Below are 115343 nucleotides of genomic sequence, written 5' to 3' on the forward strand. Positions count from 1 at the left end.
CGGCGGGCCCGAACTCGCGCCAGAACGTGCGGTACTTCTCGGCGTCCTTGCTCATCAGGTCCTTGATGGACGCCAGGATCTTCTTCGCCAGCCGGCGGCGGATGAGCTGGATGTGCCGGTCCTGCTGGAGGATCTCGCGGGAGATGTTCAGCGACAGGTCGGCGGCGTCCACGACGCCCTTGACGAAGCGCAGGTGGTCGGGCAGGAGTTCGCGGCTGTCGTCCAGGATGAACACGCGCTTGACGTACAGCTGAAGGCCGTGGCGGGCGTCCCGCTGGTAGAGGTCGTGCGGGGCGCGCGAGGGCAGGAACAGCAGGGCCTCGTACTCGAAGGTGCCCTCGGCCCGCATCTGGATGATGTCGAGCGGGTCCGTCCAGTCGTGGCTGATGTGCCGGTAGAACTCCCGGTACTCCTCCTCGCTCACCTCGGAGCGCGGGCGGGCCCAGAGCGCCTTCATCGAGTTGAGGGTGCTCTCCCCCATCCGGACGGGGAAGGAGATGAAGTCCGAGTACCGCTTGACGATCTGCCGGATCTTCGCTTCGTCGGTGTAGTCGTAGAGCGCGTCCTCCTCGTCGGCGGGCCGCAGGTGCACGCGGATCGACGTGCCCACGGGCACGTCCTCGACGGTCTCGATCGTGTACGTGCCGTCGCCGTCCGACTCCCAGCGCACCCCCGTCGCCTCACCGGCCTTGCGGGTGAGCAGGGTGACCTTGTCGGCGACCATGAAGACGGAGTAGAAGCCGACGCCGAACTGGCCGATCAACTCGGCCGATTCCTTGTTCTCCTTGAGCCGGCGCAGCGTCTCGGCCGTGCCGGATCTGGCGATGGTGCCGATCAGCCCCACGACCTCGTCACGCGTCATGCCGATGCCGTTGTCCCGCACGGTCAGCGTGCGGGCCTCCTTGTCGGCCTCGATCTCGATGTGCGGGTCGTCCGTCTTGAGGCTGTCGTCCTTCAGGCCGGCCAGGCGCCGTTTGTCCAGGGCGTCGGAGGCGTTGGAGATGAGCTCGCGAAGGAAGATGTCCTTGTTCGAGTAGATCGAGTGGACCATCAGCTCCAGCAACTGCCGTGCCTCGGCCTGAAACTCCAGCGTCTCGGTACTCATGACTTCCCTTCTCGTCGGGTGGTCTGTGCGACGCCAACATTTTCCGACACCATCTTCCGCGATGGCGCGCGGGCCCGTCACATCCCCCGGGCTACATCCCCCCGGCTACCCGCAGCACCGCCCCCGTGGCGTACGAGGCGTCGTCGGACAGCAGCCACGCGACGGCGCCGGCGATCTCGTCCGGGTGGCCCGCACGCCGCATCGGGATGTTCTCGGCCACCTTGGCGGGCCGCTGCGGATCTTCGTGGAAGTCGGTCCACACCGTGCCGGGGGCCACGCAGTTGACCCGGATGCCGTCGGCGGCGACCTCCTTCGACAGGCCCACCGTCAAGGCGTCGACCGCGGCCTTCGCGGCGGCGTAGTGCACGTACTGCCCCGGGCTGCCGAGCGTCGCCGCGGCCGAGGAGACGTTGACGACGCAGCCGCCGCCGGACGCGGTCATCGCGCGGACGGCCTGGCGCGCGCAGAGCAGGTAGCCGAGCAGGTTGACCTCCAGGGCGGCCCGCATTCCGGCGGGGTCGGCGTCGGCGAGGCGCCCGTTGGGGCCGCTCACTCCCGCGTTGTTCACCAGGCCGGTGACCGGCCCGAGCGCGGCCGCGGCCTCGAAGAGCGCGGCGACGTCGTGTTCGTCGGCGGTGTCCACGGCGACGGCCAGGGCACGCCGGCCGGCCGACTCGACCTCGGCAGTGACGGCGCGGGCCGCCGCCTCGTCCGAGCGGTAGCCGACCACGACGTCGTGGCCCTCCACCGCGAGCCGGCGGCAGATCGCGGCACCGATGCCCCGGCTGCCACCCGTGACGACGGTGATCTTCTGGTGTCCTCGCATGTCTGTCCTTTGATCGTTCTGTGATCGGTCTGCGATCGGCCTGATGGGGCCGGGCCCGTCAGTGGCCGTGCGCAGCCGTCCGAGCGTAGTTACCGCACATCAGGCCCGGTCCTGCTGGTGGTGAGTGCCGAGAGGCCGAGGGCGATGAGCGCGAGCACCTCGAACGCGGCCGCGGTCGCGGTGAGTGCCGTCAGGGAGCCTCCTGCCAGGGCGAGCCCGCCCACGGCGCCACCGATCGCCAGACCCAGATAGGACGAGGATCCGTTGAGGGAGAGGGCCACCGTGGGTTCGGGGATGTCCAGGCTCGCGATGCGGTGGTTCTGCGCGGTGGGCAGGGCCCACGAGGCGACACTGATCACCGCGAGCAGCACGCCGAACACGCTCAGGGCGGCCCATCGGGCCTGCGGCTGTCCGAGGCTCAGGAGGACCATGGCGCACAGCCCGGCGAGGAGCACCGCCACCGCCGTGGTGTACGCGCGCTGCCCGCCCCACGCGTCCGAGGCGCGGCCGCCCGCCGTGCTGCCGGCCATGGCGGCGACGCCCCACACCAGCAGGAACGCGCTCACGCCGGCCGCGCCGACGCCGGTGAGACCCATCGCGAGGGGCGCGATGTAGATGAAGAGGACGAACTCGCCCGCGCAGGCGAGCGTGTTGGTCACCAGCGCGGAGAGCACCTGCGGGTGCGTCGCCGCCTTCAGCCGCTGTACGAGCGTCACCCCGGCCGGCGACGGCACGCGCGGCAGCCCGGGGACCAGGGCGAGTGCGGCCGCGGCCGACAGGACGGCGACCAGGACGAGCGTCATGCGCCAGTGCCCGACCGCGCCCACCAGTGTGCCGAGCGGAATGCCCAGGGCGGTCGCGGCGGACATGCCTCCGGCGACCGTGGCGATGGCCCTCCCCCGCCGCTCGGGCGAGCTGATGCCCACCGCGACCACCATGGCGCAGGGCAGGTAGAGCCCCGCCCCGAGAGCGGCCACGACCCTCGATGCCATCAACATCGGGTACGTGGGGGCCACGGCGCCAAGGAGGTTGGCGGCGACGAAGATCCACAGTGCGGCGAGCAGGAGCCGCTTGCGGTCGAACCTGGCGGTGAGCGCGGCGAGCACCGGTGCCGAGACCGCGTACAACAGGGCGAAGACGCTGATCAGCTGGCCGGCGGCGGCGGTGGAGACGTGGAGGTCGGCCACGATGTGGTCGAGCAGCCCGCTGATGATGAGGCTGTCGGTGCCGATGCTGAACGCGCCGAGCGCGAGGGTGAGCAGGAGGAATCTGTTGGCGCGGGCCGTCCGGCGGCCGGGGTCGTCGACGGTCTGTGTGCCGGTCATGACCGGGTCTCCCCTTGGCCGCGGTCGGCGGTCGCCTGCGGGAACCGGCTCAGGTAGGCGCTATTGCGGCCGTCGACGAGGTCGAGCAGTTCGCCGAGCCGCCGCAGGGCGTCGGCGTCCGGCGTCCAGGCCCAGGTCTCCCGGGGTTCCACCACCGCTCCCCTGCGGGTCTTGGCCTCGAATCCTTCGAAGCCCAGGCGCACCCCGTCGAGCCGATGGGCGATGGCGGTGCGAACGGGGTGGTAGAAGGCCGCCCAGGGGTAGGCGGCACCGCGGTCCTCGACGGCGTAGTCGCAGCCGTAGGTCATGAAGACGACGCTTTTGCGGCCCAGCAGGTGCATGGCGCAGGCGACGGTCTCGCCGTCGCGCCGGACGACGGGGACGCGGACCGCGTCGGGCAGCCGGTCGGCCAGCGTGATCCTGGCGAGGCGTATCGCCTCCGCGTCGGCGATGCCGCCGTGCTTGACGAGCGTGTTGGCCTCCAGCTCGGCGACGCGCGCCGCGTGCTGGGCGAGGTCGGCCTCCCCGGAGGTCAAGTGGTCCGATGCGGCGAGGCTCTGCTCCTCCGTGCGGTACAGACGGCGGCGTCGGCTGGGCAGCGCCGCCACATACTCCTCGTAGCTGTCAAAGCCCGCGGTCTCGATCCGCGAGGCGCCCGTCAGCGTCCCCCGGCGGAATCCGGCCGCGGTGAGGGTGGCGCGCAGCACCGTGTCCGCGGGGCTGACGTAGGGGAAGACGACGGCGCCCGCGCCCTTGTCGGCCGCGGTGGACTGGGCGGCGCGCACCAACCGCGCGGCGAGGTCGGCCTGTTGGACTTCGTCGGCTTCGGGGGCGTACAGCAGCTCGCTGCGGTCGAACTCCCGGATCACGAGGCACGGGCCGACGCGCCGGGTCAGCTCCTGCCACAACGGCAGGCGCGAGTCGGACCCGGTGCCGCGGACGAGCGCGCTCCGGGCGCGGCGCAGGGCCTTGCCGGTCTGCTCGCTGTCGTTGTCGTCCAGGCGCAGGACGGCCTCACTGCCTAGGAACTTCCAGGGGTCACTGGTCAGTCCGCTTTCCGGTACCGCCACGACGCCTCTGAGGGCCGCCGTGAGCCGGCCCGCCGAGCGGACGGTGAGCAGCAGGCTCTCGCCGGGCTCGAGGTACTCCCGGAACTGTAGGAAGCCTCGTGCGGAGTCGATGTCCGAAGCGCGGGTGAACGCGTCCCACTCGGGTGAGGGGATGTCGTCCACCGTGCGAAGAGTGTCCGTTACGAGCACTGGATGGTCCTCTGTCTTCCGGTCTGCGCCGTGCTGCCGGGGCGGCCGTCGTGTGCGGGCGAAGGGGTGACCGGCGGGACGGCCGCCCCGCCGGTCACCCCGGACCCCGTCAGATGTCGCCGTTCGACTGCTCGATGAACTGTGCGGACCACTTGCGCTTCGCCCGCAGGCTCAGCTTGTTGACCGCGTCGGGGACGAGACCCATGGGACGGCGGATGTCGATGATCAGCATCACGCGCTGGCCGTCGCTCTCGTTGTAGACCTCGTGCTCGAACGTGTCATCGATGAGGATGGCCTCGCCCTCCTTCCACGTGTGCATTTCCTTGTCCACGCGCAGCCGGGGCGGGTTGTTCTCCGGGACGGTCAGCGGCAGGTGGTAGCGCAGGATGCCGGCGTACGGGCCCTCGTGTGCCTTGAGCGTCACGCCGGGCTCCAGGATCGCGATGATCGCGTTGACCACCGACGGGGTCCGCTCCGCGAAGTCGACGAACGTGGGGCAGTCCCGGTAGGCGTTGGGGTTGGTCTCGCCGAGCATGTACGCGTAGTAGAGGCGCCACTCCTCGGAGACCTCGGCGGCACGCAGCGGGTCGATGTCGCCGTACGCGCGGACGTTGCGCGTCTCGACGAGACGGGTGACCTCGGCCTTGATCTGGTCGAACTGGAAGTCGAGCTTGCGCGCTTCCGGGAAGAGCGCGTACGGGGACATGATGCGGAAGCGGCTCTTGCCGCCGCTGTTCCGCAGGAAGTAGTTGTTGACGGCCTTGCGGACGCCGGGCTGGTTGATGCTCAGGGAGCCCTTCATCGGCTTCTCCTCATGGTCGGGCGCGTGGGGGCGGGCGCGTGGGGACGGGATTGGTCAGGGGCGGCACGTGGCGTAGAGGAAGCCGGGGTGGATCTCCTCGACCTCGCACGTCCAGCCAAGGGCGCTCAGCCGCCGCTCCAGCTCGGCCGGCTCGCGGAAGACCTTGACGATGCGGAAGGTGCGGCCGTCCTCCAGAGAGCGCTGGACGGCCACCTCCGGCGCCTCGGCGTCCAGTTGCTCCAAGTCGCGCGCCTCACCGGTCACGTCGACGAACTCGACGACGCCGTCGGGGCGGACCGCCTGGCGGACCGCGCCCCAGAACGCGTCGAAGTTCTCGTCGGGGACGTGGGCGAGCCAGTGGGCGAAGAAGACTCCGTCCCACTGCCGTTCGGGCGTCCAGTCGAAGAGGTCCTGCTGGTGGAACTCCGCGTTGGCCAGGCCGTGCCGCCGGGCCTCCTCGATCATTTCCGGCGAACCGTCGAGGCACGTGACCGTGTCGGCCACCTCGGCGAGGTGACGCGTCCAGTAGCCGGTTCCGCTGGCGAGTTCGAGGACCTCGCCGTGCAGGTTGCCCGAGCGCAGGCGTGCCATGGCGGCGGGCAGGCCCGGGTCCATGTACGGCACGAACGTGGTGTCGTACTCCGCCGCGCGGGCGCGGTAGTAGCCGAGCTGGCTGTCGATGAGGGTTCGGGAATCCACTTGTCGTCCTCAGTTCTTCTCAAGAAGGGCATGCGCAACGGGAGTGGGGCCCATCAGGGCCACCAGGTTCTGCGGGGTGAGCAGCATCTTTTCCTTGAACGTCTCGTTCAGCCGCCCGCACTCGATGGTGGCCACGTCGGTGGCCCACATGAGCTGGCAGATCTCCCACCACAGGGCGTAATAGGGGCTGAACCTCAGCTCTTCGCGGCCGCGGACGTAGCCGCCGGCCCAGGCCTGGAGCCTGCGCTCCTCCAGGAAGCAGACCGCGACGGCTAGGGTCTCCTCGTCGTGGCCGCGGATCTCCACAAGACGGACCGCGTCCCCCAGCTCCCGGAGGAACTCGGCGAACGGCCCGGGGTCGTAGTACTTCGGCGAGCCGTTGCGCGCGGCGCTTGCGGCGATCATCTCCAGGAGGCCGAGCAGCCCCGGGTAGTCGGAGCGGTGCACGAAGCAGCGCGCCTGCTCGTCGTACCGGCGCAACTGGCGTGCGTAGTCCCGCCGTACGGACCGTCGCATGGAGGCGAGGTACGTCTCGGCGTCGGGCGCCACCCGCTTGCTCAGGGTCCAGCGCGGGACCAGGTCCTCGCGCCGGAAGCCGCGCCCTTCGAGCGCCTTCACCAGCGGGGCGTCGGCGCTGAGGTTGACGAACCCCCATCGGGACGCGCCCAGTTCGGCCGCACGGTCCGCGAACGCCCGGTGCAGGCTGTCCAGTGCCCGCTCGTCGCGCGCCAGCAGGTGCGCGTCCGGGGCGTGCCACACGGGCGCCAGCAGTGCTTGCTCGCCCTCGGCCAGGCCGAGGAGTCCGAGGGGGTCGCCTTGCAGGTACGTGGGCGCCGCCGCCAGCAACCGGCCGCCCCCGTCGCGCACTTCGAGGTAACGCGGTCGTCTGATCCGCTGGATCGGGTGGTGCTCGTACGCCCGGAGGAACGCCCGCGTGTGGAAGATGGGCGCGTCCAGGTCCGCGACGAGGGCGTCCCAGTCGGGCCCGAGGTCCTGCGCCGAGGCAAGGGACCGGACACTCAGCTCACCGGCCGCGTCCGCCTCGAAGGGCGCACGTCCAGCGCTCGGTTCGGTCGCCGTACCGACTTCGGCCGCCGTACCGGCTTCGGCCGCCGCGCCGACCTCGGCCGCCGCGCCGGCTTCCCGCGCGCAGGCACCGATGGCCTCGGCGCACGCCTCGGCCTCGGCCACCGGGACGGGGCCCATGTGGCCGACCCTGAGCACCTCGCTCTTCCAGCCGCCGCGCCCCGAGGAGACCCAGACGTCGTGCCGGGTCGCCAGCTCGTCCCTGACCCGCTCGGCGTCGGGAGACGGCAGCCGTACGGCGGTGACGGTCGGGGAGCAGTGCTCCTCGGGCGGCACCACGGTCAGGCCCTGGGCCCGGACGGCTTCCCGGCAGCGGCGCGCGGTGTGCGCGTGGCGTCGCCAGACCTGTTCGAGCCCTTCGTCCTCGACGGCCCGCAGCGCGGCGTCCAGGGCGTGGACGATGGGCAGCGCGGGGGTGTACGTCGTGGTGCCAAGGCGGGCGTGTTCGGCGGCCTTGGCCAGGTCCAGGTAGTAGCTCCGCCCTCCCGGCCGCGCGGCTCGCTCCAGTGCCCGGTCGGAGACGGCGACGAGAGCGAGTCCGGGCGGACAGGCGAGGGCCTTCTGGGTCACTCCCACGGCGACGTCGAGGCCCAGCTCGTCGAAGGCGATCTCCGCGGCCCCCAGGCTGCTGACGACGTCGACGACGATCAGGCAGTCGCTCACCGCACGGATGGCGGCGGCCCACTCGCGCAGCGGGGCGATCACGCCGGTCGACGTCTCGTTGTGCGTCAACAGGACGGCGGCGTAGGCGTGTTCGGCGAGCCTCGACGCGATGTCCCGTGCGGCCACGACCTGCCCCCAGGGGGCCCGCACCACGTCGACGTGAGCGCCGTGGTGGGCGGCGATCTCGGCGAACCGCTCGCCGAAGTAGCCCAGTTCCACCACCAGTACGCGCTCGCCGGGCCGCAGGACGGACGCGACCGCCGCCTCCATGCCGCCGGTGCCCGAGCAGGTGAGCGGCAGGACGGTTCCGCTGGTCCCGAACAGGGGCTCGAGCCGCTTGACGACGTCGGTGAACAGGCCGCGGAACTCGGCCGAGCGGTGGCTGATCATCCGCCGCGTCATCGCCGCGAGTATGCCTTCGGGGACCTCGACCGGCCCCGTGACGCGGTAGTTACGCATAACAGGCATCCTCCGTCCGTGCCGGTGCGGCGCCCAGGGCCGACACCAGTCCCGCGCGCACCCGGGCGCGCTCCAGCGTGATGGGCATGCCGGCCATGCGGTTCGACGACATTCCCTCCGCCACGAGCTGGTCGACGAGTGCCGTGTCGGCGTCGGGCCTGCGCCAGGCGGTGGCAGGCATGCGCCGGGTCACCAGTTCGGTCACGAACGGGCCGAGGCCGCCGGCCGTCACCCCGCACGCCGCGCGCAGGGCCTCCAGCGCGGCCTCGACCGCTCCGGGACCGCGCGGGTCGAGGATCTCGTCCGCCCCGGCCGCCTCGACGAGGGGGGCGAGCCAGGTCAGATTGAGGGCGCACGCAAGGCCGTGGGGCACGCCCAGCCGAGAGGTCAGCGGGTAGGACAGGGCGTGCGCCGCGGTCGTCCGCGTGATGTCGATCGCTCGTCCCGCGTCCGTCGCGGCCCGGCTCAGCGCGTCGCGCTCCGCCGGGTCCGGTGCGGCGCCGGCCTGTCTCAGCACGGGCACGAGACGCTCCAGCGCGGCCACGGCATGCTCGCGCGACCGCCGGGTCGAGCGGATCGACCACAGGGACTCCACCGCGTGGGCCAGCGTGTCGAACGCGCAGCTCCAGGTGAGTTCGGCGGGACAGGAGTCGGTGAGCGCCGGGTCGACGACCGCGAGGTCGGCACGGGCGTGCGGGGTGTCCAGGGAGACCTTGCGCCCCTCCTGGTAGAGGGTGGCGAACTGGGTCACCTCGCTGCCGGTTCCCGCGGTGGTGGGGACCAGCAGGAGCGTGACCCGTTCGGCCGGATCGAGTGTCCCTGCGACGACTTGGCCGGCCGCGTCCGCGTCGCGGGGCAGCAGGCACGCCGCCTTGGCCACATCCAGCGCGGAGCCGCCTCCGATGCCGACGACGAGGTCCGCGCCCCAGGCGTGGCGCAGACGCGCCGCCTCCAGCGCCTGCTCGACCGTCGGGTTCGGGTGGAACTCGGTGAAGACCTCCGCCTCCGCGGGCAGCCAGGCGTGCACATCCGCCCGCCGGAGGGCTCGGTCGCTCGCGACGACCAGCGGGCGGCGGCCCGCGCACAGGGCGGGCAGCCCGGCGGCCGCCCCCCGGTACGCGGTGACCGACGTGGACCGCCCACCGTGCGGCACGGTCACGAGGTGCTCACGGCGGGCCGCCGCTCCCGTGCCGGTGCGCCGGTGGCCGCCGCGCGGAAACGCCGCACGATGTCCGCGGGGCCGGTCGAGGCCGTGGCCCTCGGGTGGACTTCCCCGGGGGTGGGCACGACGCGGAAGACGCACAGCACGGGGCCCTTGGCGTCCAGCGCCTGCCGGACGTCCTCGGACAGGGAGCGTGCCGAGCGCGACACGGTCACCGTGCGGTATCCGAGGCCTTCGCCCAGGGCGGCCCAGTCGATGTCTCCCGAGGTCGTGGCCTGGCAGCCGGTGGATTCGTAGCATCCGTTGTCGACGACGACGTGTACGAGGTTCGCGCCGCCCGCGGCCGCCATGGTGGATCCGGTGCCGAGGTGCATCAGGAAGGCGCCGTCGCCGTCCAGGACGACGACGCGCCGCTCGGGGTGTGCGGTCGCGAGGCCGAGCCCGATGGCGCCCGCGTGGCCCATGGAACCCTGCATGTAGAAGGTGCCGTCGCGGTCCTTCTCGTGGTGTGCCTGCCGCGACAGATAGCCGGTCGTGGTCACCATGAGGTCGTCGTCGCCGACTGCCGCCATGAGCGCCGCCACCACGCGCGGGCGGGTCAACTCGCCGTCCTCGACGGGTTGTTGGTCGACAGCCCTGGGCACCTTGCCGATGGCTCCGCGGGGCACCAGGAGGAAGAACGGCCGGTTCTGGGCGCGGGCCTCGGACGCGGCGGCCAACGCGGCCTCCAGTCCGCCCGGTTCGAGGACCGTGTGGGGTACGTCGAGGTTTTCGAGCAGGCGCACGGTGGAGGTGCCCATCGCCGCGTGCTGCGGCTCGTCCTGCGCCGGGTCGGGCCAGCCGCGCATCGTCATCACGACGAGCAGCGGGATGTCGTAGGGCAGCAGCAGCGAGGTGAGCGGATTGATCAGATTGCCGAACCCGGAGTTCTGGACCAGCAGCGCGGCCGTTTGCCCCGCCAGCTCCCAGCCGGCGGCGAGGGCCGTCGCGGCGCCCTCCGAAGCGGCCGGGACGAGCCGGCCCTCTTCCTCGAACAGTGTCCAGGGCCCGGCCAGATGGCCGCACGGCACACCGGTGACACGCTCCACGCCGTACGCGCGCAGCGCTTCGACGAACTCCTCCGCCTCGATCGGGCGCGTCACTTGTCGTCACCGAGCCAGTGGTCGATGCCGGAGAGGCTGAAGATGTCCTTCACCGTGGCGATGTGCGGCTCGACGCTCGCGGTCGACCCCTCGGCGAGCACGACGGCCCAGGTGTCGCGTACCGCCTTGACGGACGCCCGCATGCCCTGGTTCGCGTAGATCACCATGGAGATCCCCGCCTCCTGGGCCTCTTGTACGGAGAAGTCCGCGTAGGTGGTCGGGACGATCACCACGGGGGCGCGGTGCTGCCACTGCCGCATGAACGAGACGACCTCGCCCGCCTCGGCCGACTTGGAGTGGACGAGGACTGCGTCGGCGCCCGCGTCCACGTACTGGTGGCAGCGGCGCAGCGCCTCGTCGACGCCCATGCCGCAGATGAACGCCTCGGTCCGGGCGATCAGCAGGGTCTCGGGACGGGCCTGTGCCTTCTTGGCCGCTTCGAGCTTGCTGCCGAACTCGTCGGTCTCCAGCAGCTTCTGTCCGGCGTCGAGGAAGCTGTTGCGCTTGGGGAAGATCTTGTCCTCGATGCAGATGCCGGCGACGCCGGCGCCCTCGTAACGGCGCATCGTGTAGGCGGCGTTGAGGCTGCCGCCGAATCCGGTGTCGCAGTCCGCCACGACCGGGATGCTCACCGCCTGCTGCATCGCGGTGGCCCCGGCCAGGTATTCGGCCATGCCGAGCAGGCTCACGTCGGGCAGCCCCTGGGCGGCCGAGATCTCCAGGCCGGAGGCCCACACGGCGTCGAAACCGGCCTCCATGGCCAGCCGCGCGGACAGCCCGTCGTGGGCTCCCGCCACCTTGACGAGGCGGCCGCTCTCGAAGGCGTCCCGCAGGACGAGCGCGCGCGAGGAGGTCTCCACGTAACTGTTCGAAACCACTGTCATACTCCACCCCTTGCTGAGTCAGTTGCTGGATCGGTGCTTCAGTTGAAGGTCGTGAGGAAGCCGGAGAGCCGTCGGGCCGCCTCGGCGAGCGTGTCCGCCTCCTCGGCGACGCAGAGCCTGAGGTGGCCGGGCATGCCGAACGTCGATCCGGCACGCAGCCGTACGCCCGCCCGTTCCGCGAGCACGCGGCACAGCGCGACGTCGTCCCGCGCTCCGTGCGGCTGCCGGCTCAGTGCCTCGGTGGCGTCCAGGCAGAGGTAGATCCCTCCGGCCGGGGCGACGGGTTCGAGCAGCGGAATGCCCGTCATGATCCGTACCGCCGCCTCGCGACGCGCCGCGAGGCCGCCCACCCGCGCGGCCACCGCGTGCGTTTCGCGCAAGGCCGCCGCGGCGGCGAGCTGCGAGGTCCCGCACACCGGACCGGTGGTGTACTCCACGGCGTCGCGCAGCGCGGCCGACAGCTCGGGCGCACCCCACACCCAGCCGACGCGCAGCCCTGCCAGGGCGTACACCTTGGAGGCGCCGCCGACGACGATCTCGTGGGCCGAGGCCCGTACGCCGCGGTCGACGGCGTCTCCGTACGCCCAGTAGATGTCGTCCGTGATCAGGCAGATGCCGTGGGCGCCCGCCCACTCCCTGAGCGCCCGCACGCGGGACTCGTCGTAGACCGCTCCGGTGGGGTTCACCGGGCTGTTGAGCAGGAGGGCCCTGGTCCGCTCGGTGCGGGCCGCCTCCAGCTCCGCGGGGCCGACGCGCCATCCGGTGCCGGCTCCGCCGTCGACCGGGACGGGTCGTGCCCCGGCGCGCCGCACCACGGCCGGATAGTGGCTCCAGTGCGGCCTCGGCACCAGCACCTCACCGCCGTGCGCGACGGTGGAGAGGGCGACGAGCAGGCCGTGGCGCGCTCCCGCCGTGACGGTGATGTGCTCGGGGTCCACCGGGGTGCCCGTGCGCACGGCGTAGTGGTCCGCGACGGCGGTACGCAGGTCGGGGTCGCCGTACGCCGGGGCGTAGGCGCTGGTGCGGTCGGAGTCGAGCGCCTTGTCGAAGGCGGCGCGCACGGCGGGCGACAGCGGTTCGACGATCTGGCCGGACGCGAGGTCGACGACGTCGGGGTACGCGGTGCTCATGCGACGGGCTCCCGGCCCCGCAGCGGCGCGAGGCCGACCAGCTCGGCGATCCTCGCCAGATCGGCGACCACCGGGGCGAGCAGCGGAATGCCGTGGGCGGAACGCTCACCGGCCGACGTGCGGCGACGGTCGCCGGGCAGCCTGACGGGGACGCCGGGGACGGCCTGCCTGGCGGCGCGGATCTCGTCGGACATCGCCGCCACCCGCTCCCCGATCTCCCGCGCGTCACCGAGCGCGCCGATGTTCACGCACAGGACGAACTGCCCCAGGTCGGCGCCCTGTTCGCCGTAGGTGTGCTTGCTCCAGCTGGCCCCGGCCAGGGGGCCGCAGAGCAGTTCGGCGAGCAGACCGACGCCCGATCCCTTGTGTCCGCCGAAGTCCGAGCCGAGACCGCCCAGGGGAAGCAGGGCGTACCCCTCGCGGGCCTTGAGGCCGGCGACGACGCGCGGGATGTCGGTCGAGGAGGCCCCGTCGGGGCCGACGGCCCAGCCGTCGAGCATCGGCCTGCCCTCGCGGTGCAGCCGCTCCAGCTTGCCCCGGGGGACGATGCTGGTGGCCGCGTCGTAGCAGAGCGGCTCGTCCGGGGTGGGCAGCGCGTAACTGACCGGGTCCGTGCCGAACATCGGCTCGGCGGCGCCGGCCGGCGCCACCTGTGGCGTGGCGTTGGTGGTCACCAGGGCGAACGTGCCCGAGCGGGCGGCCCGTTCGGCGTACCAGCCGGCGATGCCGATGTGGTTGGACCTGCGTACGGCGACGGCGGCGACGCCGTGCTCCTTGGCCCGGGCGACGGCGTGGTCCACCGCGAAGCACAGCGCGGGCTGGCCGAGTCCGTTGTGCGCGTCGACGACGCTGACGCCGCCGTCCTCCCGGACGACCTCCGGTCGGGCGTCCTTGTCGATGGTGCCCTTGTGCAGGCCCTCCACGTAGCGGCGCAGCCGGGCGACGCCGTGGCTGTCCACTCCGGCGAGGTCGGCCGCCACGAGGACGTCCGCGGTCAGGTCCGCGTCGTCCGCGCGGGCTCCGGCCGCGACCAGCGCCTGCGTCACGAAGTCGGTGAGGGCCTTCCGGTCCACCGTGATCATGCTTGCTCCAAGAGTGCTGTGCCCTGCCATTGGTCGCAGGCCTGGTGTGCGGCCCGTGCCAGTCCTCGCCAGAGGTCGGGCCCCGTGACGGCGCCCCGCGAGGAGGTGCGGGCGATCTGATGTGTACTCATCGGCCCTTCGGGCGGAGGTGCGGTGACGCGGACCGCGACGAGTGCGGTGGGCAGTCCGGCCCCGGCGCGCCGCTGGGCGATGGCGCCGGGGAGCTTGCCCTGCCAGGTGCCCTCGTCGACGACTCCCTCCGCGGTGAGCACGAGGGGGGCCGCGCCGACGGCGTCCTCGGGGTCGGCGATCTCGAGCATGCCGGTGGCCCCGCTCTCGGCGGTCGCGCGGGCGACGGCCGTCAGGCCGAACCCCGTACCGCCGCCGGCGCCGAACCAGGGCTCCTCGAAGCGGCGTGGCGCCTCCGGGTCTCCGGCCTCGGCCAGCAGGCGCAACAGGTGGTGCAACGCCCTCACCGCCTGGGGGCGGTTGTGGGCGGTGACTCCCTTCTGCGCGCCGAAGGTCGTGAGGTTGCCGGACAGCGGGGTGCTGACGTCGGCCAGGAACCGCAGCCGGACGCCTGCGAGCCGTCGGCGTGCGGGGGCGAGGTCGACGGCGACCGCCGAGGTCAGCGTCCGGGGGCACGGGTCGACGGGGTGGCCGAAGCGGTCGACGAAGCGCGCCCCGAGAGCCGCGAGGGCGCCGGCCCCGCCGTCCACGACGGCGGTGCCGCCGAGCCCGATGACGAGGGAGGTGGCACCGGCGTCGACGGCCGCCGCGACGATCTGCCCCACTCCGCGTGAGGTCGCTTCGAGCGGGTCGAGTTCGTGCGGGCGCAGCGCTCCCAGTCCGCACACGCTCGCCGTTTCGACCACCGCCGTCGAGGGGTCGAGCGCCAGCCACTCGGTGCTCCGCGCCCTGCCCCGTGCGTCGTCCGCCTCCGCCGGCCGCCGCAGGCCGCCGCGCACCGCTTCGAGGGCGTCGAGGGTGCCGTCGCCGCCGTCCGCCAGGGGGCACAGCGCGATGTCGGCGTACGGCCGGGCGCTGCGGACCCCTTCGGCGAGGGCGGTGGCGACCTGCGACGAAGTGGCGTACCCCCGCATGCAGTTGGGGGCGATGACGACGTCGGGGCGGAGTGCGGGCAGGCCGTCGTCGCTCATGAAGCCGCGGGCAGGTCGCGTCGCACCCAGGTCCGCAGGAGGAGGCGGGTGTAGTCCGGCGCGTCCTGGAACTCGGTGCGCCCGTGCAGCACGGACAGGTTGTCGAACAGGGCGAGTTCGCCCTCGTTCAGCTTCCCGACCACGGCCTCGGCGCAGGCGTCGACGGCGGCGTCGAGCGCGTCGAGCGCCTTGAGCTGCCTCTCCGTGAGGTCCGGCACGCCGGGGTGGTCGTGTCCCTGCTCGATGTAGCTGCGCAGGTAGGTGATGGACGGGCGGTCGTGCTGGGTGAACAGGACCGGCTTGACCGTGGTCGGCCCGGCCCCGTCCCTCTGGTCGCCTCGCCGGTCGAAGTGGAAGGGCTCCCGCAGGGTGGCGAGCACGTCGTCGGAGAGCAGCCGCTCCAGGTCCCGTACGTGTACGCAGCGCAGCGCGCCGCCGTCGACGGACTGGCGCACGCAGAACAGCGTGAAGACGTCGGGGGCGGGCAGCGGGGCCTCCGCCCCGTCGGTGTGCAGGTCGCCGCCGAAGCGTGTGTCCGAGTAACGGACCCGGCCCCGCTGGCTGATGCTGGCCCCTCGGTCGCGGACCTCGCGTACGAGGGTCCCCTCGCGGTTCTGCGGCATCGGTTCGCCCAGCAGACGGGTGACGCGGACGACCGCCCGCTCGCCCCGCGCCTGTCCGGGCCGCAGTCCGGTCAGGACCAGGACGCCGGCACCGGCGTACAGATGGGTGCGGGCCAGCTCGTCCAGCTCGGCGCGCGCGGCCGTCCGGTCCGCCGACGTCACGTCGTCGGCGGTCAGGTAGTTCCTGAGCTTTTCGGACACAGACACCCTGACAGGGTCAAACCCATCGGTTGGTGAATTGACTTGCGAAGCCGAGGGGGCATCCTCGCCTTCAATTGCTGAAGGAAGCACCTGGAAAGTCTCCAAACGGAACAGATCCCCCCGGAAAATCGCGCGAAAGATAATGTGCCGCGATGCCGAGAAACAGGGATGAGTGATCCGGCGAAGCCGGATCCGCAGACCTCTGACGAATTCAGGTAAAGCCCGCTTTACACCGCCGGAGCGTCTGCGATTTCACCGGAGGCGGAGACGACCGCGCCGGAACCCGCCGGATACGGAGCGAGGGCCAGCAGCGTCAGTGACCAACATCATCTCGAGCTGGACACAGCCAAGCATGCAGGCCAGGCGACTGTCAACAATTTGTTGAAGGGTGGTTGGCGGCGAGTCCGGGCCGCGGACCCCCGTCCGCACGTCAGCTCAACTCCCGCACACCACGGGCGGATCCGCCCGGGCGCCCGCTCGCCGCACACCCCGAACCCTCCGGATTCGCCACCTCACTCTAGTTACTGACAAGTAATCATTGACCTTGATCATCACCGGCATATAGGTTCCGATCGCTTTATCCGAACCGGCACCCAAAAAGTGCGGCGGCCGACCTCAGAATTCGGGCAGGTCGCCACAGAAAGAAATCAGGTCCACCACCACGTGGCAGCCTGTCGGAACATGAAAGGCGCTCGTCTTGCCACCGAGATCTAAACCGGTACGCATCGCCGTATGGACAGGCATCGCGGCGGTCGGCGCGGCCGGCTGGTCCGTACTCGCGCTCTCCCGGGGCGAGAAGGTCTCGGCGATGTGGATCATCGCCGCGGCCGTCGGCTCGTACCTGGTCGCACACCGCTTCTACGCGCGCTTCATCGCGCGGCGCGTGCTGCGCCTGGACGACCGCAGGGCGACCCCGGCCGAGCGCCTCGACGACGGCGTCGACTTCCATCCCACGGACAAGCGGGTCCTGTTCGGACACCACTTCGCGGCGATCGCGGGCGCCGGACCGCTGGTGGGCCCGGTGCTCGCGGCACAGATGGGCTATCTGCCCGGCACCATCTGGATCATCGTCGGCGTCATCTTCGCGGGCGCCGTCCAGGACATGGTCGTGCTGTTCTTCTCGCTGCGCCGGGGCGGCAAGTCCCTCGGACAGATGGCCCACGACGAGATCGGCAAAGTCGGCGGCATCGCGGCCATGGTGGCCGTCTTCGCGATCATGATCATCATCCTGGCCGTCCTCGCGATGATCGTCGTCAACGCCCTCGCCCACTCGGCCTGGGGCACCTTCTCCATCGCGATGACCATCCCCATCGCCCTGTTCATGGGCGTCTACCTGCGCCGTCTGCGCCCGGGCAGGGTCACCGAGGTCAGCCTGATCGGCGTCGTCCTGCTGCTCGCCGCGATCGTCGGAGGCAACTGGGTCGCGAACTCCTCGTTCGCCGGCGCCTTCGTCCTCTCCCCGAAGACCCTGGTCGTCTGCCTGGTGGCGTACGGCTTCGTGGCGTCGGTCCTGCCCGTGTGGATGCTCCTGGCCCCCCGCGACTACCTCTCCACCTTCATGAAGGTGGGCACGATCGTGCTGCTCGCCGTGGGCGTCCTGGTGGCGATGCCGGACCTCGCGGTCGCCCCGGTCAGCGAGTTCGCCCACGCGGGTACCGGTCCGGTCTTCTCGGGCGGCCTGTTCCCCTTCGCCTTCATCACCATCGCCTGTGGCGCCCTGTCCGGCTTCCACTCCCTCATCTCCTCGGGAACCACGCCGAAGATGGTCGAGAAGGAATCCCACGTCGCCCTCATCGGGTACGGCTCCATGCTCCTGGAGTCCTTCGTCGCGATCATGGCGCTCGTGGCCGCGTGCGTCATCGACCCGGGCCTCTACTACGCGATGAACGCTCCCGCCGGCGTCACGGGCGACACCCTCCAGTCCGCTTCCCAGGCCGTCGCCGGCTTCGGCTTCCACATCACGCCCGACCAACTGGCCCAGGCAGCCGACTCGGTCGGCGAGGAGTCCCTCGTCTCGCGCACGGGCGGCGCGCCGACCCTCGCGGTCGGCATGGCTCAGATCCTCGCCTCGGCCTTCGGCAGTGACGGCATGATGTCGTTCTGGTACCACTTCGCGATCATGTTCGAGGCACTGTTCATCCTGACCGCCGTCGACGCCGCCACCCGCGTGGGCCGCTTCATGCTCCAGGACATGCTCGGCAACGTCGTGCCCCGCTTCCGGGACAAGGACTGGCGGCCCGGCATCTGGATCGCCTCCGCCGCGGTCGTCCTGGCCTGGGGCTACTTCCTCTGGGTCGGCGTCACCGACCCGCTGGGCGGCATCAACCAGCTCTTCCCCCTGTTCGGCACCGCCAACCAGCTCCTCGCCTGCATCGCTCTCGCCGTGTGCACGGCCCTCCTGGTCAAGTCCGGCCGCCTGAAGTGGGCCTGGGTCACCGGCGCTCCGCTCGCCTGGGCGCTGGCGGTGACCATGACGGCCTCCTGGCACAAGGTGTTCTCCGACAACCCGGCCCTGGGCTTCTTCGCCCAACGCGCCAAGTACCAGGACGCGTTGGAGGACGGCAAGGTCCTTGCGCCGGCCAAGTCCCTTGACGACATGGCCACCGTCGTCCACAACTCCACGGTCACCGGCGTCCTGTCGGTCGTCTTCGCCGTCCTGACCCTCGTGGTGGTCGCCTCCTGCGCGTGGGTGTGCGTCAAGGCCGTCCGCAACGGCGGTTCCCTGCCGCTGACCGAGACGGAGTACGTGGAGTCGCGGATCCCGGCCCCCGCCACCGGCACCGGGCGGACGTCCGAGCCCGAGCCCGAACCGGCCGGTACCGGGGCCTCCCGGTGAGGTGGATCCCGGCCGCCGCCGCGGGCCCGGCCGAAGCGCTGAGCCGCGGCGTCACCCTGCTGCGCCGCGGCCTGGCCTGGCTGCGCTGGTACGTCGCCGAACTCAATGGAGAGCACGCGTACGAGCGTTACGCGGCGCGGGCGCGCGACGCCCGTCGGCCCGTGCTGCCGCGCCGGGCCTTCGAGCGCGAACGCCTCGACCGCCGCGACCGGGACCCGCTCCAGTACGACGGCTGCTGCTGACCGCCGGCCCGTCGGCGCCACTCCCCCGTGCCGTGCCGCCCGCCTTTCCCCCTGGCACGCCCACCCTTCCCTTGGCACGCACACCTTTTCCCTTCGCAGAGGAGCCGCATGTGTCACGCGTGGACAGCCTTCGCATCCGGGAGGCCGAGGAGGCGGCACGCGCCGTGCTGTCTCCCGGCGCCCATGACTTCTATGCCGCCGGCGCGGACGAGGAACTGACCCTCGGCGAAGCCGAACGGTCCTGGCGCACCTGGCGTTTCCTGCCGAGAGTGCTGCGGGACGTCTCCCACGTGGACACCTCGCTCGACCTCCTGGGCACACGCCTGAGCGCACCGGTCCTGGCGGCGCCCACCGCCTTCCACACCATGGCCCACCCCGACGGGGAGGTCGCCACGGCCGGTGGTCTCGCGCGCGCGGGTTCGCTCCTGGTGCTGTCCTCCCGGGCCACCCGGCCGGTGGAGGAGGTAGCGGCGGTCGCGGGGCCCTGGTGGTACCAGGTCTACGTGCTGCGCGACCGCGAGCTGACCGTCCGCCAGGTGGAGCGGGCCGTGGCCGCCGGTGCCCGCGCCCTGGTCCTCACCGTCGACGCCCCGTACGTCGCCCACAAGCCGCGCGTACGGCTTCCCCTGCCCCTTCCCGCAGGGGACCCGCTCGCCCGTGCCGTCGGCGTGGACACCCGGACCCGGGACTGGGAACAGGACCCGTCCATCGGCCCGGACGCCATCGGCCGCCTGACCGGGCTGTCCGGGTTGCCCGTACTGGTCAAGGGCGTGCTCCGCGCCGACGACGCCAAGATGTGCGTCGACGCGGGCGCGGCCGGTGTGATCGTCTCCAACCACGGCGGGCGCCAGCTGGACCGCGCCGTCTCGACCGCGTCGGCCCTGCCGCACGTCGCGCGGGCGGTGGGTGACACCGTGCCCGTCCTGGTGGACGGAGGAATCCGTACGGGCACGGACATCCTGACGGCCCTGGCCCTGGGCGCACGGGCCGTCCTCGTGGGGCGCCCTGTCCTGTGGGCCCTGGCCGACGGAGGCTCCGACGCCGTACGGGAGTTGTTCACGGCCTACCGCGGTCGGCTCTCCGAGGCGATGGCCCTGGCCGGAGTCGCTTCTCTGCGCGATATCGCCCCCGACCTGCTGGCCGGGTCTCCGGCGTACTAGTCGGATCCCACCAGACCGCCAACTGGCCTTTGCATGAAGGAATATAACTCCCGCTTTGGGCCCCCATAAGGAACCCGGCGAGAAGGCCGAACGCGGGAAACTCCTTCTTCAACAATCTGTTGACACTCGTCTGAGCTGCATGGTTGGCTTCCAGGCGCCAGAGAAGAGCAGCGCCGCGCGCCTCTCTGAACAGGTGAGGGAACCGCCCCCGGAAGGGCCTTCTCCGATCTCACCTCCCGCTTCTCAACTGCCCGCATTACCTGCGGTAATCGCGGCTTATCCATTTTTCGGACAACCAAAACGCCTGCCCGGGCCCGCGTATGTGCGAGGAGGGGCAGGCAGGGGGAGGACTTCATGACTAATCCCTTCGAGGATGCCGACGGCACCTACCTCGTACTCGTCAACGACCTGCGCCAGCACTCCCTGTGGCCCGCCCTGAGCGCCGTACCCGCCGGCTGGTCGGCCGTGCACGGACCCGCGTCGCGGCAGGCCTGCCTGGATCACGTCGAGGCCGTCTGGACCGACCTGCGCCCGAAGGCCCCCCAGGACAACGGCCCGGCCTGACCGGCGAACTGGAAGAGGGACTTGTGATGCACACCAAAGGACGCCTGAAGATCGGCTCCGCCTCCCCCATCGGTACGCGGGACATGCTGTCCAGCGAAGTGGCACCCGACAGCGACGGACTGCTGAAGATCGTGCGCCCCCAGGGCCCCCAGCTGACCGCGTCCGAGATCATCCGCGACCGCCGCGAGGAGTTCGCGGCCGATCTGCACCAGCACGGCGCTCTGCTCTTCCGGGGCTTCGGCACCGCGGGACCCGACGACTTCAACGAGGCCGTCCGGGCCTTCTCCGGGGACCTGCTCGAATACTCACACCGCTCCACGCCGCGCACCCGGCTCGAAGGCGGAATCTACACCTCGACCGAATACCCCCCGGACCAGGTGATCCCGCTCCACAACGAACTGTCCTGGACGCACACGGCCCCCCGCTACCTGTGGTTCTGCTGTCTGGAGCCGGCTCGGCGCGACGGAGCGACACCGATCGCCGACACGCGCAAGATCCTGCGGCTGCTGCCGGACGGGCTCAAGGAGAAGTTCGCCCGGCACGGGATCCTGTACGTCCGCAACTACTACCCGGACATGGACCTGCCGTGGCAGGAGGTCTTCAACACCGACAGCAAGGCCGAGGTGGAGGCCTACTGCGCGCAACAGGGCATGGAGTGGGAGTGGGTCGGCGACGACCACCTGCGGACCCGCCAGCTGTGCCACGCCGTGGTGAAGAACCCGCAGACGCAGGAGCTCTCCTGGTTCAACCAGGCCCATCTGTTCCACCACACCCGCGTCGGGGCCGAGGGCGCGGCCTCGCTGATGGCGATGTTCGGCAAGGACAACCTGCCCCGCAACACCTACCTCGGCAACGGCGAGGACATCACCGACGAGGACCTCGCGGCCATCCGGGCCGCCTACGACCAGGCGCTGTACCGCTTCCCGTGGGAAGCCGGCGACATGCTCCTCGTGGACAACCTCTCCTGCGCCCACGCCCGCGACACCTACGAAGGCCCGCGCCGCGTCATCGTCGCCATGACCGACTCCGTCGACTGCCGGGCCATCCGCACCGAGGAGACCCGATGAAGCTACAGATCGGCAGGGCCACGACCACTCGCGTCTCCACCGAGAACCTGGTGCGCCGCACGTCCACCCACGAGGGACGTCTGCATGTGATCACCGCGACCGGCGCCAGCGACCTCGCCGAGTGGATCGCTCACAACAAGGCCGAGGTCGAGACGTTGCACGCACAGACCGGCGCCCTGCTCTTCCGCGGGTTCTCCGTGCCCACCGAGGCCGAATTCGCCCCCGTCGTCCAGGCGTTCAGCGGCGGCACGCCGTACATGATCGAGGATCAGAACAGTCACAACCAGTTCGTCACGGACGGCGAGGACGTCTGGTTCCACAACGACTACTGCGACCGCGCCAAGTGGCCCCGGTACCTGATCTTCTGGTGCGAGCTGACGAACGCCTCGGGCGGCGAGACACCCTTCGTCGACACCACACGCGTCTACCAGCAGCTGCCCGCGCGGATCAGGGACCGGTTCGAGGCCGAGGGATGGATCCTCCAGCGCCGCTTCCACTCCGGTATCGGCGTGGACGCCAAGGGCTACTTCAAGACGGAGGACACCGGCGAAATCCTCCGCCAGCTGGCGCTCCTCGACGCGTTCGACGTGCGGTGGGACGGAGACGTACTGACCGGCTTCTCCGTCCGCTTCGCCCCGTCGTTCGAGCATCCCGCGCTCGGCATCAAGGTGTGGGGCAACAACATCACCTTCAGCAACATCGCCATGGTCGAGCAGACCATCCGCGAGCAGCTCCTGAGCGACTACGCCACCGACGAGCTGCCGGTGAACACCTTCTGGGGCGACGGCGCGCCGATCTCGGCGCGGGACATGGCCACCCTGCGGGACATCTACCTGACCAACGAAGTCTCCTTCGAGTGGCAGGAGGGCGACGTGCTGCTCATCGACAACATCCGCTGCGTGCACGGCCGCCGGCCCATCCTCGCCCCCCAGCGCGTGAACGTCGGTGTCTGCGAGTTCTACCACCGCGTCAACGCCCTCGCCCTGAGCTGACCTCCGTCTCAGCCGACCTCCGCCTGAGCTGACTTCCGCCTGAGCAAAAGGAACCACGCACGATGACCACGCACGCCGACCCGTCCAGCTCATCCCAGGTGGACGGCTACGCCATCTCGCCCATCCAGCGCCAGATCCTGCGCCGTCACACCGGCGCCGCCGAGCTGCCGCAGGACATCACGGCCCACATCGAACTGCCCGCCCGGATCACCTCCGAAGAACTCCGGCACGCCGTCACCGCCGTAGCCCACCGCCACGACCTGTTGTGTTCGGACTTCCGTCAGCTCCCCGGCATGGCGGAACCCGCCCAGGTCGTGCGCGGCGAAGCAACGGTCCGGTTCGACTCCGACACCACCGGGACCGATACCGGGCCCGCACTGAGGATCAACGAGCCGTTCGCACTGCGCACCGTACTCGGCGGCGAGCACGGCGACGGCCCGAGGACCCTGAAGCTCGCCATGTCCGGCTTCCTCGCCGACCCGGCCTCACTGGCCCGGTTCACCGCGGAGCTGGCCGGCGCGCTCGGCATCGCCGAGGCCCCCGCGGCGGAGGAGTACCCGCGCTACGCCGACGTGGCCCAGTTCCTCGCCGGAGCCGGCGAGGACGCCGAGGCCCAGCAGTTCTGGCGCGCCCTCGCCGACCGGGCCGAGGATGCCGCCCTGCCCACGGTCGGTTACGACGAAGCAGGCGTGAGCGAGCTGCACTTCACGCTCGACGCCGGGGTGAACGCCCAGGTGCGTCACCTGGCGGAGCGCACCGGCTGGTCGTACCGGAACATCGTGTTCGGTGCGCTCCACACCCTGGTGCAACGGCTCACCGGCCGCCCCTCCACGGTCGCCCTGCACTGGTCGGCCCGCGACGCCTACCCCGAGCTGGCGGGTGTCTTCGGCCCCCTCACCTTCGACGTGCCGACCGTACTCCCGGACGTCGCCGGCCGGGACTTCACCGCGTTGCAGGGCGAACTCACGAGCCACCTCGGACAGATCGCCGAGCATGCGCTGGCCCTGCCGTCTCTGGACGGCCTACTCCCCGCCGCTCCCCGGCTCCGCGCCGACTTCGGCATCGCGGAGGCCGCCGCGACCCCCGGCGTCACGCTGCGCGTCGAGGACACCGCCACCCATGCCTACGACCTCGCGCTGTCCTGGCTCGACTACGCCCGGGGGGCCTGTGTCCTGCGGTTCAGGCCGGAACTCTTCGCCGAGCTGGACATCGAGCTGTTCTTCGAGCGCCTGGAGGCGCTGCTGGCCCGGCTGTGCTCCGAGCCCTCGGCCGACCTCACACGGGTGCCGGTCATGTCCGACGCCGAATACCGGCGCACCGTCGTGGAGTTCAACGCCACCGAGCGGTCCTACGACGCCGGCACCACGGTCGTCACGCGGTTCCTGCGACAGGCCCGCGAGACGCCCGACGCCGTGGCGCTGTGCTCCGCCCGCGAGCAGCTGACGTACGCGGAACTCGCCGACCGCGCCGGACGCATCGCCCGCTGGCTGACCGGCCGCGGCGTCGGCCCCGGTGACTTCGTCCCGCTGTACCTCGACCGCCGCCTCGACGCGGTCGCCGCGATGGTGGGCGCAGCCCTGACCGGTGCGGCCTACGTGCCGCTGAACACCGCCCTGCCGAGCGCCAGGATCACCTCCGTGGTCGGCCGCATCGAACCCTGCGCCATCATCGTCTCGGGCACCTGGGCCGACCGGCTGGTCCTGCCCGAGAACTGTACGGACGCGGCCCTGCTGCGCCTCGACACGCAGCTGGCCGCGCTGCCGGCCGCCGACGACGTCACCTCGCGCGCGGCGGCCACCGACCCCGCCTACGTGATCTTCACATCGGGGTCGACGGGTGAGCCCAAGGGCGTCGTCGTGGCTCACCGGCGGCTGGCCAACCTGGTCGACTGGGTCAACCGCACCCAGCAGGTCACGGCAGGCGACCGCGTCCTGCTGGTCACCTCCTTCAGCTTCGACCTGTCGGTGTACGACGTGTGGGGTTCCCTCACCGCGGGCGCCTGCATCCGTCTCGCCGACGAGACCGAGCTGTCCGACCCGCAGCACCTGGTGGACATCCTGCGCACCGAGCAGGTCACCGTCTGGGACTCGGCGCCCGCCGCCCTCCAGCGCCTCACCTCGCTCTTCGAGCTGTGCGGCGACGCGCTCAAGAGCAGCACACTGCGGCTGGTGATGCTCTCCGGCGACTGGATCCCGGTCACGCTCCCGGACACCATGAGGCGGTACTTCGACAACCCCACCGTGCTCGCCATGGGCGGCGCCACCGAGGCCACCATCTGGTCGAACTACCACGTCGTGGACCAGGTCTACCCCTGGTGGCCGAGCATCCCCTACGGGCGCCCGATGCAGAACTGCCGCTACTACGTGCTCGACGCCCAGGGCAACCCGCAGCCCACCGGCGTGCCGGGCGAGCTGTACATCGGCGGCGTCTGCACGGCCGACGGCTACTTCGGTGACCCCGCGACCACGGCCGACCGCTTCCTCGACGACCCGTTCGTGCCCGGCGGTGCCGACAAGCTCTACCGCACCGGCGACCTGGTCCGTCACCTCGGCCACGGCGAACTCCAGTTCCTCGGCCGCGAGGACGACCAGGTGAAGATCCGGGGCCACCGGATCGAGCTGGGCGAGGTCGCGGCGGCGGTGCGCGCCCACGAGGACGTCAAGGAGGTCATCGTCCGCAGCGTGCGCGAGGCGGACGGCAACAACGCCCTCGTCGCCTACTGGCTGCCCCGGAACGACTCGGCCGCGCTCGACCACCCCGCCCTGACGGCCTTCCTCACCGAGTTCCTGCCCGCGTACGCCATACCGGCCTACAGCGTGCGGCTCGCCGAGATCCCCGTCACCGCCAACGGCAAGGTCGACTACGCCGGGCTGCCCCAGCACCGTACGGCCGCCGCCGAGCGGGTGGAGCCTGCCACCCGGACCGAGGAGACGCTGCTCGCCCTGTGGGAGGAGCTACTCGGCCACGGCGAACTCGGCGTCACCGACAGCTTCTTCGGCGCGGGCGGCCACTCGCTGGCCGCGGTGCAGATGCTCACCCGGGTGCAGACGCTCTTCGAACGCCGCGTGCGCATGCCGCAGTTCATCGCCGACGCCACCGTCCGCGGCCTCGCCGCCCTCATCGACGCCGACGACGCCACGTCCGCCGCGCGGCGCCCCGCCCTCACGAGGAAGCAGAGTTCGGGGTATCCGCTGTCCGGCGGGCAGAAGCGCATGTGGTTCCTGAACCAGCTGGCGGGCCCGAGCCCCACGTACAACATCCAGCAGGCCGTCGTGGTGCGCGGTGCCCTCGACCACGAGGCGCTCCAGCAGGCGTTCACCGATCTGCTGACCCGGCACGAGGTGCTCCGTACGACGTACGCGGAGGTCGAGGACGCCCCCGTACAGCACGTGCTGCCCGCACACGAGGTCGGGCCCGTCCTCGACGTGGTGGAGAGTTCGGCGCAGAGCGTGGACCGGCAGGTGTCCGAGGCGTCGCGGTACTGCTTCGACCTGAGCGGCGAAGTCCCGCTCCGGGCCTGGTTGTTCACCGTGTCCGCGGACCACCACGTCCTGCTTGTCGTGACGCATCACATCGCCAGTGACGGCACCTCCGAGGGTGTGCTCCTGCGCGATCTGGCGACGGCGTACGAGGCGCGCGCGCAAGGGCGGCACCCCGGCTGGGAGCCGCTGCCGGTGCAGTACAGCGACTACGTCCTGTGGCAGCAGGAGCTGCTGGGCAGCGACGCCGACGAGACGAGCGTCCTCAGCCAGGAGCTGGCGTACTGGCGCGGTGCTCTCGACGGCGCTCCGGCCACCCTCGACCTGCCGTACGACCGCCCGGCCCCGGTGACGCCCTCCCACGAGGGCGACCAGGTGACCTTCCGCATCGACGCCGCGCGGCACGAGGCCCTGCGCAGGCTGGCACGGGACAACGACAGCACCCTTTTCATGGTGCTCCAGACGGCCCTGGCCGCGCTCCTCAAGCGGCTCGGGGCCGGTGACGACCTGCCCATCGGCACCGGTGTGGCCGGCCGCGGCGACGAGGCCCTCGACGACGTGATCGGCTTCTTCATCAACACCCTGGTCCTGCGCACCGACGCCTCCGGGAATCCGGCCTTCACCGAGCTGCTGGCGCGGGCACGCCGGACGGCTCTCAGCGCCTTCGCCCATCAGGACGTCCCCTTCGACCGCGTGGTCGAGGAGCTGGTCACTACGCGGTCCCCCGGCCGCGCCCCGCTGTTCCAGGTCATGCTGATGCTGCGGGACAACGTGGTGACGGACCTGGCGCTCGGTACGGCGTCCGGCACCGTCGAGCCGGTCAACCCCCGGGTCGCCAAGTTCGATCTTCTGGTCAACGTCAACGAGACGTACACGACCACGACCACAAGCGGCACCCGCCACCCCGGCGGCCTCGATGTCCTCCTGGAGTACGCCACCGACGTCTTCGACGCGGCGACCGTCCAGGCCATCGGGCGCCGGCTGCTCGCCGTCATCGACGCGATGGCCACCGACCCCGACACCCGGGTGCGGGACGTGGATCTCCTCGAAAGCGCCGAGCGGCAGCGCGTCCTGGCCGACTGGAACGCCACCGGTCAGCCGCTGCCGCGAAAGTCGCTGCCCGAGCTGTTCGAGGCACAGGCGGCCCGTACACCGGACGCGGTCGCGGTGTCCGCCGAGAGCGGGGAGCTGACCTACGCCCAGCTCGACGCGCGCGCCAACCGGCTGGCGCACCGCCTCGTCGGGCTCGGGGTCGGCGCCGAGACCCCCGTACCGCTGCTGATGGAGCGTTCCGCCGACGTGGTGGTGGCCACCCTGGCCGTCCTCAAGGCGGGCGGTTGCTACCTGCCGCTGCACCACGGCTATCCCGCCGAGCGGCTCGCCCTGGTGCTCGCCGACACAGGGGCCCGGGTCCTGCTCACGGATCGTGTCATGGCCGGCCGCGTGCCCGAGGGCGACCTCGACATCGTCGTGGTGGACGCGAACGAGGGCGAGGCCCCGGAGCCGGACACCGCGCCGGCGCTCGTGCACCGCGCCGACCAGCTCGCCTACGTCATGTACACCTCCGGCTCCACCGGGCAGCCCAAGGGCGTCGCCACCGAGCAGCGCGCGGTGATCGCCCTCGCCCTGGACCGCTCGTGGCGGGGCGGCGCGCACCAGCGGGTCCTGATGCACTCGCCGCACGCGTTCGACGCCTCCACGTACGAGCTGTGGGCGCCCCTCCTGAGCGGCGGACGGATCGTGGTGGCTCCGCCCGGCGAACTGACCCCGCACGGCCTGCGCACGCTGCTCACCGAGCACGAGGTCACCGGCACGTTCCTGACCAGTGGTCTGTTCAGCCTCGTGGCGGACGAACTGCCCAGTGCCTTCGCCACCCTCCAGGAGGTGTGGACCGGCGGCGACGTGGTCCCGGCGGCGTCCGTGGCCAAGGTGGTTCGGGAGTGCCCCCGGACGACGGTCGTCGACGCCTACGGACCGACGGAGACCACCACGTTCGCCACCAGCTTCCGGGTCCCACGGGACGCGGAAGTACCCCGGCCGCTGCCGATCGGCAAGCCGCTGGACAACACGCGGGTGTACGTCCTCGACGAGGGGCTCCACCCGGTCCCCGCCGGGGTCACCGGCGAGCTGTACGTGGCGGGCGCGGGTCTGGCGCGCGGCTACCTCAACCGGCCCGCGTCGACGGCGGAGCGGTTCGTCGCCGATCCGTTCGGTGATCCGGGCACCCGCATGTACCGCACCGGGGACCTGGCGCGCTGGGGAGCCGACGGCGATCTGCAGTTCGTGGGCCGCGCCGACGGCCAGGTCAAGCTCCGCGGTTTCCGCATCGAACCGGGCGAGATCGAGCATGTGCTGGCCCAGGCGGACGGGGTGGCCCGGGCGGCCGTGATCCTGCGTGAGGACAGGCCCGGCGACAAGCGCCTGGTGGCCTACGTGGTGCCCGCGGCCGACGGCACGGTGGACCCGGGCGGACTGCGGCGCCACGCGGCGCGGCAGCTTCCGGAGTACATGGTGCCCGCGGCCGTGGTGGTCCTGGACCAGCTGCCCCTGACGGGGAACGGCAAGGTCGACCGCGAGGCGCTGCCCGCCCCCGACTACCGGGCGGGTGTCGTCGACCAGGAGCCGCGCACCGAGCGGGAAACGGTCCTGTGCGGGCTGTTCGCGGACGTACTCGGCCTCGACCGGGTCGGCGTCTCCACCAGCTTCTTCGCGCTGGGCGGCAACTCCCTGCTCGCCACCAAGCTGGTGAGCAAGGCGCGCGCGGCCCTGGGCCAGGAGCTGTCCGTACGGGCCGTGTTCGAGGCCCCGACCGTCGAGGGGCTCGCGCGTCACCTCGACAGTGCCCGGCCGGGCGAGCGGCTGCCGGAGCGCCCGGCGCTGCGCCGGATGGCAAGGCCCGTCCGAACGCAGTGAGCCGGCCGGGCGCGGCCCGCCGGTGGGCGCCCTCGGTGCCCACCGGCGGGCCGGCCACGCCCGGGCCCCAGACCCCTAGGAGACGTGATGATCCCGCTGTCGTTCGCACAGCACCGGATGTGGTTCCTGAATCGGTTCGAGGAATCCCGAGCCGTCTACAACGTTCCCGTCGCGCTGCGTCTGTCCGGCGCGCTCGATGTGCACGCGCTGCGCTGCGCGCTGCGGGACGTCGTCGCGCGGCACGAGAGCCTGCGCACCCTGTTCCCCGCCGACACCCACGGCGAGCCCTACCAGCACATCGTGGCGGCGGCCGACGCCGAGTCGCCCTTCGAGGTGGTACGGACGACGCCGGCGGAACTCGACGCCGCCCTGGCCGCCTGCGCGCGGCGGGGATTCGACCTGGAGGCCGAACTGCCGCTGCGGGTACGGGTCTTCGCCCTTTCTGAGACCGACCACGTCCTGCTGGTCCTGTTGCACCACATCGTCGCGGACGGCTGGTCCATGGCCCCCTTGGCCCGCGACCTGTCGTCGGCGTACGCGGCCCGGCTCTCGGGTGGCGCCCCGCGGTGGGAAGAGCTGCCGGTGCAGTACGCGGACTACGCCCTGTGGGAGCGCGAGCTGCTCGGCAGCGCCGAGGACCCGGACAGCCGGCTGCGCGTCCAGAGCGCGTACTGGGCGCGGGCCCTGGCCGGGCTGCCCGAGCAGCTGGAGCTGCCCACCGACCGGCCCCGTCCCGCGACGGCGTCCTTCCACGGCGAAGTCGCCGCGTTCGCCTGTGACGCGTCGGTGCACCAGGCCCTGCTGGCCCTGGCCGACGCGCACCGCGTCAGCCTGCACATGGTGTTGCAGGCCGCGGTCGCGGCGCTCCTGTCCCGGCTGGGGGCGGGGGACGACATTCCCATCGGAACGCCCGTCGCGGGACGCTCCGAGGAGGCCCTCGACGACCTGGTCGGGTGCTTCATCAACACCCTGGTCCTGCGGACAGACCTGGCGGGCGACCCGAGTCCGCGCGAGCTGCTCGGGCGCGTGCGCGAGAGCGCCCTCGACGCCCACGCCCACCAGGAGGTGCCCTTCGAGCACCTGGTGGACCTGCTCAATCCGGAACGCTCCGCCGCCAGACACCCCCTGTTCCAGGTGATGCTGGTGCTCGAACAGAACGACTTGGGGGCCTGGCGCCTGCCCGGCCTCGACGTGACGGCTGTCCCCGTGGGCCTGGCCGTGGCCAAGTTCGATCTCACCTTCACGCTCGTAGAGGAACGCGACGACGCCGGGCGGCCCGCGGGCCTCTCCGGGCAGCTGGAGTACGCCACCGAACTCTTCGACCGGGAGACGGGCGAGGAACTGGCGGCGCGGCTGGTGCGGTTCCTCGGCTTGATGGCCGCGTCCCCGGACGTCCCCCTCAGCCGCATCGACATCCTCGGCCCCGCCGAACGGGAGTTGGTGCTGAACGGGTGGAACGCCACCACGACCACCCCCGCCCCGGCTCTGCTGCACGACGTCTTCACCGCGCGGGCCGCCCGTACTCCGGACGCCACCGCGCTGGTCAGCGGCGCTTCCCGGATCAGCTTCGGGACCCTGGAAGCGGCCGCCAACAGGCTCGCCAGGTATCTGATCGGCCATGGCGTCGGCCCGGAGCGCCGGGTCGCGGTGGCCCTGCCGCGCTCGGCCGACACGGTGGTGGCCCTCCTCGCGATCCTCAAGGCCGGTGGGACCTACGTGCCCGTCGACACCGCCTACCCGGCCGAGCGCATCGCCCACCTGCTCGGTGACTCCACGCCCGTACTGCTGCTGACCACGCGGGACATCGCCGCGGGGCTGCCGGAACCGGCCCGTGCCGTGCCGCGGGTCACGGTGGACGATCCCGCCCTGCGCACCCGGCTCGGCACCCATCCCGGTGGTGCGATCACCGACAGCGAGCGGGCGGCACCCCTGCGGTCCTGCCACGCGGCGTACGTCCTCTACACGTCCGGCTCGACGGGGCGGCCCAAGGGTGTGGTGGTCGAGCACGCGAGCGTGGCCAACCTGTTCCACGACCACTTCCGTGCGGAAGGCCGCTACGCCGCGGAACTCGCCGCCGCCGTACGCCCGTACCGGATGGCGCTGACCGCCTCCTTGTCCTTCGACGCCTCGTGGAACCTGCTGCTGTGGATGGTCGCCGGCCAGGAGCTGCACCTGATCGACGACACCCTCCGCAGGGAACCGGCCGCTCTGGTGCGCTATCTCACCGAGACCGGCATCGACATCGTCGACACCACTCCTTCCCACTTCGAACAGCTCCGTGAGGCCGGTCTCGGGGCGGCCGGACACCCCCTGCCGCGCGTGGTGTTCCTCGGCGGTGAGGCCGTGGGCAAGTCGCTGTGGCAGGAGCTGCGCGCGCTCCCCGACTGCGACGTGCACAACATGTACGGCCCCACCGAGTGCACGGTCGACTCGCTCGTGGCCCGGCTCGACGGCGACGCCGAGCCCGTCGTGGGCGAGCCGATAGCCAACACCCGGGCCTACGTCCTGGACGCGGCGCTGTGCCCCGTGCCCGCGGGCGTGCCCGGCGAGCTGTACCTCGCAGGGGCGGGCCTGGCGCGCGGCTATCTCGGCCGCCCGGGTCTGACGGCGGAGCGCTTCGTGGCCGACCCCTTCGGGCCCCCGGGCACCCGCATGTACCGCACCGGCGACCGGGTGCGCCGACGTCGCAACGGGCGCGTCGAGTACCTGGGGCGGGTGGACGACCAGGTGAAGCTGCGCGGCTTCAGAATCGAACTGGGCGAGGTGGAGGCGGCCCTGACCGCCCGGCCGGAGGTGGCGCAGGCCGCGGTCGTGGTCCGCCCGGCCCGCGCGGGAGCGGAGCAGCTCGTCGGCTACGTCGTGCCCGCGTCCGGCACCGATCCGGACCCGGCGGATTTGCGCCGCGCACTGGGCCGGTCCCTTCCGGAGTGGATGGTCCCGGCCGCCGTGCTCGTCCTTGACGAACTGCCCCTGACCGCGCACGGCAAGCTGGACCGGCGCGCACTGCCCGCACCGGACTTCGGCGCTCGGGAGAGCCACCGGGGGCCGCGTGACGCCCGCGAGGAAGTCCTGTGTGCCCTCTTCGCCGACATCCTCGGCATCGACCGGGTCGGGATCGACTCCGGCTTCTTCGAACTCGGCGGCAACTCGCTCAGCGCGACCCGGCTCATCGCCAGGCTGCGCACCACGCTGGGCGTCAGTCTGCCGGTGCGCGCGCTGTTCGCGGCGCCCACGGTGGAGCAGCTGGCCACGCGGATCGAGCAGGCGGACCGGGAGCCGTCGTCCGGGCACGAGGGCCTGCTGCCCTTGCGCGCCCAGGGCACACGCCCGCCCCTGTTCTGCGTGCACCCGGTCGAGGGCGTCAGCATCGGCTACGCGGGACTGCTGCCCCACCTCGGTGCCGGTCAGCCCGTGTACGGCTTTCAAGCGGCCGGCCTGGAACGTCCCGCCGACCGCCCGGCCAAGCTGGCGCAGATGGCGCGGGACTACGTCGATCAGCTCCTCGCCGTCCAGCCGGAAGGTCCCTACCAGCTCCTGGGCTGGTCCTTCGGCGGTGTGGTCGCGCACGAGATGGCCGTCCAGCTCCAGCAGACGGGCAAGGACGTCGCGCTGCTCGCCCTCATGGACAGCCACCCCGGCGAGGCCCTGGACGGCGGCTTCACGGAGGAGGACGCCCTGAGGCTCCTGCTCAAGTCGGCCGGCGTGCACACCCCGGACGACGACGTGCGGCGAACCGACCGCGTGGAGGCGCTGGCACGCGTCCGGACGGGCCGGGGCCACTTGACGCTCCTCGACGAGGAGCAACTGTCCACCGCGGTCGACATCTGTGTGAACAACGCACGCCTCATGGCCGAGTCGACGCCAGGCCTCTTCCAGGGTGACGTGCTGTTCTTCGGCGCGGCCCGCGAGCCGGCCAGGACCGGCCCGCGCCCGGCCGACAAGTGGCGGCGCTTCGTGACGGGGCGGATCGAGGAGCACCCCGTCGACTGCCGGCACCTGGAGATGGCGCAGGCCGGGCCCATGGCGGCGATCGGCCGGGTCCTGGAGAAGGTCCTGCTGCCGCAGTTCCCGCCTGCCCGCTCCGGCGCGGCGGAAGGGGTGTGGGTGTCGTGACCTCGTCCTCACCCCGGCGGATCGCGGACTTCCGCGTCCTGTTCTCCGCCACCGTGCTCAGTGAGCTGGGCACCAACGTCTCCTACGTCGCCATTCCCCTGATCGCCGTATCCGCCCTGGATGCCTCCGCGGGCCAGGTGGGTGCGCTGGCCTCGCTGAGCACGCTGGCCTTCCTCCTCATCGGCCTGCCCGCCGGCGCGTGGATGGACCGCATGCGGCAGCGCAGTGTGCTGATCGCCGCGGACTTCGCGCGGGCCGCGCTGTTCGCCTCCGTCCCCGTGGCGTGGGCGTTCGGCGTCCTCTCCCTGGGCCAGCTGTATGTGGTCGTCCTTCTGAACGGCTGTGCCACGGTGTTCTTCGACGTGGGCTCGCAGAGCATCCTGCCGAAGCTCGTCGACCGCGAGTCCCTGGTGCGGGCCAACGCCGCCGTCATCGGGCTACAGGCCGTCGGTAACGTGGCCGGCCGTGGCGCGGGCGGCGGCCTTGTCCAGCTGCTCACCGCGCCCGTGGCCATCGTGTGCGCCGCCGTGAGCTATCTGCTGTCCGCACTGCGCCTCATGGGTATCCGCAGCACTCCCCCGCCGCCTTCCGCCGCCCGGCGCCGGACGCGGCTGAGGGCGGAGATCGCCGAGGGGCTGCGGCACGTGTTCGGCAACGTCGAGCTGCGGGCGCTCGTCCTCGCCGGGGTCAGCATCAACCTCGGTACGCAGACCATCAACGTCCTGCTGCCGCTGGTCTTCGTCCGGGAACTCCAGCTGCCCGCGGGCGCCTTGGGCCTGTTCTGGGCGGTCGGCGGTCTCGGCATCTTCCTCGGTTCCCGCTGTGCCCGCCCGGTCGCCGCGCGCCTCGGCCACGGGCGCGCACTCGCCGCCTTCGGGGTGTGCCTGACCCCGGCCGGGCTTCTGGTGCCGGTCATCGACCACGGTGTGTGGCTGTGGGTCGCGGGCACCGCCTGGCTCCTGGTCATGGTCAACACGGGCACGCAGAACGTCCTCGGTGTCACCCTGCGCCAGCGCCTCACGCCCGACTCCCTCCTCGGCCGGATGAACGCCACGTTCCGTGTGCTGCTGTACGGGGCCCACGCCGTCGGGGCCGCCTTGGCCGGCCTGGTCAGCGAAGTCACCTCGCTGCACACGGCGCTGTGGACGGGCGGCTGCTATCTCGCGCTGGGCTGCGTGCCGATCCTCCTCTCCCCGGTCCGCAAGCGCCGTGAGCTGCCTGAGCAGAGCCCCGAGCCCGGGGCCAGCAGCCCGTCGGCGGCACGGCCCGCCCTCTGAGGCCCCCTGAGGCCCACTGAAGGCCCCCCACACGCGTGTCACGGCCGCGCTCCCACCTGATCCGACATCGTCATCAAAGGAACCTCGCATGCTGTACGAGACGGTCGCCCGCTACGAGCTCTCCACCGCGGAGGCCGACCACATACGCGCCGAGGCGCACACCCTCGCGACCACTCTGGCCGACCCCTGCGACCCCGCGCTCTACGACCATCACCTGTTCGCGGACACCGGGCTGCCCCCGCGCCTGCGGCGGTTCCTGCACACCTTCCGCCGTACCGAGTCGAGCGCGGGGCTCGTGATCGAGGGCTTTCCCGTGGACGACGGGGCCGTGGGGCCGACCCCGGGGCACTGGGAGGAGAGCCGGGGGATCCCGGCCACCCTGGAGCACGAACTGTTCCTCGCCATGTGCGGTACCGCGCTCGGCGAGCCCTTCACCTGGGCCACACTCCAACTCGGCCGCATGATCACGGACATTCTCCCGATCCGCGGCGACGAGCGGCGGCAGAGCGGGCACGGCAGCGAGACCCTGCTCGAGTTCCACACCGAGGACGGCTTCCACCCGGGCCGCTGCGACTATCTGCTGCTGTTCGGCATCCGCAACCACGAGCGGGCGCCGACCATCATGGCCTCGCTGCGGGACGTCAAGCTCAGCGATCGCGACCTCGACGCCCTGATGCGGCCGGACTTCGAGATCCTGCCGGACGACGAGCACATCCGGCAGCTCGAGGCCCGCTATCCGGACCACCCCGCGCTGGCCCGTACCGAGGACATGCGGGACGACCCGCCGTCCGTGCCGGTGCTCTTCGGCGACCGGGACCGCCCCTACCTGCGCGTGGATCTGCCCTTCATGCGCTGCCGGGACGACGCCCCGCGCGCCCGGCACGCCCTCGCGGCACTCATGGAGGAGCTGGAGCGGGTGCAGCACTCCGTCGTCGTCGACCAGGGCAGTCTGCTCATCATCGACAACTATCTGGCCGTACACGGCCGCAAGCCCTTCCAGGCTCGCTACGACGGCACCGACCGGTGGCTCAAGCGCATGATCGTCAGTCGTGATCTGCGCAAGGGCGCCGCCGTGAACCTGTCCGGCAACCGCCGCGTCCTCTTCTGACCGCCGCTCCCCACCCTCCTCACCGCCCCCAGAGAACACCCCACCCACCCCGCAGAGAAAAGGGAGAACGCGTCGTGCGCACCGTCGTCATCTCAGGAGCCTCCAGCGGCATCGGCCAGGCCACCGCCGAACGCTTCACCCGGGCCGGGGACCGAGTCGTGAACCTGGACGTCAAACCACCGGAGGACCCCACGGCGGCGGCCGGAACATGGCGGCACGTGGACGTGGCCGACTGGGCGCAAGTGCGGTCGGCGGTCGAGGACGTCCATCAGGAGACCGGACGCCTGGACGTGGTGATCGCGAACGCGGGCATCAGCGTCCGGCACGGGGTCCTCGAGCTGCGCGAGGCGGACGCCCGCCGGATCGTCGACGTCAACCTGCTGGGTGTGCTGGGGCTCTGGCAGTGCGCGGCGCGCGTCATGACGGCGCAGGGACACGGCACCCTGCTGGCCACGGCATCGGTCAACGGCAGCCGGGGCTACCCGCGTTACGCCGACTACAACGCCACCAAGGCGGGCATCCGCGCCCTGGCCCAGACCTTCGCCATGGAGCTGAGCCCCCGGGTGCGCGCCGTGTGCGTCAGCCCCGGCGCCGTGCTGACGCCCATGCAGCAGGCCGAGTACACCGACGAGATGTTCGCCGCGACCAACGCGCAGATCCCGGCGGGCCGGCACGCCGCCCCCGCGGAGATCGCGGCGGCGTTCTTCTACCTCGCGTCCGAGGAAGCACGGTTCATCACCGGTCAGGAGCTGGTGATCGACGGCGGCGAGACGGCCGGCGCCACCACGTCGGCGTTCGGTACGGCGCTGTAGGGCGGGCCGGACGACGAAGCAGCAGCAGCAGCAGAAGGCGAGCAACGCGTACATGAAACAAGTGCACCTGACCAAAAGTCTGTTGGAGGTCGGCGCCGCCCCGGAGCGGGAAGGGCTCCCGGTCGCCCTGATCTTCCCCTTCGCCGGCGGCGGCGGTCACTCGATGAACGAATGGGTCGTCGAGTTCGCCCCGGCATGGCGGACAGTCGTCGTGCAGTACCCGGGCAGAGGCCGACGGCAGGCCGAACCCTTCGCGCGGTCGCTGCGAGAACTGGCCTATGCGGCAGTACGCGACCTGTTGTCCCTCGGCATGTCCGCGCCCTTGCTGATCGGTCACAGCATGGGGGCCCTTATCGCGCACTGCACAGCCACGGAACTCCAGCGGCATGGCGCCTCACCCCAGCTCCTGTTGGCCTCCGCGGGTCACCCACCCCACCGGGGAGTACCTCTGAGCGACGTACCTCTGTCAGTGGACCTCACTGACGCGGAACTCATCAAAACGCTCGACGCGCGGGGCGGAATCCATCCGCAAGTCCGGCAGGAGCGCGCCCTCCTGGATCTTTTCCTGCCGCAACTCCGCGCCGACCTCGGGCTGGTGCGTGAGCACCTCAGGAGAGGGAACAGCGCCGCCGTATCCTGCCCGCTCCTGGCGATGGGGGCGAGTGGCGACGAGGTGTCTCCCCCTGCCGAACTCCCGCACTGGTCGGCGCTCACGACGGGGGAGTTCGCCCAGAGGACATGGAAGGGAGGTCACTTCTACTTCCAGCACGGCCTCGACGGCCTCGCCGAGGAAGTCCGCAACATGCTCCAGAAACACGGGTGATGAGGCTCAGGCCCAGGGGTCGGTGATCTCGCGCAGCAGCGTCAGCGCCTCCCGCAGCTGCTTCATACGCCGCTTGCCGAGGTGCGTCTCCCACTCCTGCTCGACCTCGGCGACCACCGCGTCGGCAACCCGCTTCGCCGCCCACGCCTTCTCCGCTCCCCGCACCAGCCGCGCCCGCCTGTCGGTGGGGTCCGGCACCCGCCGCACATAGCCGGACTTCTCCAACTGGTCGACCAGGAAGCCGGCCGTCTGCTTGGTGATCTGTGCCTGCGCGGCCAGCTCCGTCAGCCGGGTGCCGTGCGGGCCGACACGCTGCATGACCCGTGCCTGCGCCGGCGTGAAGTCGTCGAAACCGGCTTCTGCCAGCGCGGCGAAGATCCGGTCCTCCAAGGCCCGGTACGGAATGAACAGGAGCACGCCCGTGGTCAGCTCGCTCTCCGGAACCATCTCGCCCACTCCCTCCACCCGTCCGTCGCCCCGTGATCGGCTCACAACCTTGACTTTGGTCAGTGCCTCTGACTACTTTAGTCAGAGAACCTTACCACTTGAGTGGGTGAGCCCCATGACCGCTGTCCTCGGAACCGATGAGCGCTGGCAGATCATCGACCGCGAGCGGGAGAGTCTGGCGGAGCTGCTGGAGAGCCTGAGCCCCGAGGACTGGGAGAGGCCCACCCAGTGCGGTGACTGGCGGGTGCGGGACGTGGCCGCGCATCTGACCGTCGCGGCGCGCTCCACCTACCGCTGGGTACTGCGTGAGTTCGTGCGCGCACGCGGGAACGTCGACCGGATGATCCACGACTCCGCGGTCCGCGAGGCCGAGCGGCCCGTCGCCGAGATCGTGGCCAACCTCCGCGGGACCATCGGCTCCCGTCACCTCGCGCCCGGCACCACCCCACGCGAACCCCTCCTGGACATCCTCGTCCACGGCCAGGACATCGCCCTCGCCGTCGGACGCGACCGCCCGATGCCCGCGCACGCCGCCCGCGACGCCGCCGACCGGGTCTGGACGATGCGGTTCCCGCCCCGCCCCTGGCCACTGCCGGAGGCCCGCCTGGTCGCCACCGACACCGACTGGGACCGCGGCAGGGGCGAGGAGATCCGCGGACCGGTCTCCGCCCTGCTCCTGCTGCTCACCGGCCGGACGGCCGCGGCCGAGGAGCGGCTGCACCGGGCCGACGGGTCATGATGCCCTCGTGACAGCAGAGAAGGTCGAACACACCGAAGACGGTCGCTACATCATCGTCAAGGGGCGGCGGTGGCGGGCCACGGACCCCGGGCTGGCCGAGGATGTGAAGGAACGGCTGGTCCATCATCTGATGGCGGCCCGCCGGGCGGTTGCCGCCGCTCGCGACGACGAAGCCGCGCGCAAGGCGGCCCGAGCCCGCGTGCAGCTCGCGAAGACGGGGCTGGGGGAACGCGGCACGGCGTGGTGGGACCTGACCCTCGCCGAACGACGCGGGCGTGCGGACGACTGCCTGCGCCGACTGGAGGCGGACTGAGCAGCCCGTGGCCCGGCGCGCCGCACAGGTGAGGGCCCGAGGGGCGTCGCCGCCTCAGCTCGCGCGGCGCGCGAGGGCGCGGCGCAGCACCTTGGCGAGCACGGCCGGACGGAACAGCAGCGAGGGCGCGGCCGTCATGTTCAGCACGCGGACGAACCGTGCCCATACGCCCGGGTCGTGCACGGCGAGCGCGAAGACGTGCTGGTTGTACCAGTGGGCGAAGCGTGCGGGCAGCGGTTGCCCGGTGGGGGCCCACATGAGGTCGGAACTGGTCGCCATGGTCCATGGGACGTGGACGACACGGGCCGCGGCACGGTGGTAGGAGCGGCTGAGGCCGTCGAGGCCGGACACGCCGGCCCTGCGGCGGCGCAGCAGACGGCCGAGCAGCTCCGCTTCGAGCGCGGCGACCGTGAGCCCTTGTCCGTAGACCGGGTTGAAGACGCAGAGCGAGTCGCCGACCGCGATCAGGCGTTCGGGCCAGCGGGGGTTCTTGTGGTGGAGGCGCCATTCGTTGCCGGGGTTGGTGTAGCGGCGGATCTCTCCCTGCCGGGCGCCGCGCTTGATCTGTTCGGCGAGACGGGGGTTGCCGAGGCTGTGGGCGAAGTCGAGGTAACCCTCGTCGTCGGTGGGCGGCACCTGCTGGTCGAAGCCGAACAGTGAGCACATCCAGCGATGGTGCTCCACGGCCAGCACCACCCCGCCGCGCGGAACGCCGGGCGCGAAGGTCATCTGGTACGGACACGGGTGTGCATCCCCACGTGAGGAGCTGGCGGACGCGGGCGCGCCCGTCTTCGACTACGGCGAGCGGATGAGCTTCCTGCTGCCGACCGGCTACGCGCCGAGCGACCCGGTGGGCGTATCGATCCAGACCTTCACGCGCGACGAACTCGAACGTCGCCTGCGGCAACGGGTGTCGGCCCTCGCGGCGGTGCGACTGCTCTCGGCGACCCGCTGCGAGACGGTGACGGCGAGCGCCCCCGGCCGCCTGGACCGGGTCCGCTACCGCACCCATGGCACCTCCGAGTCCGCCGAGGTCACCGCTGATCTGGTCGTCGACGCCTCGGGCCGCTCCACGTCCGTCGACCGGTGGCTAGCCGACGCGGAGCTGCCGGTGTCCGCCAAGACCGTCATCAGAGCGAAGATCACCTACACCTCGGCGTGCTACGAACGCCCGCCGCAGGACCAGCAGGACTTCGACGTCGCGACCGCAGCGGATCGCGCTCCAGGACAAGAACCTCGTCGAAGTGATCGGCCAGGACCCGCGCGGTCACGAGCCCGGCGTAGCCGCCACCGATGACGACGGCCCGCTCCCAGCGGGCGCCGGGCGACGAGCTGTGCTGATTCTTGGCCATGACGGATCCCGTTCCCTAGTCCGCGAGTCCGCACAGGAGTATCGCCGCAGCCGTGACAGAGCCGGACCGGGCCCAGTCGTATTTCCGACCCCATGCCGTGAGGTGGGCCTCTGCGTGCGACGCCTCCGGTAGCCCCTCCACGCGCGGTCTCGCACCGCGCAAGCCAACCCGTCGCTCGCCGGGACGCGCCGCCGACTACGGCTGAATCCCGCCGGTACCCGGGCAAACATCGCGCGGGCCGGATCATCGCATCGAGCTAATGTCGTCGACTTTCCTTGGTGCGGCGGGCGAGGCGGCCCCTAGGGTTCTTCTGGATCTGGGCGGACTCTCGCCCATATACCCCCTTTCCTTTCCCCTCGTCCCTGGTGCCCGGCCGTTCCCCCGTACACGCGTCACACCCCTGCCCAAGGAGACCTCGCCCGATGACTGTTGACTCGAGCCCGGACACGCGGCTGGAGCTGCCCCGGCAGTCCAGCCTGGGCACGGCCGCTGCCCGCAACCTCACCACCACGACCAAGTCCGGCCCGCAGATGCAGGAGATCACCTCCCGCTGGCTGCTGCGGATGCTCCCCTGGGTGGAGACCAAGGGCGGCGCCTACCGCGTGAACCGGCGCCTGAGCTACACCGTCGGCGACGGGTCCGTGGAGTTCGTCCAGGACGGCGCCGACGTCCGGGTGATCCCCCGCGAACTGGGTGAACTCGCGCCGCTGCGCGGCTTCGACGACGTGGAGGTGCTGACCGCCATCGCCGACCGGTGCGTCCAACGCGACTTCCGGAGCGGTGAGAGGCTGGTGGAGCGCGGCAGGCCCGCGGATGAGCTGTACCTGATCGCCCACGGCCGCATCAGCCAGACCACCGTCGGCAGGTACGGCGGCGAGGTCGCCCTTGAGGTACTCGCCGATGGCGACCACTTCGGAGAGCACGCTCTGCTGGACGAGGACGCCAGGTGGGAGCAGACCGCGATTGCCGAGACGCCCGGCACCCTGCTGACCCTGTCACGCGCCGACCTCGCGGCCGTGCTGTCCACGGCGCCGAGCCTGCGGGACCACCTCGAAGACTTCAGGTCGCGTTCCCGCCGGCGGCAGAACCATCGCGGTGAGGCGGAGATCGCGATGTCGGCCGGGCACACCGGCGAGCACGAGTTGCCCGGCGCCTTCGTCGACTACGAACTGAAGCCGCGCGAGTACGAACTCTCCGTCGCGCAGACCATTCTGCGCGTCCACACGCGGGTCGCCGACCTCTACAACGGGCCGATGAACCAGACGGAGGAGCAGCTCAGGCTCACCATCGAGGCGCTGCGCGAGCGCCAGGAGCACGAGCTGATCAACAACCGGGAGTTCGGCCTGCTCCACAACGCCGACTTCAAGCAGCGGATCCAGCCGCACTCCGGCCCGCCGACCCCGGACGACCTCGACGATCTGCTCTGCCGCCGCCGCGGCTCGAAGTTCTTCCTGGCGCACCCCAGGACGATCGCGGCGATCGGACGTGAGTTCAACGCGCGCGGGCTCTATCCGGACCACGTCGACCTCGGCGGTCAGCAGGTCCCGGCCTGGCGAGGGGTCCCGATCCTCCCCTGCAACAAGATCCCCATCACCAAGGAGCGGACCAGCTCGATCCTCTGCATGCGTACCGGAGAGGAGAACCAGGGAGTCATCGGGCTGCACCAGACCGGCCTGCCGGAGGAGTTCGAACCGAGCCTGTCGGTCCGTTTCATGGGTCTCGACGAGAAAGCGATCACCTCCTACCTCGTCAGCGCCTACTACTCCGCCGCCATCCTCGTGCCGGACGCGGTCGGCGTACTGGAGAACGTACAGATCGCCCACTGGCCCAGCTAGCGGACCCGGCCAGCCGCCCACCCCACAAGGAGCCATGGATGCCCGCGCCCGAGCTGACACCTCCGCAGTCCAGCCTGCCAGAGGCCGCGCCCTTCGGGTCGCACGTCCTCGCTGACGCCGCGGCCCGAGTCCACGACATCAAGGCCGTCACCAGCGGCCCGACTTGCGCGTCCTCCCCGCCCGGCCCGCCCGCCCCACCCGTGCTCGACGCTCCTCCCCCCAGCGCTCCGGCGGCCGACGTGCCGGCGACGGGAACTGCCCTGGAGCGGGTCCTGCGCGGACCCAGCGGTCTGGGGACGGCGGGCCTGCGCCTGATCCGGCGCGAGGAACCGGCGCCGCCTTCAAAACCGGCGGCGGCCCCGGCGGAGGGCCCGCCCGTTCCGGGTCTCTACCACCACCCGGTGCCCGAGCCCGACCCCGCGAAGGTCGAGGAGGTCAGCCGCAGGATCAAGTCCTGGGCGTTGGACGAGGTAACCCTGTATCCAGATGAATGGGAGGAGCAGTTCGACGGCTTCTCCGTGGGCCGCTACATGGTGGCCTGCCATCCGGACGCCCCGAGCATCGACCACCTGATGGTCGCCACCCGGCTGATGGTCGCCGAGAACGCGGTGGACGACTGCTACTGCGAGGACCACGGAGGCTCACCCATCGGCCTCGGAGGGCGCCTTCTCCTCGCGCACACCGCCCTCGACCCCCTGTACACCACGCGGGAGTACCAGCCGCAGTGGGCACAGTCGCTGCACGCGGACGCACCTCGGCGGGCCTACCGCTCCGCCATGGAGTACTTCGTCCGGACGGCCAGCCCCGCTCAGGCCGACCGGTACCGGCACGACATGGCCCGACTGCACATGGGGTACCTCGCCGAAGCAGCCTGGGCCCAGACGGAGTACGCACCCGAGGTGTGGGAGTACCTGGCGATGCGCCAGTTCAACAACTTCCGCCCCTGCCCGACCATCACCGACACCGTCGGCGGCTACGAACTGCCGGCGGACCTGCACGCCCAGGCTGCCATGCAGAAGGTCATCGCGCTCGCCGGCAACGCGACGACCATCGTGAACGACCTGTACTCGTACACCAAGGAACTCGACGCTCCCGGGCGGCACTTGAACCTGCCCACCGTGCTCGCCGACCGTGAGGGCCTCTCCGAGCGGGACGCCTACCTGAAGGCCGTCGAGGTTCACAACGACCTCATGAACGACTTCGAGGCCGAAGCCGCCGCCCTGGCCGCCATGTGTCCCGTCCCGAGCGTGCTGCGCTTCCTGAAGGGCGTGGCCGCATGGGTCGACGGCAACCACTACTGGCACCGGACCAACACCTACCGATACAGCCTGCCCGACTTCTGGTAAGAGAACCTGCGGTAAGAGAATGGACTCATCTGTGACCAGCACCGAGCTCAGCGCCACCCCCACGGACACCCGCCTGCGCGTCCCCGGCCCGGCGACGCCCTACCAGAGCGACATCGCCCGCTACTGGGACGGGGAGGCCAGGCCCGTGAACCTGCGCCTCGGCGACGTCGACGGCCTCTACCACCACCACTACGGCATCGGCGAAGTCGACCACACCGCCCTGGGCGACGCCGACGACTCCGAGCACGAGAAGAAGCTGATCGCCGAACTCCACCGCCTGGAGTCGGCGCAGGCCGAGGTGCTCCTGGACCACCTCGGTGACATCGGGCGTGACGACACGCTCGTGGACGCCGGCTGCGGCCGGGGCGGTTCCATGGTCATGGCTCACCAGCGCTTCGGATGCAAGGTCGAGGGCGTCACCCTGTCGGCCAAGCAGGCCGACTTCGCCAACCGACGCGCCCAGGAACTGCGCATTCCCGACCACGTCCGCGCCCGGGTGTGCAACATGCTCGACATGCCCTTCGCTACAGGGCAGGCCGCGGGCTCGTGGAACAACGAGTCGAGCATGTACGTCGACCTGCACGACCTCTTCGCCGAGCACTCCCGGATCCTTGAGGTCGGCGGCCGCTATGTGACCATCACCGGCTGCTGGAACCCGCGTTACGGCCAGCCCTCGAAGTGGGTCTCCCAGATCAACGCCCACTTCGAGTGCAACATCCACTCACGCCGGGAGTATCTGCGAGCCATGGCCGACAACCGCCTCGTACCGCAGGCCGTCGTGGACCTGACACCCGCGACCCTGCCCTACTGGGAGCTGCGGGCCACGTCGTCCCTGGTCACCGGCATTGAAGAGGCGTTCATCGAGTCGTACAAGGACGGCTCCTTCCAGTACGTCCTGATCGCGGCCGACCGCGTCTGATCTCTTCTGCCGGGTTGCCGGTTAGGGTGACCGGAAGGGTGGACCGGACGCGACGGGGGGTCGGGGTGGATCACTTGGCCGGAGCGGACTACCGCAGGCCGACCGGGCGCGGTGAGCGTGTGACCGACCGGCCGGTGCCCGCGGTGCTCCCCCCGTCGCTGGGCGCGCGGCTCGGGCTGACTGCCCTCCTCGCTTCGCTGGTGGCCGGCGTGCTCGGCGTCCTGTACGCCGGTCACGCCGAGCCCGACGGGGTGGACCGGTGGATCAGCCGGCCGACGGCGGACAGTGTGCGGCCGCCGTGGCGGGGCGTCGCCCTGGCCGTGGACTTCTTGGCGGAGCCTGCCGGGGCGGCGATGCTCGTCGTAGTCGCCGCAACGGGCTGCCTGCTGCTGCGGCGTCCCCGCGCGGCGGTGCTCGTCGTCGTCGGCACCGGTATGACCGTGGGTACGACGTCGCTGCTCAAGCCCCTGGTGGGACGCACCATCCACGGCGAAGGAAACCTTTCCTACCCGAGCGGTCACACCGCCTTCCTCACCGCGTTCGCCCTCGTGATGGCGTTACTGGCGATCAGTCAGTTCCGCATCGGCCGGACGGCGGGTGCGTCGCTCGTGCTCGCCGCGTCGCTGGGCGCGGGCGCCGCCATGGGCTGGGCGCAGGTCGCTCTGGGCGCGCACTATCCGACCGACGTCCTCGGCGGCTGGTGCACCGCGCTGGCGGTGGTTCCGGCGACCGCGTGGCTGGTCGACCGGGTGGCGGACCGGCTGGGCGACCGCGGGGCCGGGCCGATGGTCGACGCCGGCCGGCGGGAGCGTCGCTGAACTGCCGTCGCCCCACGTCACGCCAGGCGGCGGAACACGGGCTTCACCGGTCGTCCGGCCAGCCAGGGGGTGGGATCGGCGGCGTCCAGTGCCTTCCGGTACACCGCGCATGCCTGGGCCACCACGTCGACGGTGCGGTCGATGTCGGCGTCGTCCAGTGCGCTGCTCACCACGAACGACGGGGCGAGGACACCGCCCGCGAGGAGTTGGCGCAGGAACAGGGTGCGGTACCGCTGCGACGGCTGCCGGTGCTCGTCGAGGGTGGCGAAGACCAGGTTGCTGGCCCGACCCCGGACGGTGATGTGGTCGCCGACGCCCATGGCGGCCGCGGCTTCGCGGACACCGGCGGCCAACCGCTCGCCGAGGACGTGCAGTCGCGCGGTGATGCCCTCCTCGGCGTAGGTGGCCTGTACGGCCATCGCGGCTGCCAGGGAGTGCGTCTCCGCGCCGTGCGTGGTGGACAGCAGGAAGACCCGGTCACCGGAGTGGCGCAGGCCGCCCCGCTCCATCAGGTCGCGGCGCCCGGCCAGCGCGGAGACGGCGAAGCCGTTGCCCAGCGCCTTACCGAACGTGGAGAGGTCGGGGACCACGCCGTACAGGCCCTGGGCGCCCGCCTCGGACCAGCGGAAGCCGGTGATCATCTCGTCGAAGACGAGGACGCAGCCGTGCCGGTCGGCCAGCTCGCGCAGGCCCGCGAGGTATCCCGGCGACGGTCCGACGGGTTCCAGGATCAGGCAGGCGACCTCGCCCTGGTACCGGGACAGCAGCTCCTCCGTGGCGGCCAGGTCCCCGTACGGGAAGGACACCGTGAGCTCGTTGGTCGCCGCCGGGATTCCGGCGGACATCGGCGTCGTACCGATGAACCAGTCGTCGACGGAGAAGAACGGGTGGTCGCCGCAGACGGCCACCCGTGGGCGCCCGGTGGCGGCGCGGGCGAGGCGCACCGCCGCGGTGGTGGCGTCCGAGCCGTTCTTCGCGAACTTGACCATCTCGGCGGTCGGCACCGTGGCCAGGAAGCGTTCCGCGGCCTCGACCTCCACGATGGACGGCCGGACGAAGTTGCTGCCGCGGTCGAGTTCGCGGCGCACCACTTCGAGGACGCGCGGGTGGGCGTGGCCGAGGCTGACCGACCGCAGGCCGGACCCGTACTCGATGTAGCGGTTGCCGTCGATGTCCCAGACGTGGGCACCGCGGCCGTGGCTGATGACCGGGGCCAGGTTCTCGGGGTACTGGTCGTCGCCCTTGGCGTACGTGTGCGCGCCGCCGGGGACCATGGCGTGCAGCCGCTCGTTGGCGGCCCGGGAGCGGGGCAGTCGGAACGCTTCGGTGTCCACGGCCGACCTCAGCTCTCTTTCCGGTTCATGACCTCGGCCCGCTTCAGGACCTCGGCGAGGCTCGGTGCCTCCCGGTCCCGCCGGGACATCGATGTGACCGGCAGCGGCCAGGGGATGGCGAGTTCCGGGTCGTCGAACGCGATCGTCACGTCCTCGGCCGGATCGTGCGGGCGGTCGATCCGGTAGGAGGTGTCGGCGGTCTCGGTCAGCGCCTGGAAGCCGTGCGCGCATCCCGCGGGGACGTACAGGGTCGCCTGCGTGTCGCCGGACAGCTCGAAGGAGGCCACGTTGCGGTACGTCGGCGAGTCCGCCCGCAGGTCCACGACGACGTCGAAGATCTTCCCGTACGAGCACCGCACCAGCTTGGCCTCGCCCGCTCCGGAGCGCAGGTGCAGGCCGCGCAGCACGCCCCGGACCGAGCGGGACAGGCTGTCCTGGACGAAGGCGTTTGGGTCGAGGCCCACGGAGCGGCCCACATCGGCGTCGAAGGTTCGGCAGAAGAAGCCGCGCTCGTCGGCGTACGGCTTGGGCTCGAAGAGGTGAGCGCCCTGGATCGCCGGGACTTCGGTGGCTTTCATGGTGTCTCCTGCCGGGCGGTGGCCTTGAACAGCGTCCTGGTCAAGGTGGTGAACTGGTCGTCTAGTTGTTGCGCGGCGTGCTTGTTCCGCTCGGTGAGGGTCCGCCGTAGCTCCGCCGATCGCCTCTCCAGCTCCCGGAACTGTTCCAGCAGCCGGTCGGCGTCGACCTCGTCGGCCGGATGGCAGTACGCGCCGAGGCCCATCCGCGCCATGAGCGCGTCGCTCTTCGCCGCGTAACTGAGTGCGAGCGTGGGCGTGCCGGCCTTCAGCGCGCAGACCAGGTTGTGGTACCGGGTCGCCACCACGGCGTCGGCGGCCGCCATCTCCTTCATCAGTTCGGCGAGCGAGGCCGCCTCGGCGGCGGTGACCAGCGGCGAGTCCACCGCGTCGAGGATCGCGGCGACCACCGGCGCGTCGCACGCGTCGCCGGTGAGCAGTCGGACCGGTCTGCCGCCCTCGGCGAGTGCGCGCACGAAGCGGGTCGTCCCTTCGAGGTAGCGCCGGTGGATCTCCTCGGCTCTGTCCCGGTCGTCGTCGCCGCCGTGGAAGTCCATGACGCCGACGCAGACCGTGCCCGAGGGGGCGCCCGTGGGCGGTGCCGGCAGGGCGAACGCGAGGTCGGGGTAGACCTCGTCGCGCGCGGTGTCCACACCCATCGCCCGCATCGCGTCGCGGGACAGGGTGTCCCGGTACGACCGGTACGCGGCAAGGCGTGCCGACCGGCGCACCAGGGCCCGGGTCGCCCGGTTGCCGATCGGGGCGGCGCCGACGCCGACCAGCGCGACGCGGGTGCCGAGGAGCCGCCCGGACGCGCAGAGCAGGAAGAGCGCGTACGGGAAACCCCACGGCCGCAGCGGCAGCGTGGCCTCCAGGACGCCCATGCCCGGCACGATCACCACGTCGTGTCTTCGCACCCAGGCGGCGGTGCGGAAGGCGTCGACGAGTTTGCCGAGACCCTTCCCCGCGACCGCGCCCGCCCGTGACGCGGTGCGGTACTCCCCCCGGTACCAGTGCAGCCGTGTCGCGGGAATTCCGTACCGGGCCGCGACGGTCCCGGGCCCCCCGCACAGCGCGTCGACGACGGCCTCCGGGTGCTCGGCGTGGAGGTAGCCGAGGACGGCCTCCAGCGAGCCGTCGTTGCCGAGGTTGCCGGACCCGAGCAGGCCGAAGACCCCTACCCGCACCGGCGTCACGCCCGCCTCCCCTCACGGCCCGCGACGAGGGCGTCGACGGAGACCGTCGTCTCGGCCGGGTCGGCCGGGGCGCGGTCCTCGACCCGCTCGCCGGCGCCCGGCCGGACCCTGCTGGCCATCCACGCGGCCAGGTGGCGGTAGCAGGCGCGCCGGTCGGCCGTGGACAGCGGCGCGCGCCGGATCGCCGAGGCGAAGCCCCAGACGTACTCGGCGAGCAGCCGGGGCGTCGGGTGCAGCGGGCCCGCCCGGCGCGGGTCCAGGTTGACGCAGCGGGAGCGCTTGGAGGGGTTCGCCCGTTCGGCGCGCGTGGGGTGGTCGCGGCGGAAGTACAGCAGTTCCGGCACCTGGTGGAAGGGCCCGTGCAGGGTGATCTCGGCGACGAACGTGCGGTCGGCGTGGTGGTAGCTGTCGTGCGGCTTCACCCGGCGCAGCATGTCGGCCCGCATCACCCCGTAGAAGTCGTCGCCGCCGGGCTCGAACAGCAGACTGCGGAAGCGCTCCGGTGGGTGCAGCGAGTCGGTGGCGAGCCCGTACGCGTACGGGACCTTCACCTGGCCGTCGCCGTCGATGACGGCCTGGCCGCTGTGCGCGAGGACGACGTCCGGCCGCTCGTCCAGCGCCGTCACGCAGCGCAGCAGCAGGTCACGGGCGTACAGGTCGTCGTGCGAGGCCCACTTGAACAGTTCGCCGCGGCACTCGGTGAACACGTAGTTGTGGTTCGGCGCGGCGCCGATGTTCCGGGGCAGCCTGATGTACCGGATGCGCGAGTCCCGCGCGGCGTACTCGCGGCAGATGTCCTCGGTTCCGTCGGTCGAGGCGTTGTCGGAGACGACCAGTTCGAAGTCCTCGTAGGTCTGGCCGAGCAGGGCGTCGAGCGCCTCGGCGAGGTACTCCTCGCCGTTGTACACGGGCAGGCCGATGCTCAGCCGGGGGTGGGCGGTCATGTGGTCCTCACTTCGGGGATGGGGTTCTGGTGGCGCTCGCGCAGGGCTGACCGCAGGTGCAGCCACCACACGGCCGATCCGCCGACGGTCGCGGCGGCGACGCCCCAGGCCGAGCCGACCGTGCCCGCGGCGGCGGCCCCGCCGAGCCCGCCGCCGACATAGCAGGCGGAGGCGAACAGCTGGCTGCGCAGGCTGCGGCGGGCAGCGGCGAGCGCGCGCAGCCCGGCCGCCGCGCCCGTGCCGAGGCCGGCGCCCACGACGCCGAGCGTGGCCGGGACGATGAGTTCCGATGCGGAGTTCCATACGCCGCCGAGTACGAGTTCGCCGAACCGGTCCGGCATCAGCAGCAGCGCCGCGCCCCACAGCAGCGCGGCGGCGGCCTGCCCGCCGCCGAGGAGGAGGCAGAACCTGGCGAGGCGGTGCGGGGCCCGCCGCAGTACGCGGGCCGCCTCCGCGACGGTGACCAGGGACAGGCCCATGAGTACGGCGAGGAACGGGCCGAGCAGGAGTTCGGCACCCCGCACCGCGCCCACCGCGCCGACGCCGACGATCGCGCCGAGCCCGTACGCGCGCAGTTGGCTCGCGCCGCTGACGCAGGTGTTCTCGACGAGGTACCGGTAGCCGAGGTCGCGGTGCGCGCGGAGCCACTCGCGCGCACCGGTCACCTGGGGCCGGATGCCGGACTGGAGGCAGCCGTACACCGCGGCCACCGCCGCGGACGCGCCCCAGGCGAGCACGAACGCGGCCACGCTGCCCACGTGGGCCGCCACCACCATGGCCGGGACGAGCGCGACGCCCCACACGAGGTCGTTGGTGAACGCCTTTCGCCCGGTGCCCGCGGCGAAGAACGCGAACCGCCACGCGTCCTGGAGCAGCAGTGCGGGCAGGACGGCGCCGAGGCAGACGAACGCGGGCCCCACGCGGCCGCCGAGGCCGAGGCCGACCAGCACGCACGCCGCGCCGAGCGCGGTGCCCATGCCGAGCGCGGCGCCCGAGGACCTGGCCACCGCCGTGCGCCAGGACGCGGTCGGCGCGCCGCTGAAGCGCACGACGAGCGGGTCGGTGGCGAGTCCGCGGGAGACGTTGAGCACCACGCCGTAGGTCACCCAGGCCAGGCTGAACACGCCGAACGCGGCAAGTCCCAGGGAGCGTGCCACGTAGATGCCCACCGCGAAGTTGGTCATGCTGGAGGCCGCCTGGTCGGCGAGGCCCCAGGACAGCCGGCCGGCCATGGCCCGCCCGGCGCTCCGCTTCTCCCCCTCGGCGGTCATCGGCGTCACGCCTTGAGCAGCCCGGCGCCGTGCAGGGCGTCGGCCGCTTCGGCGACGGTGTCGAAGGGCAGGCCGGACCGCTCGGCGACGTCCAGCAGACTGCGCTCGCCGTCGGAGAGGCTGAGCGTCCAGAGCAGGGCCAGCTGGGCCTGCTTGGTGTCGCTGCGGCCGCCGAGCGCGTCGTACAACCCCCGTCGGCCCAGCTGGGGTTCGCCGTAGGGGCTGAGGTTGACATACCGCCGGTTGCGGTCGAGAACGGCGAACGCCTCGCGGCAGACGGTGAGCGTGTCCGCCATGGCCTGCGGGGAGACGAAGTCGGGGTTGTCGGCCGAGGTGTGGTACTCGGGGTAGTCGGCGTAGGGGGTCCTGCTGAGCGAGCCGACGCCGAGGTCGAAGCCGGGCGAGCAGTACTGCCGCTCGTCGTAGCCGTACGGAGTGAACTCCCGTATCTCGTGCGGGCGTTCGGAGGCGGCGAGGACGTGCCGCATCACCCGGTCGATCTCGGCGTCGCCGCGTCTGCTCTGTTTGTACGTCAGGCTGCCCGAGTCCCCGGCGCATGCCAGTACCAGGCCGTGCTTGACCTTCTCGACCCGCTCCGCGTTACGGGCCAGCCACGTGATCGCCCCGATGGTGCCGGGCGCGTAGATGAACCGGTAGGTGTAGTACGGCGTTCGCTCCGCGAGGGACCGGGCCAGGAACGTCGCCACCGCGATGCCGGCGAGGTTGTCGTTGGCAAGGGACGGGTGGCAGACGTGACAGGAAACGATCACCTCGTCGGCGACCTGCCCGGGGATGACGTGCTCGGCGTAGGTGAGGTGGCCGTCGGCGAGCGTGGAGTCGACGCGCACCTCGTACTCGCCGTCAGGCATCGCGTCCAAAGTCTCCTGGGCCAGGCAGAATCCCCATTCCGGCTGGTAGTAGCTGGTGCGGTAGGGCACCCACGTCGGGTGGTCCGGCAGGGTGTGCAGGTGTTCCCGCAGCTCGGCCAGCGGCATGGTCGCCGCCACCGGGACGCTGTAGCCGAGCACGTGCAGACTGGACGCGGCGAAGTCGACGACCCGGTTGCCCGCGCTGTCGGCGATGTACGCGTCGCGGATGTTCCACTCCTGCGGCACCGTCCAGTCGAGTACCTGCGTCCCGGTCGGCACCTCGTGCACGTTCAGCGGGACGTACTCGTCGACGATCTCCAGGGTGGCGCGCACGCCGTCGCCGGTGATGCTCCGGCACAGCGGGTACAGCCGCTCCACCAGTGCGTGCATCTCCTCGCCGGGTGTGGTCATCGGCGCCACCGCAGGGTGTCGTCGACGGCTCCGGCGCCGCCCTCCTGAGAGAGCGCCGCGCGCAGCACGGCGAGCCGGGTGAAGCGTCGCTCGAAGTCCTCCCGGGTCAGGCCGAACTTCCGGTAGGCGTCGGCGAGTTCGAGGGCGCCCTGCTTCACGGTCCACTCGCAGTCGAAGCCGGGTATCGCGGCGCGGAACCGGGAGAAGTCCACCCGGTACGACCGCGGATCGGCACCGGTCTCCCCGGTGATCACCACCTTCGAGCCGGACACCGCCGCGGCGACCTGCTCGGCGATCTCGGCGACCGTGACGTTGTTGGTCTCGCTGCCGATGTTGAACGCCCGGTCGTGCACGGCCTCCCGGGGCGCGGTCAGTGCGGCCGTGAAGGCCCGCGCGATGTCGGCGGCGTGCACCAGCGGGCGCCACGGGGTGCCGTCGGACATCACGAGGACCTCGCCGGACAGGAGGGCGTGGCCCACCAGGTTGTTCAGCACGATGTCGGCGCGCAGCCGGGGTGAGTAGCCGAAGGCGGTGGCGTTGCGCATGAACACGGGGCTGAAGTCGCCGTCGGCGAGCGCGTGCAGGTCGTCCTCCACCCGCACCTTGGACTCCGCGTACGGCGTCACCGGGCGCAGCGGGGCGTCCTCCGTCACCAAGTCGCCGCCGCCCGCGGCACCGTAGACCGAGCAGGTCGACGCGTACAGGAAGCGCCGCACGCCGGCGTCGCGGGCAAGGCGGGCGAGGCGTACGGAGGCGTGGTGGTTGATGTCGTAGGTGAGTTCCGGCGCCAGCGATCCCAGGGGGTCGTTGGAGAGCGCGGCGAGGTGGATCACGGCGTCCACCCCGGCCACGTGTTCGGCCGTGAGGTCGCGAAGGTCCACCCGGTGCCCGGACGGGTCGGCGGGCGGCGGGCCGAGTACGCAGTCGGCGAACAGACCGGCGTCGAGGCCGACGACGTCGTGTCCGGCGGCCGTGAGGACCGGGGCCATCACGGTGCCCAGGTAGCCCTGGTGTCCGGTGAGCAGTACGCGCATTCATTCCCCCTGATGGAAGGTGCCGAGATCGAGCGTGAGTTTGGTGGTGGCGAACGCCTCGGCGTAGCGCGCGTGGCATTCGATACCGCGGATCCGCGCGAGGCCGAGGAAGGCCTCCCGGTCGTACCAGGGCCGGTGCCGCTGCGAGGGGTAGTGCTCCTGCAACAACCGCACCTTCTCTTCGGCGACCTCCGGGGACAGCGGCTGGTACACACCCATGCGGCCGAGATCGCCGTCCCACTTGACGATCTCGTAGCCGAGCACGAGGTGGTCGCGGAACACGGTGGGCAGCAGGCGCGCCAGGCCGCGGTGGTCCTGGTGCGCGTCATCGGTGCGCGGCGCGAGCAGGAGATCCGGTTCGGTCCGCTCGCGCAGCTCCTCGACGGCGGCCTTGGCCTCCTCCCAGTGGGCGGGCAGTCGGCCGTCCGGCAGCTTGAGCACGGTCAGCCGCAGATCGGCGCCCGGGCAGAAGGCGGCCAGCGCGGCCCGCTCCTCCCGCTCCCGCTCGCCGCCACCGCCGGAGAGCACCAGCGCGTCGACGCGGATGCCCGGCCGGGCACGGCACATCGTCAGCAGCGTGCCGCCGGCGCCGATGGCGATGTCGTCGCAGTGCGCGCCCACCGCGACGAGCCGGTCCAGACGTCCGGTGCCGAGCCGGATCACGCCCTCGCCCCCGCGCCGTCCCGCTCCCACACGGCCCAGGGGCGCTCGCCCCTGGCGTAGGCGTCGTCGAGCGCGGCCCGCTCCTTCACGGTGTCGGTCGGCTTCCAGAAACCGCGGTGCTGGTGCGCCACGAGGCGGCCGCGCTTGGCCAGTTGGGCGCATCCGTCGGCGACCAGGTCCCCGCCCTCCGGGATGTGGTCGAAGACCTCCTGGCGGAGCACGAAGTAGCCGCCGTTCTCCCACAGCGGCAGATCGCTCACCGCGGTGATGCCTCCCACCAGACCGTCCTCGCCCAGGTCCACGCAGTGGAACGAGGACTGCGGCGGCACCACCATCATCGACGCGCCGGCGTCACGCCCGGCGAACTGGTCGATCATCTGCGGCAGCGGGGCGTCGGTGAGCACGTCGGCGTAGTTGGCGAGGAACATCTCGTCGCCGTCCAGGTGGTGCCGCACCCGGCGCAGCCGCTCCCCGATCGGCGACTCGATGCCGGTCTGCGCGAACGTGATCGTCCAGTCGGCTATGTCGGTGGAGAGCAGCTCGGTGCGCCCGCCCCGCAGCACGAAGTCGTTGGACGTCGTCTCCTCGTAGGTGAGGAAGAAGTTCTTGATGTGGTGTGCGCCGTACCCGAGGCACAGGATGAACTCCGTGTGCCCGAAGTGCGCGTAGTAGCGCATGACGTGCCAGATCAGCGGGCGCGGGCCGACCATCGCCATCGGCTTGGGCACGTCGTCCGCGGCACCGCTGCGCATCCGCATCCCGTAGCCGCCGCAGAACAGTACGACCTTCATGACTTCACCTCGACGATGCTCAGTTCCGGGATGGGGAAGACGAGCCGGCCGCCCCACTCGTGCACGAACGACAGCTGCTCGACCAGTTCGGCCCGCAGGTTCCACGGGAGGACGAGGACGTAGTCGGGTCGGTCGGCGGCTATCCGCTCGGGCGGCAGGATCGGGATGCGGGTGCCCGGGGTGAACCTGCCGTGTTTGTAGGGGTTGCGGTCGACCGTGTACGGGAGCAGGTCGGGCCGGATGCCGCAGTGGTTGAGCAGGGTGTTGCCCTTGCCCGGGGCGCCGTAGCCGACGACCGTCTCGCCGCGCTCGGCCGCCTCGATGAGGAACTTCAGGAGGTCCCTGCGCACCTTGGCCACCCGGGCGGAGAACTCGGTGTACCCGGAGAGTTCCTGGAGGCCGGCGGCCTTCTCGCGGGCCAGGACGTCGGTCACGCGGCGACTCGGCTCGCCCGCCGCCTCGGCCGGCCGGGCCCACAGCCGGATGGAGCCGCCGTGCGTGGGCAGCAACTCGACGTCCACGAGCGTGAGTCCGCCGCTCGCGAGCGCCCGGGCCGCGGACGCGACCGTGTAGTACTGGAAGTGCTCGTGGTAGATCGTGTCGTACTGGTTCTCCTCGATCAGGGTCAGCAGGTGCTGCACCTCGATGGAGACCCAGCCGTCGTCGGCGACCAGGGCGCGCAACCCCTCGGTGAACCCGACGACGTCGGGGATGTGCGCGTACACGTTGTTGGCGACGACCAGGTCCGCCGCGCCGTGCTCGGCGCGGACGGCCTCGCCGGTGGCCGGGCTCAGGAACTCGGTGAGCGTGGGCACGCCCGCGTCCCGCGCCGCCGCGCCGACGTTCACCGACGGCTCGATGCCGAGGCAGCGGATCCCGCGGTCCCTCACGTGCTTCAGGAGATACCCGTCGTTGCTCGCCACCTCGACCACGAAGGCTTCCTTCTCCGCGGGGTCGAGACCGAGGCGCCGCACGGTGTCGGCGACGAACGTGCGCGCGTGCTCCACCCAGGAGGTCGAGAAGGAGGAGAAGTACGCGTACTCGCTGAACGTCTCCTCCGGCGTGATCAGCGGCGGGAGCTGCGCGAGCCAGCAGTCGGTGCAGACCCGCAGGTGCAGCGGGTACGCGGGCTCCGGTTGGTCCAGTCGGTCCGCGGCGAGAAAGCTCTCGCAAGGTGGTGTCGCCCCGAGGTCGACGACGCTCGCCATCGCTTCCGAGCCGCAGAGTCGGCATCGTGTCATGTAGTGCCCCCCATTGATGTGTTGCCCCCCATTGCTTCTGATTCGGTCCGACCCGCGATCGCGGTGCGGTACTCCTCCACCAGGCGCTCAAGGCCGACGACCGGGCTGAAGCCCTGCTCGTAACGGCGCCGGGCCGCCCGGCCCATCTTCTGGTTGCGCACCGGATCGGCCGTGATCCGGCGCAGGCAGGACGCGAGCGAGGCGGACTCGCCCGGCCTGTGCAGCAGCCCGGCCACCCCGTCCTCGACGAGTTCGACGAAGGCGCCGTGACCGGCCGCGACGGCCGGGACTCCCGCCGCCATCGCCTCCACGACCACCAGGCCGAACGCCTCCAGCCAGGTCGAGGGCGCCACCACGGCGACCGACCGCGCGATGACCTCCCGGCACCGCGCCGGGTCGTACAGGCCGACATAGCGCACGTCGTCCCTGCCCGCCGCCCAGGCGCTCACCTCCCCCTCCAGCGGCCCTCCGCCGACCACCACGAGCGGCACGCCCACACCGCCGCTCGCCGCGATCTCGTCCCACGCGGCCATGAGCAGTCGTACGCCCTTTGTCTCCGCGAGCCGGCCGAGGTAGAGCAGATGCTCGCCCGCGCCCGATCGCAGCGGACCCGAATCAGGTACGAAGTTGTGCTTCACCGCCAGCCGCCCGGCCGGCAGTCCGGCCCGCACCAGGACGTCGCGCTGCGCTGCGGAGATGCAGAGGAACCGCTCCACGCCCGACCACCACCGCCGCCGGTTGACCGCCAGGCTGACCGCGAGCGGCACGGTCGCGAGCCGGGAGCCGCGGTAGCAGCCGTGCCGGACGGCGGGCAGCGGTGTCGTCCCGACGCACTCGGCACACGGCCGGCCGTCCCGCTGGAGCGTGCCGGGCGGGCAGATCTGGGTGTAGTTGTGCAGCGTGGCGACGGCGGGTACGCCGGCGTCGGCGCAGGCGGCGAGGACCGCGGGCGACAGGAGCGGGAAGACGTTGTGGACGTGCACCACGTCCGGCCGCTCGGCGCGCAGCCGGGCGGCGAGTTCCGTGCGGACCGCCGGGTTCCACGGCACGAGCAGCGGCACCGCGGCCTTGGCCAGCAGGGACCGGGTGGCGATGTCGTCGCTGCGCCGCTCGAACATGTCGACCCGGTGGCCGGCCGCGCGCAGCAGCTCCGCCTCCTGGTCGACGACCCTGTTCTCACCGCTCGGCTGTCCCGAGGAGTAGCGGTTGTGCACCACGAGGACGTGCATGTGTGACGTCACCTCCGATCCTGGGCCCAGCGCGGGACATGTCTCCTGGGGGTTCTCGGCGTCGTGCGGGGCGCGGCCGCGGCGGGTGCCGCCAGCAGGGAGGCGGCCACGGCCAGATGCAGCAGATACGGGGAGGCGTCGCCGAGCCCGGCCTCGGTGTACGACGCGATCGCGCAGTAGCTGATCAGGAAGATCGCGCAGGCCCTCGCCAGCGACGGCGGCCGCAGCAGCGCGACGCCGCTCAGCACGAGGACGACCGCCGCCACGAGGGTGACGCCGGTCCAGCCCTGCTCGTGGTAGACGGCCAGCCAGCTGTTGTCGATCGGCAGCCCGCCGAACGACTTGTCGCCGAGACCCATGCCGAACAACTTCTCCGTGGTCGTCCGGGGCGCCGCCAGCAGCGCGTCCCACACCTTGGCCCGGCCGGTGAGGCTGGTGAGGTGCTCCTGGCTCTGCCCGCGCAGGAACCACGCCCGCAGCGCGGAGGCGAACCCCACCGCGGCCACCACGGCGCACAGCACCGCCCAGGTGAAGAACCGGCGGGCGACGGCACTGGTGAGCAGGAGCGAGCCGGTCGCCAGCGTCAGCCCGATGAGCAGGCCGAGCGTGGCCGTACGCGTGTGGGTCAGCGCCAGCAGGACGAGTGAGGGCACGATGATGACCGCCGCGCCGGCCCTGTCGGTCCTGCGGCCGAGGACGAGCAGCACGGTGAGCCCGATGATGACCGCGGCGTACTGTCCGATCTGCGGCGGGGTGAGCGGCCACAGCGCGCCGACGAGGCGACCGCCGTAGAGGTCGGGCATGGCCGCGCCCGGTGCGGCGAGCGCGCCGACGGCGACGGACCCGAGCACCGCGAAGTACATCCGGATGTGGTGCCGTACGAACGTCAGGCCGCCGTCCCACCAGCGGCTGAGCAGCCACAGCGTGCCGACGAAGAGAGCCAGCCGCGCGCAGCGGAACAGGGCGCCGAACCCGGACTCCAGGTTCGCGCTGGAGATCACGCTCGGCACCAGCAGGAGCGTGAGCAGCAGTACGAAGGCGCTGGGTCGCACGCGCAACCGGAGATTGACCGCGAGCGCCAGCGCGAACGCCGCCGCCAGCGCGCCCATGGTGACCATCTGGATGAGCGAGCGGGGCAGCGGGATGATGGTCCTCGCACCGGCGGAGCCGAGCGTGTTGAGGACCAGCAGACCCCAGACGGTACCGACGATCTTCGGCGTGTGGGTCGTGTGGGTCGTGTGGGCCGTGTGGCCCGTGTACTCCGTGTGGCCTGTGTACTCCGTGGAGTCCCGGCTCATCTCAACCACCGTCCCGTGCGCGGAAGGTGCTGCCCGCGTCCTGCCGGTACGGCGTGCCCTGCCACTGCCCGAAGTCGAGCACCCGGCTCGGGTCGTGGGCGACGAAGGTCCATGGCCCGAGGTAGACGTTGTCGTGCCAGCGGTTGTGCTGCTTGTGAGTGATCGCCTCGGCCACCCGCTCGCCCTTGTAGGGCGACCAGTCCGGGTAGGTGCCGTAGTTCGCGAGCACCGCCATGCGGTCGCACTTCACCGTGCACTTGACGACGGACTTGTCCAGCACGAAGCGGTTGTGGTGGATGTCCACCCGCTGGGTCTTCCACCGGCAGTCGGAGTAGAGGGGCGCGGTGGCGATCGCGGGCCGTTCGCAGCGGTCGTCGCGCCGCACCAGCAGCGTGCAGTCGCCGGTCGAGGTGTTGGCCGGACTGTTGCAGAACCGGTCGGCGTTCTCCCACAGGGTGATGCCGGACCAGTTGTTCTCCAGCACGTTCCGGTAGACCTCGATCTTGTCCGTGCGGGCCTTGACCCGTGGTTCGCCGCCGGACTCGGACAGGTAGACGGTCGCGAAGGGGAAGCTGTCGCCGCGCTCGGCGTACTTGCGGCCCTCGACCCAGTTGTTCCGCCGGATCGTGTTCTTCCGGATGACCGCGTTGTAGCTGGTCTCATACATCAGCGCGGCACCGTCGTTGGCCTCCAGCACGTTGTCCTCGATGCGGAAGTCGTTGTTGTTGGTGTCCGCCCACAGTCCGGCCCCGCGGTTGTCGTGCACCCAGTTGCCCCGGACGTCGGCGCCGTCGACGGCCCAGAACTTGATGCCTCCGGTGCAGCCGCAGCCCTTCCGCCGCCGCTCCCAGTCGCCGGTGTTGTTGCCCACGATCTCGTTGCCCTCGACCACGAGATCGCGGAGGGGTCCTTCGGCCTTGTAGGCGTTCATGCCGTACTGGCCGTTGGCGCGCAGGCAACTCGCGCGCACCCGCTGGCGGGCGCCGGCCATCAGCCCGGCACCGGAGTTGTGCTGGATCGTCGCGTGCTCGATCACCCACCCGTCGGCCGAGTCGTGGTTGACCACGCCCTCGTCCGGCGGCGCCACGAAACGCTGCACGGTCAGATGGCGGATGGTGACGTCGCGGGCATCGCCACCGAACGCGTACCGGTTGGATTTCCGGCCGTCGAGCACCGCGCCCGGCGCACCGAGATAGCGGTTCCCCTTCTTGGGGATGACCTGGGAGTAGCGGCCGGGTTCGAGCCGGTGCTTGCCCGGCCGGAGCCAGAACGTGGTGTTCCGGGGGTGGCGCCTGGTCTTCGCCGCCAGGTCACCGACCGTCGCGGGGTCGACCGTCACCGCGCCCGCCGGGGCCTTCGCCGGACCGGTCGCGGGGTTGGCGCACACCCGGGCCACGGGCCGGGCCCCGGACGTGGACGGCGCGCCCGTCGGTTCCGCCTCCGCGCCGGCACCGCTCGTACAGCCGGTCGCCAACAGGGCCGGCGCCGCCAGCGGCACCACCCAGTTCCGCCACTTGATCCCCACGCGTCCCCCCTAGCCGCGGAACCTGAGCACGGTGGTGAACCCCCGTGCTCCGTCGGCGAATCCGGTGCCGATGAGCGTGGTGGAGGGTTCCTTGCGGCCGAAGCCGGCGGAGTACCAGCCGAGCGGCGGATCGGTCTCGCCGCGATGCGCCCGCCAGCTCAGCTCCCCCGGCAGGTCCAGTACGGCGGAGCGCTCCTCGCCGTCCCGGGCCCAGGTGAGTACGGCCCGGTTTCCGCTCAGGTCCGCGGTGATCGCGGGCCCGAGGTGGAATGCCAGGCGCGCGGGACGCAGCGGGCCGCGCACCTCGTCGATCACCCGCAGTTCCTTGTCGGAGGCGGTCAGCTCCACCCTGCGGCGGTGCACGGAGCGCTGGTACCCGTCGTGTTCGGCGCACCAGCGGGCCACGTCCTCGTCGGCTGTGTCCGCGGCGAGGACGCGGGTGCGGGCGTGCCGGGTCCACAGGAACGGGCCGCCGGAGACGGACTGGTCGCCGCCGTCCAGTTGCAGGGTGTTGTGGGCGAGCGTCGAGCGGAAGTACTGCCGCCACAGGGGCTGCCCGTGGTAGCAGAACGTCCCCGGGTCGGCGAGCACGTCGACCCCGTCGTGCCGGACCTCCACGGACAGCGCGTCCGCGTGGGCGTGCGCGGCGATGGACAGAAAGCCGTGCGGGCCGCCGTCGCAGCGGCACCAGATCTCCTCGGGACCGCGCAGGATGGTCAGGCCCGCGTCGGCGAAGTGCGCCGGCCGGCTTGCCGGGCGGGTCACGGTTCCCTGCTGCGCGTACGGCCGGATGAGTGCGGCGAGCAGGGGGGTGCGCACATCGGTGCCGGTCACCGTCGGCCACCAGGAGAGCCGGCCGAACACGGCGTCCCCGGTGGCGAGGAGCGAGCCCCAGCGGTCGGTGCCCGCGCCGTCCACGACCAGGCCGTGTCCGTCGTCGGCGTCCCCCTGGCGCGGCGGCCGCAGCCGGTTGTCGACGACGGCCGCGAGCGCGTCGGTCATGCGCAGCAGCACCAGACGTACGGATCCGGGGACCGGTACGCCGGCGGCGTCGGCCTCGGCCACCGCGGCCAGGCCGAGTTCGAGGACGAGGCCGTGGTACTCGGTGGCCAGCTCGCGGTTGAGGCCGGAGCCGAAGGTGTTGCCGCGCAGGTGCCGCTCCAGCGACCGCAGCGCGTCGGCCCGCCAGCGCGCCGAGGAGGGGAACCATCCGAACGCGCAGGCCGCCGCGAACTGCCCGGCCGTCTCGGCGACGGCGTGGTTGTTCGCCGAGGAGCCCCGGCTGGGGAAGGCAGCGAGCCAGCGCTGGTGGTGCCAGATCTGGTTCAGCGCCACCGGGTTGTCCTCGAAGAGGCCGGGCGCGCCCGGCCAGCCGTCGAGCAGCCTGCGGATCCACACCCAGGACAGGAGACGGATCCCCAGCTCGATGCCGCTGATCCAGTGCACCCCGCGCAGCGGCGCGTTGGCCGCCCACCACAGCCGCAGGTGTTCGGCCACGCGTTCGGCGTACCGCTCGTCCCTGGTGAGCGCGTAGGCGGCGGCGAGCACGGTGAGGTACTGGTGCCGGGACAGCTCCCAGATCTGCTTGATGTCCCCGACGACCTCCTCGTCCCGGTACGGCACGTCGAAGGCGTAGCCCCACAGGGCGCGGCGCCCGGTCTTCGGGTCGTACCACCAGTCCGGGTCGGCCAGGTCGTCGCGGTCCACTCCGAAGTACGTGGCGTGCCCGGCCAGCAGCCGGTCAGCCTCGGCGACGAGCCGTTTCGCGGCGTCCGGTGGCACCGCGGCGAGCGTTCCGGCGGGCAGTACCGCGGTGAACAGGGCGCCGGTCGTGCTCGGGCAGTCGGGCGGCGCCGAACGCCACCGGCGCCTGCGCACCGCGTCCCCGATCCGGCCGCCGACCTCCCGGGGTGCCATCCGGGACAGCCGCCGCAGGTACCAGCCCGCGGTCATGGTCATCGCGCGCCCGCCAGCGTCACCGGGGCGCCGGCGACCAGGCCGGCCCGTACGGCGAGGGTGGCCGCCGTGGTGGCGGCCAGCGACGGAAGCGGTACCGGCATCGGCCCGCCGGTCCGCACGGCCTTGATGAACGCGGCCAGCTCGGCGGACTGGCCCTTGTCCCGGGCCTTGGGCAGTCGTGAACCGACCCACCGCCTGCGGCGGCCGTCGTACACGGCGGCGCGCACGAAGTCGTCGAGCCGCAGCACCTTGCCGTCCGCGATCAGATCCAGCGTCTCCTTGGGGAAGCCGGGCGGGCCGGTGGTGACGTAGGTGATGGTGGCGGTGGACCCGTCGGGGTAGCGCAGCACGACCTGGAGGTCTTCGTTGCCGGGCGCGGCGAGGGCGTACACCGAGACCGGGTCGGCCCCGAGCAGCCAGCTCGCCGTGTCGATGAAGTGCCCGCCCTCCCCGGCGAACCGCGAGCCCTCGGTGCCCTGTTGGAGGTACCAGCTGCCGTGCTGCAACCGGCCCGCGTTGACCAGGTAGCGCAGGCTCGCCGGGCCGGTCCGGGCGCCGAACCGCGCACGGGCCTCGTGCAGGAGCGGCGCGAAACGGCGGTTGAAGCCCACCTGGAGCCGGTCGTTGCCGGACTCCTCCACCGCCGCGAGCACCCCGGCCAGTTCGTCCTCGGTGAGGGCGAGGGGCTTCTCCACGAACACGGCCTTGTCGGCGAGGAGCGCTTTTCGGGTCAGTTCGGCGTGCGAGCTGTGGCGGGTGACCACGAACACGGCGTCGATGGCAGGGTCGCCGAGGACGGCGTCGAGGTCGGTGGTCGCCTCGGCGAAGCCGAACTTCCGCTTCGCGTTGGCCGCGGACAGCGCCGTCGTGGTGACGACGGTCGACAGCGTGACGCCGTCGCGCTGTGCCAGGTGGGGCAGCAGCATCGACGTGGCGTAGTTTCCCGCGCCGACGAACGCGACGCGCACCGGTGTCCTGGCGGCCCGGCCGGGGCTCCGCCGCACGTTCACGGCGGGCACGTTCACCGCGGGCACCGCCACGGCCGGGGCCGCCGCCTCCGCCGGCTGTTCGACGGGGCCAAGGTAGCGGAACAGGACGGCCACAGCCTTCAGTTCGCCGTCCTTCAGGCGCTGGTAGGTCTCGACGGCGGCGTCGAACTCGGCTACGTGGGAGACGAGGGGCTCCACGTCGACGCGGCCGCGGGCCAGGAGGTCGAGGAAGCACGCGAGGTTGCGGCGCTCGGTCCAGCGCACGTAGCCGATCGGGTAGTCCCGCCCCTCCAGCTCGTACTCCGGGTCGTAGCGGCCGGGGCCGTAGGAGCGGGAGAAGCGGACGTCCAGCTCCTTCTCGTAGTACGCGTTCCACGGCAGGTCCAGACGGCACTTGCCGATGTCGACGACCCTGCCTCGGTCCCGGCAGAGCCGGGCGGCCAGCTCCACGGGCTGGTTGCTGCCGCCGCCCGCGGCCAGGTACACCTGGTCCACGCCGTGGCCGCCGGTCAGTTCGGCGACGGCGGCCTCCACGGCGGCGGACGAGGGGTCGCCGCAGGCCGCGGCGCCCAGGCGCTCGGCCAGCTCGCAGCGCGCCGGGTCGGGGTCGGCCCCGACGACGCGGACGCCCGAGGCGGTGAGCAGTTGCGCCACCAGCTGGCCGATCAGGCCGAGGCCGATGACCAGCGCCACGTCGCCGAGCTGCGGCTCGCCGCGGCGGACGCCCTGCAACGCGATCGACCCGACGGTGCCGAAGGCCGCGTGCCGCGGAGCGAGGCCATCGGGCAGCTGGGCGTAGAGGTTCTTCGGCACCCAGTTCAGCTCGGCGTGCAGCGCGTGTTCGTTGCCGGCACACGCCACGAGGTCGCCGGCCTTCACGTCGTCGATCCCGGTGCCGACCTGCTCGACGACCCCGCACAGCGAGTAGCCCAGGGGCGTGTAGGAATCCAGCTTGCCCATCACCTTGCGGTAGGTGGCGGGCACTCCGTTGGTGGCCACGCTCTGCATGACCTTGGCCACCTGGTCCGGCCGGGAGCGGGCCTTGCCCACCATCGACATGCCGGCCTCGGACACCTTCATCAGCTCGGTCCCCGTGGATATCAGCGAGTAGACGCTGCGGACCAGTACACCGCCCGGCTTGCACCCCGGCACCGGCACGTCGAGCACCGCCAGCTCGCCGCTCTTGTAGTTCTGTACAACCTGCTTCACCCGAACTCCTCTGATTCCTAAGCCGTTAACCGAGTGCTCTGGCCGGACCCAGAGGTCGCGTCGCGATACCAGTACTCGAGGGTCAGCACATGCCACAGATGCTTGGAGAAGTCCCGCTGCCCGGCTGCGTCCTCGGCGACCATCCGCGCCAGCGCGTCGCGGCGCAGGATCCCGGAACCGACGAGCACACCGTCGTGCACCACCTCGCGCACCAGCGGTGCCAGGTCCCGGCTCATCCACGCCCGCAGCGGGGCGCTGAACAGGCCCTTGGGCCGGTACGCGATCTCCCGGGGCAGGATCGAGGTGGCCGCTTCCTTGAGGACCGCCTTGCCCTGCCGTCCGACGATCTTGCGGTCGCCGGGGACGGTGAACGCGGCCTCGACCACGTCGACGTCCACGTACGGCACCCGCACCTCGGTCGACGCCGCCATGCTGGAGCGGTCCGTGTAGGCGAGGTTCAGACCCGGCAGGAACATGCGGGCGTCGCCCAGGCACATGCGGTTGACGAAGTCGTCGAGGTCGTTGTCCTGGTAGATGTCGGCGTGCTCGGTCAGCACGTCCTGCACCGTCCCGGCCAGATCCGGATTGACCAGGGCGAGCAGTTCGTCCCGGTCGTACATGGTGTAGCTGCGGCGGAACGCGGTCTCCTCCGGCAGCTCGGCGAAGGAGAGGAACCGCTTGGCGAAGCGCACCGACCGGTAGCCCCGGCGGGAGGTGGCCACCGGCAGCCGGTCCACGCTCGCCGACAGGCCGCGCCGCAGGGGCCGCGGAATGCGCTGGTAGCGCAGGGCGAGCACATTGGCGAGGTGCTTGCGGTACCCGGCGAACAGCTCGTCGGCGCCCATTCCCGAGAGCATCACCTTGACCCCGGCCTCCCGTGCGGCCGAGCAGATCAGGTACGTGTTGATCGCGGCGGGGTCGCCGATGGGCTCGTCCAGGTGGTAGGTCATCCGCGGCAGCAGGTCGAGCACGTTCGGAGCGATCTCGATCTCGTGCAGGTCGACGCCGAACCGTTCGGCCACCTGCCGGGCATAGCGCAGATCGTCCGGCATCGCCTCGAACTTGGCGTCCTCGGCGCGGAATCCGATCGTGTAGGCGGAGATCCCGGGCCGGTGGCGGGCGGCCAGCGCGGTCAGCCAGCTGGAGTCGAGGCCACCGGACAGGAAGGTCGCCACGGGTACGTCGGAGAGCAGGTGGCGCCGGGTCGACTCCTCGACGACGGCGGCCACGTCCGGCCGCTCGCCCGCGCGGGCCCGCTCCTGGGCCTCGCCCGCGACGTCCTTGAGGTTCCAGTACCGGCCGCGTTCGATCCGCCCGTCGGGCCGGCACCGCAGCCAGCTCCCCGGCATCAGCTTCTCCGCTTCGCGGAACGCGCAGCGTGAGTCCGGCACCCAGTAGTAGAGCAGCGACGCCACCAGGGCGGCCTGGTCCACCTCCAGCGATCCGCCCGTCGCGGCGGCGAGCGCCTTGAGTTCGGAGGCGAACATCAGGCCCTCGCCACGCCGCAGCAGGAAGAGCGGCTTGATGCCGAGCTGGTCGCGGGCGAGCACCAGGTCACCGGTGCGCTCGTCGAAGATCCCGAACGCGAACATGCCGCGCAGCCGGGGCAGGCAGTCGGTGCCCCAGCGCCGCCAGGCCTCGAGGAGCACCTCGGTGTCGGAGGTACCGCGGAAGCGCACACCGGTGGCCGCCAGCTCGGCGCGCAGCTCGGGCGCGTTGTACAGCTCGCCGTTGTACGTGAGGGCGAGGCCGTCCGAGACCATCGGCTGGGCGCCGGTCTCGGACAGGTCGATGATGGACAGCCGGCGGTGCCCGAGGTGCACCTCGCCGTCACCGGTGGGGTGGCCGTAGCGGCCCGCTCCGTCCGGGCCTCGGTGGGCGAGGGTGTCGGTGAGCCGGTCGGTCACGGCCTTCCCGTCCGGCCACCGGTACGTGCCTGCGATGCCACACATGTCCTACCGCACCTCCTGGTCGCTGTACGGGGCCCGCGCGGCCGGCATCGAGGGCCGCTCCGTGCGCGACCGGCCCTCCCCCACTGCCTCGACGGCGTGGGAGATACCCCCACGGTTCTGTCGGGCCGGCCGCTCGTGCGGGCCGCGCGGCGCCGTGTGCGGTCCGTCCCACAGCGTGCCGTCGGTCGGGTCACGCGGATCGGGGTCGACCAGCACCACACCGATCACCGCGATGCCCTGGTCCGCGAGTTGGCGCGCCACGGTGTGCAGCCACGCGGCGTTGCCGTGCCCGGCACGCACGACGAGCACGGTCCGGCCGCCGAGGTGGTGGAGGTCGGTCCACGCCGTGCCGGGCGCGACCGAGCCGACGCCGAGCCGGCGCGTCTGCTGCGGCACGGCCGCGGCCTGCTCGCCGCTGACCACACTCGGCTCTCCTGGTTTCCGTCGGCCGGTGGCGAGCTGTGGGCCGGGCAGTCCATCGACGACGACCACCGGCCCCTGCGCCGCCAGTACCCTCGCGACATCGAGGGCGATCGCGCTCGTGGTGCGGGCGCAGCCCAGTTCCAGCAGCGACACCGGTTCCGCGGAGCCGCGCACGGTGCGGGCCAGGGTCGTGGTGAGCCGTTCCCGTGCCGTCCGGGTGCGTCGGCGCTGCCACGGCTCGGCCCAGCGGCGGGGTGCGCGGGGCAGCTCCGCGATGACCGAGGCTCCCAGGTTCACCGCGATCTCCCGGCGCAGCACGGGGCGGTCCGCCACCACCGTGCCGACCGCGGCCAGCACGAGCCCGAGGACGAGCCCGAGGACGAGCCCGATCGCGGCGTTGGTGCCGGCGGCCTTGGGCAGGGAGTGCCCCACCGCACGCGGGCCGTCGACGATCTGCGTACCGGCGATGAGCTTGGGCGTGCCGGTGCGTGCCTCGGCGGCGCGCTCGTCGAAATCGGCGATCCGTGAGTTGAGTTCGGCGCGGCGGGCGAAGAGCGTCTCGATGCTCGCCGAGGCTTTCGGGTCGGTGTCCGGTGAGCGGTCCCCGATCGCCTTGTTGACCTGGGCGAGTTCGTCCCGCATGCGGTCGCGCTGGTCGAGCAGGGCCTTGGCCTCGGCCTGCGCGGTCTCCCGCATCCGCCGTACGTGGTCCGCGACGAACGCGTCGGCCAGGGCCTTGGCGCGGGCCACCGCTTGGGTGTCGCTGTCACCGGTCACATCGATCTGCAACAGGTTGTTGGTCAAGCCGGTGCCCCGGTAGTCCCGCATGAAGTCTTCCGGTTCTTCCGGTGAGCCGAGGGACCGCAGGGCCTTGCCGGCGATCCGTGTGGTCCCCAGCAGCTCGACGTCGGTGCGGATGAGCGTTCCGGTGTCGTTGGGCTGGTCGTCCTGGTGCACGACCAGCACCTTGGCCACCGCGCTCGGCCGCGGTGGCAGCAGGACCGCCACCGCCGCGCCGATCAGCATGCCCAGCACCGCCATGAGGCACCACAGGCGGCGGCGCCTGCGTACGGCCACCACCAGTGCCTGGAGGTCGAGGAGCGGAACGGCCGTGGGCGGCTCGGACGTCGTACTCGTCGTCACGCTGAGCCTCCCGTCGCGTGGCCGTGGCCCGCGAGCGCCGGGGTGGCGTTCTTCGGAGGGTGGTCGGCGGTTCGTGGCGGCCGGGTACGGACCGTGGTGGCGACGACGACGCCGACGACCTCGTGTCCGGCGTCCGCGCACGCCTCGGCGACGCCGGTGAGTTCCCCCGTGGTGCAGTGGCCCGCGCTGAGCACGATCAGGGCTCCGGACTCGCTGTCGCGGTCCGGCACGATCGGCCGGGACACCGGAACCTCCACCACGCGCAGCGTGGGACAGCCCTTGCTCGAAGAGCTTCTGGAAGAGCTAGGGGCCGGGTCTCTCCCGGCCTCGGCCACGAGCTGCCCGGCGGCCCGGCGGGCGATCGCGTCGCTGTCCGGGACGACCACCAGCAGCCGCCGGGGGGCGGGCAGTTGGTCGCGGAGGCGAGCACACACCCGCCGGTAGCGGACGCGCGTGGCGGCCTCGTCGGCGTACCTCTGCGGGGTGGGGGTGTCCCACCGGGTGTCGAGGCCGAGGAGCCTGCGCGTCCAGGCCCGGGGGCCGCGGCCCCCGGGCCGGTGGGTGTGCCGTTCAACGGGGACGTCGACCGTGCCGAGGAGCGCCGCGCCCAGGGCCGCCGCGATCTCCGGTTCGGTGCGCGGCCGGCGGTTCACGCGTGCGGCGGCGAGGTGGCCGATGACCGCGAGCAGGAAGAACAGCAGCGCTCCGCCGCCGATGAGCTGCGTCCTGGTGGGCGGCGCCTCGCCGGTCGGCCGGGCCGCCGGCCCCATGACGACCATGCCGGCCTGGTCGGCCGCGGGGTCGGCCTGGTCCAGCTTCTTCATGGCCTCCTCCAGCGCGGTGCGCAGCTTTTCGAGCGAGGTGCGCGCCTGCACGCTCTCCACCGTCCGCCCCGGGTCTGCCGCCTCCGCCAGGTCGGTGATGCGGCGGTTGGTCTCCCTCACCTGCTGCCGCAGCGCGTCGGGCCCCGAAGCCGCCTCGGGGTCGGTGCCGCCGCCCGCGACGCGCGTCGCGAACGCGACGAACTGCTGGGCCAGCCGGTCGGCGAGCCGCTGCGCGCGCTCGGGGGTCTCGGCCGTGCCCGAGATCTTGATGATGTTCCCGTCGGCGGCCTCGGCGCTCACCCGGTCCCGCAACTCCTCGGCGCTGACGTCCCGCCAGCCGAGCGTGGCGGCCGTGCGGTCGACCACGGCCGAACTGGCCGCGATCTCCGCCTGGGTCAGCAGCTCGCGCTCCTCCCACTGCCCCGGCAGCAGGACCGACGCCGACGCCGTGTACCGCGGCGGGAAGAGCACGGAGGTGCCGTAGCCGACGAGCGCGCCCACCACGGCGAGGACGGCGAGCAGCCGCCAGCGCCGACGGAGCATCCGCCCGATCGTGACCAGGCGTATCGGATCGTCGCTCAAGAGCGCGGCCTCCTCCCCCGCCGGGCCGACACGCGCGCCGCCACCGGAGCGCGGTCACGGCAGGCAGCGGCGTAGGCGGCGAGCAGCGACGCCTGCGAGTTGCGCCAGGAGAGCTGCCCGCTGATCCGCTCCTGGCCGATCTTCCCCATCCGGGCCCGCTTCTGTGGATCGTCGAGGAGCTGCGCGATGAGTTCCGCGAACGCGGCCTCGTCGTTGGCGGGCGCGTAGAGGGCGGCATCCCCGGCGGAGACGCGTGCCTCCCGGAGGTCGAACGAGACGATCGGGCGGCCCATCGCCATGTACTCAAGGACTTTGTTCATGGTCGACACGTCGTTGAGGGGGTTGCGCGGGTCGGGAGAGAGGCACACGTCCGCGGTGGACAGGTAGCGCACCAGGTCGGCGTCCGGGACGCGCCCGGTGAACTGCACCTGCTCATCGAGTCCGAGCCGCCGGGCCAGCCGCACCATCGCGTCGAAGGCGTCACCGGCGCCGACGAACACCGCGTGCCAGTCGGTCCGGCCGAGTTCGTCGCGCAGCTTCGCGAGGGACCGCAAGGCGTAGTCGACGCCGTCCTGGGGTCCCATGACGCCGAGGTAGCACAGCAGATGGGGCTTGCCGCGCTTCAAGTCCGTTTCGGGCGGCACCGGTTGGAACCGGTCGGTCGCGGGCGCGCTGCGCACCACGAAGACGTCGTCCGGTCGTCGGCCGCCACGGCGCACCGCGACGTCCCGGTAGCTCTCGTTCGTGGCGAGCACGACGTCCGCGGCCCGATAGGTCAGCCGTTCCAGCGCGCACACGCCGCGGTAGAGCAGATCCTCACCGCGGTCGAAACGGGAGAGGTACAGCTCCGGTACCAGGTCGTGCTGGTCGAAGACGAACCGCGCGCCGCGCCGCTTCAGCCACAGCGCGGGCAGGAACAGCAGGTCGGGCGGGTTGCAGGCGTGGACCACGTCGACCGGTCCGACCTTGCGGGCCAGCCGGGCCGTGTGCCACAACGCCGATCCGTACTCCCGCACATAGCCGGCCGGACCTCCGGTGGCCGCGCGCAGCGGGTAGCGGTGGATCCGCACCCCGTCGATCTCCGCCTCCGGTTCCGTGTCGCGCGTACTCCCTCGGGGGCAGATGACGTGCACCTCCCAGCCCGCGTCGCGCAGCGTCGTGCACTCCTGCCACACGCGCCGGTCGAACGGCACGGACAGGTTCTCCACCAGGATCAGCGCGCGTCGGCCGGGCCCGTCGCCGCCGGATATGTCGTCGAGCGATATGTCACCAAGCAAGGCCCATGTACCCCGGTTCGGTTCGGCGCGCGTCGGCGTCGGGAAGGTGGATGAGGTCGATGAGCACCGGGCCGTCCCCGCCGTGGGGGAGGGCCGACAGCACGGCCGGGTCCCTGGTGCCGACCAGGCACACCTCGGCGTGGTCGAGCACCTCGTCGACGGAGTCCGCGAGCAGCTGTGCCAGATGTGGCAGCCGGGTCTCGATGTACTCGCGGTTCGCGCCGAGGAGCCGGGAGAGGCTCACGTTGGCGTCGTAGATCTTCAGGTCGTACCCCTTGCCGAAGAGCCGCTCCGCCAGCTCCACGAGCGGGCTCTCGCGAAGGTCGTCGGTGCCGGGTTTGAAGGACAGGCCCAACAGGCCCGCCCGTCGCTTGCCGGTGCGCTCGACCAGCTCCACCGCGCGTTGCAGATGTGCGGAGTTGGAGGGCAGCACGTGGGAGAGGATGGGCACCGAGACGTCGGCCCGCTGCGCGGCGTGGACGAGGCTGCGCAGGTCCTTGGGCAGGCAGGAGCCGCCGAAGGCGAAGCCGGGCCGTAGGTAGGCGGGGCTGATGTTGAGCTTGCGGTCGGCGAGGAACACGTCGATCACCTGGTGCGAGTCCACCCCGAGCGCGTGGCACACCGCGCCCAGCTCGTTGGCGAAGCCGATCTTGAGGCCGTGGAACGCGTTGTCCGCGTACTTGATCGCCTCGGCCGTCGGGACCGGCACCCGGAACACCTCGCCGGGCAGGCCGTCGTACAGCGCCGCCACCGCGTCGCCGCTGGCGGGGTCGAACTCGCCGATGACGGTCTTCGGCGGATCGAAGAAGTCCCGCACGCTGGTGCCCTCGCGTAGGAACTCGGGGTTGACCGCGATCCCGAAGTCCACCCCGGCCGTGCCGCCGACGTGTTTCTCCAGGATCGGGACCAGCAGGTTCAGGCAGGTGCCCGGCAGCATGGTGCTGCGGAACACGATGGTCTGACGTCCGTCGCCGCGCTGACGGCGATCCGCCAGTACGGCGCCGATCTCCTCGGTGACCCGCTCCAGGTACGTGGTGCACAGGCTGCCGTTGGGCTCCGACGGCGTGCCCACGCAGACCAGCGTCACCTCGCTGTCCATGATCGCCTCGCGGACGTCGGCGGTGGCGCGCAGCGCCCCGGTCCGCACGACCTCGGCGATGAGTTCACCGATCCGCTCCTCGACCACCGGGGCCTTGCCGTCGTTGACCAGGTCGACCTTGACCTGGTTCACGTCCACCCCGATGACCTCGTGGCCCATGCTGGCCAGGCACGCGGCCGACACGCAGCCCACATATCCGAGCCCTAGGACACTGACCCTCATAGTGCGTTCCTCCCCCCGGGCAGGCCCTTGTGGCCTGGCCTCCGCGCGCCGACCGGGCGACGCTCCCCGCGCATCAGTAGGCCCCCTGCCCCTGGAGCACCGCACGCAGCGTCTTCCACAAGATCACTGTGTCCAGGGCGAGCGACCAGTCCTCCACGTACCGCAGGTCGAGCCGGACCGCTTCCTCCCACGGCAGGTCGCTGCGCCCGCTGATCTGCCACAGGCCGGTGAGCCCGGGCTTGACGAGGAGCCGCCGCCGGATGTCCGGGCCGTACGCGGCGGACTCCTCCGGTAACGGCGGCCGCGGGCCGACGAGCGACATCGATCCGCCGAGTACGTTGAAGAGCTGCGGGAGTTCGTCGATCGAGTACCGGCGCAGCACCGCTCCCACCCGGGTCACCCGCGGGTCGCGGCGGAGCTTGAACAGCAGGCCGGCGCCTTCGTTGCGGTCGGTGAGTGCGGCGCGCGCCCCGTGGGCACCGGCGACCATGGTGCGGAACTTGAAGATGGTGAACTCCCGGCCGTCCTTGCCCACTCTGCGCTGGCGGTAGAGCGCCCCGCCCCGGCTGTCCAGCAGCACGAGCAGTCCTACGAGCACCATCAGCGGCGCGAACAGGATCAGCAGGATCGCGGCGCCCAGCCGGTCGACGACCCCCTTGACCACCCGGCGGCCCCCGCTGAAGGTCGGCATGCTGACCCGCAGCAGCGGTATCCCGAGCACCGCGTCGACGTGCAGCCGCGGTCCCGCCACCTCCATGAGGACGGGGGCCACGACCATCTCGGCATCGCTGCCTTCGAGGTTCCAGGCCAGCCGCTGCAACCGGTCCGGTGACCAGTGCGGGTCCGGTGTGACCGCGACGACGCGGTAGCCGTCACGGCGGACGTGGCCCGCGACGTCCGCCAGCCGGCCGACGACCGGTACTCCCTCCAGTTGGTCACCGTCGGGCCCGCGACCGTCCGTCGTGCACACCGCGTCCACCCGCCAGCCGAGGTGGGGGAATCTGCGGGCCCTGCTGATCAGGTCGCGCACGGTGGCCGGGCTGCCCGCGGCGAGAACCGGACGCAGACACCGTCCTTCTTTACGCTGTTTGTGCAGCCAAAGGCGCAGCAGATACCGCGCGGTCATGGTGACGAGCGCGAGCGCGGGAATCGCGACGAAGATCCATAACTTGATATTGCGTGAGGTGAGGGCGATCCCGCCGAGTGCGAGCACGACGGCCGCCGTGAACAGTGAGCGTCCCAGACGGCGGAATTCCTCCGCACCTTGGCCGAGAACAGCCGGGGCCCACGCCCGGCTCACCGCGAGCGCCGCCAGCACAAGGAGTTCGGTGCCGAAAGCGAGAATGACCCATTTCTCATGCCAATTGGCCGCGTCCCGGGCCCCGAAGAAGTTGCCGATAGCCGCCACGACGACAGTGGTGGTCACTGTATCGCTGGTGATGACGGTACGGCGGTAGCGCTGCTCCCAGTCGATCGCGGACTGGCTGATTGCCCCGTTCGTCAGACGTGCGCTTGCCGACGGAAACGGGTCGACTAATTCCCCCTGCTGCACGGGACCCCCCAGGTCACCAGTGGTTCGACGTGTTCGCCTCACACTGTTTCTCCCCCGGGAGACCCCGCCTCCCGAGCCGCGCTGTTCCTCCCCCCGAGAGGCCCCCGCCTCTCGAATACCATCCGGCTGTTTCATCGCCGTGACGGCATAAGAATCCCTCGAAATGCGTCGCCTCGCGTCCAGACCTGTCCAGACCTGTGAAGCACGGTCAATCTAGACCATCGGGGCCCGTCTGAAGAGGGGATGTGTGCAACTTGTGCTCAACCTTTGAAGCCCGCCCCATCGACCGGTGACCTGCCGCGTGTGTCCGGCCCACCAGGAAATGCCTTGTGACCTGTGATGACGGACGTTGTCCGGGGAATTCGATCACCGCTCCGCATGCCACCTCTCGGCCTTGGCGAGATACGGCCCGCTCACGTCGTCGGAGCCCGCGACGAGAGCGAGCCAGCGCAGTTCGTCGCAGGCGAAGAAGGACTCGCCCCAGGTGTCCACCCAGATCCGGGTCGTGCCGTCGTCCGCCGAGTGCGTCAGGTCCCACCACGCCCAACCCCGGGTCCCGGAGCCGGGGTCGAACTCGTAGAGCCAGGCCTGGAGTTCCCAGGAACCTCCCCGGATCTCCGCGGCGTAGCGCTCCCTGCCCCGCCGGGTGAACTCCGGTGCCTCTGCGGGCCGGGGACCGCTCACGGCGGTGAACCACTCGGGGACGGAGCCGACGGGCAGGTCGGCGTCGTCGAAGTTCTCGGAGAGAGCCAACCCGAGCACGGCGTCGAGCACGTTCCGAAGGCGGGCCGCGTACGCCTCGGCGGGCCCCGTCGGGGCGACGTCGAACCAGCACAGCACCGGGGGTGCGTCCTGGGCCGCGGGACGCCGGGCGACGCGGCGTTTCTCCTGCTCGATGTCCTCGGTCCCGTGCATCATGCGGACGCGGTTCCTCTCGTCCCTGGGCTTCGCGCGACGTCACAGGCTACGTACCGCACCAGCCCACCGAGGGCCATGGGAGTGATAATCACACCGCAACGGGGCGAGGGGGCGCGTTCCGGCCGCCGGGAAGGTGAGCGTCGTCGAGCATGGCGGCATGCGTACCCGCAGGAAGAAGGAGCGCGTGTGGCTTCTTCACCTCTCCGCACTGCTGATTCTGGTCTGCGCCGTGGCCGTACCCGGTGGAGGGCGCGCGACAGCGGACGGCGCGGGAACCGGCGGCCTGGCGCTGCAAGTGCACGTCAACTCCCGGCCGGGAACCGGGGCGCTACAGCCCGGCATCCGGGTCGGGGACCCCGTACACAAGGTCTACCGCCTGATCAATCGCACCGGGGCCGACCTCTATCACGTCCGGGTGAGCGACCCGACCCTCCCCCGCGGGACGACCGTTGACTGCGCGGGCCGCGACACGGTGGCGATGCTGCGCGGGCTCAGCTCGACCACGTGCGCGGCCGAGACACGGGCCCTTCCCGGGGTGCACGCGGGAGACGTCACCGCCGTCGGCGCGATCCCCTCCCTGAACATGCAGTCCCGAGCCCGCGCCCGGTCCGGGTACCGCGGGGTCGGGGGCGCCCTGGCCCTCGCCGAGACGGTGAGCGTCACCCAGCAGCTCGGCGTCATCCAGTACGTCGTCACCAACCGGGGGGACCTGGCGGTTCACGACGTCCGTGTCAGCGACGCACTGCCGCTGGTGAAGGCCATCGACTGCGGGGGCGGCCGTCCCGTCGTGCCGCAGATCGCCCCCGGGCGCTCCGCGGCCTGCCGTTCCGGCGTCCAGGCCGCGCCGGGCACCTATGTGAGCAGGGGCCTCGCCGAGGCCGGCGACCGCACCGCGACGCTGGGGCGCACCGGTGCGCTGGTCCCTCCTCCGCCTCTCACGGCACGCTCCTCCGCGCAGTTCACCCTGCCGGCCCCTCGGGTCCAGCCCCCGCCCCCGCCTCCTCCACCGCCTCCGCCTCCGCCTCCGCCCAGGGCCCAGGCCGGGCAGCGGGGTGCCCCTGCTCCCCCGCCGCCCAGAGCCACGGCCCGACGGAGAGTCGCCCCCGCACCCCCGCCCGCGCGGCCTGTTCCCCCTCCGGGGGCGTCCGCGCCCGGGGTCTCCCCCGTCCCCCTCATCCTCATCGCCCCGCTCACACCACCGCCCCTCCTGCGGCTGCCGGGCGGCGCGACGGCCGGTGCTCCGGTCGCGGGCGAAGCGGCCCCGCCACCGCTCCCGGCCGGCGCGGCCCCACCCCCTCTCCCGGCAGGCGCGGTCCCGCCCGCGGTCTCACCACCTCTTCCAGCCGGGGCGGCGGCCCCACCTGCCCTCCCGCCCGGAGCGGCCCCGCCACCCCTCGCCGCGGGGGCGGCCCCGGTGCCTCCCGGAGCCGGCGTAGCGCCGCCACCTCCCGTGGCCGGGATCGCCCCGCCGCCCCCCGTGGCCGGGATTGTTCCGCTGCCTCCCGGCGCCGGGGTGGCCCCGCCGCCCCTCGTGGCAGGAGCGGCCCCGCCGCCCTTCGTGGCGGGCGTCGCCCCGCCACCACCCCTCCTGGACCCGGACACCTCCCGGGTGACGCCGGTACAGCCACGACAGGCCGGCCAAGATGTACCGATCATGGACCACCTCTATCGTCCGGGACATGGCCCCACCGGGACCGGCCTGCTGGCCATCCTGTTCCTCGTCGTGCTGCCGGCCGTCCTGGCGGCGATCCTTCTCGGCACTCGCCTGAAGTGATCCGAGAGCGCCCCTCCAGCCGCCCCGGCCGCAGAAAGGGAATCGATGACGGAAACGATCGGGCTGGTCCTGGGCATGTCCCTGCTGGCCGCCGCGGGCGTCCTCCTGCGCCACCGCTACTGGCCCAACGACGACGACTGCGAACCGCGCGAGGACGTCGCCGAGTACATCGCGATGATGGTCGGCGTGCTGTACGCGCTGCTGCTCGGGCTCTCCCTGGTGTCGGTCTGGGAGAGCCGGTCCAGCGCGGAGGAGCACGTACAGATCGAGGCGGGCGCGGCCCACGAGATCTACCAGCTCGCCGACAGCCTGCCCGCGGCCGAGGCCCTGCGCCTGCGCGACAGCGTGACGCGGTACGTACGGCACACGATGCGCGTCGAACTGCCGGCCCTGGCGGAGGGGCACCCCCCGGCCCAGGAGGGCTGGCACCTGCTGCGGAACGTGCGGAGCGCCAACCAGGTGTCCCCCGACGCCAAGCCCATCGAACAGGCGACCGCTCAAGAGGTGCTGGCCCAGCTCCTGGTCCTGGACGACGCGCGTCGGGGACGGGAGGCGGACGCACGTGACGGCCTGTCGCCGGTTCTCTGGTTCGGCCTCCTGAGCGGAGGACTGCTCACCATCGCGTTCATGTTCATGTTCGGCATCCAGCGCAGCGCCAGCCATGTCGTCATGGTGATGGGCCTCACCGGTCTGATCACCCTGACCGTGCTGCTCATCTACCAACTCGACCAGCCGTTCGAGGGCCCCATGGCGGTCGACTCGTCGGCATTCGCCAGGTACTTCCCCGGGACCTAGCGGACACGTCCCTCCCGCGCCGCCCCTCCCGCACCGTCTCCCGCACTCCGTGCTGCACCCGAACGGCCGCAGCAGCCCTGCCCTTCGGCGCTCCGCCGGATGTACTACGGAAAGGACCCGCCGAGGTCCCCGGGACTCTGGAGCGAGGTGGGCACGATGACGGCCGAGACGGCGGACGGGATCGCTGAGCAGGCACCGGTCGGCGCCCCGTACGCCCCCGCGGCCACTCGGCGCACCGACCCCGGCCTGCTGATGGAGGCGTCCGTACTGCTGGCGGACGCCGCCCTGGCCGCGCGCAGGTCCGGGGCGGAGCTGACCGCCGCCTGCTCCAGCTGGCGGTTCGGGCTACGAGCCGTACGCCACCCCATGTGGGGGCTCGGCACCGCGCTGGCGGTGGGGCGTGCCGTGACGAACTCAGCGGGGCTCGGGTTCGCCGTCAACGGCGGCCCGGTCGGCGAGGTCGTGCGGTCCATGGCCACCGTCGCCCGGCGCAAGGCGGCCCCGGTGACGATGGCGGTCGACGCCTTCACCCTGCGCATCGAGGCCGCCACCGGCGAGCATCCCAACCTGGCCGTCCCGCTCGCCAAGCGACTCACCGACGCCGTCGTGGCCGGTCGCCGAGTAGAAGCGCTGTGTGCCGCACGGGAGTTGGTGAAACTGCTCGGTGTCACCCGCACACTCACCACGCTCAGCCCCGTCATCATGGAGCTGCTCGCGCTCCTCGCGCTCCTCGACGAGAACCCGACCAACGACAGCTTCGCCTGGGTGACCCTGGCCGGCGGCATGCCCACCACCGAGCCCCTCCTGGGGCTGCCCCGCGGGCTGCTCCAGCGCTTCAACCAGGGCACGGGGCAGGCCGAACGCGCCGAGCCCGACGCCCTGCTCCGCCGGGTCCTGGCCCGCTCGGGCAACGACATCGTCCGCTACATCGACGACATCTCGGCGCTCGGCAACCACGGCCTCGCGCTGCTGCGCCGCATCCACTGCGCGGACGGCGCGGAACGGTACGTCCTGCTGCTGCCGGGCACCAGCTTCGGACGCCTCAGGAACCGCGGCCCGCAGGATCTCATCGGGGCGTTCGACGGGTTGCTGCGCACAGACACCACGTACACGCGTTCCATCAAACACCTCTTCGTGCGCGCGGGGGTGCCCGAGGGTGCCGAGATGATGATCGTCGGGCACAGCCTCGGTGGCATCACCGCCATGAACTTGGCGTCCGATCTGGACTTCGTGTCCACGTACCGGCTCACTCACGTGCTCACCGTCGGGTCGCCCATCGACGCCAAGCGGGCGGTCGATCCCACCGTCCGCGTGGTCAGTCTCGTGAACAAATACGACGTCATCCCGGGCCTCGACGGGCGCGGACCGGCCTCGGCCATCGACATCCCCGCGGACTGGCTCGAACTGACATGGGTGGACGAGACGTACGACTACCCCTTGTCGCACTCGCCCCAGGCGTACGCCAACACGCTGCGCGGTGGCCGACTGCCGTACCGCACGCAGGTGAACGCGCTGATCACCACGTACGACGGAGAGATCGTCGGCAACCAGCCCTATCTGCTGCTGGACAGGTGACCCCCGCCATGACCCGCACTCGCTTCCCGGGAGGCCGGCGATGAACGCCAGCGACATCACGACCGTGCTCCGTCGGCCCACGACGGCCTGGCCTCTGGAGAACGCCCTGGTCAGTGCGGCCATGGCCGCCCAGCGCATCTCGTGGATCGACGCCCCGGCCCGAGCACTGGGCCTCAAGGTGTTCACCCGGCGGTATCTGACGCGTCAGGTCCTCGCTCAGCTGCGGCGTACCGCGCGCGGCCGGCCGATCCTGCTGCGCACGGCGTTCGGCACCTTCTTGACCCCGCTGAACGCCGAGGACGCCCGGAGCCTGATCGGCGCCGCCGAGGAGGCCGGTGCCCGCGGCGCCGTCACCGGTCTGACCTCCCACGGCCGCCGGCTTCGGCTCTCGGCTCACACCCCGCTGCCCGTCGCACTCGCGTCCCTGAGCGCGCGGGTGCGGACGGTCGCCGCCGAGGAGGCCCTGGAGATCCTCGCCGTGCGGGGCGCCAACTCCGCCCTGGACCGCGCCGACTGGTGTGCCGTCACCCGGCGTCTCGCACGGCGCGTCGTGCTCGGTGACGTGGCGGGCGACGACACCCTCGTCAACGACATCCTCGAAGCGACGCTGCATGCCGCGGACACCACCGAGTACGCCGCTCGCGTCGCCGCGCTGCTCCGCCGCCTCGGTCCGTACGTCCATGATCCGGCCCCCGACTCGGTGGCCGCGGCGGTCCCCGACGACGGTTCGAGGGACGGCGTGGTCGAGCACGTCCTGGAGACCGTCACCCGGGCGCTCACCGACACGGTGCCCCAGGCTCTGGCCCTCGCGTCGGTCCGTCCCACCGCGCCCGCCATCGACCGGGGCGAGCAGGCCGTGGGGGCGGCGCTGCGCCACTACCCGCCCCTGTCCGCCACGGTGCACGAGGTCCGCGCCCCGTTCCGGTGGCGCGGCACGGGCGTCGACGCGGGCACCGAGATCCTGTACGCGACCGCCTGGCTGCGCGACCTGGACCCCGCGCGGGGGCACGGTGACGACGCCCCGTCGGCGTCGCTGTGCGCGGCTCCCGAACCCTGCGCCGCGGCCGAACTGGCCGTGCTGGCCGCCTGTGAACTCACCCGCGCCCTGCTGCGGCACGCCGAACCCGTCGTGCTCTCCCCCCAGGTCGAGCGTGACGCGCTGCCCGCGGATCTCCACGCGGACTCCCTCGACCTCGCTCTCACGGACGTCCACCCGCACATGACCATGGCCGACGGAACGTTCACCCCCGGCGCGGGCGCCGCCGCTCCGGTCGGGGGACGCGGGAGTGCCCGCCACGCCGCCCTCGCCTCCGACAGCGCCCGCCGCCTCGAGGAGCACGCCCGACAGCTCGCCGACTGCGCGCGGCAGCCCGGCTGGAACCAGGACGCCTTCGGGGAGAAGTGCCGGATGACGCTGCTGGCCCATGCCGAACGCTGCGCCCGGGCGGCCGCGGACGTGAGCCGCGCCGCGCAGTGGTTCGCGAGGTGAGCCTCGGCCCCCTCGGGGCCGGTGCCGTCACCAGAACGGGTTCGTCCGTCGGCGTACGTCCCGGTCGACCATGCCCTGCACGGTGATCCAGACCGCGTCGCACAACCGGCGCGTCGCGGCGGACCGTTCGGCGAAGGAATCGGGGGGCTCGTAGGCCTCGGATGCCTCGGGGGCCGCGGGGGCGGAAACCGGTTCGCCCACGGTGATGCGCCACTTCGCCGGGAGCGGCAGCAGCGTGGTGACGGGAAAATAGGGGAGGTCGAACCGGCGGGCCAGCGACGTGATGCTCCCGAGTTTCGGATACGTCTCCTCGGCGCCCACGATCGACACCGGAATGACCGGCGCACCGGTCCGCATCGCCGTGACCGCGAATCCGGGGCTGAAGGGTCGCAGCCGGTAGCGCTGTGAGAACGGCTTGGCGACCCCGTCGAGCCCCTCGGGGAACACCCCGACGAGGTGGCCGTCGGTCAGCCGGTCGCGGCCCAGTGTCGGATCGTCGGCGAAGACGCCGTGGTGTCGTGCGTACGAGGCCACCGCGGGCAGCCGGAAGACGACTTGGGAGGCGTAGAAGTAGACCGGGCGGGACAGCTCCCGGAGCAGCAGGTTGTGCAGGACGAGCGCGTCGAGACCGAACGCCCCGGAGTGATTGGCGATGAGCATGGCGGGCCCGCGCTCCGGGATGTTGTCCAGTCCCGACACCTCGACCCGGAGGTAGTCGTCGGCCAACCAGCCCAGCACGCCGCTCACCGCGTCGGTGGCGATCTCGTCGAGCGACCTGGGATTCGATTCCGCCATTAGTTCTCACTTTCTAATGAAAATGGACTACCGCAAGACTGAAGAAACCAATCAGGTGGTCCCTTTAACTAACGGCCCGATTCCGGGTTCATCCCTCAGGGAAGGCGCCCATGAATTCCTCCGCGACCCCCGCTGCACCCACGACGCCCGATACGCCCACGACCTCGGCCTCGACCGCGACCGTGACCGCGGACCTGATCGCCGACCTGCTTGTCGACCACTTCCAGGTCAGTACGGCGGCCATCAGAGCGGACGCCCCCATGACCGACCTGCTCGCCGACTCGCTGATGGTGGTGGAGATGGCCATCGCGCTCAAGGACCGGTTCGGCGTCGTCGCTACCGAGGATGAGCTGCGTGAACTCACCTTCGGCGAGTTCACCGCACGCGTCGACCAGCGACGTGCCGGGTGAGCCGGGGGCCCGACGTCACCGTGACGGGTCTCGGTCTGGTCACCGCGGCGGGCGACACGGAAGCCACCTGGGCCGCCGTCCGCGAGGGCCGCGCCACCGCCCGCCGGGATCCGGAGTTGCGGGACCTTCCGGTCTCCCTGAGCTGTCGCGCCGACCTCGCGGACACGGTACCGAGGAAGGGCCTCACCCCGCGGGCCGACCCCTGTGCGCGCATGGGCCTGACCGCCGTCGCGCAGGCGCTGGAGCGAGCCAAACTCGACCCCGGCGACTGGGATCCGGCCCGCGTGGCCGTCGTCACCGGCTGCTCTCTCGGCGGAATGCACTCCGCGCGGACCGCCGCCGCGAGGTTCGCCGCCGACGGCCCGACGAGCGTCTCGCCCTACTTCCTGACCGGCTATCTGATCAACATGGTGTCCGCAACCATCGCCCTGCAGCTGGGCGTACGGGGACCGGTCCTGAACGTCGCGACCGCGTGCGCGTCCGGGGCCACCGCCCTCGGCACGGCCCGTGACCTCCTCACCGCGGACAAGTGCGACATCGCCCTCGTGTGCGGCGCCGACGCCGCGGTGACGCCGGCCATCGTGACCGGTTTCGCCCAACTGGGCGCGCTGTCCGACCAGGGGTCTCGCCCGTTCGACACCGCCCGCGACGGATTCGTCATCGCCGAGGGCGCGGGGGCCCTGATCCTGGAGCGGCCCGAGCACGCCGCCGCCCGCTCGGCGCCGCACCTGGCGCGGCTCATCGGTTACGGGGCCACGACCGACGCCCATCACCTGGTGGCTCCGCACCCCGAGGGGCGGGAGGCCGAACGGGCTCTGCGGACCGCGCTCGCGGAGGCCGGTATCGGCCTCGGGGAGGTCGGCCACGTCAACGCGCACGGCACGTCGACCCCGCGGGGCGACGCGGTCGAAGCGGGCGTGCTGGCCCGGGTCTTCCCGCACCGTCCGCCCGTCACCTCCGCCAAGGGCACCCTCGGCCACACCCTGGGCGCGGCGGGCGCCATCGAGGCGGCCCTGACCGTGCTCGCCCTGCGCGAGGACATCGTCCCGCCTGTCGCGGGACTGAGAGAGCCCGACCCGGCGTTCGCCATCGACCTCGTCACGGCATCGTCCCGCCAGCAGGAGACGAGCGTCGCCGTCAGCAACTCCTTCGGGTTCGGGGGACACAACGCGGTCGTGGTCCTGGCGAAGGCGTGACACGGGCACTCGCCGAGGCCGTCCGGCGTGAACAGAGCGCCCGGGGTACGGGAATTCGAGCGCACACCTGCAAATTCAGTTGAAACTTTCCCTCATTTCACGGCGAGAAAAGAGGGTAAAGTCTCAATCCATGAGATACCTGCGCCCGGTCGACCTCGCCCGCGAGCACGGCATTTCCACCCAGGCGGTCCGCAACTACGAGCAGGACGGGTGCCTCCCCCCTGCCGACCGCACCGAGAGCGGCTACCGGGCCTACACCGCGACCCACGCGGCGGCGCTGCGCGCCTATCTGGCACTTCTGCCGGCGCACGGATACGCGGTGAGCGGCCAGGTCATGCGCGCGCTGAACACGGGGAACGCCGACGCGGCGCTGTCGGCCATCGACCGCGGCCACGCCCAGTTGCTGCGCGACCGGGAGACGCTCGACGCGGTCGAGGTGGCCCTGGAAGACCTCGCCCAATCCGCGGGTCTCGCGCCCCAACCTCCCACCGGCGCCAAGGAGTTCAGCATCGGGGAACTCGCCCACCGCCTCGGTGTCACCGCTGCGACCCTGCGCAACTGGGAGCAGGCGGGCATCCTCGTCCCGCGGCGCGAGCCCATCTCCGGGCGCCGCTCGTACGGCGCGGACGATCTGCGCGACGCGGAGCTGACGCTGCTGCTCCGGCGGGGCGGCTATCGGCTCGACCACATCTGCACCATCGTCGAACAGATCCGGACAGCGGGTGGTACGCAGGCCCTGCACGCCGCCCTCGGCGACTGGCGGAAGGCGCTCACCACCCGGGGTCTCGCCATGCTGAGCGCGTCGGTTCAGGTCGCTCGGTACGTCGAGTTGCTCGGCATCGACGCGCCCGGAGCCGCGCGCTCCGCGCCGCGGGCGCGCTAGAACGATCTCCGAAAGGCACGCCGAGACGCCAAGCCACCCGCGAAGCCCCTCCGCCTGCCCGCTCTTTCCCGGTTCATGACTCCGTGGAGGGAAGTTCAGGCACATGGACGGTTTCAGGGCCGCGGGGTTGCCTTCCCGCGGCACCGGCGCGAGCAGGCCTCGTTAATCGGCACATGGATGACGTGAACGGCGATTTCGCCGCGTTCGCACAAGGCCAACTGCTGACTGGGGCCTACTGGTTGGAGTCCTCGGTACACGCGGGTGACGCGTGCCTGCGGTGCACGGCGCAAGAGCGTCCGGGACCGCGGGACGAGCCCCGTGACCAGGCCGGGAGAGCGGGGGCCGGGGCCGGCGCCGGGGCCCGGTGAACGCCTAGCCCCTATCGGACGACCTTGACGCCGAAACGGGTGCCGAACCCGAGGGCGAATCCGATCGCGGAATGCATGTGGGCGTACATCTCCATTCCGCGGGCCGAGACCAGCGGGCCGAGGTCCAGGACGTCGTCCCAGCCGTAGGCGGTCAGCAGGTCGGTCGCGGCCTGTTTGGCGTCGGCGTGGTCACCCGCGATGAACATGGTGTGGTCGCCGCCGCCGACGGCCTTCGGGTCGACGACGGTCTCCTGCTCCTGGGTGACGAAACCCTTGACGACCTTGCTGGCCGGAAGGGCACGCTGGATCTGTTCGGCGAGGCTGTCGCTGTCGCACGGGTCGAGTGTCGGCATCGTGCCCCAGGGGGTGGGCCAGGGGTGTTCGATGTCGGGGTTGTAGAGGAAGGGCACGGCGTAGTCGATGAGCGTCTTGCCGGCCAGCTGGTCGGCCGCGCCGGACAGGGCGGCGACGGCGTTGTGACCGTCGATGCCGTTGATCACCAGGTCGCCTTGCCCGGCGGCGTCGGCGAACGTGTGCAGTTCGATGCCGGGCCGGTCGGCGAGCCAGGAGCCGAACGGCGCCGTGCCCATCATGTCGGACTCCGTACGGGCCAGGGTGGCCCGCGGGTCGCGCGTGCCGACATGAACCTCATGACCCAGTTCGGCCAGCCGGGCGATGTGGGCCCGGGCGCCGCCGCCGGTACCGAGGACAGTGATCTTCATGGAAACCTCCTGATGTGCGCCCGGGGGCGGCACTGAATTTCTCACATTAGGTGCAATATGTGACATTTGCCGCCCCAAGCTTCTTGGGTTACGCCCACTGGCTGGTCAGGAGGTGAGCTGCGGTTCCCTGGGCTGCTGATCTCACTCGCGATCCGGTTCGGGGAGGTGGTGGGTCACGAAGGGCCTCCCTGTGGTGAACTCCCTGAACTTCAGGGCCGCTTCAGAGAGATGGGTGTCGCGGTTCCATACGAGGGTGAGCACGCGGAGGCAGTCGGGCGCGGCCACCCGCACCCAGGCCACGGGGACCCGCGAGTGCGAGCCGACCTTGCGGGACACCGCCGGGATCAGGCCGATGCCGAGACCGGCGCTGATCATGTCCTGGCTGGCGGCCGGTTCGTCGCCCTCGCAGGAGACCAGGGGTGTGAGGCCTTCGGACGCGAACAGCCGGTCGAGCAGGGCGCGTTGCCAATGGCCTACGCGCGTGGTGACGAAGGGCTCGTCGGCGATCTCCCGGATCGTCACGCTCTCCCGCCCGTCGAGCCGGTGCCCGCGCGGCACCGCGAGCAGCACCTCCTCACGGTCCAGCTCGACCGCCTCGAAATTGGCCCCGCTCAACGGCTGTGACGCCACACAGAAGTCGACCTCCCTCGCGCGCAGTTGACGGTCCATCTCCTGCACGTTCGACTGGAAGAGCCGCACGTCGGCGCGGGGGTGGGCGGTCCGGAAACTGCCGAGGAGCGGCGTGATCGTCAGCAGGGTCTCGGAGGCGACGCTGACCCTGCCGAGACCCGTGTCCCGGGCTTCACGCACAGCCCTGCGCCCGTCGTCCAGCTCGCTCAGGGCGCGGTCGACATGGCGCAGGAAGATCACGCCGTACTGGTTGAGCCGGATGCGGCGGCCCTGCCGGTCGAAGAGCGCGGCGCCCAGATCGGCCTCCAGGCGCGCGATGGCGCGGCTCAGCGAGGGCTGGGCGACCCGCAGTTCCTCGGCGGCGCGACTGATGTGTTCGTAACGGGCCACCGTCTGGAAGTAGCGCAACTGCAAAAGATCCACCCGAACCACCTTCACCCATGCCTGTCGGCTTCACTCACGCCTTCCGGCATCGCTTATGCCTTCTGCGTCATCTGCACATGACGAAACCGGTCTTGGAACGCATAAGCAATTCTCCCTACGGTCGTCTCAGCGGAGCCACCGCCCCCCACCACCATCTGTCTCCCCCGTCCGTCCCCCACAGAAGTAGGTCGCATCATGAGCACTGCGGACCTGGCCCGACTCCAGTTCGCGGCCACGACCGGCATCCACTGGCTGTTCGTGATCCTCACCATGGGGCTCGTCCCCCTCGTCGCGATCATGCACACCCGGGCCGCGTTCACCCGAGATCCCGTCACGAGAGCCGTCCGGGAGCGCATGACCCGCTTCTGGGGTCAGCTCTATGTCATCAACTACGCGGTCGGCATCGTCACCGGCCTCGTCATGGAGTTCCAGTTCGGGCTCAGCTGGAGCGGGCTGAGCAAGTTCGCGGGCAATGTCTTCGGCGCCCCGCTGGCTCTGGAAACCCTCATCGCGTTCTTCGCCGAGTCCACCTTCCTCGGCATGTGGATCTTCGGCTGGGGGCGTCTGCGCAAGGGCGTGCACGTCACGCTCATCTGGCTAGTCGCCCTGACCGCGTATGCCTCCGGGTACTGGATCATGGTCGCCAACGGCTTCATGCAGCACCCCGTCGGTTACGAAGTCCGGGGTGGCGAGGCCTACTTGACCGACTTCGGGGCGCTGCTCACGAACGACAGCGCGCTGGTCGCTCTCGGCCATATCGCGCTCGCCGCGCTGACGACGGGCGGCGTCTTCGTCGCCGGGGTCAGCGCGTGGCACTTCATCCGGGGCACCAAGGAGACCGAGCTGTTCCGCGGTTCGCTGCGGCTGGGGCTCTGGGTGAGCATGCTCGCCTCCTTCTTCGTGGTCGTCGTCGGCGAGATGCAGCGGCCCGTGATCGAGCGGACCCAGCCGATGAAGCACGCGGTCCTGGAGAACAGTGGCGTCGCGGAGGTACAGGCGCGACTCGTCGGGGAGTACGGGCCCGGCGACTACGTGCCCTGGCAGGACACGATCCGGATCTCGATGGACGTGATGACGGTCATCGGCAACACGGTGTCCACCATCACGCTCATCGCCGTCGCCCTGCTCTGGAAGGACTGGCTCATCCGCCGCCGCGTCCTCCTGTACATCCTGGTGGCGACGGTGCCCTTCCCCTTCGTCGCCGCCGTCGGCGGGTGGGTCGTCCGCGAGGTGGGGCGCCAACCCTGGCTCGTCCACGGCGAGTTGACGGTCGAGGACGCGGTCTCCCCGGTCGGCACGGCCGCGCTGGCCGTCTCGTGCGCCGCGTTCATCGCCATCTTCCTGGCGCTGGCGGTGACGAACTGGACGCTGATCACGCGCTTCGCCCTGCGCGGCCCCGACGCCACCCAGCTCGGCGCCACCGAACCGCTCCCCGGCGACTCGCCCGCCACACGCGCAGAAGTAGCGGCGTACTGAGATGAACTCCCACGGCCCCATGGAAAGTTGGACGAAATGAGTCTGGAGACCCTCTGGCTGGCCCTCCTCGGCCTGCTTCTCGCCGGGTACTTCGTGCTCGGCGGCTACGACTACGGCGTACAGATGCTTCACCCCCTCCTCGGCGACGGGGAAGGCCGCGGTCCCGAGGCCGAGGAGTCGGGCCGCAACGCCGCCCTGGACGCCATCGCGCCGTTCTTCCTGGGCAACGAGGTCTGGCTGGTCGCCTTCACCGGTGTCCTCTTCGGGGCCTTCCCGCATCTGGAGGGCAGCCTGCTGTCCGGCATGTATCCGCTGGTCGTGGCGATCCTCGTCGGCCTGGTCCTCGGCAACGCCGCCGTACAACTGCGCGGCCGTGCCCACAGCGCCCTCGGCCGCCGGTGGTGGGACGCCCTGATCGTGTTCGGCGGGGCGCTGCCCGCCGTGTGCTGGGGGCTCTTCCTGGGACTGCTGCTCCACGGCGTGCCCCGCCGGGCCGACGGGAGCTTCCACATCGGGGCCGACGACGTGCTCACGCCGTTCGTGCTCGCCTGCGGACTGACCACCGCGCTGCTCTTCGCGGCACACGGGGCGGCCTTCGTCAGCCTGCGCTCCGCCCCTCACATCGCCTTCAGGGCAAGGAACTTGGGGGCCGCGCTGGTGCGGGCGGCCGCGGCCGTGGGCTGCCTGCCGCTGCTGCTCACGCTCTTCGGCGCCGGCGCCTCGATGACCAACCGCGCGACCTCGGCGGCCCTCGCCGCCCTGTTCGCGGCGGCGCTCGCCTGCGCCTGGTGTTCCCTCACGCGGGGGCACCGCGTCCGGGCGTTCGCGGCGACCTGCTGCGCGACCGTACTGCCCGTGCCGCTCGTAGGGGCCGGTCACTACCCCTACGTCCTGGTCGACGCGGCCGGGGGCGGGATGACGATCGGGCACGCGGTCACGGACGGCGTCACGCTGAGGATCCTCACCGCGTTCGGGGTCGTGCTGATCCCGGTGATCCTCGCGTACCAGTCGTGGAGCTGGTGGGCCTTCCGCGGGCGGACGGGCCGCCGTCACCCCAGCTACTTCTGACCGGCCACCGCTCCTGAGCGACCGCCACCGAACCCCACCCGCGACGAGAGGCACCCACGATGAAGCCGGTCGAACGCCGACTGCTGCGTGAACTCCCCGTGCTGCGCCGCCATATGACGTGCTCCGTGACGCTGGCTCTCCTCGGCGCCGGGCTCGTCATCGCCCAGGCGGGCCTGCTGGCCGCGGTCCTCGCGGACGGCTTCGCCGGGCACGGGTCACCCACCGTGCCGCTCGCCGCGCTGGGTACCGTCATGGCGCTGCGCGCGCTGCTGACCTGGGCGCACGGAGGGCTCGCGCAGCGCGCCGCGGCCGACGCCAAGCACGCGCTGCGGGACCGGATCACCGGCCGGCTGCGGCACACCGGTCCGCTGCGGCTCGCGGCCCGCCGCCACGGCGAGACCGCCACGCTGCTCACCCGCGGCCTCGACGCCCTGGACCCGTACGTCATCGGCTACCTGCCCACGATGACGGCCACCGCCGTGGTGCCCCTCACGGTCGTCGCCTGGCTGGCGTGGACCGACTGGACGTCGGCCCTCATCGTCGCCGTGACGCTGCCGTTGATACCGGTGTTCGGTGCGCTCGTCGGCATGCACACAGCGCGGCGCACCGCCCGGCAGTGGGCGCTGCTCTCGCGCCTCGGCGGGCACTTCCTCGACGTGGTGGCGGGGCTGCCGACACTGCGCGCGTTCGGCCGCGAGCGGCACCAGGCCCGGGTGGTCGGCGAGATGGCGGACGCCCATCGGCGTGCCGCCATGCGGACGTTGCGCGTGGCGTTCCTCTCCTCCTTCGTCCTGGAGACGGTCGCCACCCTCTCCGTGGCGCTGGTGGCCGTCCCGGTCGGACTGCGGCTGCTCGGGGGCGAGTTGGAGCTTCGTACGGCACTGACCGTGCTGTTCCTGGCCCCCGAGGCGTATCTGCCACTGCGCGCCGCGGGCGCCGCCTTCCACGACAGCGCCGAGGGCGTCGCGGTGGCCGAGCGGGTTTTCGCCATCCTCGACGAGCCCGGTGACCGCGTCGACGACGGCGACGACGACGCTCGAAGCGCCCACCGGGATGCGCGCCCGCCGCGCTCCACCGGCCGGCCGCACCTGTCCCTCGACGAGGTCACCGTCCGGTACGCCGGTCGCGCCGCGCCCGCCCTCCACAACGTCTCCCTCGCTGTACGCCCCGGCGAGCACGTGGCCCTGGTCGGACCGAGCGGGGCGGGCAAGTCCACCCTGCTGGCGCTGCTCCTCGGCTTCGTGCCCCCCGGGGAGGGCCGGGTCACGGTCGGCGGCACGGACCTCGCGGACCTCGACGCCGACGCGTGGCGCGCCCAGGTGGCGTGGGTACCGCAACGCCCCCATCTGTTCGCGGCGTCCGTCGCGGACAACATCCGTCTCGGGCGCCCCGACGCGGGCGACGACGAGGTGCGGGAGGCGGCGCGGGCGGCCTTCGCCGACCACTTCGTCGAGGCGCTGCCGCAGGCGTACGACACGGTGCTCGGAGAGCGTGGCGCGGGGCTCTCCGCGGGCCAGCGCCAACGGATCGCGCTGGCCCGCGCGTTCCTCAAGGACGCCCCTGTGCTGCTGCTCGACGAACCGACCGCCCACCTCGACCCCGGCAGCGAGGCCGCCGTCACGCGTGCCACGGTCGCCCTGATGCGGGGCAGGACCTCGCTCGTGGTCGCTCACCGGACGAGCCTGTTGCCCCACGCCGACCGGGTCGTCACCGTACGCGCGGGTCGCCTCACCGCCCCCCAACCACCGCTCGTAGAAGGGCTGGTGGCCTCATGACGCCGCTCACGGCCACGGCAGCCGCCCCCCGGCACACCCCCCGCCCCACCCTCCGGCTCCTTCGCCGTCTCCTGCCGTACTGGCGCAGGCTGCTGCCCGCCGCGCTCGCCGCGGCGGGCAGTGAACTCGCCGCCGCCGCGCTGACGGCGACCGCCGCCTGGCTGATCACCCGCGCCGCACAGCAGCCGCCGCTCGCGTCCGTGAGCCTCGCGATCGTCGCCGTACGCGCGCTGGCCCTGGGCCGGGGCGCGCTGCGCTACACCGACCGGCTCCTCGGCCACGACAGCGTCCTGCGGGCCGTCGCGGGCTTCCGCACCCGGGTGTACGAAGCGCTGGTACCCCTCACCCCGGCGGGCACGCCCGCCTTCCGCGGCGGCGACCTGCTGACCCGGCTCGTCGATGACGTCGACGCCGCGCAGGACCTGTTGCTCCGGGTGCTCATCCCGGCCACGGCCGCCTGCGTGGTGGCCGTGGCCGCCACCGGGACGGCCGCGGTGCTGCTGCCCCCGGCGGGCTTACCGCTCGGTCTGCTGCTGGCCGTGGCGGGACTCCTCGTACCCGCCCTGGTGCTCGCGCTGTCCCGCCGCGCGGGCCACGCGGAGAAGGCCGCGCGCGGCGAACTGGCCGTTCTCACACTGGACTTGACCGAGGGCGCGGCGGACCTCGCCGCGTACGGCGCACGGGACCGGGCCCACGCGCGCGTCCGCCACGCCTGTGCCCGGATCGCCGCGCTGGAGCGCCGCAAGGCACTGACCACGTCACTCGCCTCGGCCGCGGTGTTGCTGCTCCAGGGCGGGGCGACGGTCGGTGTCGCCTGGTACGCGCTGCGCGCGCACGCGGACGGTGCGCTGCCCGCCGCGCACCTGACCGTCCTCGTGGTCCTCGCGCTGGTCTCCTTCGAGGCCCTCGCGCCGCTGCCCGCCGCAGCCCGCCGCCTGTCGGAGGTACGGGCCTCAGCGGGGAGGCTGGCGGTTCTCTTCGACACCCCGCCGCCCGTCGCCGACCCGCCCCGCCCTGCCCCGCTCCCCCTCGACGGCCCGCTCGGCGTCGACATCACCGACCTGCGGGTGCGCCACCGCCCCGGCGGGCCGCCGGCCCTGGACGGGGTGAGCCTACGGCTCCCGCCCGGCCGCCGGGTCGTGCTCCTCGGCGCGAGCGGCTCGGGGAAGTCGACGCTGATCGCGGCGCTGATGCGCTTCGTCCCGTACGAAGCGGGGAGCATCCGCGTCGGCGGGCGCGAGCTGCGCGAGGTCTCGGGAGCCGACGCCCGACGCGCGATCACCGGCATGACGCAGGACGCGCACGTCTTCCACGCGACGGTGCGCGCCAACCTCCTGCTGGCCCGCCCCGACGCCACGGACGCCGACCTGCGCGAAGCGGCCCGCAGGGCCCGGCTCCTGGAGTGGATCGAGTCACTGCCCGACGGCTGGGACACGCACCTCGGCGGGGACGGCTCCGCGATGTCGGGCGGCCAGCGCAGCCGCCTGCTGCTGGCCCGCGCGCTGCTCGCCGACCCGCCGGTGCTGGTGCTGGACGAACCCACCGAGGGGCTGGATCCGGAGACGGCGGCCGCCGTGCTCGCCGACATTCTCGACGCCACGCGCGGCCGCACCACGCTCCTGGCCACCCACGAGCGGGCGGGGCTCGCCGCCGCCGACCACGTCGTGACCCTGCCGGGCGGGCCCCACCCGGCCCCCCAGGTGATGTGCCAGTAATACGGCCGGTAATCCGAAGGATGTACCGGAATGTCGTTCCCGGCGGCGATTCGCCGCGGCGCACCGCCGCCCAGCCTGGAAGGAGATCCCGGACGAAGGCGGTGGCACCATGCTGCACGACACGCTTCACGCCCTGCTCACCGAGCTGGCGCGGATCTCCGCACTCCCCCTGGAGCGCGGCGAGACCCTGCCCGCCCGCGCCTACACCGACGAGGCATTCCACCGGCTCGAACACGACCGCGTCTTCCGCGGCGACTGGCTCTGCGTGGGCCACGTCGACCAGGTCGCCCGGCCGGGCGACTACCTGCGTACCGACGCGGCCGGTGAGCCGCTGGTCGTCACGCGCGACGAGGACGGGCACCTGCACGCGCTGTCCCGGGTGTGCAGGCATCGCTTCATGGACATCCTGCCGCCCGAGACGGCCCCCGAGCAGGGGTCCCTGGAGCGCCTCATGTGTCCGTACCACACCTGGACGTACCGGCTGAACGGCGAGTACGCCGGTCAGCTGGCCGGCGCCCCCATGATGAGCAAGGTCGACTTCGACCGCGCCGCGTGCCGCCTGCCCCGCTACCGCCTGGAGGTGTGGAACGGCCTGCTCATGGTCTGCGCCGCCCCCGAGGCGCCGCCACTCGCACCGCAGTTGACGGGGCTTGCCGAACGGCTCGCGCCGTACGGCCTCGCGGACCTGGTGGTCGCGTACACGGACCGGTGGGACGGGGTGCCCGCCAACTGGAAGGTGGCCTTCGAGAACGGCTCGGAGAACTACCACCACATGGGCACGCACGCCGGCACGCTCGATGTCCTCGTTCCCGGCAAGGACACCGTCGTCGACGAGAGCGACGGACGGTGGTTCAGCATGTACACCCCCTTCGCGGCCGACGCCGCCGACGCGGCGGGGGAGGACGGCGCGCCCATGGTCGGCACGCTCATCCCCGGGCTCGGCGCCCGGCAGCTGTCCGGCATGACGGTCGCGGGTGTCTTCCCGAACCTGGTGATGGCCCTGCTGCCCGACAGCGTCACGTTCGTGCGCTGGGTGCCGACAGGACCGGTCACGCACGATGCGCTCGTGACGGTGCTGGTACCCGCTCACGCCAAGCGGCAGCCCCTTTTCGAGGCGTACGTGGAGGCGTCGAGGCGCCAGTTCGAGGTGATCCAGAACGAGGATCTGGTCGCCGTGCGGGGCGTGCAGCGCGGCCTGGCCACCGACCCCGCCCCGTCGGGCGGGCGCTTCTCCCATCTGGAGCGCCCTCTGTGGCAGTTCCAGCGGTATCTGGCGGGCCGCCTGACGGGAGCCGGGAGCGCGGCCTGAGCCGTGCCGGGCCGCCCACGGCGGGTACGGCTTCCCACAGCGCCTGCGTGGTACTCCTCCGGTACGCCAACAAGGAGGCCAGCACCGTATGAACGACGACGTGAACGAGGACCGTACCCCCACAGCCTGCGGCCGGCCCGGACCCGGCGACCAGCCCACCGTCGCCGACCGGGCCTGGCTGGCCATCGCCTGCCGGCTCGCCACCCAGTGCCCGCCCTCGGACAGCGCGTTCAGCGTGGGGGCGGTCGTCGTCGCCGACGACGGCACAGAGCTGGCCCGCGCCCACTCCCGCGAGCGGGACACGGACGCCCACGCCGAGGAGAGCGTCCTCGCCAAGGTCGACGCCGGCGATCCGCGGCTGTCCGACGCGACGCTGTACAGCTCGCTCGGGCCGTGCGCGGAACCCTCCTCGCGGCCCCGGCCCCGGCCCCTGCCCCGCACCCGGCTGATCGGCGAATCCGGGCTCCGCCGTGTGGTCACCGCCTGCGCGTGGGGCGCGGAGTCCCTGGAGGCCGCGGGCGTCACCGTCCTCGAACTGCCCGAGTACGCCGACGCGGCGAAGGCGCCCAACGCCCACCTGCTGTAGGCGGGCCGCGCCGCGTCAGGCCTGGTACTCGGTGAGGTCGATGCCGTGGACACGCAGCGCGTGGCCGGACACCGGGTGCGTCGTCTCGCGCTCCAGTGCCATGCCGAGCTTGCGGACGACGTTCTCGGAGGCCTGGTCCTCCGCCCGGTGGATGGCGACGACCCGTTCGAGGCCGCGGTCCTGGAGGGCGAACTCCAATGTGGCCTGGGCGGCTTCGGAGGCGTACCCCTGGCCCCAGAACTGCGCGCCGAGCCGCCAGCCGATGGCCGCGTCGGACGCCGCTTCCGGCAGGAACTCGGGGACGAAGAGACCCGTGAAGCCGGCCAGCTCGCCCGAGGCGAGGAGTTCGACGGCGAAGAGGCCGAAACCCTCGTCGTCCCACTCCTCCTCCCACCGCTCGATCTCCTCCGCCGTCTGTTCGAGGTCGCGGACGCGGCCGTCGTCGACGAGGCGCATGACCCGCGGGTCCGCGTTGATCTCCGCCATGGGCGCGAGGTCGCCGTCGTGCCAGCGGCGGAGGAGGAGGCGGGGGGTGCGGATCTCGGTCATGGCCCCATCCTGCCCAAGGGGAGAGCTTCACCGGTAATCGGCGCCGGGCCGGGCCGCGCGCCTTGTGAAGGGGATCACAGGTGCCGGGTGTCACGGTCCGGGCGTGCGACGTGTCTCGATGAACACCCGAGAGCCGATCCGCACCACCCGCGCCGCGGGCATGCCGTCGCAGATGATGTGCTCGACGGGCCACGCCGAGGGCGAACCGGGCGACGTCGTCGCGGCCGACGACCGGGCGGCGGAGTCCGGTTCGAACCGGCGTCGCTGTTCCTCGCGGACGGTCAGCCGGAGTGGCTGCTCGCCTTCGAGATCCGCGACGGGCGGATCACCGGCCTGTACGGCATCCGCAACCCCGACAAGCCGCACCGTGCCGACACCTCTGGCTGATCGGCCGGCTCCGGGAGCGCAGCACCCGCTACGACCCGCCGTACGCCACCGAGTACGTCGTCGACCGCAGCCTGCCGCCGTCCAGGCACGAGATCGGCCGTATGACGTTCACCGAGGTCGACGGCGGCACGCGGGTGTCACCTCCCGACGTACGCCGCGAGGTGCTCCCCGGTGACGGTGGAGCGCGCGGCCACCAGCTGCTCGGGGGTGCCCTCGAAGACGATTCTGCCGCCGTCGTGGCCGGCGCCGGGGCCGAGGTCGATGATCCAGTCGGCGTGCGCCATAACGGCCTGGTGGTGCTCCACGACGATGACCGACTTCCCGGAGTCGACGAGCCGGTCCAGCAGGCCGAGCAACTGCTCGACGTCGGCGAGGTGCAGTCCGGTGGTCGGCTCGTCGAGGATGTAGACGCCGCCCTTGTCGCCCATGTGCGTGGCCAGCTTGAGCCGCTGTCGCTCGCCGCCGGAGAGCGTGGTCAGCGGCTGGCCGATGGTGAGGTAGCCGAGCCCGACGTCGACGAGCCGCTCCAGGATCTTGTGGGCGGCCGGGGTGTGCGCCTCCCCGGAGCCGAAGAACTCCTCGGCCTCGGCCACCGGCATCGCGAGCACCTCGCTGATGTCGCGGCCGCCGAGGCGGTAGTCGAGCACCGACGCGTCGAACCGCTTGCCCTCGCAGTCCTCGCAGGTCGTGGAGACACCGGCCATCATCCCGAGGTCGGTGTAGATGACGCCCGCGCCGTTGCAAGTGGGGCAGGCGCCCTCGGAGTTGGCGCTGAACAGCGCCGGCTTGACGCCGTTGGCCTTGGCGAACGCCTTGCGGATGGGGTCGAGCAGCCCGGTGTACGTCGCGGGGTTGCTGCGCCGCGAGCCCTTGATCGGGCTCTGGTCGACCGAGATCACCCCCGCGTCGGTGGGAACCGACCCGTGCACGAGCGAGCTCTTGCCGGAACCGGCCACCCCGGTGATGACGGTGAGCACCCCGAGCGGGATGTCGACGTCGACCTTCCGCAGGTTGTTCGCCGTCGCGCCGCGGATCTCCAGCGCGCCCGTGGACTTCCGTACGGTCTCCTTGACCGCGGCCCGGTCGTCGAGGTGCCGGCCGGTGATCGTGCCGGAGGCCCGCAGCCCCTCCAGGGGGCCCTCGAAGCAGACGGTGCCGCCGGCCTGTCCCGCGCCGGGACCGAGGTCCACGACGTGGTCGGCGATCGCGATCATCTCCGGCTTGTGTTCCACGACGAGGACCGTGTTGCCCTTGTCGCGCAGGCGCAGCAGCAGGTCGTTCATGCGCTGGATGTCGTGGGGGTGCAGGCCCGCGGTGGGCTCGTCGAAGACGTAGGTGACGTCGGTGAGCGAGGAGCCGAGGTGGCGGATCATCTTGACGCGCTGCGCCTCACCGCCCGACAGCGTGCCGGCGGGCCGGTCGAGGGCGAGGTAGCCGAGGCCGATCTCCACGAACGAGTCGAGGGTCTGCCGCAGCGAGGCGAGCAGCGGGGCCACCGACGCCTCTTCGAGGTCCCGCACCCACTCGGCCAGGTCCCTGATCTCCATCGCGCACAGGTCGGCGATGCTCTTCCGCTTGATCTTCGACGATCTGGCGCCCTCGCTGAGGCGGGTGCCGTCGCACTCCGGGCAGGTGGTGAAGGTGACCGCCCGTTCCACGAACGCCCGGATGTGCGGCTGGAGCGCCTCCTTGTCCTTGGAGAGGAACGACTTCTGGATCTTCGGGATCAGGCCCTCGTAGGTGAGGTTGATGCCGTTGACCTTGACCTTGACCGGCTCCCCGTAGAGGAAGGCCTGCATCTCCTTCTTGGTGTACTGCCGGATCGGCTTGTCCGGGTCGACGAAGCCGGACTGGGCGTAGGTCTGCACGGTCCACTGGCTGTCCGACTTCCAGCCGGGGATGGTGAACGCGCCCTCGGCGAGCGACTTGGAGTCGTCGTAGAGCTGGGTGAGGTCGATGTCGGAGACCGTGCCCCGGCCCTCGCAGCGCGTGCACATACCGCCGGTGCGCTGGTAGGTCGCCTTGACGGTCTTGGTCTTCGCGGAGCCGCGTTCGACGGTGATCCCGCCGCTCGCCCGGACCGAGGCGGTGTTGAAGGAGTACGCACTGGGCGGACCGATGTGCGGCTTGGCCAGGCGGCTGAAGAGGATGCGCAGCATCGCGTGGGCGTCGGTGGCGGTGCCGACCGTGGAGCGCGGGTCGGCGCCCATCCGGCTCTGGTCGACGGTGATGACCGTCGTCAGACCGTCGAGCACGTCGACGTCGGGCCGCGCCATGGTCGGCATGAAGCCCTGCACGAAGGCGCTGTAGGTTTCGTTGATCATCCGCTGCGACTCGGCGGCGATCGTGTTGAACACCAGCGAACTCTTGCCGGAACCGGACACCCCGGTGAACACCGTCAACCTGCGTTTGGGGATCTCGATGCTGATGTCCCTGAGGTTGTTCTCCCGTGCGCCGTGCACCCGGATCAGGTCGTGGCTGTCGGCGGCGTGCGACGCGGGCGACCGCGGGTCCGTCCTCTTGGCCTTGCTCATCGTGTCTCCATCGGTAGGGCAAAGGAGCCGCCTGCGCGGCCTCCGTCGTCGTCGCCCGGCGCGATCCGGCCGGTGCCGAGCGGCTGGGGCGTCAGGCCAGCCAGCGGCCGTCGCGCATCAGTTCGCGGCCGGACATCTCGTTCACCTCGCGCCAGGCCTGGACGCGGCGCGGGGTGACACGGAACCAGCGGTACTGGGGGCCCGACCGGCGCGGGTCGAAGCCGGTGCGCGCGGCGAACCGGTCGCCCCGCTCCCGCGGCAGCGCGTCCATCTCCAGGACCTCGACGTCGCCCTCGATCGTCGTCACGTCGCGGGTGCGGCCCAGCGCGAGCCGGGCGGTGCGGGTGGCGGTGAGGTTCCCGCCGGTGGGACTGTCCAGCGGCGTGGCCAGGAGCAGCGTCTCGCCGTCCCAGTCGAAGGAGAGCGGCACCAGATGAGGCGCGCCGCCGGGCGAGGCGCTGGCCACCCACACGTCGATGTCGTGGGTCAGCCGGTGCTCGGTGTCGTGACGGCGCTCGGCGCGGGGGCGCGGGCCGGCGGTCCTCGGCTCCCGGAGCACCGCGGGGGCGCTTCTGTCGGGGTCGGCTGCTTCGGGGTTGTCCATGGCGGTCACGCTAGCCGTGGCCCGGCGGCCACGCTTCTCCATTACTGATCTGTACGTGAAGAAGCCCCAGTGCCCGGCGGAAGCTACCGGGCACGGGGGCTGTTTCCTGGCCGAACGACCCGAACTACCCGAACTGGCCGACCTCGTAGTCGCCGGCGGGCTGCTGGACCATGACGTTCAGCCGGTTGAAGGCGTTGATGAGGGCGATCAGGGACACCAGTGCGGTGAGCTGCTCCTCGTCGTAGTGCTTGGCCGCGTCCGCCCAGACCTCGTCCGTGACACCACCGGCCGCGTCCGCGATGCGGGTGCCCTGTTCCGTCAGTTCCAGCGCGGCCCGCTCGGCGTCGGTGAAGACCTTGGCCTCGCGCCAGGCGGCGATCATGTTGAGGCGCAGCGGGGTCTCCCCCGCGGCGGCGGCCTCCTTGGTGTGCATGTCGAGGCAGAATCCGCAGCCGTTGATCTGGCTGGCGCGGATCTTCACGAGTTCCTGTGTCGAGGCCGGCAGCGTCGAGTCCGCGAGCGCCTTGCCCGCGGAGGTGAAGTGCTTGAGGGCCTTGCCCGCGATCGGGCTGGTGAAGAAGTTCAGGCGTGCGTCCATGGTGGGTGCTGCTCCTCTGCCGTTGTGGTGGCTACACCCCTTTGACGGACCGGCCGGCGGCGGATGTGACACCCCTCGATGTGACGTGCGTCTCCCCGCCTTGGGCCCGTCGGCCGCCCCCGCGCCTCGCTAGTCTGCGCACCGTGACCGACTCGATCATCGCCCGGGACAGCACCGACGACACCGAAGTCGCCATAGCCGCGGCCCGCGCGGGCGCGGACGTGGTGCGCGACCTCTACGGACGACGGCTCGCCCGCATCGACAAGGGAGCCGGAGACTTCGCCACCGCCGCCGACGTGGCGGCCGAGAAGGCGATCCTCGGCAGCCTCCGCGCCGCGCGGCCCGAGGACGGGGTGTTCGGTGAGGAGGGCGGGCAGCAGGGCGCGGCCGGTGCCGCGCGCCAATGGCGTGTCGACCCGCTGTGCGGCACGCTGAACTACGCCGCGGGCACCATGGTGGTGGCCGTGAACGTGGCGCTGAGGGGCGGCGCGGCGGCGGTGGCGGATCCGTTCAGCGGCGAGGTCTTCTGCACCGACGGCGAGACCGCGTGGGTCCGGGACGACGACGGTGACACGCGGCTGGCGCCCACGTCCGCCACGCGGTTGGTGGACGTCAACCTGGATCCGCCGTTCCCGAGCGCCCCGGGGTTCCGGGCGGTCGATCTGCTGGCCCGGCCGCGGTTCGCCGAGCACTTCCGCCCGCGGGTCGTCTCATCGACGCTGGCGCTGGCCTGGGTCGCGGCCGGTAAGCGTGCCGCGTACGTCACCGACGGCCAAGACCTGTCGGAGAGCGTCCACTTCGCCGCAGGCATCGCCCTGTGCCGGGCCGCTGGATGCGTGGTCACCGGAGTCGACGGCGCTCCGGTCGGCCCTGGGGTGCGGGGGCTGGTGGCGGCCGCGGACGCCGGGACGCATGAACTGTTGATGTCGGTGATCCGCGGCTGAGCGCGAGGGCTCGACCCGAGAAGCGTGCGGCCGCGTGAGCGGCCGGGGGCGCCGGCCGTCGCCACGCGCCTTTCGGCGGTCGCCAGGAGCGCGGTCGACCCTCAGGAGCACGGCCCTCCCCGCCCTCACGCGATGCCGCTCGGGGGCGGGCCGAAGCAATGGAGGGTCCTGTCAGGGGACGGCCTTTGAGGAACGCGTCCTGCCAGGCCTGTCCGACCCTGGCCCCTGAGATGGCGACGCGGCCCCTGAGATGGCGACGGCGGCGGCGTCACGGCTGAGGCCGGTGAAGTTCCGCCACACAGCGCTCTCTTGACGCATCATGACAGGTGAGCAGCCCGACCCCACGACCGCCACAGACCACACCGCCGAGGTGACACCCGTGAACGACGGATCCGCGCGGAGGGCCGCGCCCGGCCCCGACTCAGCGGCGGACTCGCCCCGCCTTCAAAAGACCATCACCTACCTGGAGATGACGGACCCGGGAGACCTTCGTCCCGCACCGGCCGCCCCCGGCCTCGGCCTGCGCCTCCTGGACCGTGACTCACCCCTGGTCCGGAGCGTCCAGGGGCAGGTCGGCGAGGCCCACGGCTGGAGCGCGGCCTCCCGCACCGAGGAGGAGTGGGACGCACACCAGGCGGCCCGGCCACTGCGCCAGTACTGGCTGATCACCTTCGAGGGCGAACCCGCCGGCGTCGCCTACCTCGAACCGCAGCCGGGCGGCGACGTGGAAGTCACCGCTTTCGGGCTGCTGCCCCCGTACGTGGGCAGAGGTCTCGGCGGCTTCGCGCTGACCCTCGCGCTGCGGCAGGCGTGGGCGACCGAGCCGGTCGGCGCGCGGAACGTGCGCCGGGTGTGGCTCCACACGTCCACCACCGACCACCCCCGCGCCCTCGGCAACTACCGGGCACGCGGCCTGCGTCCCTACCGGGTCGAAAGGGAGCAGTAGGAGCAGGTCCATGCCTCCGCCGCACGGGGGAAGCGGATCATGCTCCGGCCCGATCTCCGCGCGCCGTGGTTCCACAACGGTGGACACATGGCAATCAGCGAAACGCACACCCTGCGTGTGGCCGGGCGAACCGAGCGGCCCGTGCCGCTCTGGGCCGAGCGCGCCGCGCGCCTGATCCCCCTCATCGGCCTGCCCGTATGTCTGTGGCGGCTGCCCATCGGGTTCGACTTCATGATGGGCATCGACGGCCCCCCGATGACGTGGGGGCGGTGGGCCAACGTGTCCTACGTCGTCGCGCTCAGCCTCCTGTCCGAGACGTTCGCCCTGCTGTGCCGCGGCCTGGTGCGCCCGTGGAGCGAGACCATGCCGAAGTGGGTACCGATGCTCCGCGGCAAACGTGTCCCGCCCTTCGTGGTGATCATCCCCGGGACCCTCGCAGGTCTGCTCTTCACCGCGCTGCTCGTCGACTGGGCTCTCTGCACCTTCCGTATCGCCGGGTTCGCGGACGGCCCCTACGTCAACGTGTGGTGGCACATCCTGGCTGCCACGGTCAGCGGCCTGATCACCCTGTGGGGTCCGCTGGTGCTCGCCCTGACGTACGCCTACTACCAGCGCCGTTGCCGGAGTCGGCAGAGCGCCTGAGCCCGTCACTCCCGGGTGAGCAGGCCCGTCCTCAGTTCGGCCAGGGTCCGCGAGAGCAGCCGCGACACGTGCATCTGCGAGATGCCGAGGGCGGCGCCGATCTCGGCCTGGGTCATCTCCTGGCCGAAGCGCATCTCGATGATGCGCCGCTCCCGCTCGCCGAGTTCCGCGAGCAGCGGGGCCAGGGCGTGGACGTGCTCGAAGACCTCGATGGCGGGGTCCGGCGCGCCCATGACGTCGGCGAGCGAGCGGCCGCTCCGGTACGTCTCGCCCTCGTCGGCCGAGCCGTGCGGGGCGTCCAGGGACCCGGCCAGGTAGCCGTTGGCGGCCACGATCGCCTCCAGCGCCTGTTCCTCGGTCACCTCCAGGTCGGCCGCCAGCTCCTTGACCGTGGGCTCGCGGCCGAGCACGGTGCTGAGCCGCTCCTGGGACCTGGACAGTCGCGTACGCAGCTCCTGCAATCTGCGCGGAACGTGCACCGCCCAGCTGGTGTCGCGGAAGTAGCGCTTGATCTCGCCGAGGATGCAAGGCACCGCGAACGACACGAACTCGAAGCCGCGGCTCACGTCGAACCGGTCGATCGCCTTGATCAGGCCCACGGTTCCGACCTGGACGATGTCCTCCAGCTGACCGTTGCCACGGTTGCGGAACCGGCCCGCCACGTAGTGCACGAGGGAGAGGTTCATCTCGATGAGGGTGTTGCGGGTGTACGCGTAGTCGGGCGAGCCGTCCTCCAGCGTCGCGAGCCGGTCGAAGAAGAGCTTCGACAGTTCCCTGGCGTCCTTCGGCGCCACTTGGTGGGCTTCCTCGATCCATGGCAGAGGGGCGGCCTCACCCTGTGTCCCCTCGGTCGGATCAGCGGCCAGTTCCGCCTCGATGGTTCGAACGAGCATCCTTTGATTCCCCAAAGTCGTGACGTGCGCGGTTCAGCTCTTGAGGACCGTGAAGGCGACGCCCTCGCGGTCCCCCAGCACGGCCTCCCGCCGGGTGCCCGACCCGCGCGGTGGTGCGATGACGCGTCCGCCCTCGCGCACGGCCGCCGCGGCGGCCGCGTCGACGTCGTCCACCCGGAACGACGTGTGCCAGCGGTACTGGTCCTCGGTGCCGGGAGCGACTCCCTGCGTGAGCGCTGCGACCCTGCGCGCCCCGTCCCGCACCGCGATCTGGTCGTTGACGTACTCCACGGCGCAGCTCTCGCCGGGGTCGCCGGCCCAGCCGAGTACGCCGCCGTAGAAGAGCGCCGCGGCGAAGATGTCCCGCGTGTGCAGCTCAAGTCGGCCGACCGGGCCCTCCCCCACCGCCCACAGGCTGTCGGGGGCGCGGTGGCGCAGCCCGAACACCGCGCCTTCCGGGCACGCGGCCACGGCGGCCCGCCCGGCGTGGGTGGCCAGCGGGCCGACCGCCACGGTGGCGCCCCGGTCGCGCAGCCGCCCGGCGGCGGCGTCCACGTCGTCGACGGCGAAGTACGGCATCCAGCCCGCGTGGACGCCCGACTCGCAGGTGGTCCGGCCGATGGTGCCGACCGGCACCCCCGCCTTCAGCATCAGGGATCGCGCCTTGCCCGGCGGGCCGAGCAGCGGCACGTGGCACCAGCCGAGGACCCGGCCGTAGAACTCCTCGGCGGCCCGGACGTCCCGCGCGGCCAGGCTCAGCCAGCAGGGCGCACCGCGCGCCTCCCGCCTCACGCCCGGCGGCGGGCTTCCTGCGCCGGGCGCGGCGACCCGCCGCCGGCCCGACGCACCGGGGGCGGAAGCCGGGGCCGGGCCCGGCTGCCGTTCGCCCGCCCGGACGGCGGTGGCGGGCCACCGCCGTCCGGGCGGGACGAGACGGAGCCTCCCGGACTCGCGCACGGAATCCCCTGCGGACTGCCGTGCGGGCCGCCCGGCAGACTTCCGTGACAGCCTGCCGCCCACCCACACCCTGCGCCCGCTCTCGTCGCTCACACCGATGTCCCTTGGCACAGTCTTCTCCTCGGCCCGTCACTGCTGTCTGTGGTGTGGTTCCGCGAACAGAAGGCCGCATACCGGGACCTTGTTCACTCGCCCGCGGGACCAAGGGCACCTCCCGGCCGGACCTCGACGCCTTGAATTCGGGCAGGATCCGGGCCCCGGTGTGAGACTGCCTGTGAGGCGGTGATCACAGATGGCGAGCCAATCCAGCGTTCCCGGCCCCGGAGAGCAACTACTCGAACAACTGCTCGCCTCGGCACATGCGGCGACCCCGATGGAGCTGCCCGCCCTGGTGCAGCGCTTCGCCGACGCCGCGGGGCTCGACCGGATCGACGTATATCTGGTGGATCTGCAACAGCGTCATCTGGTGCCGCTGGCCGAGGGGCCGCCCGCCCTCGGAGTGGACTCCTCCGTAGCCGGTTCGGCCTACCGGGCCCACACGCTGCGCGTCGAGGAACTGGCGCACGGCCGCATCACCACCTGGCTGCCGCTGATCGACGGGGTCGAACGCCTCGGCGTCATCGGCGCCACGGCCTCGGCCATCGACGGGGTGCTGCTGCGGCGCTGCCGCACGCTCGCCTCCATCCTGGCCATGGTGATCACCTCCAAGCGCACCGCCAGCGACACCTTCGCGCGCCGGACACGCTCCGAGGTCATGCAGCTGCCCGCCGAGATGCTCCGCGCCTTTCTGCCGCCCCGGACGATCGGCAACTCCGACGTCATCTCGACCGCCGTCCTCGAACCGGCGTACGACATCGGCGGCGATGTCTTCGACCACTCCCTGACGCGTTCCACCCTGTACGTGACGATCCTCGACGCCATGGGCCACAACCTCATGTCGGGCCTGACCACCGCCGTGGCCATGGCCGGCTGCCGCAACGCCCGCCGCGCGGAGGCCGAGCTGCCCGAACTGGTCGACAGCGTCCAGCAGGCGCTCGCCCGGTGGCTGCCCGAGCAGTTCTGCACGGGGATCCTCGCCCAGCTGGACCTGGCGGGGGGCGTCCTGCGGTGGTGCAACTGCGGCCATCCCCCGCCCCTGCTGATCCGGGACCACCGCGTGCTCGACCGGGCGCTGGAGCGGCCCGCCCAGCCACCTCTGGGCACGCCCGCGCTGCTCGCCGGCGTCGAGTGGGAGGTGCACGAGGAGGCGCTCCAGCCGGGCGACCGCGTCCTGATGTACACCGACGGCGTCACGGAGCTGCGGACGGGAGGCGACTCCGAGTTCGGCCTCGACCGCTTCACCGACAGCATCATCCGGGCCACGGCCGCGGGCGAACCGGCCCCGGAGGCGCTGCGCCAGCTCATCCACTCCATCCTCGACCGGCAGGACAACCAGCTGCGGGACGACGCGACGCTGCTGCTGCTCGAATGGCGCCCGCCCGGCACCCGCTGATCCACGGCGCGCACCCCGGGGGACTCCCCACATGCCTGAACGTGTGTTCTGGATCAGGGTGGATACACGCATGACATCGGCACCACGCCGCGCATGAAGGAGTACGAGCACCATGGACAACGACGACGTCATGGGCGACGAGGTCTACCAGCCCGACGCGGAAGAGGTCCGCGAGGACGAGGGCATCCTCGACCCCGAGGACACGCTCAACGACCGCGCGTCCGATCCCTACGACGAAGGCTGGTCGCCTCCCGAGCGCCCTCTCGGGGTGAACCACACCGGGACCACCGCCGAGGAGCAGCAAGAGGGCGAGACGCTGGACGAGCGGCTCTCCGAGGAGGTGCCCGACCCCGCCCTGGAGGTCCCCGCGCCCGGTGAGGACGACGACGGCATCGGCGACACGACCGACACCGACGGCGAACCGATCGACGAGGCGGAGATGGGAGACGCCCGCGCCGGACGCCTGTTCGCCCCGGACGAGGGGGCCACGGAGGACCCGGAGGACGCCGCGGAACAGGACATGGTCGGCGAGGACATGGGCGTCGACGGCGGGGCGGCCTCCGCCGAGGAGGCGGCGGTGCACATCATCCCCGCGGAGGGCGAGGATCCGGCGGACTCCAGGGGTGCGGGCGGCTGACCACCCGGGTGACGCACCTGGGTGGTCAGCCGGGTGGGGCACCGGGGTGACCACTTCGGGTGGCGGTGCGCGTCAGGGCATGTCATTCCGGAGAAATTGGGATGAATCGTCTTAACTTACTGCGGTCCCCTCCCTCTGGCCCCTCTGGAGATCGCATGAATCCTGCCCTGACGCGTGCCGTCACTTTCGGCGCCGGCCTGCTGCTGTGCGCCGCCCCCCTCACGGCGGCGCACGCGCTCGACACCCCCTCCGACGGCACCGGCAAGGGGGCCGCGCACGAGTCGGCGCCGCGGCCCACACTGAACGCGAAGGCGACGGTGAAGTCCGTCAAGGCGTGGCAGCAGTTCCGCGTCCACGGCTCCTCCACTCGCCTTCGTGCGGGCACGCGCGTGACGTTGCAGCAGCTCCAGCACAAGAAGTGGGTCTCCCTGCCGATCCGCATGAACACCGCCCGCAACCACACGTACAACCTGCGCGTGAAGCTCGGCATCAAGGGACTCAACAAGGTCCGCGTCGTCGGTGGCGGCGCCGTCTCCAACGTCGTCCAGGTCACCGTCCGCTGACGCGCGAGGGCCGGTTCCGGTCTCCGCCTGCCGTCACTCCGGGCGCAGCCACACCGTGGCCAGCGGCGGCAGGGTGACGCGCAGGCGGGCCGGGCGGCCGTGGGCGCCCTCGGGTTCGGGCTTCAGCGGCTGCGGGTTGCGCACGTCCCCGCCGCCATAGCAGGCCGCGTCGGTGTTGAGGACCTCCCGCCAGGCGTGCGGCTCCTCGGGAACACCGAGCGGGTAGGCGTCGCGGACGACCGGCGAGAAGTTGCACACCGCGAGGAGCGGCGCCCCGTCCGCGGCATGACGCAGGAACGCCAGGACGTTGTCCTGGGCCGCGTCCGTCACGATCCACGAGAATCCGGCCGGTTCGCTGTCCCGCTCCCAGAGGGCGGGCGTCGCGCGGTACTGGTGGTTGAGGTCCCGTACCAGCCGCAGGACGCCATGGTGGTCCGGCCGCGCCGGATAGGAGCGGTCGAGCAGCCCCCAGTCCAGGCCGCCTTCCTGTGACCACTCGGCGCCCTGCGCGAACTCCTGCCCCATGAAGAGGAGTTGCTTGCCGGGGTGGGCCCACATGAAGCCGAGGTAGGCACGGTGGTTGGCGCGCCGCTGCCACCAGTCGCCGGGCATCTTGGAGACCAGCGACTGCTTTCCGTGGACCACCTCGTCGTGCGAGAGAGGCAGGACGTAGTTCTCGCTGTACGCGTACACCATCGCGAACGTCATCTCGTTGTGGTGGTACTCGCGGTACACCGGGTCGCGGCTGATGTACTCCAGCGAATCGTGCGACCAGCCCATGTTCCACTTCAGGCCGAAGCCGAGGCCGCCGCGTGCCGGACTGCTGGGGGCGCCCGGCCCGCTGTCGTGCGTGGCGCGCGTGACCCCGTCCCACGCCGTCGACTCCTCGGCGATGGTGACCACTCCGGGAGAGCGCCGGTAGACCGTCGCGTTCATCTCCTGGAGGAACGCGACCGCGTCCAGGTTCTCCCGGCCGCCGGACTCGTTGGGGGCCCACTGCCCCTCGTCGCGCGAGTAGTCGAGGTAGAGCATGGAGGCGACCGCGTCGACGCGCAGCCCGTCGATGTGGAACTCCTCGCACCAGTAACTGGCGTTGGCGACGAGGAAGTTGCGCACTTCCCTGCGGCCGTAGTCGAAGGTGAGGGTGCCCCAGTCGGGGTGTTCGGCCCGCCGCGGGTCCTGCGGCTCGTAGAGGTGCTCCCCGTCGAAGGCCGCCAGCGCCCAGTCGTCCTTGGGGAAGTGGGCGGGCACCCAGTCGAGGATCACGCCGATGCCCGCCTGGTGCAGCGTGTCGACCAGGTGGCGGAAGTCGTCGGGCGTGCCCATGCGGGATGTCGGGGCGTAGAAGCCGGTGACCTGGTAGCCCCAGGACCCGCTGAAGGGATGTTCGGCCACCGGCATGAACTCCACATGGGTGAAGCCCGCTTCGGCGACGTAGGCCGTGAGCTGCTCGGCCAGCTGGCGGTAGGTCAGCCCCGGTCGCCACGAGGCCAGATGGACTTCGTACACGGAGAAGGGCGCCTGGCAGACGGGGCGCTCGGCGCGGTGTTCCATCCACGCGTCGTCTCCCCACACGTACGTGGAGCGCGTGACGACGGACGCGGTCGCCGGGGGCACCTCGGCGCGGCGGGCCATCGGGTCCGCGCGCAGGGTGTGCGAGCCGTCGGGGCGGGCGATGTCGAACTTGTAGAGCGCCCCCTCCTCCATCCCGGGTACGAACAACTCCCACACGCCGGTCGAGCCGAGCGAGCGCATCGGGTAGGCGGCGGACCCGTCCCAGTGGCAGAAGTCCCCGCAGACCCTCACCCCTCGCGCGTTCGGCGCCCACACGGTGAAACGCGTGCCGGCGACGCCCTGGTGGATCATCGGGTGCGCGCCCAGCGCCTTCCACAGTTCCTCGTGCCGGCCCTCACCGATCAGGTGCAGGTCGAGTTCGCCCAGTGCGGGCAGGAAGCGGTAGGGGTCCTCGCACTCGATCCCGGCGCCCTGGTCGTCGTAGGCCACGCGCAGCCGGTACTCGGGGATCGCGGCGAGGGGCAGCACACCGGAGAACAGGCCGTCGCCCATGTCGGTCAGCCCGGCCGTCCCCTCCTCGGTGACGAGCGTGACCGACCGGGCGTGCGGGCGCAGGGCCATGAACGCGACGCCGCCGGGCACCGGGTGCGCGCCGAGCAGCGCGTGCGGGTCGTGGTGCGTGCCCGACAGGAGGCGCTGCCGGTCCCGCGCGTCGAGCGGGGCGGCGGGAACGCGGTCCGGGGCTGCTGCTGTCGCTGCCGTTGCTGACATTGCTGCCGTTGCTGTCATCGCGGTCGTTTGCATGGCGTCAGCTCTCCTCTGCGAGGCGGGCGATCGCCGCCATGGGGACGGGCAGCCAGTCGGGGCGGTGGCGGGCCTCGTAGAGCGCCTCGTACACCGCTCGGTCCGTCTCGTAGGCCCGCAGAAGCTCGGCCTCCGTACGCGGATCCCACGTCGACTCCGCCGCGTACCCCGCGCAGTAGGCCTCCCGGCAGCGCTTCACCCACTGGGAGCGCCATGGGCGGCGGCTGTGGGCGGCGTAGTCGAAGGAGCGGAGCATGCCCGCGATATCCCGTATCGGGGCCTGGGCCCGCCGGCGTTCGTCGAGCGGGCGCGCGGGTTCGCCCTCGAAGTCGATGATGAACCACTCCTGCCGGGCCTTGAGCACCTGACCGAGGTGCAGGTCGCCGTGGACGCGCTGGGCCTCTCGGCCGGGGCCGCGGCCCGCCACGGCGCCGTACGCGGTCTTCAGCCGGGACACGTAGGGGACCAGCGCCTCCATCTGCCGGGCCGCGGTCTCCAGGCGCCCGGTCATGGCGGCGGCCAGCGGGCTGCCCCCGTACGGGTCCGGGGGCTCGGAGCCGAAGGCCTGGGCCAGCGCGAGATGCACCTCGGCGGTGGCGCGCCCAAGTTCGTAGGACTCGTCGGTGAAGTCCTCGCCCGTGGAGAGGGAGCGCAGCGCGAGGGTCCAGCCGTCGGTCGCCTCGGGCAGGAACGGCTGGAGCACGCCGAGCGTCGCCGTGCGCGGCTCGGTCGTCCAGAACCAGGCCACGGGGGCGGGTACCCGGGCGCAGCCACGGCGGGCCAGGGCCCACGGCACCTCCAGGTCCGGGTTGACGCCGTACTGCACGCGGCGGAACAGCTTCAGGATGAACGCGTCCCCGTACACCAGCGAGGTGTTGGACTGCTCCCCGCCGAGGAGCCGGGGCGGCAGCCCCTCCGGCACGACGGTCCGCGCGTCCCGCTCGAAGCGCAGGGGGCCCATCTCGCCGGGGACCCGCAGGCGTTCGAGGAGCAGCCCCGCCGACCAGGGGTCCAGGAGGGCGTCGTAGACGGTGAGGCCGGCGAGCGGACCCGCTTCGGGGCGGCCGACGACCGCGTGGTGGAGCCGGTGCGGCAGGTGTTCCCGTACGCCGAGGATCAGTTGGTAGCAGTCTTCGGGAGGCCCGGCGGGCCCCGTGCGGATCAGCAGGTGCAGACACCCGGGGTGCAGCTCGGTCATGGACAGGACGGCCAGGTCGGCGACGGGCCGGCCCTTGCCGGCGAACCAGCGCTGCTCGGGCAGCCACGCGCGAAGTATTCCGGCCAATGAGGTCAGCAGCCGCGGCGGGCTGAGGCTTCCGGGCGACTGCGTTGCGGTCTTCAGCATGCGACACGTCCCTTCAAAAGCGCACCGTGCGTGCGGCCGGACGTCGTGGCTGTTCGGTAAGGCGGAACCAGTAGAAGCCGTGGCCCGCCAGCGTGAGGAGATAAGGCAGTTCGCCGATGGCCGGGAAGCGCACCCCGCCGATCAGCTCCACCGGGTGACGTCCGTCGTAGGCCCGCAGATTCAGCTCGGTCGGCTGGGCGAAGCGGGAGAAGTTGTGCACGCACAGTGCCAGGTCGTTCTCGTGCTCCCTGAGGAAGGCGAGGACGGCGGGGTTGGTGGAGGGGAGTTCGGTGTAGGTGCCCAGGCCGAAGGCGGGGTTCTGTTTGCGGATCTCGATCATCCTGCGGGTCCAGTGCAGGAGGGAGGAGGGGGAGGACATGGAGGCTTCGACGTTGGTGACCTGGTAGCCGTAGACGGGGTCCATGATCGTGGGGAGGAAGAGGCGGCCGGGGTCGCAGGAGGAGAAGCCGGCGTTGCGGTCGGGTGTCCACTGCATGGGGGTGCGCACGGCGTCGCGGTCGCCGAGCCAGATGTTGTCGCCCATGCCGATCTCGTCGCCGTAGTAGAGGATCGGGGATCCGGGCAGGGAGAGCAGGAGTGCGGTGAACAGTTCGATCTGGTTGCGGTCGTTGTCCAGGAGGGGGGCCAGGCGTCGGCGGATGCCGATGTTGGCGCGCATGCGGGGGTCTTTGGCGTATTCGGCGTACATGTAGTCGCGTTCTTCGTCGGTGACCATCTCCAGGGTGAGTTCGTCGTGGTTGCGCAGGAAGATGCCCCACTGGCAGTTGGAGGGGATCGCGGGGGTCTTGGCGAGGATTTCGGAGACGGGGTAGCGCGATTCACGGCGTACGGCCATGAAGATGCGCGGCATGACGGGGAAGTGGAACGCCATGTGGCATTCGTCGCCGCCCTTGGCGTAGTCCCCGAAGTAGTCGACGACGTCCTCGGGCCATTGGTTGGCCTCGGCGAGCAGGACGGTGTCGGGGTAGAGGGCGTCGATCTCGGCGCGGACGCGCTTCAGGAACTCATGTGTCTGGGAGAGGTTCTCGCAGTTGGTGCCCTCTTCGGCGTAGAGGTAGGGCACGGCGTCGAGGCGGTATCCGTCGATGCCCAGGTCGAGCCAGAAACGCAGAGCGGCGATGATTTCTTCCTGGACTGCCGGATTCTCATAGTTGAGGTCGGGTTGGTGGGAGAAGAAGCGGTGCCAGTAGTACTGCTTGCGGACGGGGTCGAAGGTCCAGTTGGAGGCTTCGGTGTCGACGAAGATGATGCGGGCGTCGCTGTAGGCCTTGTCGTCGTCCGCCCAGACGTAGTAGTCGCCGTAGGGGCCTTCGGGGTCGGTGCGTGAGGCCTGGAACCACGGGTGCTGGTCGCTGGTGTGGTTCATGACGAAGTCGATGATGACGCGCATGCCGCGCTGGTGGGCGGAGTCGACGAATTCCACGAAGTCGGCGAGGTCGCCGAATTCGGGGAGGACGGCGGTGTAGTCGGAGACGTCGTAGCCGCCGTCGCGCAGGGGGATTTGAAGAAGGGGGGCAGCCAGAGGCAGTCCACGCCGAGCCATTGGAGGTAGTCGAGCTTGGCGGTGATGCCTTTCAGGTCACCGACGCCGTCGCCGTTGCTGTCCTGGAAGGAACGCACGAGTACTTCGTAGAACACGGCGCGTTTGAACCAGTCGGGATGCCGGTTGCTGGCGGGCGTGTCCTCGAAGGTGTCCTGGACGGGCTCGTTGACGATCATGATGTGGGTGACCCTCCGTTCTCCCCCGGCTCCGGCCGGACGAGCACATGGGCGCCGCCCGGACCGAGACGCACGTAGTTGGCGTCACCCCATTGGTAGGTCTCGCCGCTCAACTCGTCGCGCACCGGCACCGTCTCGTGCCGGTCGAGACCGAGGTGCGGCAGGTCCAGACGGACCGTGCCCTCCTGGGTGTGGTGGGGGTCGAGGTTGACGACCACCAGGACCAGGTCCTGGCCCTCGCGCTTGCTGTAGACGATGAGCGCGTCGTTGTCGGCGTGGTGGAAACGGAGGTTCCTGAGCTGGTGCAGGGCGCGGTGGCGTCGGCGGATCCCGTTGAGAGTGGTGATGAGCGGCGCGATGGTGCGGCCCTCCCGCTCGGCCGCCGCCCAGTCCCGCGGGCGCAGTTCGTACTTCTCCGAGTGCAGGTACTCCTCACTGCCCGGTCCGGCCGCGGTGTTCTCGCACAGTTCGAAGCCCGCGTAGACGCCCCAGCTCGGCGCGAGCGTGGCGGCCAGCACCGCCCGCGCCTCGAAGGCGGGGCGACCGCCGTCCTGGAGGTACCCGGACAGGATGTCGGGTGTGTTCACGAAGAAGTTCGGGCGTAGGAAGTGCACGGTCTCCCGAGACAACTCGGTGACGTACTCGGTCAGTTCGGGCTTGGTGTTCCGCCAGGTGAAATACGTGTAGGACTGCTGGAACCCGGCCTGCGCCAGCGCCCGCATGACGGCGGGGCGGGTGAAGGCCTCGGCGAGGAAGATGACGTCCGGGTCGGTGCCGTTGATCCGGGCGATCACCTCCTCCCAGAACACGACCGGCTTGGTGTGGGGATTGTCGACGCGGAAGATCCGTACGCCGTGCCCCATCCAGAACCGCAGCAGCCGAACCGTCTCAGCGATCAGCCCCGGCAAGTCCCGGTCGAAGGCGAGCGGGTAGATGTCCTGGTACTTCTTCGGCGGGTTCTCCGCGTAGGCGATGGAGCCGTCCGCCCGGTGCCGGAACCACTCCGGGTGCTTGTCCACCCACGGATGATCCGGCGAACACTGCAACGCGAAGTCCAGCGCGACTTCCAGACCCAGCTCCCCCGCACGCCGCACGAAGGCGTCGAAGTCCTCCAGGGCCCCCAAGTCCGCGTGTACGGCGTCGTGTCCGCCCTCCGGAGAGCCGATCGCCCACGGCACACCGACGTCCTGGGGGCCCGAGGAGAGCGAGTTGTTGGGGCCCTTGCGGAAGGTCGTGCCGATCGGGTGGATCGGCGGCAGGTACACCACGTCGAAGCCCATCGCGGCGACCGCCGGCAGCCGCTCGGCAGCTGTGCGGAACGTCCCCGACACCGGCGGCTCCCCCTCCCGGACCACAGCCCCCTCCGAACGCGGGAAGAACTCGTACCAGGAACCGAACAGAGCCCGCCGCCGTTCCACCACGAGGGGCAACGCGCGCGAGCGGGTGACCCGTTCACGCAGCGGGTGCCGGGCGAGCACCGCGTCCACCTCCGGGGCGAGCGCTGCCGCGAGGCGGCCGTCAGGCGGCCGCAGTTCGTCGCGCAGCGCGTCCACGGCGGCCCGCAGCGTCCGGCGTCCGGGGCCGTCCGGCACTCCGTCGGCGGCACGCTCGTACAGCAGCGCCCCTTCTTCGAGCGTCACCTCGGTGTCGAGACCGGCCGGGATCTTGACCTCGGCGGCGCGGCGCCAGCCGGTCACCGGGTCCGCCCACGCCTCGACGGCGTACGTCCAGCGGCCTTCCGCGTCCGGCGTCACCCGCGCACCCCAGCGATCGCTGCCCGGGGCCAGTTCGCGCATGGGGGTCCAGGGGCCGGCCCGCCCGTCGGGGCCGAGCAGCACGACATTGGCGCCGACCGGCTCGTGTCCCTCGCCGAAGAGCGTGGCCGTGACCTGGAAGGTTTCGCCGGGGACGGCCTTCACCGGGCGGCGGCCGCAGTCGATCACGGGACGGACGTCGGAGACGGGCACGCCGAGAAGGACCGGGCCCGTGGGCGCCGATGAGGTCGTCGGGGCGGCCGGGCCCGACTGCGGAGCTCGGGTCATCGCTCTCTCCTCTGCCAGGCTCTGGCGCGCGGGGCGCGGACGGCGGCGGCGCACGACCGGGCGGACGCCGGACGCCTGCTGCTGACGGCGCGCCGGCCGCAGCCCCAGGTAGTGCTCGGCCGCCTCGGCGGCGAGCCGGGCCGTGCTCTCGCCCATCAGTACGCACAGCGTGTACGCGGTGTTCTCGAAGTGCATCCGCACGGCGCGGTCCGCGGGGTCGGCGAGCAACAAGCGCTCCCACGCCCGGTACTGGTCCAGATGCCGCGCGACCTCAGCCTTCGTAGGCAGCAGCAACACGCTGGTCACCTTCTCGTTCTCCGGACGGTCACGCCCTCGACCCATGTCGGTCAAGCTTCCAACCCATGGTGCACGCGTGACCACGCAGCGTCCTGTTGGATCTTCAACGACCGGGTCTGACCTGCTCGTGTTGCACGAATGGAGCAGTGCTCCCACCCTGAGACTGACTCAGAAGCGATCAGTGTTCACGCTTCGTGCTCGGGGCTCGGCTCACAGAGCCGATGAAACCGGGGCTTCGCTGAGAGGAGCCAAGCGCGATGAAGACTGCAATCCCCTGTTACTACCACCTCGAGGTGGAGATCAGCCCGGAGAGGATCGATCAGGTCAGGCGCATTCTGGCCGCACATCTCCGGCACTGGGGTCTGGGGATTCTCGTCGAGCCCGTGTGCCACTGCGCCGGTGTGCTGCTCCGGGCGGTCGAGGAACACGGAACGGACAAGAACGCCGTGGTCGAGATGTGGTGGAACGGACAGCACCTCATCACCGCCGTGTCGGACAACGAGCGGGACCTTCCGCACCCGCACTACGGCCCGCAGGGCTACCTGGCGCAGATCGCCGCGATGAGCGACGGCTGGGGCAACTACCCGGCGACCAACGGCAAGATCATCTGGTTCTCGCACCGCGCCCGGTGTCCCGAACGCGCCCCGCTGGCGCCCCCTTCGCCCGCACCCGCACTGCGGGTGGCGCGCCCGCTGCCGCGGGAGGTGCCCGTCGCCGCGCTCGCGACTCCGGCGGAGGAGGAGCCGGTGGTCGTCGGAGCCGCCCCGGGTGCCCACACCCAGCGCGCCGAGGCATCTTGGCCCAGGATGGTGGAGCGATCCACGGCGTCGTCCCCCGAGCCGCGCACGGCGACCACCATGTGAGCGCCCTGCTTCCTCGGCAGCGCCCGCGGCCGCGGCGACCCCGCTGGGGAAGCCGCGGCGCCGGCGTCCTCGGGCGTTCACCGGCGCCGCGGACAGACCGAGACCACGCTCACCCGTACGGAGGCAGCAGCGTGCGCACCTGGACCGGACGCCCTTTCCCCCTGGGCTCCACCTACGACGGCGAAGGAACCAACTTCGCCCTGTTCAGCGAGGTCGCCGACCGCGTCGACCTCGTCCTCGTCCACGAGGACGGCACCCACCGGAACATCACGCTCCCGGAGGTCGACGGCTTCATCTGGCACTGCTACCTGCCCGGCGTCGGCCCGGGTCAGCGCTACGGCTACCGGGTGCACGGCCCCTGGGACCCCGCGGCGGGCCACCGGTGCAATCCGGCGAAGCTCCTCCTCGACCCCTACGCCAAGGCGTTCGAGGGGCAGGTGGACAACGACGCCGCTCTCTACGAACGCGCGGCGGACGGGCCCGAGCCCGCCGACAGCGCCGCCCACACCCTGCTCTCGGTGGTGACGGACCCGTCCTTCCCCTGGGAGGGCGACCGGCCGCTGCGGCGGCCCTACGCCGAGACCGTGATCTACGAGACGCATGTGCGCGGCCTGACCCTCACGCACCCGGGCGTCCCCGACGAGCTGCGGGGCACCTACGCGGGCCTCGCCACGGAGGCGGTCATCGACCACCTCGTCGCGCTGGGGGTGACCGCCGTCGAGCTGATGCCGGTGCACCAGTACGTGCAGGACGGCTTCCTGCGCGACCGCGGCCTGTCCAACTACTGGGGGTACACCTCCATCGGCTTCTTCGCCCCGCACAACGCCTACGCGGCGCGCGGCTCCCGCGGCCAGCAGGTCACCGAGTTCAAGTCGATGGTCAAGAAGCTCCACGCGGCGGGGCTCGAGGTGATCCTGGACGTGGTCTACAACCACACCGCCGAGGGCAACGAGAACGGCCCGACCCTCGCCTTCCGCGGCATCGACAACGCCTCGTACTACCGCCTGGCCCAGGACGACCCGGCGCACTACTTCGACACCACCGGCACCGGCAACAGCCTGCTGATGCGGCACCCCAACGTCCTCCAGCTGGTCATGGACTCGCTGCGGTACTGGGTCACCGAAATGCACGTGGACGGCTTCCGCTTCGATCTGGCCGCCACCCTCGCACGCCAGTTCCACGACGTGGACCGGCTCTCGGCCTTCTTCGACCTGGTGCAGCAGGACCCGGTGGTGGGCCGCGTCAAGCTCATCGCCGAGCCCTGGGACGTCGGCGAGGGGGGATATCAGGTCGGCAACTTCCCGCCCCTGTGGTCGGAGTGGAACGGCAAGTACCGGGATTGCGTACGGGACTTCTGGCGCGGCGAGGACCACTCGCTCGCCGAGTTCGCCTCACGCCTGACCGGCTCCTCCGATCTCTACCAGCACGACCGCCGCCGCCCGCGCGCCAGCGTCAACTTCGTGACCGCGCACGACGGCTTCACGCTGCGCGACCTCGTCTCGTACAACGACAAGCACAACGAGGACAACGGCGAGGACAACCGGGACGGCGAGAGCGCGAACCGGTCGTGGAACTGCGGCGTCGAGGGCCCCACCACCGACGAGGGCATCCTGGAGCTGCGCGCGCGCCAGCAGCGCAACTTCCTCGCCACCCTCATGCTCTCGCAGGGCATCCCGATGCTCGCCCACGGCGACGAGCTGGGCCGCACCCAGCGGGGCAACAACAACGCCTACTGCCAGGACAACGAGATCTCCTGGATCGACTGGGACCTCGACGACGACCAGCGCGACCTCGTCGACTTCACCCGGCGGGCCATCGCGCTGCGTGCCGCGCACCCGGTGCTGCGGCGGCGCCGCTTCTTCCGCGGGGAGACCGCCACGCACGAGGGCCAGCCGCTGCCGGACCTCGTGTGGCTGCGGCCCGACGCGCGGGAGATGACGGAGGGCGACTGGCAGCGGCCCGACGCCCATGCCGTGGCCGCCTTCCTCAACGGCGACGCGATCGCGGAGCCCGACTCCCGCGGCAGGCCCGTGGTGGACGACTCCTTCCTGCTCCTGCTGAACAGCCACCGCGAGCAGGTCGTCTTCCGGCTCCCGGACGCCTCGTACGGGGAACGCTGGACGGCACGCATCGACACCTCGGACCCGCTGGGCCTCTCGGACGAGGCCGAGCACAAGGCGGACGGCGAGGTCGTCCTCCAGGCACACAGTCTGCTGCTGCTCTCGCGGTCGTCCCTGGCCCGGAGCCGCACGAAGAGGCCGACGCGACCGGCACGGTGAGGCGCCCGGCCGAGTGGCGCGGCGCCCGTCCTCTTGCCCACACTGGAGGGCGGCAGGGCGCCGAGCCTCCCGCTGAGCCCGAAAGCACAGGTGCCAGACTGATCTTTCAGGGCGCCTCGATTCCAGGACGGGTTGCACATGCACCACGACAACAGGACGCCTCCGGGTCCGGACGCGACGACGGCCCCGGGCGGGAACGGCCGGAGTACCAGGACCGGGTCGGTGCTGAGCGAGTCGGCGGTCGGCGCCCCCTGCTGGGTCAGCCTGACGGCACGCGACCTCTCCACCGCACAAAGGTTCTACGGAGCGGTGATGGGGTGGCAGTTCCGCCCGGCCAAGCTCGGCGAGCAGTTCTCCGTCGCCACGGCCCACGGCGACCCCGTGGCCGGGGTCGGCGCCATCGCCTCGTCCCTCCAGATCGCGGTGGCCT

The 115343-nt window shown here is 71.6% G+C and carries 93 protein-coding genes and 1 pseudogene (2 of these 94 running past the window's edge); 40 read left to right on the plus strand and 54 right to left on the minus strand.

Annotation, left to right across the window (positions count from 1 at the left end; translation table 11 throughout):
* From htpG to CP975_RS03120, 14 genes are all read right to left on the minus strand, one after another.
* Positions 1 to 1105: the 5' portion of a molecular chaperone HtpG gene (htpG, locus tag CP975_RS03055; protein WP_055528969.1), read on the minus strand. The gene continues 725 nt to the left of window position 1, outside the view; the window shows 1105 of its 1830 coding nt (coding positions 1–1105); it begins with the start codon at positions 1103 to 1105; its stop codon lies beyond the left edge, outside the window.
* A 91-nt stretch (positions 1106 to 1196) separates the two neighbouring features.
* Positions 1197 to 1931, minus strand: coding sequence for an SDR family NAD(P)-dependent oxidoreductase (locus tag CP975_RS03060; protein ID WP_055528971.1), 735 nt, complete (start codon positions 1929 to 1931; stop codon positions 1197 to 1199).
* Between the two features lie 89 nt (positions 1932 to 2020).
* Positions 2021 to 3256 (minus strand): MFS transporter, encoded by a 1236-nt coding sequence (locus CP975_RS03065; protein ID WP_055528973.1) that lies wholly within the window; start codon positions 3254 to 3256, stop codon positions 2021 to 2023.
* On the minus strand, positions 3253 to 4515 hold the full coding sequence (locus tag CP975_RS03070; RefSeq protein WP_150476552.1) for a GNAT family N-acetyltransferase: 1263 nt from the start codon (positions 4513 to 4515) through the stop codon (positions 3253 to 3255). Before CP975_RS03070 ends, CP975_RS03065 begins: the two co-directional genes overlap by 4 nt.
* Positions 4516 to 4624: 109 nt before the next feature.
* Positions 4625 to 5317: an aspartyl/asparaginyl beta-hydroxylase domain-containing protein gene (locus tag CP975_RS03075; protein WP_055528977.1), complete on the minus strand. Its 693-nt coding sequence runs from the start codon at positions 5315 to 5317 to the stop codon at positions 4625 to 4627.
* Between the two features lie 54 nt (positions 5318 to 5371).
* A complete protein-coding gene (locus CP975_RS03080; protein ID WP_055528979.1) occupies positions 5372 to 6016 on the minus strand; it encodes a class I SAM-dependent methyltransferase in 645 nt (214 codons plus the stop codon).
* A 9-nt stretch (positions 6017 to 6025) separates the two neighbouring features.
* Positions 6026 to 8224 carry an aminotransferase class V-fold PLP-dependent enzyme gene (locus CP975_RS03085; RefSeq protein WP_055528982.1) on the minus strand — a complete coding sequence of 733 codons (2199 nt, stop codon included), beginning with the start codon at positions 8222 to 8224 and terminating at the stop codon, positions 6026 to 6028.
* Positions 8217 to 9383 carry a phosphonoacetaldehyde reductase gene (locus CP975_RS03090; protein ID WP_055528984.1) on the minus strand — a complete coding sequence of 389 codons (1167 nt, stop codon included), beginning with the start codon at positions 9381 to 9383 and terminating at the stop codon, positions 8217 to 8219. Before CP975_RS03090 ends, CP975_RS03085 begins: the two co-directional genes overlap by 8 nt.
* Positions 9380 to 10528 carry a phosphonopyruvate decarboxylase gene (gene aepY / locus CP975_RS03095; RefSeq protein WP_055528986.1) on the minus strand — a complete coding sequence of 383 codons (1149 nt, stop codon included), beginning with the start codon at positions 10526 to 10528 and terminating at the stop codon, positions 9380 to 9382. The genes CP975_RS03090 and aepY overlap by 4 nt, the downstream gene beginning before the upstream one ends.
* Positions 10525 to 11412 carry an isocitrate lyase/phosphoenolpyruvate mutase family protein gene (locus tag CP975_RS03100; RefSeq protein WP_070321175.1) on the minus strand — a complete coding sequence of 296 codons (888 nt, stop codon included), beginning with the start codon at positions 11410 to 11412 and terminating at the stop codon, positions 10525 to 10527. Before CP975_RS03100 ends, aepY begins: the two co-directional genes overlap by 4 nt.
* Before the next feature lie 38 nt (positions 11413 to 11450).
* Complete coding sequence (locus tag CP975_RS03105) at positions 11451 to 12542, minus strand: pyridoxal phosphate-dependent aminotransferase (RefSeq protein ID WP_055528988.1); 1092 nt, start codon at positions 12540 to 12542, stop codon at positions 11451 to 11453.
* Positions 12539 to 13624 (minus strand): Ldh family oxidoreductase, encoded by a 1086-nt coding sequence (locus CP975_RS03110; RefSeq protein ID WP_055528990.1) that lies wholly within the window; start codon positions 13622 to 13624, stop codon positions 12539 to 12541. Before CP975_RS03110 ends, CP975_RS03105 begins: the two co-directional genes overlap by 4 nt.
* On the minus strand, positions 13621 to 14784 hold the full coding sequence (locus CP975_RS03115) for a glycerate kinase (protein ID WP_055528992.1): 1164 nt from the start codon (positions 14782 to 14784) through the stop codon (positions 13621 to 13623). The genes CP975_RS03110 and CP975_RS03115 overlap by 4 nt, the downstream gene beginning before the upstream one ends.
* Positions 14781 to 15614: a TauD/TfdA family dioxygenase gene (locus CP975_RS03120; RefSeq protein WP_167532666.1), complete on the minus strand. Its 834-nt coding sequence runs from the start codon at positions 15612 to 15614 to the stop codon at positions 14781 to 14783. The genes CP975_RS03115 and CP975_RS03120 overlap by 4 nt, the downstream gene beginning before the upstream one ends.
* 691 nt (positions 15615 to 16305) lie before the next feature.
* Here CP975_RS03120 and CP975_RS03125 point away from each other — a divergent pair.
* The 12 genes from CP975_RS03125 (at position 16306) to CP975_RS03180 (ending at position 36994) form a co-directional block, all read left to right on the plus strand.
* The gene (locus tag CP975_RS03125; RefSeq protein WP_199782926.1) at positions 16306 to 18444 is read left to right on the plus strand and encodes a carbon starvation CstA family protein; all 2139 of its coding nucleotides are present in this window, start codon (positions 16306 to 16308) and stop codon (positions 18442 to 18444) included.
* Positions 18441 to 18686: a CstA-like transporter-associated (seleno)protein gene (locus tag CP975_RS03130; RefSeq protein ID WP_425474223.1), complete on the plus strand. Its 246-nt coding sequence runs from the start codon at positions 18441 to 18443 to the stop codon at positions 18684 to 18686. The genes CP975_RS03125 and CP975_RS03130 overlap by 4 nt, the downstream gene beginning before the upstream one ends.
* Before the next feature lie 110 nt (positions 18687 to 18796).
* Positions 18797 to 19846: an alpha-hydroxy acid oxidase gene (locus CP975_RS03135; protein WP_055528999.1), complete on the plus strand. Its 1050-nt coding sequence runs from the start codon at positions 18797 to 18799 to the stop codon at positions 19844 to 19846.
* A 354-nt stretch (positions 19847 to 20200) separates the two neighbouring features.
* The gene (locus CP975_RS03140; protein WP_055529001.1) at positions 20201 to 20410 is read left to right on the plus strand and encodes an MbtH family protein; all 210 of its coding nucleotides are present in this window, start codon (positions 20201 to 20203) and stop codon (positions 20408 to 20410) included.
* A gap of 26 nt (positions 20411 to 20436) precedes the next feature.
* Positions 20437 to 21477, plus strand: a complete 1041-nt coding sequence (locus tag CP975_RS03145; protein ID WP_055529003.1) for a TauD/TfdA family dioxygenase — start codon at positions 20437 to 20439, stop codon at positions 21475 to 21477.
* Complete coding sequence (locus CP975_RS03150; RefSeq protein WP_055529005.1) at positions 21474 to 22469, plus strand: TauD/TfdA family dioxygenase; 996 nt, start codon at positions 21474 to 21476, stop codon at positions 22467 to 22469. The genes CP975_RS03145 and CP975_RS03150 overlap by 4 nt, the downstream gene beginning before the upstream one ends.
* Before the next feature lie 62 nt (positions 22470 to 22531).
* Positions 22532 to 28861 carry a non-ribosomal peptide synthetase gene (locus tag CP975_RS03155; RefSeq protein ID WP_055529008.1) on the plus strand — a complete coding sequence of 2110 codons (6330 nt, stop codon included), beginning with the start codon at positions 22532 to 22534 and terminating at the stop codon, positions 28859 to 28861.
* A gap of 87 nt (positions 28862 to 28948) precedes the next feature.
* Positions 28949 to 32974: a non-ribosomal peptide synthetase gene (locus tag CP975_RS03160; RefSeq protein ID WP_055529010.1), complete on the plus strand. Its 4026-nt coding sequence runs from the start codon at positions 28949 to 28951 to the stop codon at positions 32972 to 32974.
* Positions 32971 to 34251, plus strand: a complete 1281-nt coding sequence (locus CP975_RS03165; RefSeq protein WP_055529020.1) for an MFS transporter — start codon at positions 32971 to 32973, stop codon at positions 34249 to 34251. The genes CP975_RS03160 and CP975_RS03165 overlap by 4 nt, the downstream gene beginning before the upstream one ends.
* Before the next feature lie 88 nt (positions 34252 to 34339).
* Positions 34340 to 35359 carry a guanitoxin biosynthesis L-enduracididine beta-hydroxylase GntD gene (gntD, locus tag CP975_RS03170; protein ID WP_055529012.1) on the plus strand — a complete coding sequence of 340 codons (1020 nt, stop codon included), beginning with the start codon at positions 34340 to 34342 and terminating at the stop codon, positions 35357 to 35359.
* 74 nt (positions 35360 to 35433) lie between these two features.
* Positions 35434 to 36171, plus strand: a complete 738-nt coding sequence (locus tag CP975_RS03175) for an SDR family NAD(P)-dependent oxidoreductase (protein ID WP_055529545.1) — start codon at positions 35434 to 35436, stop codon at positions 36169 to 36171.
* A gap of 52 nt (positions 36172 to 36223) precedes the next feature.
* Entirely contained in the window at positions 36224 to 36994 is a 771-nt protein-coding gene (locus CP975_RS03180) for a thioesterase II family protein (protein ID WP_150476556.1), read from the plus strand.
* A gap of 6 nt (positions 36995 to 37000) precedes the next feature.
* Here the strand turns inward: CP975_RS03180 and CP975_RS03185 are convergent, their stop codons facing one another.
* The gene (locus tag CP975_RS03185) at positions 37001 to 37441 is read right to left on the minus strand and encodes a MarR family winged helix-turn-helix transcriptional regulator (RefSeq protein WP_055529547.1); all 441 of its coding nucleotides are present in this window, start codon (positions 37439 to 37441) and stop codon (positions 37001 to 37003) included.
* 115 nt (positions 37442 to 37556) lie between these two features.
* On the opposite strand from CP975_RS03185, the gene CP975_RS03190 reads away from it, so the two are divergent.
* Positions 37557 to 38180 (plus strand): maleylpyruvate isomerase family mycothiol-dependent enzyme, encoded by a 624-nt coding sequence (locus tag CP975_RS03190; RefSeq protein ID WP_055529541.1) that lies wholly within the window; start codon positions 37557 to 37559, stop codon positions 38178 to 38180.
* Positions 38181 to 38187: 7 nt separating this feature from the next.
* Positions 38188 to 38493 carry a hypothetical protein gene (locus CP975_RS03195; protein ID WP_055529539.1) on the plus strand — a complete coding sequence of 102 codons (306 nt, stop codon included), beginning with the start codon at positions 38188 to 38190 and terminating at the stop codon, positions 38491 to 38493.
* Positions 38494 to 38547: 54 nt separating this feature from the next.
* Here the strand turns inward: CP975_RS03195 and CP975_RS03200 are convergent, their stop codons facing one another.
* The 3 genes from CP975_RS03200 to CP975_RS36545 form a co-directional block, all read right to left on the minus strand.
* Positions 38548 to 39222: a hypothetical protein gene (locus CP975_RS03200; RefSeq protein ID WP_055529537.1), complete on the minus strand. Its 675-nt coding sequence runs from the start codon at positions 39220 to 39222 to the stop codon at positions 38548 to 38550.
* Positions 39223 to 39492: 270 nt separating this feature from the next.
* Positions 39493 to 39624, minus strand: coding sequence for a hypothetical protein (locus CP975_RS36540; RefSeq protein ID WP_281292818.1), 132 nt, complete (start codon positions 39622 to 39624; stop codon positions 39493 to 39495).
* Between the two features lie 11 nt (positions 39625 to 39635).
* A complete protein-coding gene (locus CP975_RS36545; protein WP_150476557.1) occupies positions 39636 to 39845 on the minus strand; it encodes an NAD(P)-binding protein in 210 nt (69 codons plus the stop codon).
* Between the two features lie 422 nt (positions 39846 to 40267).
* On the opposite strand from CP975_RS36545, the gene CP975_RS03210 reads away from it, so the two are divergent.
* The 4 genes from CP975_RS03210 (at position 40268) to CP975_RS03225 (ending at position 44763) form a co-directional block, all read left to right on the plus strand.
* Positions 40268 to 41680 (plus strand): family 2B encapsulin nanocompartment shell protein, encoded by a 1413-nt coding sequence (locus CP975_RS03210; protein WP_150476558.1) that lies wholly within the window; start codon positions 40268 to 40270, stop codon positions 41678 to 41680.
* Between the two features lie 74 nt (positions 41681 to 41754).
* Positions 41755 to 43026, plus strand: a complete 1272-nt coding sequence (locus CP975_RS03215; protein ID WP_425474307.1) for a family 2 encapsulin nanocompartment cargo protein terpene cyclase — start codon at positions 41755 to 41757, stop codon at positions 43024 to 43026.
* Positions 43027 to 43057: 31 nt separating this feature from the next.
* The gene (locus CP975_RS03220; RefSeq protein ID WP_055534929.1) at positions 43058 to 43945 is read left to right on the plus strand and encodes a geranyl diphosphate 2-C-methyltransferase; all 888 of its coding nucleotides are present in this window, start codon (positions 43058 to 43060) and stop codon (positions 43943 to 43945) included.
* 119 nt (positions 43946 to 44064) lie between these two features.
* Positions 44065 to 44763, plus strand: coding sequence for a phosphatase PAP2 family protein (locus tag CP975_RS03225; protein WP_055534932.1), 699 nt, complete (start codon positions 44065 to 44067; stop codon positions 44761 to 44763).
* 17 nt (positions 44764 to 44780) lie between these two features.
* On the opposite strand, the gene CP975_RS03230 is transcribed toward CP975_RS03225, so the two are convergent.
* The 22 genes from CP975_RS03230 to CP975_RS03335 form a co-directional block, all read right to left on the minus strand.
* Positions 44781 to 46097, minus strand: coding sequence for a glutamate-1-semialdehyde 2,1-aminomutase (locus tag CP975_RS03230; protein ID WP_055534928.1), 1317 nt, complete (start codon positions 46095 to 46097; stop codon positions 44781 to 44783).
* 8 nt (positions 46098 to 46105) lie between these two features.
* Positions 46106 to 46675 (minus strand): dTDP-4-dehydrorhamnose 3,5-epimerase, encoded by a 570-nt coding sequence (gene rfbC, locus CP975_RS03235; RefSeq protein WP_055534927.1) that lies wholly within the window; start codon positions 46673 to 46675, stop codon positions 46106 to 46108.
* On the minus strand, positions 46672 to 47868 hold the full coding sequence (locus tag CP975_RS03240) for a polysaccharide pyruvyl transferase family protein (protein ID WP_055534926.1): 1197 nt from the start codon (positions 47866 to 47868) through the stop codon (positions 46672 to 46674). The genes rfbC and CP975_RS03240 overlap by 4 nt, the downstream gene beginning before the upstream one ends.
* A complete protein-coding gene (locus CP975_RS03245; protein ID WP_055534925.1) occupies positions 47865 to 48812 on the minus strand; it encodes a glycosyltransferase family 2 protein in 948 nt (315 codons plus the stop codon). The genes CP975_RS03240 and CP975_RS03245 overlap by 4 nt, the downstream gene beginning before the upstream one ends.
* Complete coding sequence (locus CP975_RS03250; RefSeq protein ID WP_055534923.1) at positions 48809 to 50092, minus strand: MATE family efflux transporter; 1284 nt, start codon at positions 50090 to 50092, stop codon at positions 48809 to 48811. Before CP975_RS03250 ends, CP975_RS03245 begins: the two co-directional genes overlap by 4 nt.
* A complete protein-coding gene (locus tag CP975_RS03255; protein ID WP_055534915.1) occupies positions 50089 to 51372 on the minus strand; it encodes a DUF4910 domain-containing protein in 1284 nt (427 codons plus the stop codon). Before CP975_RS03255 ends, CP975_RS03250 begins: the two co-directional genes overlap by 4 nt.
* Complete coding sequence (locus tag CP975_RS03260) at positions 51360 to 52397, minus strand: NAD-dependent epimerase/dehydratase family protein (protein ID WP_055534913.1); 1038 nt, start codon at positions 52395 to 52397, stop codon at positions 51360 to 51362. Before CP975_RS03260 ends, CP975_RS03255 begins: the two co-directional genes overlap by 13 nt.
* Positions 52398 to 53060 (minus strand): PIG-L deacetylase family protein, encoded by a 663-nt coding sequence (locus tag CP975_RS03265; protein WP_055534931.1) that lies wholly within the window; start codon positions 53058 to 53060, stop codon positions 52398 to 52400.
* Positions 53057 to 53851: a glycosyltransferase family protein gene (locus CP975_RS03270; protein WP_055534911.1), complete on the minus strand. Its 795-nt coding sequence runs from the start codon at positions 53849 to 53851 to the stop codon at positions 53057 to 53059. Before CP975_RS03270 ends, CP975_RS03265 begins: the two co-directional genes overlap by 4 nt.
* Entirely contained in the window at positions 53848 to 55092 is a 1245-nt protein-coding gene (locus CP975_RS03275) for a class I SAM-dependent methyltransferase (RefSeq protein ID WP_055534909.1), read from the minus strand. The genes CP975_RS03270 and CP975_RS03275 overlap by 4 nt, the downstream gene beginning before the upstream one ends.
* The gene (locus CP975_RS03280; RefSeq protein WP_055534907.1) at positions 55089 to 56321 is read right to left on the minus strand and encodes a glycosyltransferase; all 1233 of its coding nucleotides are present in this window, start codon (positions 56319 to 56321) and stop codon (positions 55089 to 55091) included. The genes CP975_RS03275 and CP975_RS03280 overlap by 4 nt, the downstream gene beginning before the upstream one ends.
* An 8-nt stretch (positions 56322 to 56329) precedes the next feature.
* Entirely contained in the window at positions 56330 to 57619 is a 1290-nt protein-coding gene (locus tag CP975_RS03285; protein WP_246201387.1) for an O-antigen ligase domain-containing protein, read from the minus strand.
* A gap of 1 nt (position 57620) precedes the next feature.
* Positions 57621 to 59144, minus strand: coding sequence for a right-handed parallel beta-helix repeat-containing protein (locus CP975_RS03290; protein ID WP_055534905.1), 1524 nt, complete (start codon positions 59142 to 59144; stop codon positions 57621 to 57623).
* 9 nt (positions 59145 to 59153) lie between these two features.
* A complete protein-coding gene (locus CP975_RS03295; protein ID WP_055534902.1) occupies positions 59154 to 61103 on the minus strand; it encodes a heparinase II/III family protein in 1950 nt (649 codons plus the stop codon).
* Positions 61100 to 63301, minus strand: a complete 2202-nt coding sequence (locus tag CP975_RS03300; RefSeq protein ID WP_055534900.1) for a bi-domain-containing oxidoreductase — start codon at positions 63299 to 63301, stop codon at positions 61100 to 61102. Before CP975_RS03300 ends, CP975_RS03295 begins: the two co-directional genes overlap by 4 nt.
* A gap of 17 nt (positions 63302 to 63318) precedes the next feature.
* Complete coding sequence (asnB, locus tag CP975_RS03305) at positions 63319 to 65253, minus strand: asparagine synthase (glutamine-hydrolyzing) (protein WP_055534898.1); 1935 nt, start codon at positions 65251 to 65253, stop codon at positions 63319 to 63321.
* Positions 65254 to 65256: 3 nt separating this feature from the next.
* Positions 65257 to 66819, minus strand: a complete 1563-nt coding sequence (locus tag CP975_RS03310; protein WP_055534889.1) for a Wzz/FepE/Etk N-terminal domain-containing protein — start codon at positions 66817 to 66819, stop codon at positions 65257 to 65259.
* Positions 66816 to 68225, minus strand: coding sequence for a Wzz/FepE/Etk N-terminal domain-containing protein (locus tag CP975_RS03315; protein ID WP_055534887.1), 1410 nt, complete (start codon positions 68223 to 68225; stop codon positions 66816 to 66818). The genes CP975_RS03310 and CP975_RS03315 overlap by 4 nt, the downstream gene beginning before the upstream one ends.
* Positions 68222 to 69502, minus strand: coding sequence for a glycosyltransferase family 4 protein (locus tag CP975_RS03320; protein ID WP_055534885.1), 1281 nt, complete (start codon positions 69500 to 69502; stop codon positions 68222 to 68224). The genes CP975_RS03315 and CP975_RS03320 overlap by 4 nt, the downstream gene beginning before the upstream one ends.
* Positions 69492 to 70823, minus strand: coding sequence for a nucleotide sugar dehydrogenase (locus tag CP975_RS03325; protein WP_055534883.1), 1332 nt, complete (start codon positions 70821 to 70823; stop codon positions 69492 to 69494). The genes CP975_RS03320 and CP975_RS03325 overlap by 11 nt, the downstream gene beginning before the upstream one ends.
* A 73-nt stretch (positions 70824 to 70896) precedes the next feature.
* The gene (locus tag CP975_RS03330) at positions 70897 to 72375 is read right to left on the minus strand and encodes a sugar transferase (RefSeq protein WP_055534881.1); all 1479 of its coding nucleotides are present in this window, start codon (positions 72373 to 72375) and stop codon (positions 70897 to 70899) included.
* 366 nt (positions 72376 to 72741) lie between these two features.
* On the minus strand, positions 72742 to 73293 hold the full coding sequence (locus CP975_RS03335; protein WP_055534880.1) for a hypothetical protein: 552 nt from the start codon (positions 73291 to 73293) through the stop codon (positions 72742 to 72744).
* A 157-nt stretch (positions 73294 to 73450) separates the two neighbouring features.
* Between CP975_RS03335 and CP975_RS36215 the strand changes: the two genes are divergently transcribed.
* From CP975_RS36215 to CP975_RS03355, 4 genes are all read left to right on the plus strand, one after another.
* Entirely contained in the window at positions 73451 to 75067 is a 1617-nt protein-coding gene (locus CP975_RS36215; RefSeq protein ID WP_150476560.1) for a hypothetical protein, read from the plus strand.
* 45 nt (positions 75068 to 75112) lie between these two features.
* Positions 75113 to 75862 (plus strand): bestrophin-like domain, encoded by a 750-nt coding sequence (locus tag CP975_RS03345; RefSeq protein WP_055535947.1) that lies wholly within the window; start codon positions 75113 to 75115, stop codon positions 75860 to 75862.
* Between the two features lie 156 nt (positions 75863 to 76018).
* Complete coding sequence (locus CP975_RS03350) at positions 76019 to 77437, plus strand: lipase family protein (protein ID WP_150476561.1); 1419 nt, start codon at positions 76019 to 76021, stop codon at positions 77435 to 77437.
* Between the two features lie 40 nt (positions 77438 to 77477).
* Positions 77478 to 78926: a cytochrome P450 family protein gene (locus CP975_RS03355; protein WP_055535945.1), complete on the plus strand. Its 1449-nt coding sequence runs from the start codon at positions 77478 to 77480 to the stop codon at positions 78924 to 78926.
* A 27-nt stretch (positions 78927 to 78953) separates the two neighbouring features.
* Here CP975_RS03355 and CP975_RS03360 read toward each other — a convergent pair whose 3' ends face one another.
* Positions 78954 to 79721, minus strand: coding sequence for a 1-acyl-sn-glycerol-3-phosphate acyltransferase (locus CP975_RS03360; RefSeq protein WP_055535944.1), 768 nt, complete (start codon positions 79719 to 79721; stop codon positions 78954 to 78956).
* A gap of 110 nt (positions 79722 to 79831) precedes the next feature.
* Between CP975_RS03360 and CP975_RS03365 the strand changes: the two genes are divergently transcribed.
* The 3 genes from CP975_RS03365 (at position 79832) to CP975_RS03375 (ending at position 82210) form a co-directional block, all read left to right on the plus strand.
* Positions 79832 to 80131, plus strand: a complete 300-nt coding sequence (locus tag CP975_RS03365; RefSeq protein ID WP_055535943.1) for an acyl carrier protein — start codon at positions 79832 to 79834, stop codon at positions 80129 to 80131.
* Positions 80128 to 81327 carry a beta-ketoacyl-[acyl-carrier-protein] synthase family protein gene (locus CP975_RS03370; protein ID WP_055535942.1) on the plus strand — a complete coding sequence of 400 codons (1200 nt, stop codon included), beginning with the start codon at positions 80128 to 80130 and terminating at the stop codon, positions 81325 to 81327. Before CP975_RS03365 ends, CP975_RS03370 begins: the two co-directional genes overlap by 4 nt.
* A gap of 130 nt (positions 81328 to 81457) precedes the next feature.
* The gene (locus CP975_RS03375; protein WP_055535941.1) at positions 81458 to 82210 is read left to right on the plus strand and encodes a TioE family transcriptional regulator; all 753 of its coding nucleotides are present in this window, start codon (positions 81458 to 81460) and stop codon (positions 82208 to 82210) included.
* A 379-nt stretch (positions 82211 to 82589) separates the two neighbouring features.
* On the opposite strand, the gene CP975_RS03380 is transcribed toward CP975_RS03375, so the two are convergent.
* Positions 82590 to 83300, minus strand: coding sequence for an NADPH-dependent F420 reductase (locus CP975_RS03380; RefSeq protein WP_055535940.1), 711 nt, complete (start codon positions 83298 to 83300; stop codon positions 82590 to 82592).
* Positions 83301 to 83441: 141 nt separating this feature from the next.
* The gene (locus CP975_RS03385) at positions 83442 to 84353 is read right to left on the minus strand and encodes a LysR family transcriptional regulator (RefSeq protein WP_055535939.1); all 912 of its coding nucleotides are present in this window, start codon (positions 84351 to 84353) and stop codon (positions 83442 to 83444) included.
* A gap of 195 nt (positions 84354 to 84548) precedes the next feature.
* Here CP975_RS03385 and CP975_RS03390 point away from each other — a divergent pair, with 195 nt between their 5' ends.
* From CP975_RS03390 to CP975_RS03415, 6 genes are all read left to right on the plus strand, one after another.
* Positions 84549 to 85829, plus strand: a complete 1281-nt coding sequence (locus CP975_RS03390) for a cytochrome ubiquinol oxidase subunit I (RefSeq protein WP_055535938.1) — start codon at positions 84549 to 84551, stop codon at positions 85827 to 85829.
* A 36-nt stretch (positions 85830 to 85865) separates the two neighbouring features.
* Entirely contained in the window at positions 85866 to 86897 is a 1032-nt protein-coding gene (gene cydB / locus CP975_RS03395) for a cytochrome d ubiquinol oxidase subunit II (RefSeq protein WP_055535937.1), read from the plus strand.
* Positions 86898 to 86956: 59 nt separating this feature from the next.
* The gene (cydD, locus tag CP975_RS03400) at positions 86957 to 88672 is read left to right on the plus strand and encodes a thiol reductant ABC exporter subunit CydD (RefSeq protein ID WP_055535936.1); all 1716 of its coding nucleotides are present in this window, start codon (positions 86957 to 86959) and stop codon (positions 88670 to 88672) included.
* The gene (gene cydC / locus CP975_RS03405; RefSeq protein WP_150476562.1) at positions 88669 to 90387 is read left to right on the plus strand and encodes a thiol reductant ABC exporter subunit CydC; all 1719 of its coding nucleotides are present in this window, start codon (positions 88669 to 88671) and stop codon (positions 90385 to 90387) included. The genes cydD and cydC overlap by 4 nt, the downstream gene beginning before the upstream one ends.
* A 109-nt stretch (positions 90388 to 90496) precedes the next feature.
* Positions 90497 to 91696, plus strand: coding sequence for an aromatic ring-hydroxylating oxygenase subunit alpha (locus CP975_RS03410; RefSeq protein ID WP_055536094.1), 1200 nt, complete (start codon positions 90497 to 90499; stop codon positions 91694 to 91696).
* 88 nt (positions 91697 to 91784) lie between these two features.
* Complete coding sequence (locus tag CP975_RS03415) at positions 91785 to 92282, plus strand: cytidine/deoxycytidylate deaminase family protein (protein WP_150476563.1); 498 nt, start codon at positions 91785 to 91787, stop codon at positions 92280 to 92282.
* A gap of 15 nt (positions 92283 to 92297) precedes the next feature.
* Here the strand turns inward: CP975_RS03415 and CP975_RS03420 are convergent, their stop codons facing one another.
* The 5 genes from CP975_RS03420 to CP975_RS03445 all read right to left on the minus strand — a co-directional run bounded on the left by CP975_RS03420 (position 92298) and on the right by CP975_RS03445 (position 96954).
* A complete protein-coding gene (locus CP975_RS03420; protein WP_055527294.1) occupies positions 92298 to 92831 on the minus strand; it encodes a GNAT family N-acetyltransferase in 534 nt (177 codons plus the stop codon).
* A 90-nt stretch (positions 92832 to 92921) separates the two neighbouring features.
* Complete coding sequence (locus CP975_RS34940; protein WP_055527295.1) at positions 92922 to 93197, minus strand: hypothetical protein; 276 nt, start codon at positions 93195 to 93197, stop codon at positions 92922 to 92924.
* Between the two features lie 158 nt (positions 93198 to 93355).
* Positions 93356 to 95752, minus strand: coding sequence for an ATP-binding cassette domain-containing protein (locus CP975_RS03435; protein ID WP_055527297.1), 2397 nt, complete (start codon positions 95750 to 95752; stop codon positions 93356 to 93358).
* A gap of 91 nt (positions 95753 to 95843) precedes the next feature.
* The gene (locus tag CP975_RS03440) at positions 95844 to 96356 is read right to left on the minus strand and encodes a pyridoxamine 5'-phosphate oxidase family protein (protein ID WP_055527301.1); all 513 of its coding nucleotides are present in this window, start codon (positions 96354 to 96356) and stop codon (positions 95844 to 95846) included.
* A gap of 124 nt (positions 96357 to 96480) precedes the next feature.
* Positions 96481 to 96954, minus strand: a complete 474-nt coding sequence (locus CP975_RS03445) for a carboxymuconolactone decarboxylase family protein (RefSeq protein ID WP_055527298.1) — start codon at positions 96952 to 96954, stop codon at positions 96481 to 96483.
* Positions 96955 to 97097: 143 nt separating this feature from the next.
* Between CP975_RS03445 and CP975_RS03450 the strand changes: the two genes are divergently transcribed.
* From CP975_RS03450 to CP975_RS03460, 3 genes are all read left to right on the plus strand, one after another.
* On the plus strand, positions 97098 to 97898 hold the full coding sequence (locus CP975_RS03450; RefSeq protein WP_246201389.1) for an inositol monophosphatase family protein: 801 nt from the start codon (positions 97098 to 97100) through the stop codon (positions 97896 to 97898).
* Between the two features lie 379 nt (positions 97899 to 98277).
* On the plus strand, positions 98278 to 98844 hold the full coding sequence (locus tag CP975_RS03455) for a GNAT family N-acetyltransferase (RefSeq protein ID WP_246201390.1): 567 nt from the start codon (positions 98278 to 98280) through the stop codon (positions 98842 to 98844).
* An 87-nt stretch (positions 98845 to 98931) separates the two neighbouring features.
* Positions 98932 to 99486 (plus strand): hypothetical protein, encoded by a 555-nt coding sequence (locus CP975_RS03460; RefSeq protein WP_055527305.1) that lies wholly within the window; start codon positions 98932 to 98934, stop codon positions 99484 to 99486.
* Between the two features lie 5 nt (positions 99487 to 99491).
* On the opposite strand, the gene CP975_RS03465 is transcribed toward CP975_RS03460, so the two are convergent.
* Both CP975_RS03465 and CP975_RS03470 read right to left on the minus strand, forming a co-directional pair.
* Positions 99492 to 100379 carry a SigB/SigF/SigG family RNA polymerase sigma factor gene (locus tag CP975_RS03465; RefSeq protein WP_055527299.1) on the minus strand — a complete coding sequence of 296 codons (888 nt, stop codon included), beginning with the start codon at positions 100377 to 100379 and terminating at the stop codon, positions 99492 to 99494.
* A 33-nt stretch (positions 100380 to 100412) separates the two neighbouring features.
* Entirely contained in the window at positions 100413 to 101171 is a 759-nt protein-coding gene (locus CP975_RS03470; RefSeq protein ID WP_055527300.1) for a VOC family protein, read from the minus strand.
* Positions 101172 to 101628: 457 nt separating this feature from the next.
* Here CP975_RS03470 and CP975_RS03475 point away from each other — a divergent pair, with 457 nt between their 5' ends.
* The 3 genes from CP975_RS03475 to CP975_RS03485 all read left to right on the plus strand — a co-directional run bounded on the left by CP975_RS03475 (position 101629) and on the right by CP975_RS03485 (position 104028).
* Positions 101629 to 102828, plus strand: coding sequence for a PP2C family protein-serine/threonine phosphatase (locus CP975_RS03475; RefSeq protein WP_055536204.1), 1200 nt, complete (start codon positions 101629 to 101631; stop codon positions 102826 to 102828).
* A gap of 112 nt (positions 102829 to 102940) precedes the next feature.
* Entirely contained in the window at positions 102941 to 103465 is a 525-nt protein-coding gene (locus tag CP975_RS03480) for a DUF5709 domain-containing protein (RefSeq protein ID WP_055536205.1), read from the plus strand.
* 155 nt (positions 103466 to 103620) lie between these two features.
* Positions 103621 to 104028: a hypothetical protein gene (locus CP975_RS03485; protein ID WP_055536206.1), complete on the plus strand. Its 408-nt coding sequence runs from the start codon at positions 103621 to 103623 to the stop codon at positions 104026 to 104028.
* 33 nt (positions 104029 to 104061) lie between these two features.
* Here CP975_RS03485 and glgB read toward each other — a convergent pair whose 3' ends face one another.
* The 4 genes and pseudogenes from glgB to CP975_RS03505 all read right to left on the minus strand — a co-directional run bounded on the left by glgB (position 104062) and on the right by CP975_RS03505 (position 111771).
* Complete coding sequence (gene glgB, locus CP975_RS03490; protein WP_055536207.1) at positions 104062 to 106314, minus strand: 1,4-alpha-glucan branching enzyme; 2253 nt, start codon at positions 106312 to 106314, stop codon at positions 104062 to 104064.
* A gap of 37 nt (positions 106315 to 106351) precedes the next feature.
* Positions 106352 to 107692, minus strand: coding sequence for a maltokinase N-terminal cap-like domain-containing protein (locus tag CP975_RS03495; protein WP_055536208.1), 1341 nt, complete (start codon positions 107690 to 107692; stop codon positions 106352 to 106354).
* A 13-nt stretch (positions 107693 to 107705) separates the two neighbouring features.
* Positions 107706 to 109432 (minus strand): annotated as a pseudogene (treS, locus tag CP975_RS03500) (maltose alpha-D-glucosyltransferase).
* Positions 109429 to 111771, minus strand: a complete 2343-nt coding sequence (locus tag CP975_RS03505; protein WP_199782846.1) for a maltotransferase domain-containing protein — start codon at positions 111769 to 111771, stop codon at positions 109429 to 109431. Before CP975_RS03505 ends, treS begins: the two are co-directional and overlap by 4 nt.
* A gap of 257 nt (positions 111772 to 112028) precedes the next feature.
* Here CP975_RS03505 and CP975_RS03510 point away from each other — a divergent pair, with 257 nt between their 5' ends.
* The 3 genes from CP975_RS03510 to CP975_RS03520 all read left to right on the plus strand — a co-directional run.
* Positions 112029 to 112634: a pep a2 gene (locus tag CP975_RS03510; protein ID WP_078593603.1), complete on the plus strand. Its 606-nt coding sequence runs from the start codon at positions 112029 to 112031 to the stop codon at positions 112632 to 112634.
* A gap of 131 nt (positions 112635 to 112765) precedes the next feature.
* Positions 112766 to 114913, plus strand: coding sequence for a glycogen debranching protein GlgX (gene glgX / locus CP975_RS03515; protein WP_055526796.1), 2148 nt, complete (start codon positions 112766 to 112768; stop codon positions 114911 to 114913).
* Between the two features lie 138 nt (positions 114914 to 115051).
* Positions 115052 to 115343, plus strand: partial view of a VOC family protein gene (locus tag CP975_RS03520; protein ID WP_055526797.1) — the 5' portion only. The gene runs 578 nt beyond the window's last position; 292 of the gene's 870 nt are visible here — the first part of the coding sequence; it begins with the start codon at positions 115052 to 115054; the stop codon falls past the right edge of the window.

Origin of the sequence: Streptomyces alboniger (assembly GCF_008704395.1) — a bacterium.
In the GTDB taxonomy this organism is placed as follows: Bacteria; Actinomycetota; Actinomycetes; order Streptomycetales; family Streptomycetaceae; genus Streptomyces; species Streptomyces alboniger.

Excerpts from the sequence above, each read along its gene's own strand:
- CP975_RS03190 (WP_055529541.1), top strand. The coding sequence starts at position 37,557 with ATGACCGCTGTCCTCGGAACCGATGAGCGCTGGCAGATCATCGACCGC.
- CP975_RS03155 (WP_055529008.1), top strand. The coding sequence starts at position 22,532 with ATGACCACGCACGCCGACCCGTCCAGCTCATCCCAGGTGGACGGCTAC.
- CP975_RS03480 (WP_055536205.1), top strand. The coding sequence starts at position 102,941 with ATGGACAACGACGACGTCATGGGCGACGAGGTCTACCAGCCCGACGCG.
- CP975_RS03115 (WP_055528992.1), bottom strand. The coding sequence starts at position 14,784 with ATGAGCGACGACGGCCTGCCCGCACTCCGCCCCGACGTCGTCATCGCC.
- glgB (WP_055536207.1), bottom strand. The coding sequence starts at position 106,314 with ATGTCAGCAACGGCAGCGACAGCAGCAGCCCCGGACCGCGTTCCCGCC.
- CP975_RS03065 (WP_055528973.1), bottom strand. The coding sequence starts at position 3,256 with ATGACCGGCACACAGACCGTCGACGACCCCGGCCGCCGGACGGCCCGC.
- CP975_RS03345 (WP_055535947.1), top strand. The coding sequence starts at position 75,113 with ATGACGGAAACGATCGGGCTGGTCCTGGGCATGTCCCTGCTGGCCGCC.
- rfbC (WP_055534927.1), bottom strand. The coding sequence starts at position 46,675 with ATGAAAGCCACCGAAGTCCCGGCGATCCAGGGCGCTCACCTCTTCGAG.
- CP975_RS03510 (WP_078593603.1), top strand. The coding sequence starts at position 112,029 with ATGAAGACTGCAATCCCCTGTTACTACCACCTCGAGGTGGAGATCAGC.
- CP975_RS03360 (WP_055535944.1), bottom strand. The coding sequence starts at position 79,721 with ATGGCGGAATCGAATCCCAGGTCGCTCGACGAGATCGCCACCGACGCG.
- CP975_RS03075 (WP_055528977.1), bottom strand. The coding sequence starts at position 5,317 with ATGAAGGGCTCCCTGAGCATCAACCAGCCCGGCGTCCGCAAGGCCGTC.
- CP975_RS03180 (WP_150476556.1), top strand. The coding sequence starts at position 36,224 with ATGAAACAAGTGCACCTGACCAAAAGTCTGTTGGAGGTCGGCGCCGCC.
- asnB (WP_055534898.1), bottom strand. The coding sequence starts at position 65,253 with ATGTGTGGCATCGCAGGCACGTACCGGTGGCCGGACGGGAAGGCCGTG.
- cydC (WP_150476562.1), top strand. The coding sequence starts at position 88,669 with ATGACGCCGCTCACGGCCACGGCAGCCGCCCCCCGGCACACCCCCCGC.
- CP975_RS03485 (WP_055536206.1), top strand. The coding sequence starts at position 103,621 with ATGAATCCTGCCCTGACGCGTGCCGTCACTTTCGGCGCCGGCCTGCTG.
- CP975_RS03060 (WP_055528971.1), bottom strand. The coding sequence starts at position 1,931 with ATGCGAGGACACCAGAAGATCACCGTCGTCACGGGTGGCAGCCGGGGC.
- CP975_RS03420 (WP_055527294.1), bottom strand. The coding sequence starts at position 92,831 with ATGACCGAGATCCGCACCCCCCGCCTCCTCCTCCGCCGCTGGCACGAC.
- CP975_RS03475 (WP_055536204.1), top strand. The coding sequence starts at position 101,629 with ATGGCGAGCCAATCCAGCGTTCCCGGCCCCGGAGAGCAACTACTCGAA.
- CP975_RS03295 (WP_055534902.1), bottom strand. The coding sequence starts at position 61,103 with ATGACCATGACCGCGGGCTGGTACCTGCGGCGGCTGTCCCGGATGGCA.
- CP975_RS03445 (WP_055527298.1), bottom strand. The coding sequence starts at position 96,954 with ATGGACGCACGCCTGAACTTCTTCACCAGCCCGATCGCGGGCAAGGCC.
- CP975_RS03160 (WP_055529010.1), top strand. The coding sequence starts at position 28,949 with ATGATCCCGCTGTCGTTCGCACAGCACCGGATGTGGTTCCTGAATCGG.
- CP975_RS03280 (WP_055534907.1), bottom strand. The coding sequence starts at position 56,321 with ATGCACGTCCTCGTGGTGCACAACCGCTACTCCTCGGGACAGCCGAGC.
- CP975_RS03325 (WP_055534883.1), bottom strand. The coding sequence starts at position 70,823 with ATGAGGGTCAGTGTCCTAGGGCTCGGATATGTGGGCTGCGTGTCGGCC.
- CP975_RS03285 (WP_246201387.1), bottom strand. The coding sequence starts at position 57,619 with ATGAGCCGGGACTCCACGGAGTACACAGGCCACACGGAGTACACGGGC.
- CP975_RS03210 (WP_150476558.1), top strand. The coding sequence starts at position 40,268 with ATGACTGTTGACTCGAGCCCGGACACGCGGCTGGAGCTGCCCCGGCAG.
- CP975_RS03335 (WP_055534880.1), bottom strand. The coding sequence starts at position 73,293 with ATGATGCACGGGACCGAGGACATCGAGCAGGAGAAACGCCGCGTCGCC.
- CP975_RS03085 (WP_055528982.1), bottom strand. The coding sequence starts at position 8,224 with ATGCGTAACTACCGCGTCACGGGGCCGGTCGAGGTCCCCGAAGGCATA.
- cydD (WP_055535936.1), top strand. The coding sequence starts at position 86,957 with ATGAAGCCGGTCGAACGCCGACTGCTGCGTGAACTCCCCGTGCTGCGC.
- gntD (WP_055529012.1), top strand. The coding sequence starts at position 34,340 with ATGCTGTACGAGACGGTCGCCCGCTACGAGCTCTCCACCGCGGAGGCC.
- CP975_RS03350 (WP_150476561.1), top strand. The coding sequence starts at position 76,019 with ATGACGGCCGAGACGGCGGACGGGATCGCTGAGCAGGCACCGGTCGGC.
- CP975_RS03110 (WP_055528990.1), bottom strand. The coding sequence starts at position 13,624 with ATGATCACGGTGGACCGGAAGGCCCTCACCGACTTCGTGACGCAGGCG.
- CP975_RS36545 (WP_150476557.1), bottom strand. The coding sequence starts at position 39,845 with ATGGCCAAGAATCAGCACAGCTCGTCGCCCGGCGCCCGCTGGGAGCGG.
- CP975_RS03410 (WP_055536094.1), top strand. The coding sequence starts at position 90,497 with ATGCTGCACGACACGCTTCACGCCCTGCTCACCGAGCTGGCGCGGATC.
- CP975_RS03150 (WP_055529005.1), top strand. The coding sequence starts at position 21,474 with ATGAAGCTACAGATCGGCAGGGCCACGACCACTCGCGTCTCCACCGAG.
- CP975_RS03355 (WP_055535945.1), top strand. The coding sequence starts at position 77,478 with ATGAACGCCAGCGACATCACGACCGTGCTCCGTCGGCCCACGACGGCC.
- CP975_RS03415 (WP_150476563.1), top strand. The coding sequence starts at position 91,785 with ATGAACGACGACGTGAACGAGGACCGTACCCCCACAGCCTGCGGCCGG.
- CP975_RS03380 (WP_055535940.1), bottom strand. The coding sequence starts at position 83,300 with ATGAAGATCACTGTCCTCGGTACCGGCGGCGGCGCCCGGGCCCACATC.
- CP975_RS03390 (WP_055535938.1), top strand. The coding sequence starts at position 84,549 with ATGAGCACTGCGGACCTGGCCCGACTCCAGTTCGCGGCCACGACCGGC.
- CP975_RS03275 (WP_055534909.1), bottom strand. The coding sequence starts at position 55,092 with ATGACACGATGCCGACTCTGCGGCTCGGAAGCGATGGCGAGCGTCGTC.
- CP975_RS36215 (WP_150476560.1), top strand. The coding sequence starts at position 73,451 with ATGCGTACCCGCAGGAAGAAGGAGCGCGTGTGGCTTCTTCACCTCTCC.
- CP975_RS03365 (WP_055535943.1), top strand. The coding sequence starts at position 79,832 with ATGAATTCCTCCGCGACCCCCGCTGCACCCACGACGCCCGATACGCCC.
- CP975_RS03145 (WP_055529003.1), top strand. The coding sequence starts at position 20,437 with ATGCACACCAAAGGACGCCTGAAGATCGGCTCCGCCTCCCCCATCGGT.
- CP975_RS03435 (WP_055527297.1), bottom strand. The coding sequence starts at position 95,752 with ATGAGCAAGGCCAAGAGGACGGACCCGCGGTCGCCCGCGTCGCACGCC.
- CP975_RS03460 (WP_055527305.1), top strand. The coding sequence starts at position 98,932 with ATGGCAATCAGCGAAACGCACACCCTGCGTGTGGCCGGGCGAACCGAG.
- CP975_RS03465 (WP_055527299.1), bottom strand. The coding sequence starts at position 100,379 with ATGCTCGTTCGAACCATCGAGGCGGAACTGGCCGCTGATCCGACCGAG.
- CP975_RS36540 (WP_281292818.1), bottom strand. The coding sequence starts at position 39,624 with ATGACGGTCTTGGCGGACACCGGCAGCTCCGCGTCGGCTAGCCACCGG.
- CP975_RS03495 (WP_055536208.1), bottom strand. The coding sequence starts at position 107,692 with ATGCTGAAGACCGCAACGCAGTCGCCCGGAAGCCTCAGCCCGCCGCGG.
- CP975_RS03185 (WP_055529547.1), bottom strand. The coding sequence starts at position 37,441 with ATGGTTCCGGAGAGCGAGCTGACCACGGGCGTGCTCCTGTTCATTCCG.
- CP975_RS03440 (WP_055527301.1), bottom strand. The coding sequence starts at position 96,356 with ATGGACAACCCCGAAGCAGCCGACCCCGACAGAAGCGCCCCCGCGGTG.
- CP975_RS03200 (WP_055529537.1), bottom strand. The coding sequence starts at position 39,222 with ATGACCTTCGCGCCCGGCGTTCCGCGCGGCGGGGTGGTGCTGGCCGTG.
- CP975_RS03245 (WP_055534925.1), bottom strand. The coding sequence starts at position 48,812 with ATGACCGCCCACCCCCGGCTGAGCATCGGCCTGCCCGTGTACAACGGC.
- CP975_RS03375 (WP_055535941.1), top strand. The coding sequence starts at position 81,458 with ATGAGATACCTGCGCCCGGTCGACCTCGCCCGCGAGCACGGCATTTCC.
- CP975_RS03105 (WP_055528988.1), bottom strand. The coding sequence starts at position 12,542 with ATGAGCACCGCGTACCCCGACGTCGTCGACCTCGCGTCCGGCCAGATC.
- CP975_RS03270 (WP_055534911.1), bottom strand. The coding sequence starts at position 53,851 with ATGAAGGTCGTACTGTTCTGCGGCGGCTACGGGATGCGGATGCGCAGC.
- CP975_RS03260 (WP_055534913.1), bottom strand. The coding sequence starts at position 52,397 with ATGCGCGTACTGCTCACCGGACACCAGGGCTACCTGGGCACCGTGATG.
- cydB (WP_055535937.1), top strand. The coding sequence starts at position 85,866 with ATGAGTCTGGAGACCCTCTGGCTGGCCCTCCTCGGCCTGCTTCTCGCC.
- CP975_RS03100 (WP_070321175.1), bottom strand. The coding sequence starts at position 11,412 with ATGACAGTGGTTTCGAACAGTTACGTGGAGACCTCCTCGCGCGCGCTC.
- CP975_RS03140 (WP_055529001.1), top strand. The coding sequence starts at position 20,201 with ATGACTAATCCCTTCGAGGATGCCGACGGCACCTACCTCGTACTCGTC.